The sequence below is a fragment of the Rufibacter hautae genome (assembly GCF_008271695.1).
GTDB lineage: Bacteria > Bacteroidota > Bacteroidia > Cytophagales > Hymenobacteraceae > Nibribacter > Nibribacter hautae.
Map to the genome: position 1 here is coordinate 230,687 of NZ_VKKY01000001.1, position 115,343 is coordinate 346,029.

The window sequence follows — 115,343 nt, forward strand, 5'->3', positions numbered from 1 at the left end:
GATGTAGAGACAACTTCTTACCGCAAATTTAAGTTCATAAAATTGCAACCTTATATATTAAGAATTATTAATATTTATTTAATAGTCGGCTCTCTAAGCAAAATAAGCCATTTTTGCCCAATAAATTTTTTAAATATTCTTGGCTGGCAAGGCTAGAAAAAGCCTGAACCTACTACTATCCTGAGACAGTTTCTATCTGCTACACCCTCATCGCGAAAAAGCGAAATAGATACTTTTTCAAGAAAACAGGCCTAAAACAAGACCACGATTTTCCTACATCTGGAAACCGTGGTCTTGTTTTAGGCCTGTTTTACTAGAAATGAACAAAAACCGATGAATGCCTTTAGCGTTACCCTAAGCAACTGCCGTTAATCCTTACATTCTATGGATTAATAGCCCATTGCGGTATCATCTCCCCTAGGGTCTGCGCCACCTTCCCAAAGACCGTTCTTCAGTTTTAGAATGCCGTCCACGGCGCCGTAGTTAGGTCTGTTCTGCAGGGTGTGTCCTCTCTTCTGGAGTTCTTCCCTTACCTTAGGCGACAAGGCAGAGGCCTCGGGTTCTATTCTGTCCGGTAACCATTGGTGATGGAAGCGCGGGGCAGCCACGGCCTGCTGCATGCCCATGCCGTGGTCTACCACGTTTAAAATGGCCTGGAAAACCGACGTGATGATGGTGGACCCGCCGGGGGTTCCTACCACCATGAACAGTTTGCCGTCTTTCTCCAGAATGGTGGGCGTCATAGAACTTAACATGCGTTTACCCGGAGCAATGGCGTTGGCCTCTCCCCCAATCAACCCGAACATATTGGGCACGCCGGGCTTGGCACTGAAATCGTCCATCTCGTTGTTGAGGATGAAGCCGGCACCTTCCACCACTACTTTAGAGCCGTAGCCCCCGTTGAGGGTGGTAGTGATGGAGGCGGCGTTCCCCCACTGATCCACGATGGAATAATGGGTGGTCTGGTCACTTTCATGGGGCTGCAATGTACCGGCCATTACCTGAGTAGAGGAAGTAGCGTGCTCCATGTCCAGATTGGTCAACCGGTTTTTCAGGTAAGAGGAGTTTAGCAGATCGGCCACGGGCACTTTCACAAAATCAGGGTCACCCAGGTAGGTGGCGCGGTCAGCGTACACCCGGCGCTGGGCCTCGGTCATGACGTGCACGGTATTGGGCTGCTGCCAGCCCCATTGCTGTAGGTTATAGGGCTCCATCATCTTCAGGAGTTGCAACAACGCGATACCGCCGCTAGAGGGCGGAGGCATGGAAATCACTTTGTACCCGCGGTAAGAACCCGTAATAGCCTCCCGCCAAACGGAATGGTAGTCCTTTAGGTCTTGGTGCGAGATAAGTCCACCTCCCCTTTTCATTTCCTTTACCAGCAGATCGGCGGTTTCGCCTTCATAGAACCCGGCCCGGCCTTTGTCGCGGATGCGCTCCAGGGTGCTGGCCAGTTCCGGCAGGTAAAGCACCTCGCCTTTCTGCCAGGGCGTGGTCCGCACCACCATGGGCGTGAATTTATTCGCCTTGACAAAGCTCTCCTTCGCTCCGTTGAGCATGTTGGCTTCGCGCTCCGTGAGAACCACTCCCTTGCGGGCCAAGTCAATGGCCGGTTGTACTACCTGGGCCCAGGGCAGGCTGCCCAATTTCTGATGCATGGCTACCATGCCGTCTACCGCGCCGGGCACCCCCACAGCCAAATGGCCTAAGGTACTGGCATCGGGGACTACGTTACCTTGGGCATCCAAGTACATGTCGCGAGAGGCAGCCTGGGGAGCTTTCTCGCGGTAGTCCAGGGAACCTACCTCACCGTCCTGTTTTCGGTACACCAGAAATCCGCCGCCGCCAATATTGCCTGCCACCGGGAAAGACACGGCCAACGCAAAGCCGGTAGCCACTGCTGCGTCAAAGGCGTTGCCGCCCTTCTGCAGAATCTCCAGACCAATGCGAGAAGCCTCGGGATGGGCACTCACCACCATACCCTTCTGGCCCGTGGTGCCTTGTTGGGCAGGCAAAGAAGAAACAGGCTTATCAGCGGGTTTGCAGCCCACCACCTGCCAGAGAAACCATATAAAAATGAGGGAATAAGAGACGCCTTTTTTCATGTTGTTTTAGCGGAGTTTTGGCCAAAATGGCCTCTAAACGGACGGATACAAATTGAAATGTAAAGAATATATCGGCATAAAAAAAGCCTGCCGGAGAAGGTCCGGCAGGCTTTCCAGGAAGGTGGATGTGCTTATTTCTTGATGATTCTAGTTTGGTAAGACTGGTTACCCGCCTGGACTTTCAACAGGTACATGCCAGCAGCCGCCGCGCCTATTTTCTGCGATAGCAAGTTGTTGAGGGTTTGCTCTGAACCAGCCGCTTGCAAAAGAACCTCACCGCGCAGGCTGTACACCGTAACAGATAGTTTCTCTTTGGCTACTCCCTCTGGCAAACGCAAGGCAATTGCCCCGGTGGTTGGGTTTGGTGACACGGTGAATCTACCTTTCACATCACCTTTCACGCTCAGCGGATCACTGGTGGTGAAAGCGAAACGGGCTGACACCGGCAAGTGGTCTGAGGTAGTGTTGGAGTAATTGGTCACGTAGCTTCTTGGGTCTTCCACGGTGATGGAATTCTCCAGGTACTCATCGGTGAGCTCATTAGAGACGATGATGTGGTCCAGGAAGCTGTTGGAGCTTGGGAAAGAGAAGCCACCGTTCTGGGCCAACGTCTGGGTAAGCGCCTTGTAACGGGCAACATCGGTCACGAACGCGTTGTAGGAAGAAACGCCACCATCGTTGATAGAGCCTACCACGTTGTCGTTGAAGTCTCCCAGCAAGATCACGTTGTCATTGGCGTAGTGCGCATCCATAGAATCTTTCAGCACTCTCAAATCTGCCACACGGCGGTTAAAGTCGGTGTTAGCTGAGCCGGATTTGGCGTGGATGTCAATCACTCTTACGCGTTTGGTGATACCGTTTACCGTCACGTCAAAAGTACCCATGTACGGCAATCTGCCCGATGACCAGAAATCGTCATCAATCAGGGTAGTGGTACCGGCCACGGCTTGTCTGTACAGGCCTTCAAACATCACTCTGAAACCAATCGGAGTGGTAGTAGCGGTGTTGTAGATGAAGCCTATTTTCTGGGCCGGGAAAGGTGTGGTAGAGGAATTTGGCTTGATGGAGTACGAATACACCGGCGAAAGCTGCTTACCGTAGGTGCCTGGCAAGTTGGTCACCAACGCTTCCAAAGAGGCCTCATCGCTGATTTCCTCAATCCCGATGATGTCGGCGTTCAGGGTCTGCACCACGGTAGTGGCATTTCTGATCTGCAGGTCGGCATCGGCAGGGCCGTAATTGCCCGCGATTTTGGTACCGTTCCCGAAGAACTCCATGTTGTAGGTAGCTACGTCAAAGGTTTCTGATTTAAGGTAAGAGGATCCAGACAGCTGGATGGTTTTGGTTTCTAAACCAGTTCCGGCGAAGGTTAAGGTTCCCTCTACTTTCAGTTGTTTGGCGGTTGGCGCAAAGCGCACTTGCACGGTTTTGCCAGCAGCGGCCGCAGCTTCAGCTTCGGGGATGGTCACGGAAGAAGCGAAAGCGTTCCCATTGTCCATCGACACCTCAAAACCAGCCGAGGCGGTTACCGTGATGTTGCCGTACCCTACCGCTCTGAAGTTAACAGACTGCGCCGCAGACTTGGCTCCAACCGCTGTTTCCCCAAATACCAAAGCTTGGGAAGGAATGGTGTTGTAGCTGCTTACATCCTGAATCTTGAAATCATCAACGGTCCAGCGAGAAGCGCCGCTTTCTGTGGAGGTATAGACAAAAGCCACGTATTTGGCTGTCTTGGGCAATTCAATTCCCTGTGACAGGGTCCAAAGGTTGCTGTTAGAGGCAGGGAACACGCCCGGCACCTCAGTCCAAGTGGCAGCAGTTGGGTTACCGGTACCGGTGTAGTCAGAGGAGTACATCAGTTTCAGTTGGTTTCCGGCAAAAGCGGAGATAGTCCAGAATTCTAGCACCGGGGTGTTGGTGAAGGAAGCCAGATCCAATTGCGGAGAGATCAACCAATCTTCGTTCGGTACGCTGGCACCACCCACAAATCCGTTGATCTGGGCTGCTTTGTTCACGGTAGAGGCGTTGCAACCCGTGAGGCAGTCGCGCCCAAAGTTGGTGCTGGCCCACACCTGCGCGCCGGCCACGCTGACCTGCATCCAGCCGCTGTTGGTCAAGAAAGCCGGGTCATTGAAGTTCTGGTTGTAAGGATCAACCCCTAAACCAGACAGGTTAATGTTAACCGTCTGCGCACCGGCAGAAGTCTGGCTGATGGAGCCGGTGTTAGATCCTAATGCAGTCGGCGTGAAGCGCACGTACACTTTCTGAGCGGTGGCCAGTTCTTCTTTGGTGAACACCAAAGGCGTAGAAGCAAAAGCACCATCGGTTTTAGAGAGGACATAAGGCCCCGTCACCGTTACCGTCACATCGCCGGTAAGGTCTGTGGCAGAAAGGTCATATGATCTGGTCACGCTTTTGTTCAAGGCCGTTGCCGGGAACGCGATGGAAGCCACCGTTGAAGAAAGCACCGGCGTAGCGGCTGCGGCCGTGGTGAAGGTCCAGGTAGAGCCAGACAATCCGGCGTAGAAATTACCGGCTGCATCTTTGAAGGCCGTGTTCTCAATAAAAGCCGTGTAATTGGTGTTAGGCTGAAGGGCTGTGTTTTTGATGGTCACTTTGGAACCTGCGTACTCCACATCTGCATCAGAGGTGAATTTTGAGATGGGTTCGCCATTAGAGGTAAGGCCCACTTTGCCTGTTCCAGTAACTACTGGCTCACTGAAAGTCAGAACGAAGTCAGTGTTGGTGCCTACGTTGGTGGCGCCGTTGGCCGGGGTAAAAGAGGTTAAGGTTGGTGGGGTGTTATCTACTGTTAACAGTTGCACCGTAAGGTCATCCACGGCGTACAACCCATCACTTCCAGAAGCGTCTGAATCTCTCCATCTGATCCAGATAACCGCATCAGGAGCAAGGGTTGTCATGACATCGCCATTGATAGCTGTTTTATTAGCAGCTTCATTGCCGTTTACAGCCGCAGCCGCAGTGGTTGACGTTAATTTTTCAACCAGGTCCAGGCTTTCGACGGAAAGCCAGGTTCCGGTGGTTAAACTGGTAGCATCCAGACTGTATTCAAAAACCGTTTTTTCCAAAACTGTGGCGCTGCTTCCACTTCTCCATTGTTCCATGGTAGCGGCAATCCGGAGTCCGGTTGATTCATTTCCGGAGTTGTTTTTGAATTTCACCCCAAAAACAGGGATCGCTCCACCTGAGGCTAGGGAGCCGAGTGCTCTGTCTTCAGCCGCAGGGCTTCCTACACTATAAACGCCTCCTGAATTAGTGCCTCCATCTGTTACTCCCAAAGTGAGCGCAGCTGTACCTGTTCCTGCATAGCGGGTAAATTCCCACCCAGCTGGCATTCCATTTACTAAGTCATTGAAGTTCTGGCTATAGGCCGTCGCATTCAAATTGACTTGCCCAAAAGCACTTCCACCACTTCCCAGGCAGCAGAGTGCAATTAGCAGAAAAGTTAATTTTTGTAAAGGTTTAATCATAAAATAGAACTATTTGAAAGAATGGAGGAAGAAAGAGTTGATATAATGTGTTAATAAACAGCCGATATTGATGTCCGGAACCGGAAACAAAAGTAACCATAAGCATTGGATGATAAGTTACGTTTGGATTATTTTTTACCAGCCCTAAAAACTTTCTCTTCACTACTAAACACACCCTCTATTTTAATCCATTTTCTAGCCATTTAAACCCCTAATAACCAGCCATTTTAGCATTTATAAATTATTGGCTAATTATTTTATAACTTATTGATAAACAAGATGTTATAAACCTAAAATAATTAGCAAAAATGCAACTCTATGCCTTCCATTTCTGTTTAAAAAACATGAAGAAGGTGATAGATGAAAATGTGATTCCGCTCTTTCAGGAGGAGCAAAAACCGCAGGATTCTGCCTGGCGGCGGTCCATTCCGGCCCAAGTGTTCTTGAACTACTTTTTTGCAATCAACTACCATATCAGCCATAGCTCGGAAGAATCTGGCCTGAGAAACAATGCCTTTTTCAGACAACATTCCGCCGACCTAACGGAGCAGGATTTGGCGGCGATTGCCCGGATTCTGCACAACAGCTGGAGCACAGAATATGCGCTTAGAGCCACTGCGGAGCTAGGGGATGAAACGTACCTGCGCAATGCCCTGCACTGGACATTCCCGCAGGCGTATTACTCCATCTTTGCGGGGCTGCAGGCTTTCTTGTACACGCTGGGCACCAAGACCAACAACGAGTCAGCCATCAGAAGGGAAGCGGGCAGATTGGTGGTGAAGAATGCTTACCCAAGAGCCATTGGCTACTATGCGGCCGGGCCGTACAATGACTATAGCATCCATCGGCTGCCATTGGCGGGCTACAAGGCGGGGCTGCAGATTGCCGGCAAAGAAATTGAGGCGCAAGCCCAGATCGGGCAGTTTCTGCGCACCACCAGAAAGCTCACGGCCAACAGCATTAGGCAACAGGTGCAGAAGAACCCGGCTACGGCCATCAAGAGCAGCAAGACCGGCAAAGTGTTGGACAAATGGTCGCCGCAGCATTGGCAGCAGATTACCTGGCGCCTGGGGTACACCACGCTGTTTGATCTCCTGAGCCGTTTGCGCATCTCTTCCACCCAAAAAGAGATTGAGCGTTTTGTGGAAGCCGAGATTGACTTCAAACTCTTCCACGAGTGCTTGCTGTCCATTGTAAGTTACATGAACGGACTGCACGAGAGCTACGTGGCCCAGGCCATTGGTTTGGAGAAATACCGCAAAGTGGTAGCGGAACTGCCAGAGCACCTGAGCAACAGTTTCGTGGAGAACCGCTTACGCGCGCAGGTAGAGCCTCTGTTCCTGGATGGTTCTTCCCTCCAGATGGCGGCTTAATCTATGGAATGCCTGTGAGGAGGAGTGAATGATTGAATATTTTATACTAGCTTTTTCGGCCTGTTTTCGCAAAAACAGGCCGAATGCATTTTAAGGCAAATTGGTTCATCCCCTTGAATATCTACACATCCTCCCATCTTCAAATCCCCCAATATGCACATCTCCAAATCTTACTCGTGGCTGAATTTTTCAATCTGAATACCCTTAGCACCGGCAGTCTTCAAGGCTTCTATGGCGCATTGGTTGATTTGCTGCAGTTTCAGTTCATGGCCTTCAAACAGCGCCAATACCTCTGGGTCTACTGATTCTGGGTCTGCGGCAGTCTGCATGTGTCCGGCCTGTTCAATGGTGAAGCAGATGGACTTGATCTTCTCGCCTTTCACCCGCACTTGCGAAGCATTGAATTTAAGTAGGTTCTGCTTGAGGTAATCGCGCACGAAATCCCCCTCGTCAATGTCGGTCTCAGCCAGGCGCACCACCTCCTGGTAGCTGCGTTTATGCAAAAACTCCTTCAACGTGGGTTGCAGCATCTTGCGCACGGGCGGGTCGCTGATCTGGTGGGCGTAAATCAGTATGTTGAAGATCCAGCGCAGCGTTCCGTCGTTTTCCTCGAAGATCAGGCTCAATTCACATTTCATAGTCGGGGGATTTGTTTTTGTCTTTAACGGCGAAAACCCTTGAAGGATTACTCCTGCTGTGCTTTCCATCAGGTTTATCAAGTTTCAGCCCCACATACTTCATAAGCATAGGGCTTTCATTACCGGAACAGACCAAGGCAATTAAGGTTTTCGGCTTGCTCTTTCGCTTTACAGCTGTTTTCAGGAAAATGGCTTATGAACAGATTGGTATCCTGCGCTACACCAGCACCTGGGTGCAGAAAAAGGCTTCATTCCTTTTCTTTGGCTTCCGTAAAAAGAGGCGGCACATGCGACTGGTGCCGTGAAAACTGCAATTACTATAATTATTGAAGCAATGGAATACAGAAAATTAGGAACCACAGACCTGGAGGTATCGGTGTTGACGTTTGGCGCCTGGGCAGCCGGCGGCTGGATGTGGGGCGGCACGGAGCGCCAGGAAGCCGTAGACGCGATCAGAGCCGCCTATGACCACGGCATGACCTCCATTGACACCGCGCCTATCTACGGACAGGGCCTGAGCGAGGAGATTGTGGGTGAGGCCCTCAAAGGCATTCCGCGAGACAAAGTACAGATTCTCACCAAATACGGCATGCGTTGGGACCTAACCAAAGGCGATTTTGGGTTCAAGAGCCAGGACAACCAAGGCAAGGACATTGATATCTACAAATACGCCGGCCGCGAGAGTATTATCAAAGAATGCGAAGACAGCCTCCGCCGTTTAGGAACTGATTACATAGACCTTTACCAAATCCACTGGCCCGATGTGACCACGCCCATTGAGGAAACCATGGAAACCGTGGCGCAGCTCATCAAAGACGGCAAAGTGCGCCAGGCTGGGGTCAGCAACTACAACGTGGCCCAGATGCAGGAAGCCGAAAAGTACCTCACGCTGGCTTCTAACCAGGTTCCCTACAGCATGGTGCACCGCAACATTGAAGCCGATGTAGTGCCGCACAGCCTGGAGCAGAACATCGCCATCCTGGCCTACAGTCCGTTGGAACGTGGTCTGCTCACCGGCAAGATCAAACCAGGGCACCACTTCAACGAGGGAGACCACCGTGCCGGCCTGCCCATTTACCAGCCCGAGAACCTGGTGAAGGTGAACGCTTTCCTGGACAAGATCAAGCCGCTGGCCGAGGACAAGAACGCTACGCTGGGCCAGTTGGTGCTCCGCTGGACCATCGCGCAGCCGGGCATCACTATCGCGCTGGTAGGGGCCCGCAATGCCGAACAGACTATCCAGAACGCCAAAGCCATGGACGTGCAACTCAGCCAGCAGGAAATCTCTTTCATCACCGATGAGCTGAACAAACTGCAGTTGCCCGGCTAGTTAATCTGGGTAAAAACCCAAATTCTTACCTTGAAGCGTTTAGAGGCTACTTTTAGAAAAGTGGCTTCTAAACGCTTTTTTTGCGTCTTTACTGCCCCTTTCCGGAGGTGTGCAAATCCTGTAAACCAGCATTCTGCCCCAAACCCTTCTATTTCAAGCGGCAACTTCTCTATGTATGGGAATAATTTCCGAAATTCGCGCTTTGATTTTAAGCATACACTGAAAGACCGTTTCCATGCATTTAAGCGAACAGGAACTACGCCGGCGCCATGAGCGCGAAGAGCTCCAGAAGATGGGCATCAACCCCTACCCTTCCGAACTTTTTGACGTGACTGCCACGGCCAAGGATATAAAGGATAACTACGATCCGGAGCAGAACAACTACCAGGAAGTAAGCCTGGCCGGCCGATTGATGAGCCGCCGCGTGATGGGCAAGGCCTCGTTTGCCGAGCTCATGGACAGCTCGGGCCGCATCCAGATCTACGTGTCGCGTGACGACATCGCTCCGGGTGAGAACAAGGACCTGTACAACACGGTGTTCAAGAAAATGCTGGACATCGGCGACTTCATCGGCGTGAAAGGCTACGTGTTCAAAACCCAGGTGGGCGAGACATCGGTGCACGTAACGGAGCTGACCCTTCTGGCTAAGTCTTTGAAACCGCTTCCGATTGTGAAGCGCGAGGTAGACGAGAACGGTGTAGAGCACGTGTACGATGCGTTCACTGATCCGGAACTGCGTTACCGCCAACGGTACGTGGACATGGTGGTGAACCCCGATGTTCGCGATACCTTCATCAAGCGCACCAAACTGGTGAACACCATGCGCGAGTACCTGAACGAGCGCGGCTACCTGGAGGTAGAAACCCCTATCCTGCAGCCTTTGTACGGCGGCGCCGCTGCCCGTCCGTTCAAGACGCACCACAACACCCTGGACATGACCCTGTACCTGCGTATCGCCAATGAACTGTACCTGAAGCGTCTGATCGTAGGTGGTTTTGATGGCGTGTACGAGTTCTCCAAAGACTTCCGGAACGAAGGCATGAGCCGTTTCCACAACCCGGAGTTCACCCAGGTGGAGCTGTACGTGGCCTACAAAGACTATTACTGGATGATGGACCTGGTAGAGGAAATGGTAGAGAAAGTAGCCTTGGCGCTGCACGGCACTACGGAGGTTCAAGTTGGCGAGAACGTGATCAACTTCGCACGCCCTTGGAAGCGTTTCACCATGTTTGAAGCCATCCAGCACTTCACCGGCATTGACATCTCCGAGATGGACGAACCCCAACTGCGCGAAACCGCTTCCAGCCTGGGCATCAAGCTGGACCCGAACATCGGGAAAGGGAAAATCATTGACGAGATCTTCGGGGAGAAATGCGAAGGCCAACTGATCCAGCCAACCTTCATCACCGACTATCCGGTGGAGATGAGCCCACTGGCCAAAAAGCACCGCAGCAAAGAAGGCTTGGTAGAGCGTTTTGAGGCCATCTGCAATGGAAAAGAAATCTGTAACTCCTTCTCTGAGCTGAACGACCCAATTGACCAACGCGCCCGCTTTGAAGAGCAATTAGAGCTTGGCAAACGCGGCGACACCGAGGCCATGGTATTGGACGAGGACTTCCTTCGCGCGCTAGAGTATGGCATGCCGCCAACCGCTGGTCTCGGTATCGGGATTGACCGCCTGAGCATGATCATGACCAACTCGCAGTCTATCCAGGATGTGTTGTTCTTCCCGCAAATGAAGCCAGAGAACAATTAATGTGCTAATTAGATAATGTGCTGATGTGTTAATGAATCAGTATTCACGAAACAGAAAGGCCGCTCTAATGAGAGCGGCCTTTCTGTTTATGGGCGGGTTTCCTGAAAACAGCCAATAACCGAAAATCAGGAAAACCTTTGATTATAATCCGCTGGCGCGAGCTTCCCGCTCGTGTCCGCACGCATTGCTAATCCTCTTCTGCCTGCTTTACTATTTCAGGTATTCTGATTCAGTTCAAACCAACTCTTACCTTCTCTTGTCATTCTGAGAGGATTTGGCAGGTGAACAAGAAAAGCGTTGTAGTAACGTCATTACGGTTCGCTCCCAAGATCCTTTCAGGATGACAGAAAAAGAGAGAAAAACCTTTTTTTAAGAAGACGCGAAAAGCCTTCTTATCAACATTGTGTGAGGACACGAGCTGCAAGCTCGCGCCAGCGATCTCTAGAAGTAACAAACTGTTTTGGCTTCTTTTCAAGAAAAGAGCTCAAAACCAAAATGCCGTAAATGCAGAAAGCCTTCCCCGGTTGGGAAGGCTTTCTTATATTGGTTAAATAACTTCTACTCGCTACTCCTGGATGTGACTTTCGTCTGTGCTACTCAGTTATTCTAGTATCCCTCAAAAAGCTTAACCTATTGGTCAATTTTATTTAAGTTTCAACTTCATCAAACAACTTTGCGTTACTTCATCTGTTTCGCAATTTATCATTTAACCAATCATACTTTCTATTCTTTAACGGCCCGGTTACCAGAAGGTTACAAAACCGTTAGAAAAAGAAAATAATTTTACGCTGAGGCATCTGATCCGGTGCCTGTAGGCCCGGATTTGGAGGCGCCTTTGGCTCTGCTGGCTCTTTTTGGCTTGGTGGTAGCGCCTGAGGTGGTTCCGGCGCTAGTGCCTGTGGCATTTGCATCGGTATCCGTGCCCATGGTTCCGGCATCAGCGCCGTAGGCTCCGCCGGTTACGCCGGCTCCCATGTCTGATACTCCAGTTCCGGTAGCTGTATCCCGTGGATCGTCACCAGTCATCAAGTCCACGTTTCCGCCCGTTGGGTTGTTGTCCAGGTGCGAAGTAGGCGTGGAGTTAGAACCAGTGTTCACCACAGCAGGGTCTCCGGAAGATTTCCGTCCGATGAGCGCGCTGGCGCTGCTGCCTATGGCCTGTACCTTTGAACCCAGGTTAGACCCAAGTTTGGAGGCTGATTTTTTCAGGTTACCGCGCGTGGTTTCCCCCGCTTCTGGCGCCATCAAAACACCAGCTATGATTCCGGCACCGGCGCCGGCCAGCATAGCCAGAATGATTTTTCCATTATCGTCTTTCATGAGCTTTATTTTTATAGGAATTATGATTTAAATTAAATAACCCAATAACTCCTTAACGATAGTAAAAAACATTTAGTTATGCTGTCTGCCGGGCAAACCCGAGCCTCAAAGTAGCCTTATGACGGCGAGCCAGTGTTTCCTTCAGCAGAAGAACCGCTGTTATCGGCAGATTTAGTTGCACCGTTTGCGCCTTCAGATCCGCCCAGCAGGCTGGTTAAGCCGCTCAGTTTCTCCAGGTAAGGGGCAATCTGTCCGTTTACGCTATCGGCTAACTGACCGGCTGCTTTCAGCAGTCCATCGCGGGACTCTTTTCCGTTGCTAGGAGCCAACAAGATACCAGCAGCTAAACCAGCGGTGGCACCAGCCGCAAGGGCGATCAGAACTTTTGAATTGTCATTTTTCATAGTAAGTGAAGATAAAGGTTGATGATTTATTATGGTTTGTGCAAGCACAGCTGTATAACGCTAGCGCAAGCATCGGCAATATGCTAAACAATAAATATATATTGTAACATATATTCAAGCGGTTTACGCATTTATACGGATGAGGGTTAGTCGTTTTTAATCCATTTCTGGAAATAAATGCAAAAACCGCCGGCCAAGAACCCAATGCGCACGCAACTGGCTTATTTGCGTATATTTCACCAGACAATTAGCACTATGAAAAAATACCTTCTGCTCCCCGCATTTTTGCTGACCGGTGCCGCTTTCAGTTGCAAAAGCAACCAACAGGCCGCCACTGCCTGCATTGACCCTGCCAAAATAGACAATGAGCGCGCCTGCACCATGCAATACGACCCCGTGTGCGGCTGTGACGGCAAGACCTACGGCAACGCCTGCACTGCCGAGAGCGCCGGCGTCACTTCCTACACCAAAGGCGAATGCGCCGCTAAAACCACCAAAGACTAAAACGATGAGCGAGAAAAAATACTACTTGCAGACCGCGCCCTTCAGGGTACCCACCACAGACGGAAAACTCATTGAGGAACACTTCGGGCTGGCCAGCACCCGTACCGAGGCTTTCAGCGTAGCCCACATGGTGGCGCCGCCCCACTGGAGCGAGCCGCACCAAACCCCCGAGTTTGACGAGGTGACCATTGTGCTGCGGGGCCGGAAACAGATTGAGGTTGACGGTGAAGCGGTGGTGCTTTCGGCGGGCCAGACCCTGCACATTAAGGCCGGGGCCCGCATCCGCTACGCCAACCCGTTTGACGAGGAATGCGAGTACTGGTCTATCTGCGTGCCCGCCTTTGACATCAATACCGTCAACCGCGAAGACGAGTAAGCTACGGCCTTCTCTGCCGATGATCACATGAACTAGTAACCCGTTTCAGGCCTGTTTTATTGGAATCAGGTCTGAAACGGGTTTCCGCTACTGCCTTTCCTTTTCAGGAATCCACCAAACCAACTTCAAATGAAACAAACCTACTTTTCTCTTTTTACAGGGACCTGGAGAGTAACCGCGCTGGCCGCTGTGTCTTTCCTGGCCTTGGGCAGTTGCAGCAAGCCAGCCGCCACCTCGCAGCAAAGCACGCCCGCTTCTGCTACCAACCCGCCGGCGCTCTCCATGATCAGGGAAGATGATCTGCGCCGTGATCTGTTCTCCTTGGCCAGCGACAGCCTGCGTGGCCGCCGGGCCGGCGAGACCGAAGAACTACGCGCCGCCGCCTGGATGGCCGAACGCGCCCGCGAAGCCGGGCTGCTGCCGGCGGGCGATGACGGTACTTATTTCCAGTTCTTCCCGCTGCGCCGGACGCAGGTCTCTCCCCGAAGCCAGATTACGCTGAATGGCCGCAGACTGCAACTGAACAAAGAAGTGTGGGTAACCTCGCCGGTAGAAGGCCAGGTGGAAGGAACGCCGGTTTTCCTCAACGCTCTCGCCGATACTACCCGGCAGAATCTGCGAGGTAAGATTGTGACCATGAAATTGCTGCCTCCTACCACCCTGCCGGCGCCGGGCATGAGTCTATGGGGTTATCGCTACATCTTATCGGCGGTACGTCAGCAGGGCTCCATTCTAACCAGAGCCGGGGCCGCCGCCATTGTACTCATCGCAGACTCCACCACCCAGGCCAGCTTGGCTTTCGCGGGTCATGGGTTTGAGGAAGGCACTTACGGACTGGACAATCCAGGCGCAAACGTGCAGGTTACCTCCAGAGCGGTTCCTACGCTAATTGTGCTGCCCACCGTGGGCGGGCAATCCATGCAGGACAACCTACGCAAGCCATCCGGTATCTCCAGAATCCAGGTCAAGGTGGACAGCTATATTTACCCATCGGCCAACGTGGTGGCCCGGGCGCCGGGCGCCGATCCTTCCCTTAAAAATGAGTACGTGCTGTTCAGCGGCCATCATGACCATGACGGCGTGGGCACGCCCATCAACGGGGATTCCATTTGGAACGGGGCCGACGATAATGGAACGGTAAGCGTGGCTATGCTGGCCATAGCGCGCGCCTGGAAACAGAACCCAGGCCAGCGCTCGGCCTTGTTTGTCTGGCACGGCGCCGAGGAACGCGGCCTGCTGGGCTCCCGCTGGTACGCCGAGAACCCCACGGTAAAGAAAGAGTCTATTGTAGCCGTGCTCAACGGCGACATGATTGGCCGAAACGCGCCAGATTCCGCTGCGCTTCTGGGCTCCATTAAGCCGCACCGCAACTCCTCTGCTTTAGTAGACATGGCCATGCAAGCAAATCAGAACTTCACCAAGTTCAAGATAGACACCTCCTGGGACGAGCAGCGCCACCCCGAGGGCTGGTATTTCCGGAGCGACCACCTACCGTATGCGCGCGTAGGCATTCCGGCCATCTTCTTCACCACCCTCCTGCACCCAGACTACCACACGCCCCGCGACGAGGCCGACCGGATAGACATCTCTAAACTGGCTAAGATGACCCGATGGATGTACGCCACCGGTTGGGCCATCTCCAACACTCCGCAGCGCCCCACCGTGGACCCTGATTTCAAATTGGAGCGGTAACGTTTAGCTGCTAATTTCCTGAAAACAGGCTATAAACAGAAAAGCCTCTGCTGGTTAGCAGAGGCTTTTCTGTTTTATGAGGGTAAAAAGACTAATGATTTAGTTTTCACAAGCCGTTGTTGGTGTTATCATAAATAACCGGTATTGCAGTGGCAACCGAATTGGGCAACCACAAGGGATTGCCCCTACTTTGGAACGCTGTGATCGGCAGATGTAAACACCCCTCTACGCACCCCTCAAGGGGAGAATCTTCAAACTGCAAACCTTTTTAGCCTCATATCTAAAAAACAAGCCCGAAACGCTCTTCCCTCACTAGGCACTCAGCGCCAGGAGTTCTTTCGCGCTTTGGAAGGCGTTTTCCGAAGGGTTGGCCCCGGCGATCATCTGGGCGATCTCCACTACGCGTTCTTCGTGGCTCAACTGACGCACGCGGCTGATGGTGCGGTCGGCGCGGTCTTCTTTGTAGACGAAGTAGTGCGTATCGCCTTGGGCGGCCATCTGCGGCAAATGCGAGATACAGATCAACTGGTGCTTCTGAGACATCTGCTGCATCATGCGGCCAACTTTTACGGCAATCTCACCGGAGATCCCGGTGTCAATCTCATCGAAGATAATAGTAGGCAGGGCAGTTTTGTCGGCGAGCAGGTACTTCACGCAGAGCATCAAACGGGAGAACTCCCCACCTGAGGCGGCTTTGCTTAGGGTCTGCGGCGAAGCGCCTTTGTTCGCGCTGAACAGGATGTTGACCACGTCAATTCCGGTAGGCGCCGGAGCCGAAATCTTATGCTCGAAAACCACGCGCGCGTTAGGCATCCCCAACTCAAAGAGCAGGCTGTGCAACTCGTCCTGGAAGGTGGTGAAGATGCCGGTGCGGCTCTTGGATAATTCCTCGGCGCGGGCTTCCACTTCCTGCAGGGCAGCGGTCAAGGCTTTCTTGGTTTTCTCAATGGCGGCATCCAGGTTATGGACACTGCTCACTTTTATCTCCAGCTCGGCTTGCAGGGCCAGTAACTCCTCCACGGTGCGCACCTGGTGCTTGCGTTGCAGGGTATAGATGAGGTCTAGGCGCTCCTGCAGTTGCTCGGCGCGCTGCGGATCGGCCTCGGTTTTCCGCTCGGCGTCTTCCAGCTCTCCCCCAATATCATTGAGTTCGATGAGGCAGCTGTCCAAACGCTCTTTCAGGGTCTGGAAACTCTCGCCGTATTCAGTTACCTGGCCCAACAGGTGACTAGCATCTTTGAGGGCACTGGCGGCGTTGTACTCGCTCTCTGAGATGTACTGCAGGGCCTGGCTCAGCTTCAGCTTGATCTCCTCGGCGTGCTCCAGTTGCTTCAGCTCCACCTCGTGGCTTTCCTGCTCCTCGGCTTGTAAGTTGGCCTCAGACAACTCGTTCAGCAAGAAAGTATTGTAATCCAGTTCCTTTTGGCTTTGGGCCAATTGGCTTTCCAGGTCTTTGTACTCGCGCTCCAGCTTTTTATAGGTGCGGTAAGACACACCGTAGCGGGTGCGCAGTTCCTCGTTCTGGGCGTACAGGTCCACAATGTTCAGTTGGTAACCCTGGTCACCCAAAAGCAACGTGTCATGCTGCGAGTGGATGTCCATGAGCTGGTCGCCTATGCGGCGCAGTTGGTCCAGGGTCACCGGCGTGTCGTTCACAAAGGCACGCGACTTTCCGCTGGGGCTGATCTCGCGGCGCAGCAGGCTCACAGGCTCAAAATCCAGGTCTTCCTCCTCAAAAAAAGCAGCCAGGTTGTACTCAGAGATATTGAAGGAGCCTTCAATCACGCATTTCTCGTTCTGGTTGAACAGCAACTTTGAATCTGCGCGGTTGCCCAACAGCAACCCGATGGCTCCCAGCATGATAGATTTACCAGCACCCGTTTCACCGGTTATAATGTTCAGCAGCGGCGATGGTTGCATCTCCAACTGTTCAATGAGGGCGTAATTTTTTATCTTAAGATCTACGAGCATAAAGTAGGAATGCCTCTTTCAGTTTGCGTTGTGATGGTGTACTCCAATAGACAAAGATGCTAATTTATTTAGTTTCAAGACTAATAAATATAGCCTAATTTATTTCCAGAAAACCGCTGCCGCGAGAGGAAAATCCTATAAAAGCCAGGCTCCTATTCCAGTACGTGCCGCAGCGGTAAACGGTGCAGCTTCTTTCTTTTATGGTTTTATGAAAGGCTCCAGGCCCGAAATCATCAACAACCTCTGCCTTCTCTCTGTTCCGGCCACCGGCACAAAACCCTGCCCTTTACGAAGGAAACAGCAACTTGCTTCTACACAGCATAGGCTGTTAAAGAAACGTGATTTTTTCCTCATAGTAAAGCCTTGGTCACCCGGAAGATTGAATGGCATATGAGTTATGAATCAAGTTAATTCATATGGCTTGCAATTTGGGCCTGTTTTCTAAAAACTAGCCTTAAAACCAAAGAAGAAGTTTATACCCCAGGAAGAACCTTTGCCATGCTTATATCTTCCGCAACTGAACCTCACTGACAAGACTTTCATTTGCCCTAAAACGAAAATGAGCGCTCCCTTTTATGCCAGTTTAAGGCAGAAAGGGGAGCGCTCATTTTAAATGTGTTTTCCTGAAAACAGGCCTTGAACGGAAACTTAGCGTTTGGTCAAAGACTCGTACCGGGCGCGGTTAGTAGGATCAACCTGGGTGAGCAACTCGTAGGCCTGCTGCTTCTGGGCCGGTGTGGCCGAGGCGAAGGCGTTGCTCAACTCGGTGGCCTTGGCCTCAAAGAAAGAACGCAGTGCCGCGCTACCAGACCGGATACGGGCTACTTGCTGAATGTTCTTCAAGGCTTCCAGAATGTTCTGCCGGGCTTTCTCCGGGTCCTGCGACATCAGGTCCAGTCCCTGGCGATGGTATAGGTAAAGGGCCGAGCGTAGCGGCTCAAACTGCGGGTCCTGCAGGTTGTTGATGAGCCAGTAACGGTTGCGGGTATCGGCGGTAGCGCTCCATCCGCCGCTGGCGGCTCCCGCGGAGGTTACCAGGTTCAGGATGTTGCTGGCCTCCGCTAAGGCATTGGCCCCGCCCAGACGCGAGAAACTGTCGTTGTCCATGCCAATGATGGTGTAGGCGTAGAATGACAGGATGGCGGTCAGGTTGGAAGTGTAGGTATTGGGCGCGTACTGCAGGGGCTGCGCCGGATTGTACTCAAACTCAAACTTGGTATCCACGAAGGATAGGACGGTAGTCTCGTAGCCAGTGCCGTAGGTTGGGCGGCTGGAGATGATCTGCGTGTTGGCTTCATAGACGCCAATCTGCGGCATGGCCCGCAAGGTAATGAACATCTTGCACCGGATGCGCTCCTCGTTCTGGTAAACATCGCTGGTCCAGCGGGTGTTGTTCATGATCTCGGAGATGGCATTCTGCATCTGCTGGAATACCTGCCGGTCGGTGGCCTGTACCTGGTCGCTGTTCACGGTTACCTCGCAGCGTAGTTCCTGGGCCATAGCGCCCATCGGAAACAGGAGACACAGCAATACCCACCCTATTTTTTTTGCAAACATGCCCATTCAACTTTAATGGATTCCAGAATATCTTGTGCTACCTCGTCTTTGGCTTTCAGGTTGTACCCCTCCACCGTGTTTGCCTTCACGATGGTGATTTTGTTCGTGTCGTGCTTGAAGCCGGCGCCGGGGTCACGGAGCGAGTTAAGCACCACCATGTCCAGGTTCTTCTTATGGAGTTTGCCGCGGGCATTCTCCAGTTCCTGATCGGTTTCCAGGGCAAAGCCAACGGCGAACTGATCGGTGCGTTTTTCCTTGCCCAAGTTAGCTGCTATATCAACGTTCTTCACCAACTCAATGGTAAAAGATGCATCGGTTTTTTTTATTTTAGAAGTAGCGGTGTCCTTGGGTTTGTAATCGGCCACGGCGGCCGCGAAGATCCAGAGGTCCGTTTCCGGTGCTTTCTGGGCACAGGCAGCGTACATCTCATCGGCGGTCATCACGTGGGTGAGGTGTACCAAGGGGTGCTTCAATGTAAGCGCCGTAGGGCCGGCCACCAAGTACACCTCGGCGCCTTCTTCTGCCAATTTGCGAGCCAGGGCAAACCCCATTTTACCGGTGGAATGGTTACCAATGAACCGTACCGGGTCCAGGGGCTCGTAGGTGGGCCCGGCCGTAATCAGGACTTTCTTGCCGCTAAACAATGTTCTGAGAAATGAAATGCTGTTCTAAAACCTGGATGATTTCTTCGGGCTCTGCCAGGCGCCCCTGCCCTACCAACCCACTGGCCAGTTCGCCGTGCCCTGCCTCAATCACGTGGTTCCCGTAGGAGCGCAACAACCGGAAGTTCTCCTGCACGGCCGGATGCTGGTACATGTCAAGGTCCATGGCTGGGGCCACAAACACCGGGCACCGCGCAGAAAGGTACGTGGCCGACAGAAGGTTATCACAGAGACCACGCGCGAATTTGCCTACCGTGTTCGCGCTGGCGGGCGCAACTACCAGGGCATCGGCCCAGAGGCCCAGTTCCACGTGGTTGTGCCACAGTCCCGACTGGTCATCGCGCACGAACTGGGTTAGAACCGGTTTTTTGGAAAGCGTGGCTAAGGTGACAGGGGTTATAAAAGCAGAAGCAGAAGTGGTCAGGATCACCTGCACTTCTGCTTCTGCCTTGATGAGGAGCCGCACCAGCAACGCCGCTTTGTACGCCGCTATGCTTCCGCAGACCCCCAGGATTATTTTCTTATGCCGAAGCATTCAGAAACGTGAAATTAAAACGCGGAAGAGGTTTGCTCTTCGTCATCAGCGTTGCGGAAATATACTTTTCCTTCAATGAACTCCTCAATGGCCATGTTGGTAGGCTTAGGAAGACGCTCATAGTATTTAGAGATCTCAATCTGCTCGCGGTTCTCAAACACCTCCTCCAAGTTGTCTACGGTGGTGGCAAACTCGGCCAGTTTAGAGTTCAATTCCTCTTTCACCTTCACGGCAATCTGGTTCGCGCGCTTAGAGATGATGGAGATAGACTCATATACGTTACCGGTCTCAACCGCCAGGTCAGAAATGTTACGCGTTACGATGGATGCTGGTACTTGGGCCATATGTCTAGTGAATTGGGTTTTACAAAAATTGATTACTTGGTTGCCGTGGCCGCCGCAGGGGCTGCGGCCGGGGTCTTGCTCAGTTTCTCCAGCGCTTGGCGGCTGGCGTCATAGAGGTTCTCGGCGTTACGCAAAAACTTACTCTGCGGATAGGCATCCACAAAGGTCTGGTACATGGTGATCACCTCGGCGTAGCGGTCGCGCTGCTTGGACTCAATACTTTCCTTCGCGTAGTTGTATTGGGCGTCAATACGCAGGTAAGCAGCCTCTTCATTGTATACCGAGGATGGATAGTTCTTTCTGAAGTTCTCCAGAGACACCACCGCCGCTTTGTAGTACTGCGGATCGTAGTTGGTGAGCTTGTAGTACTGTCTGGCACTCTCAAAGGCCTTGATCTCAATCTTGCGCGAAAGCTCGTCGTAGATTTTGTTCGCATCGGGCATGTACTTGCTCTGCGGATAGCGGCGCATGAATTCCTGCAAGGCTGCCATAGCCTGCACGGTGCTTTGCTGGTCCAGGTTCACCGACGGCGACTCATTCGTAAGCGAGCGGGCGTTCATGAAGGCGGCCTCCTCTGCGTACTGGCTGCGCGGAAACGTCTGGGTGAAAGAGATAAAGTGGAAAGAGCTTTCCAGGTACAGACCCTGGTGGTATTTGGTGTAGGCGTAGAGGAAGTTGGCTTTCTCGTACTCGCTGCGGCCTTTGAGCAAAGGCATGAGGTCTTCCAGCAAGGCACCGGCTTTCTCGTACTCCTCTTTTTCGTAGTAAGAGAGCGCCGCGGCGTATTTCTTGTCTACGTCGTCGCTTTTCAGGATTTTATTGTATTGCCCGCAAGCGCCCAATAGAAAGACTATGAGCAGGATGGGCAAATAAGAAAGAATGCGTTTGGTCATAAGCGCGCAAAAATAACACTTTTTTTTATATGTAACAGAACGGATGGTCTTTCCATTCAGTATAGGGCTTCAAATTAATTACCAGTCTCCACTTTTGCCAAAGGTTTTTTAAGCACTTTGTTCTGTTTAGGGGCTGGTTTCGCCTTTTTATCGGCTTTCTGATCTTTCTTAGACTTTGCCGGGCTGGCGGCAGGTTTGGCCGGGGTGGTCTTTTTCTTAGGACCTCTTTTCGCCAGCACGTGGGCGCGGGTGGGCTTTTCATCGCTGCGCCACACAAATCCCTTCAGACGCTTGTCCGGGTCTTTGAGCTCGTGCGGCGGAATGAGTTTGGCGTCTGGCTGCTCCAGGAACGTGATGTACTGCACCTTGCCTTCGTCAAACATCATGCGCATGTCACTGCTCACGGCGCGGTTCATGCCCATAGTAGTGGAATCGCCCTGCAGCGCGAAATACAAGCTTTCGGCGTTGCCGTTCACGTCAATGCGCCTAATTTTGCCGTTCGCAAACCGCGCGATCATGCTCCGCCCCTTAACCTGGTTGTAGTTCTCCAGCGTATCAATAGAGATGGCGAAAGAGTTGCCAAACATGCGCATCTGGTCAATGGTGTTGTTGCGCAGCATCAGAATCACGCTATCGGCGGTCATCTGGTTTTTGTTTGCCCAAAGCCGCGGGTTCCGGCTCATGTAGATGGTGGAATCCTGCTGGTCAAAGGTTAAGGAATCGCACAGGCCCTGCAGGTCAGACTTGAAGATGCGTACATCGTTATAAGCGAAGAGTTTACCCTTCTTGGTTTTGTCTTTCACGTTCTCCACCGAGACCAGCGTATCTGCAGAGAGGTACATGGTGTCGCGCTTTTCAATGGTGCGCATGACTGGTGATCCGTAGACCTTGGCCCGTCCCCTCGCCCGCCAGTACAGCGCCGTCTGCCCGGTGATGATGGTGGTATCCTTAATTGAGGTCATGGACACGTTACGGGAGGCGGTGTAGTACTCTTTCGTTTTATCGTAGGTCAGCACCTCGCCTTTGATGAGGTAATCCGGGGTTTTGATGCTGGCGTTGCCCCTGAAGTTAGACTCGCGGGTAACGGTGTTGTAGGTGCCGCGGTTGGCGTACAGCGTTCCGTCTGGTGATTTGATGGTCGTAGGTCCGAAGAACTCCACCACTTTGGTCACCGTGTTGTACGACATGGTATCGCTCACCACCTCGGCGTTCTGTCCCAGGTACTTGATGTTCTTCTTGAAAGTAAGCACCTTGTCATCGGAGGTATAGGTCCCCAGTTGGCTTTGGATGGTATAATCCGGACCCACGATATTGCCTGCCATGGTGTAGTAGGCGCGTTTGGCGTTCAGGTCGTAATCCAAGGAGGGGGTGGTCAGGGTCATCTGCTCGTCGCGTAGGGTCACGCCGCCGCGCATGTTGGCAATGCGGCGGGTACCGTCATAGCTGGCGGTGGCGCTGGTGGCGTCCATGCCGGGCTGGGTGATGTGCACGTTCCCGAAAACCTCCAGCTTGTTGCGGTCGCTGGCATACTGGTAGGCTGAGTCTGAGGTCAACGTGGTCTGGCCCTGGCGCATGACTACGTTGCCCAGCAGGCGGCGCACCTCCTCCCCGTTGTAGCGCCCTGACTGTAGCGTGTTCGCCGATACCTCTACCGGCTGTCCGTTTCCTTGCGGCGCCGGGGCCGGCGTACCCTGGCCCAAAGCCAAATTAACCCAGAACAGGGAGAAAAGAGATACTAAACCTATCTTTGTGAACTTCATCAATGCCAATAAGAGAAACAAAATTACTAAAAATACCCTTCCTTTACCGATGCTCGAGAAAGTTTTACACTATATAAACACCCACCAACTCGCCTCCCCTGAAACCCGCATTCTGGCCGCCGTGAGCGGAGGCCTGGATTCCGTGGTCTTAGCCGATGTCCTGCACCGCCTCAAGTTCCCCTTCGCGGTGCTGCACTGCAACTTCGGACTGCGGGGCGAGGAGTCTGAGGCCGATGAGCTGTTCGTGCGCAAGATGGCCAAACACTACGATGTGCCTTTCTACAGCGAGCAGTTCCAGACCCAGGCCTTCGCCGAGCAGGAAGGCATTTCCATCCAGATGGCGGCCCGCACGCTGCGCTACCAATGGTTTGAGCAGATGCGCGAGCAGTTAGGCTACGACCTCATCGCCACGGCCCACCACCAATCCGATGCCCTGGAAACCGTACTCCTGAACCTGGTGCGCGGCACCGGTTTGGCCGGACTTCACGGAATCCTGCCCAAAAACGGGAACCTCATCCGTCCGCTCCTGGGCCTCACCAAAAACGATCTGTACGACTGGCTAGTAGCCAAACGCCTGGCCTGGCGCGAAGATTCCAGCAACGAGAGCCGCAAGTACAACCGCAACCTGGTGCGCCACGAGGTTATTCCGGTGCTCAAGAAACTAAACCCCAACCTGGATGAGACGTTCACCTCCACCCTGGAAAGGCTGCAAGGCGCCGAGGCCGTGTTTCAGGCCTATTTCCTGGAAATGAAGGGTAAAACGCAACGCCAGGAGAACGGAGCTACTTACCTTTCTATTGCCCCGTTGCAAGCCAGTCCCGCGCCCGTGGTCCTGCTGCATGAGCTGCTGAAGCCGTTCAACTTCTCCTACAGCCAATCGCAGGAGATTGCCGCGGCCTGGGAAGCCCAGTCCGGAAAGACGTTCTCCTCTCCCACCCACGTGCTGGTAAAAGACCGCCAGGACCTGGTCATCACCCCCAAACCGCTGGAGAAATTCGGGAGTATCACCGTACCGGAGGAAACCACCGAACTGCGTTTCGGGCCTTATTTGGCAAAATTCACCCGAAAACCCGCCGAGGGCTACAAGGTGCCGCGCTCCAAAGACATAGCCGCCCTGGACGCTGATCTGGTGAAGTTCCCGCTCAAGCTACGCCCCTGGAAAGAAGGCGACTGGTTTATCCCGCTGGGCATGAACGGCAAGAAAAAAGTAAGTGACCTGCTCATCGACCGCAAAGTCCCGGCCAACCTTAAACCCGATGTCTGGGTATTAGTATCGGACGCGTCATTGACGTGGGTTCTGGGCCAGCAACTGGACAACCGGTTCAAAGTCACCGAGAACACCCAGCAGGTGCTGGAAATCACCGTTACCCGAATTTGATTGATTGATGGTTTATTGTTGATTGCTGATAGTTCTTGACCGGCAAATCACTTCAGCCAAATTGTTGGTAAATGGAAAAGGACCTGACTTGCGTTTAGAAGCTATTTTCAAGAAAACAGGCCTAAAACAACAATCAGCAATTGACAATCAACAATTAAAAACACGGGTAGAATTTTCAGGTGACGGCCTTTTTCCTAATTTCACCGCGTAGTCTAAGTATATCAACCTAACCAAACCTAAATAGAATGAAAGTAACCGTAGTTGGAGCCGGAAACGTAGGGGCCACCTGTGCCGACGTTTTGGCGTACCGCGAGATTGCCAATGAAGTAGTGTTAGTGGATATCAAAGAAGGCTTCGCCGAAGGCAAGGCATTGGATATCTGGCAGAAATCGCCGATTAACCTGTATGACACCCGCACCGTGGGCGTTACCAATGATTATACCCGTACCGCCAACTCAGACGTGGTGGTGATTACTTCCGGTTTGCCCCGCAAGCCCGGCATGACCCGCGATGACCTTATCAGCACCAACGCCGGTATCGTTCGTTCCGTGACCGAGAACGTGATCAAGCATTCTCCAGAGGCCATCATCATTGTGGTTTCCAACCCGCTGGACGTGATGACCTACGCCGCGCACGTAACTTCTAAACTGCCCCGCACCAAAGTGATGGGCATGGCCGGTATCCTGGACACCGCCCGCTACCGCGCTTTCTTAGCCGAGGAGCTGAACGTGTCCCCTAAAGACATCCAGGCGGTCTTGATGGGTGGCCACGGCGACACCATGGTTCCGCTTCCGCGCTACACTACCGTAGGTGGTATTCCAGTAACCGAGCTGATTGATTCTGCCAAACTAGACGCCATTGTTGACCGCACTAAAAACGGTGGTGGTGAACTGGTGAAACTGATGGGTACCTCAGCCTGGTATGCGCCGGGTTCCGCGGCCGCCCAGATGGTGGAAGCTATTGTGCGGGACCAGAAACGCGTGTTCCCAGTTTGTATCAAGCTGGAAGGCGAGTACGGCATCAACGGCACCTACCTGGGTGTACCGGTGGTGTTAGGTAAAAACGGTATTGAGAAAGTAATTGAGCTGCAACTGAACGAGGACGAAATGGCCTTGCTCAAAGCCTCTGAGAAAGCCGTGCGCGAAGTGATGGACGTGCTGGACAACATGCCCGCCAACGCCTAAGCGCTAGCTATAAACAACCAAAAACAGGAGAGCCCGGCCAATTGGCCGGGCTCTCCTGTTTTTGCCCTGTTCTGTAATAAACGGCAGGGAAACGGTTTTACTGCTTGCATCATTTATGGCGCGGATTTACCTCTGTCACCTGTCATTATTGTTCAAGTAGGGGCAATCCCTTGTGGTTGCCCTTTACGGTTTCACCCGCATTAGGGCAACCACAAGGGATTGCCCCTACACTTCCCCTGACTCTACAATACCATTTAGTTTGAAAGGCACGAAAGTTAATATGCTAGCATAGTTCCTTCCTCCCACACTGTCATCCTGAAAGGATCTTGTGAGCGAATTAGAAAAGCATTAACTAAGACGCTGTTACAATTTGCCCACAAGATCCTTTCAGGATGACAGAAAAAATGAGCAATGGGTATGGGTAAATAATCTACTGCTTATACACCACTCCATCCTTCATCACAAAACTCACCTGTTGCAAAAGCTTGATATCCTGCAGCGGATTCCCGCTCACGGCCACGAAATCGGCGAACTTGCCTTTTTCTATGGTGCCCAGTTTGGCGGACATGCCCAGCAGATCAGCGGCGCGGACGGTGGCGGCTTTGATGGCTTCCATGGCAGGCATGCCAGCCTCCACCATGTACTCAAACTCCTTCGCGTTCTTGCCATGCATGAACACCCCGGCATCGGTCCCGAAGGCGATCTTCACGCCTTTCTTGTACGCTTTGGCAAAAGTGCCCTGTAACTGCGGCCCAATGGCCAGGGCTTTGGGCGTGACCAATGCCGGATAATACCCCTTGATCTTGGCAGAATCAGCCACGGATTTACCGGCAGTGAGCGTGGGCACGTACCAGGTGCCGTTTTTCTTCATGAGGTTCATGGTTTCCTCGTCCATCAGCGTGCCATGTTCCACCGAAGTCACCCCGGCCCGCACGGCGCGTTTCATCCCCTCGGCTCCGTGGGCATGCACCGCCACTTTCAACCCCAGGTCATTCGCCGTTTGCACAATGGCACGGATTTCCTCCTCGGTGAACTGCGGCGCCGAGCCGTCTTTGGCCACGCTCAGCACTCCGCCCGTAGACGCTATTTTGATCAGATCGGCGCCGTTCTTGTATTGGTAGCGCACCGCTTTCCGGCATTCATCTGGGCCGTTGGCCACGCCCTGGGCCGGGCCCGGATCGCCCTGCAGATCGGCGCGGTAGCCGTTAGTGGGGTCCATGTGGCCGCCCGTGGCCGAAATGGCTTTGCCCACTACAAACATCCGTGGGCCTTTCACCAGCCCCTGGTTAATGGCGTTGCGCAGTTGCACGTTTACGCCGCTGCCGCCCAGATCACGCACGGTGGTAAACCCGGCCATCAGGGTTTTCTCGGCGTAGCCGATAGACCGGAACGCGATAGTGCCCTGGTTTAGGGAAAGCGCCTCAGTATAGGCGGTGGGGCTGGTTTCGCTTTCAAAGTGCACGTGCATGTCCATAAAACCTGGCATCACGGTTCGGTTTTTCAGGTCAATAACTTTGGCGCCGGCAGCCGGTGAAGTGTAGCCTTTCTCTACAGATACAATCTGGTTTCCGTCAATGATCACTGTCATCTCGGCTTGGGGTTGGTCTTTGAGACCGTCAATGAGTTGTCCGCAATGCAGGTAAGTTCTTTGTGCCAAGGCCGCCGAACCAGAGAAAGCCACCAACGCCGCGGTAGCCAAAGAGTAAAAGTAGTTCTTCATAAAAGATGGGTTGAGCTAGGTGGTTTGGTTTCCTAAAGTAGCAAAAATCTACTGATCCAGTTGGTTAAACCTTCAACCTGTTTCAGGGCTGTTTTCCTGAAATCAGCAATAAAACAATTCAGCTATCCTGTTATATTTTGTAATGCCCAACGACTAATGGTTAAAACAGCATTTGTCCTTATAAATGAGTAAATTAAGGCTGTAAAAGAGAAAAGAAATGGACGTAGAATTGTGGTGGTTTTGGCTTACGGCTGGTATCCTGCTGCTGGTGGCAGAGATGCTCACGGGTACGTTCTACCTGCTTTGGTTGGGTCTGGCTTCCCTGGTGGCCGCCGGGCTTGCCTACCTTTTCCCCGAGAACCTGTGGCTTCCGCCGCTGGCTGCGAGCATTACCGGCCTGCTCCTGACGCTGCTCTCCAAACCGCTTACTGCCCGGGCGCGCTTGGCCCGAGGTTTCCAGGACCCGGTCCATGATTTGGTGAACAAGAAGGGCGAGGTGATAGAAGCGCTGGTTCCCGGTAAATTGGGCATCGTGCGGGTGGGCAACGAGGTGTGGTCGGCGAAGGCGCCGGAAGAACTCCCCCCCGGCCAGCGGATACTGGTGGTGAACCAGAGCAGCACGGTTCTCCAGGTGGTGCCTATCAAATAGGCCCGCAGAATTTGTCTTGGCATGAACAGAAGTCTACAAAATCGTCACTCCTTCACTCTCAACTGATATGACTACATCCCTCATTATCCTTGCCTCCGTGATTGTGCTCATCGCCCTCTCCGTCCGGATCATCCAACAGCAGCGGGTGGCCGTGGTAGAGCGCCTGGGCAAGTTCCAACGGATCATGCAGCCCGGCCTGAACCTGTTCATTCCCATCGTAGACCGGGTACGGGTGTACCACGATCTGCGCATCCAGCAGACCAACGTACCGCCTCAGTCCGTCATCACCCGCGACAACGTGCAGGTGCTTATTGACACCATCGTGTTCTACCAAGTGGTGGGCCCCGAGCAGGCCACCTACGGCATCTTTGACTATGTGCTGGGTGTGCGCAACATCACCACCGCCACCATGCGGCAAATCATAGGCAACCTGGAACTGGACGAGACCCTATCGGGCCGCGAGCGGATTTCCGCCGAGATCAGGACGGCGCTGGACGAGGCCACCGAGAAATGGGGCGTGCGCATTGAACGCGTAGAGGTCATCGACATTAAACCGCCCATGGACATTCAGGAAGCCATGGACAAGCAGATGAAAGCCGAGCGGAACCGCCGCGCCATCATTCTGGAGGCCGAGGCTGCCAAACAAGACATGATCCTCCGCGCCGAGGGGGACCGGGCCAGTAAGATCCTACGAGCCGAGGGTGAGCGCGCTGCCCGGGAACTGGATGCCCTAGGCCAGGCCAAAGCCATCAAAGACATCGCGGAGGCCGAGAAATCCCGCATCCAATTGCTGCAGGAAGCCGGCCTTGATGAACGGGTCCTCACCTATCGCTCCTTCGAAGCCTTGGAGAAGCTGTCCATGGGCCCGGCCAACAAGATTTTCCTGCCCACCAACGCCGTGGAAACTCTGGGCAACATCGGCGCCATTGCTGACATGCTTAAGGGCAGCCGAGACAAAGTAGATTCTACCCTCCTTTCCAGAAAACCGGCCCAAAACGGAGACAAAGTAGCTCACTAGAAAGCAACGTGTTTACTATTTAAAGAGAAGGCCTCGCAGTTAATTTCTGCGAGGCCTTCTCTTTTTGCGTCTCGGAGTAGCATTAATCAGGAATGTCCAAGATTCCTGATTGATTAAGAATTCGCACTACGCATTCCGTCCCCCTTTGAAGGGGGTAGGGGGATGACAAGGCCGTGGCAAGAACCTTTAGACTTCCGCTGAAAGCTAGGGCAACCACAAGGGATTGCCCCTACAAAAGCGAAAATGTGTAAGTCAGCACGCGTAAATTATCCCCCTACCCCCTTCCAAGGGGGACGGAATGCGTGGTCTGTGATAAAAGGAGTGTTGGTGTTACTAGCGGTTGCTTCAAAAAAATTAGCCCTTCGGTTTAGCCTTTGTTTCTTAAAACGAGGGCTAAAACGAAGGGCTCTTAACTGAAATCAACTACCGATTTACTTCTGGCTGGCTTTGAAAAGTTTCTGTTTCTCCTCTTTGGTGAGGCTCTCGTAGCCGGAGACGGAGATCTTGTCCAGAATCTGGTCTATTTCCAGTTGTGAGGGGTTGCCGGGGATGTTGGAGGTGCCGGTCATAGAAGACGAGGCAGAGCTGGTGTAGGGCCGGTTCGGATTTTTATAGGCTACCTTTAAGGGTGACCGGCGCTGGAAAATGCCTCTGAAGAAACCCAGAACCGCCTGCAGAGGCCGGCCCCAGTCTGAGCCGCGCTGCAGTTGGCGCACGTACAGAAAACCCAAAATGGCACCACCTAAGTGCGCGATATTCCCGCCTGCGTTTCCGCCGGTGGCCCCTGAGATAGATAGCAGCACCATGACCAAGGCAATGTACTTGATCCGGATAGGTCCGATGAGGATGAGGTTGAAGGTGTAGTTGGGCAACAGCGTGGCGGCAGCTACCATAATGGCGATCACACTACCAGAGGCTCCCATCATGAAAGACCCCTCGGCGCGGAGTTGCAGGTACGGGATGGTGTTGTAGCTGACAAGGTAAATCAGGCCACCAGCCAGTCCGCCCAGCACGTAGAGGTTCACCAACCGTTTATCGCCCAGGTACTCTCTTATCAGCATACCAAACCAGTACAGGTTGAGCATGTTGAACAGGATATGGAAGAACTCCAAATGCGTGAAGAAGTAGGTGATGATAGTCCAGAACCGGAACGCGAAGAGCTGTAGGTTGGAAGGCATGCTCAGGAAGGTCATCAGGTAGGCAAACATGCCGCCCGAGCCGCTCAGCGTCATAACCGTGCGCAGAATAATGAGAACCGCAAACACCACCACATTGATGAAAATGAGCTGGTGCAGGGCATTGTTCCCCTTGCTGAACGCCGATCTTATATCGTCAAAAATACTGGTCATAGTTTAGTAAAAATTGTTGCGTTGCCGTTCCCAAAGTTTCAGTAAGATATACGCAAAAAGCATCCCCCCCAAATGCGCGTAGTGCGCCACGTTATCGCCGGGAGTTCTATTTAATCCCGAATATAATTCAAAAGCGCCGTACATAAGTACAAAGTACTTGGCTTTGATGGGCACCGGGAAAAACAGCAGCATCAGCTCGGTATTGGGGAACAGCATCCCGAAGGCCATCAGAATCCCGAAAACCGCGCCAGAAGCGCCCAGCATGGGGCTGTCTACCACCACCTCGGTCATACGGGAGGCGAATGATTTGGCTTGCATGATTAATTGGGCATCTTTAGGGTTGCGGTTGAAATCAATGAGGAATGCCTCCATGCCGCGCACATTAATGCCGCCTTTCTCCAGCAAGTTCTTGAAGTCTATAGGATCTGGGTTCTGCATAAAGGCCGCCGCACCGTCCAGCACCTGAGTGATCTCATAATGGTGCACCAGAGAATACAGCAGACTGGCGCCAAGGCCCGTGATCAGGTAAAACGAAAGAAACCGCAGCTCGCCCCAGTACCGCTCCAGCATGGGCCCGAAGATAAACAAGCTGAACATGTTGCTGAACAGGTGGCCCAGGTTCCCGTGCATAAACATGTGGGTCACAAATTGGTACGGCCGGAAAGCATCTGAGCGGATATCGTGCAAGGCAAACATTTCCGTTGGAAACAACCTGTCGCTTAAGAAGAACATCAGCACGTTCAGAATAAGCAGGTTACGCACCATGGGCGTGATGGGTGGCATAGAAGGACGTTAAGTATGTATAGTTTAAAGGAAACGAAAAAGCCGGGCAAAACCATGCGGTCCCAACCTTTTCTCCTTTAGGTAACCGGTTTTGAAAGTAATGGTTCTGCTTACAACAGTACGACGGAATGCCCCTTAATGGTACCCAGACCCGCTTAAAAAATCAGCTATCTCCTTCTTTCCACCTTCGCGCGCAAGGTTACCCCCGCAGAAACAGGTCCTGGAGTTGCTCGGTCTGCAGAATCACCAGCGTTTTCTGCCCGCTGGGCGTGTAGTTGGGCACCTGGCACCCAAACAACCTGTCTACCAGCGCGTTCATCTCCTGGTCACTCAGCCGGCCCGTGAGGCGCGAGGCCACGCGCTTGGCCATGGCCCGGGCCAGGTTTTCCTGCCGATCCACCTTCAAGGCCGATAGGTTGTTCTTGTACTGCTCCAGCAGCCCTTCAATGAGTTCTTTCTCATCGCGCAGCGGAATCTCCGCCGGAATCCCGTTCACCACCAGCGTATTGTTCCCGAAATCATTGAACACGAAGCCCAGCGCCGTGAACTCCTCAGACAACTCCATCACCAGAGAGAAATCGGCGGGCGAGAGCTGCAGGGTCTGCGGAAAGAGCAGTTGCTGGGAGGCGCCGGTGCGTTTACCCAAAGCCTGGCTGTATTTCTCGTACAAGATTCGCTCCTGGGCTGCCTGCTGGTCCACTACCATCAACCCCGATTTTACCTGCACCATGAGGTATTTCTGGTGCACCTGCAAGGTTTTGGAGCCGCCCGTCATGCTGTTTTTTGATGGTGTGAGAGAATCCTCCTCCTCTTCTGGGAAAAGGTTGGTGTCAGGTGATGAAGTGGCCCGCGACACCTCGCGGGTGGGGGCGAAATCTGAATAGCTGTCGTCTCTATCGCCACCGCCCGAGGCCCGGGAAGTGAACGTGGTAGGCTGACTTGCTCTCGCCGAGGCCCGGGGCGCCAGCGCGGGCGCGGTCTCAAAGTCCATAGAGGCCGGGAATTTCATGGGCTGCAGCGGAATGTAGTTCACATCGGCCCCAAAATCCAGCGACGGGGCGATGTTGTGCAGTCCCAGGCTCTGCTTTACGGCCGCCCGCACAATGGCGTACACGGTTTTCTCGTCCTCAAACTTGATTTCGGTCTTGGTGGGATGCACGTTGATGTCAATCGTTTCCGGCGCGATTTCCAGAAAAAGCACGTAAAACGGAAAACTGTCTTTGGGCAGCAGGCCCTCAAAGGCGGTAAGCACCGCGTGGTTCAGGTACTGGCTCTTGATGTAGCGGTTGTTCACGAAGAAAAACTGCTCGCCGCGGCTCTTCTTGGCAAACTCGGGTTTCCCGATGTAGCCTTTGACCGTGAGGAACGGTGTGGTCTCCTCGCAGGCCGCCATCTGTTCTTTGTACTCTTTCCCGAAAATGCTCACAATCCGCTGGCTCAGCTTCCCGGCGGGCAGATTCATCACCTCCACCTCGTTCTGGTACAAAGCAAAGGCAATCTCTGGGTTGGCCAGGGCCACGCGCTGAAACTCGTCCAGGATGTGGCGCATCTCCACGGGGTTGGTCTTGAGGAAATTGCGGCGGGCGGGCACGTTGAAAAACAGATTCTTCACGCTCACCACCGTTCCCTCGGCCATGGCCACCGGCTCCTGCTTGATGACTTCGTTGCCTTCAATGGTGAGGCAAGAACCCAGTTCTGCCCCGCGAGCGCGGGTCTTCAGTTCCACCTGGGCTACCGCCGCAATAGAGGCCATGGCCTCACCGCGGAAACCCATGGTCCGGATGCGGAAAAGGTCTTCAGTGGTCTTTATTTTGGACGTGGCGTGCCGCTCAAAGCACATGCGGGCGTCGGTCTCGGTCATGCCTACCCCATCGTCCACCACCTGAATGAGCTGCTTGCCCGCGTCTTTGATGATTAAGGTTACGCTGCTGCTGCGCGCGTCTACGCTATTCTCCAACAACTCCTTTACCACTGAGGCCGGGCGCTGCACCACTTCGCCGGCGGCGATCTGGTTGGCCAGGTACTCGGGTAACAATCGGATGATATCTGCCATACAAACTTCCCTGCGTAGTTTTTATTTTCCTCTTCGGGGGCGGCCTTTCCGGCGGTGAAACCAAGGGGTTTCGCCAACTTTTCAGACACCGAAGCAAATTTTTGAGTAATATTACCAGCTTAAACGGCGGCCTTACCTCCCTAGCCTTCTGGCTTTTCGCTCTTTTTCCGCACTTTTTCCCGCTCCAAAAGGACAGGGATTGACTGGAAACGGGGTTGGAGCCAAAATGGGGAGGAGTCGCTCTGAACAAATCCTGTTTTATGCCGTTTTTTCAAATTCCGGCCCAAAACGCTTCAGAGCCACTCAGCCGCGGCTAGTTTTCCTCTGCGAAATTAGCCCTATGAAACAGTTATTCAAATTAAATTACGCGTTGCGAAATGCTAAAGCGATATAGCCTGTGGCTACTGACCGTAGTAATGGGCGCCTGGATGGCTTTATCGGGGTTCGGCCCTAAAGGCCGGGGCAACATTTCTGAACAAGAGCAACATTGGGTAGACAGTGTCTATCAATCTCTTACCCCTGACCAGCGCCTTGGTCAGCTCTTCATGGTGGCCGCGTACTCCAACAAACCGCAGAGCCACATCCGGGAAATCGAAAACCTGATCACCCAGTACGGCATTGGCGGCGTCATGTTCATGCAGGGCGGCCCCGTGCGCCAGGCCAAACTCACCAACCGGTACCAAAGCTTGGCTAAAGTTCCCTTGCTGGTGGCCACCGACGCCGAGTGGGGCCTGGACATGCGCCTGGACAGCAGCATGCATTTCGCGAAGCAGATGACTCTGGGTGCCCTGCAAGACGACCGCTACGTGTACCTCATGGGCCGCGAAATTGCCTTGAAACTCAAACGTCTGGGCATTCACGTGAATTTCTCGCCGGTGGTGGACGTGAACAGCAATCCCAACAACCCGGTCATCGGGAACCGTTCTTTTGGCGAGAGCAAAGAGCAGGTGACCGCCCGCAGCATCGCCTACATCAAAGGGTTGCAGGACCACGGCATCATTGCGGTAGCCAAGCATTTTCCCGGCCACGGCGACACTGATGCTGATTCGCATTTCTCCCTGCCCGTACTCTCCCATGACATGGCCCGCCTCACCGAGGTGGAGCTGTACCCCTTCAAACGTTCTTTTGATGCCGGTGTGATGGGCGTGATGGTGGCGCATTTGCACGTGCCTAAGCTGGATTCCATCGCTAACCGCGCCGCTACTTTGTCGCCCTACCTGGTGAATGACTTATTGAAAGGGCAGATGCAGTATGAGGGCTTGGTTTTCACCGATGCCCTGAACATGAAAGGCGTGACCCGCTACCATGAACCCGGCGAAGTGGATGCCCTGGCCCTGAAAGCCGGCAACGATGTGCTCTTGTTTTCTGAAAACGTGCCCAAAGCGTTCGCCAGCATCAAAAAAGCCCTGGCCGACAGCACCATCTCTGAGCGGGACATTGAGATCAGGGTGCGAAAGATGCTGCACGCCAAGTATTGGGCCGGCCTGAACCAGTACACGCCTGTGAACCTGGAGAACCTTTCGCAGGACCTGAGCCGCCCAGTAAGCCAGGTCTTGCAGCAGCAATTGTATGAGCAGGCGGTAACGGTGGTTGCTAATAAGAACGACCTGCTGCCTTTCCGGGTGCTGGATACCACGGAGTTCGCCTCGGTATCTGTGGGGGCCGGCATCAACAACGTGCTTACCCAGACGCTGGACAAATACGCCTCCTTCAAAAAGTTCGCGGTGACCAGCCGGGTAACCCCGGACAGCGTGTACGCGGGCATTCGGCGCGATCTGGCCGGCACAGACGTGGTAGTGGTTTCCTTGCACAATCTCAACAACAACCCGGGCAACAACTACAACTTATCGGGCAACGCCCTGGGCTTTATCAGGGAACTGCAGCGCGACCCAACCAAAAAAGTGGTAGTAGTGGTGATGGGCAACGCCTACAGCCTCAGGAATTTTGAAGGCAGCGATTGGCTCGTGTGCGGTTACGAAGACAACGAGGTCACCCGCAAGGTGATTCCGCAGGTGTTGTTTGGGGCACTTCCGGCCAACGGCCGACTGCCGGTGACCGCTTCGCCTAAGTTCAAGGCCGGATTCGGCATTTCTACGCCTTCTCTCAACCGCCTCAAATACTCCATCCCCGAAAGCGTGGGCATGAACTCGGGAATCCTGAATCAGATAGACAACATCGCGCTGGAGGCCATCGCCTACGCCGCCACGCCGGGTTGCCAGGTGCTGGTGGTGAAAGACGGTACGGTGGTGATGGAGAAAGGCTACGGCTATTACACCTATGACCGCACCCAACCGGTAACCGAGAAAACCATCTATGACCTGGCCTCTATCACCAAAGTAGCGGCCACCTTACAGGCCGTGATGTTCCTCAAAGACCAGGGCCGCCTGAACTTGGACGCCAGATTGGTGACTTACCTACCCGAACTGAAAGGCTCTAACAAAGCCAACCTCACCGTGCGCGACGTGCTTTTGCACCAAGCGGGTTTGGTGGCCTACATTCCTTTTTGGACCAAGACCCTGAAAGACGGTAAGCTGAACCCCATTTACTATGACAGCCTTCCTTCTGAGTCCTACCCTAACCTGGTGGTACCCGGCGTGTACAGCAACAAACGGCTGGAAGACTCGGTATGGAAGTGGGTGGTGAAGTCTGAACTGGCAGGAAAGCGCCTGCCCAACGGAAAGTTTGAGTACCGCTACTCAGACCTGGGCCTACACATCATGAAACGGATTGCCGAGCGCCTCCTTAACCAACCCCTTCCCGATTTTCTGGAGCAGAACTTCTATGCGCCGCTGGGGGCCGCCACGTTGACCTTCAACCCGCTGAACAAATTTCTGAAAGAGCAGATTGCGCCAACGGCGCCCGGTTCCCAGTTCAAACCCGGGGTGCCGCTGCAAGGCACGGTGCATGACGGCAACGCAGCCCTATTGGGCGGCAAGGCCGGGCACGCGGGTCTTTTCTCCAACGCCAATGACCTGGCCATTCTCATGCAGATGGATTTGCAGAACGGGAAGTACGGCGGGCAGCAGTATTTCAAAACCCCAGTTGTGACCGAGTTTTCAGAAAACGGCAGCAAAAATAGCCGCCGCGGCATTGGCTGGGACAAAGCCGATCCTGACGGGAACGGCCCGACCTCTACCTTGGCGCCGCTGAGCACCTTCGGGCACACGGGCTTCACGGGCACCGGGGCCTGGGTAGACCCTGAGAACAACATTATTTACATTTTCCTTTCTAACCGCGTCTATCCAGACTCTGAGAACGATAAACTACTCAAATACAACATCCGCACCCGGATTCATGACGTAGTATATCAATCGTTAGAGCCGAAACCGTAACTTCGCGGCAAACACATACGCGCATGAAGATTGGAATTGTATGCTACCCTACCTTTGGCGGTAGCGGAGTGGTGGCCACAGAGTTGGGTAAAGCCTTGGCGCAGAAAGGGCATAAGGTGCATTTTATCACCTACAGCCAACCGGCCCGCCTGGACCACTTCAACGAGAACCTGTTTTACCACGAAGTAAATATCCCCAATTACCCGCTGTTCCAGTATCCGCCGTATGAACTGGCCCTGGCCAGCAAGATGGTAGACATTGTGCAGTATGAAAAACTAGACGTCCTGCACGTGCACTACGCCATTCCGCACGCCTCGGCGGCATACATGGCCAAGCAGATCCTGCTCACCAAAGGCATCCAGATACCGGTCATCACCACGCTGCACGGCACCGATATCACCCTGGTGGGCAAAGACGCTTCCTATGAACCGGTAGTGACGTTCAGCATCAACCAGTCAGACGCGGTGACCTCGGTGTCTGAGGACCTGAAGCGCGAGACGTATGAGCACTTTCCTATTGAGAAGGAGATTGTGGTCATCCCCAACTTCATCAACCTGGAGCGTTTCCAGAAACAGCGCAAAGAACACTTTAAATCAGCCATCGCGCCGTTTGGCGAGAAACTGCTGGTGCACACCTCCAACTTCAGGGCGGTGAAGCGCATTGGCGATGTCATCAAGATTTTCTCCAAGGTACGGGAGCAGATGCCCAGCAAACTGTTGCTGGTGGGCGACGGTCCGGAGCGGCCTAAGATGGAAAACCTTTGCCGCAAGTTGGGCATCTGCGCTGATGTGCGGTTCCTGGGCAAACTGGAAGCCGTGGAAGAACTACTTTCCATTGCCGATGTCTTCCTGATGCCCTCCGAGAAAGAAAGTTTCGGGTTGGCGGCGCTGGAAGCCATGGCCTGCGAGGTGCCCGTGATCTCGTCCAATGCCGGGGGCTTGCCCGAGCTGAACGTGCACGGCGTAACCGGGTTCGTAAGCAACGTGGGCGACGTGAAAGACATGGTCAAAAACACGCTCTTCCTTTTGCAGGACGACCAACTGCCAACCTTCAAAGCCAACGCCCTGGCCCGCGCCAAGGAATTTGAGATTGGTAAGATCGTGCCGATGTACGAAGAGGTCTACCAACAGGCCGCCGAGGCGGTACGCACCCACGTTTAAATCAGCTTTCCTTTATACATAAGATATTCATGAGGCCGCTTAGGGGCTGTTTTTAAGAAAACGGCTCCTAAACAGCGGTAACACTCCGGCCCTAAACGCAAGACAACATGCACTTTGAAAAACCACACCACTCAGAAGAGAACCCCTGGAAAACCTTAGACTCTAAACCTATCTACGAGAACCCCTGGATCAGCGTGCGCGAGGAGCAGGTGATCAACCCGGGGGGTGGCCAGGGCATCTACGGCGTGGTTTCCATGAAGAACAAAGCCATCGGGATTATTCCTATTGACGAGGAAGGCAACACCTGGCTGGTTGGGCAGTACCGCTACACCGTGAATGAGTACTCTTGGGAAATCCCCATGGGCGGCGGCCCGATCGGGATTGATCCGCTGGAATCCGCGAAGCGCGAGCTGAAAGAGGAGACCGGCTTCACCGCCGCCGAGTGGACGAACATCGGCAGAATCCATACCTCCAACTCCGTGACCGATGAGGAAGGCTTCATTTTCCTGGCCGAGGAACTGACCGCCGGCGAGACCGAGTTTGAGGAAACCGAAGACCTCAAAATCTGGAAGTTACCTTTGCACGAGGCCGTGCGCATGGCCATGGACAGCGAGATCACCGATGCCATCAGTATTGCCGGTTTGCTCAAGGCCGAGAAAATCCTGCTCACCCGCCGACCTAAATAAACAGCCCGGTTTGGCACTAACTAGCCCCGCGGCGCGTTTGCCGTTTTGAAGCCGATTTACTGAAAACAGGCCAAAATCGGCTTTGCCGCGGGCACATGTGGTGCTTTTCTTATTAATTAACTAATTTTGGGAAAGATGAACAGGTTAAAAGGAATCGGCAAGAAGGTTTACTCCGTGTGGTGCACCGCCTGGTTTGTATTACCATTTCTCACCTCGTATCCCCTGTTCCGGGTGCTGATTGCCAGGCCTAACCGGCTGAGACACGCGCACCACCTCAATCGCCTCTGGTCTAAGTTCCAGTTGCGCATGTACCTGATGCCGGTGACGGTGAAAGGCATGGAGCAACTGAACCCCAACCAGAAATACGTGTTCGCGCCAAACCACAGCTCCTACATTGACATTCCCATGATTCTGGCGGCCATCCCTGGTTTCCTCAATTTCGTGGGGAAGAAATCCTTGACCAAGGTGCCGTTGTGGGGCAAGATCTATGACGCGCTGTACATCTCGGTGGACCGTGACAGCCCCATCAGCAGTGCCAAAGCGTATATTGCCAGCAAGCAGAGCCTGGAGGCGGGCCGCAGCATCGTGATTTTCCCCGAAGGGAAAATTTCGCCGGAGTCTGGCAGCAAGCTGTTGCCGTTCAAAGACGGTCCGTTCAAGCTGGCCATTGAGAAACAGGTTCCCCTTGTGCCCATCACCATGCCGTACAACCACCTGTTTCTGCCCGATGTGAAGGGCAAACTCATCATCCGGTACCATCCGCTGGAGATGATCATTCACCGGCCCATCCCTACCCAGGGGTTGACCATGCAGGACCTGGAGTTCCTGAAAAACCAAACGCACTCCATCATTCAAGAGACTTTAGATCAGAAAAACCATGAGCACCAACATAGAAACCCTACGCCAGCTGGCGCACTTAGCCCGGCTTGAGTTTGACGAGACCAAAGAGCAGGAAATGCTCAAAGACCTGAACAACATCTTGGACTGGGTAGACCAACTGCGCCAGCTGGACACCCAGAACGTAGAACCTTTGATCCATATCTCGGAGGAGCTGAACGTGATGCGCGAGGATACCGCCCAGAACACCGTGCGCCACGAAGATGCCTTGAAACTGGCTCCGCGCAAAGACTCAGATTATTTCAGGGTTCCTAAAGTACTGGAGTAGGCCTGAATGAAGCTTTTTTCGTTCTGGCCCCAGGTGGAGCCTGGCCGCCGCTTTCTGTATTCTCTCTTGGCCCTGCTGGTGCTGGGCACCATTGGGTTAGGTTTTTACGGGTACCTTAACGGGCAGGAACTGGTATTTCCGCTGGAGAAGCAGGCGGAACTGTTCCCCGCCGAGGCCCACTTAGACCCTTCCTCTTCCCTGCTCACGCCCATGCGCGTAGAAGTGAACGCCTACCTGGTGACGGAACGCTACGCCATGGGCGATATGCAGCTTCCACTCTGGGCTACCTGGGTTTATTTCGCGGGACTGGCGGTGGCCCTTACCTTCTTCTGGACGCTGGCCAGTACCCTCAAGCGCATTCCCTATTACGCCGCCGTGACGCTGGGCATGCTCTGGCTCTCAACGTTCAACCTGGATTTACTGGGCGTTTTCTCAGAAACCAGCCGAATCCTGCTGCTGATTGCCCTAGCCGTTTTGGGGCTGGGCAGTTTTGTATTTCAGGCATTCTGGACGCGGGTGTCTTTCCTGGGCCGGTTCCTGTTCTTCGGGGTGGTCATTCTGCTTTTGAGCCTGGCCTTGTTCCGTTTCTCTTCTCTGCCCGCTCCGCTGACCGCCTTGCACGTGGTCAATTACAGCACCCTGGCTAGCTTTGTGGCATCGGTGCTGTTCATGATTCTGGTGGCCTATGAGAACCTGCACGGCCTGCTGTGGTTCAACACGCAGGCACAGCAACCGCAGCGCCGTTTTGGCTTGGTGCAGTTTGTGCTCATCAGTCTGCTGTACCTGGGAAATTTGTTGCTGCTGTACCTGCGCCAAACCGGCATGATCCAGTTTGAGTTCGCCGGGCTGGATGCTTTGGTGGTGTTCCTCTGCTCGGCGCTGGTGGGTCTTTGGGGCTTGAAGCAACGGCAACTCCATTACACCCGCTTTTTCCGATTTGAGACCGAGGCCGCGCCGCTGTACCTGGTGCTTGCCCTGCTCACCTTTCTGAACCTGGCCTACGCGTTCCTGCTGGCCAATGACCCGTTGGTAAATGCCTATCGCAGTGCCATCATTGTGACACACTTAGCGTACGGTGTGGCGTTCTTTATCTACGTGCTGGTGAATTTCGGGCCGCTGATCAAGCAGAAACTACGGGTTTTCAAGGTGGTCTATGACCCGCGGCAGTTGCCTTATTTTACCGTGTACCTCATGGGCACCGTGTTGTTGGTCGTGATGGTGCTGCGCAGCAATTACGCGCTCTATTTCCAGCACCAGGCTGGTTATTACAATTACCTGGGCGATGTGTACCGCCAGACCGAGGAAACGCCCTTACTAGCGGAGCAGTTCTACAACGAGGCCAGCGTGCAGTCACGCAACAACCAACGTTCCAGCTTCTCCCTAGCCGATATGTACCACCAAGGCGGCATGCGCTCACTAGAGATGAACCGTCTGCAGGAAGCGCTGGAAAGAAAGCCCACGCCGGAAGGTTATCTGCGGTTGGCCAGTCTGTTCACTTCCTCCTCAGACCTGTTTGACCATCTCAAGGTGCTGCAGGAAGCCGTGAAAACGTTCCCAGACCACGCACCGCTCCTGAACAACTTGGGAATCCTCTACGGCACCACCGCCTTCTCTGACTCGGCGGGGCTCTACCTGGATGCCGCGCTGGCCCAAAGCAAAGAGCCCGAGGTCATCCAAGCAAACCAATTGGCGTTCCTGGCCAGCCATAAGTTTCCCCAACAAGCCAAAGAGTTCGCCAACCGTTACGCCGCCGGCACCTACGGTCCGCTGCTCACCAACCGAGTGGCCATTGCCCTGGTTTTGGGAGGGGCTAAACCCCAGAACTTGCCGGCTTTGCCTCAGGACAGCGCGTTGTCTACCCAGACCTTCGCCCATTTCTATAATCGACAGCTATTTCCTGGCAATGCCAAAGACAGCACGGCTACTTTCACGCGGTTGAACATGCTGCTGCGGCAGGAACAAAACCAGGCTTTCTTGGATGACCTTACGCTGATTAAGTCGTTGCTGCTCCGGCAAGGCACTGCTTCCAAACCACAACCTACCCTGGCCAAAGTCACCCTGGAGAACCTGGCGGCGAACAGTGGCAGCACGGGCGGCTACTACTATGACATTCTGGGCCAATGGATGCTGCAGGGCAAACTGTACCCGCTGGCCGCCGAGTATTTCCACAAAGCCCGGCAAACCGGCTACCGCGACGCCCACCTGCATGCCGTGGTGGCCTATGCGTTAGCAGGAAATTTCGGCCAAGCCACCGAGATTGCTCTAGGCGCCTCCCCTTTCCCGGACGTAGCCCAACGGACCGCCGCCACGCAGATCGCGATTGCCACACAGTTGACACCAGAGCAGGCCGTCACCGCCCCAGATTCTCTTAAAGTACGCTTCCTGCAGCTCAAGGCGGCTTCTCTGCCGTTGGCCCAGATGGAGAGTGTGGCCAACGGCATCACCACGCAGGCTTTAGCGCCGGTGGCAGCCTTACCGCTGGTGGCCCGGTACCTTCAGGAGAACAACTTCAACACGGCCCAGAATCTGCTAAGCATCCATTTTCCGGCTGGTTTTGCCAAAAACGGCCTAAAATCAGAGGCGAATACCTTACAAGCCGAGCTTTGGTGGAGAAGCCAGAAATGGGACCAATTGCGCACCGAACTGCCCAACCTCTATTTTACGCCGCAGGATGCGGGCACCAGACTTTATTACCAAGCTTTGCTGGCCCAGCGTAATAATAACGGCAAAGCCGCGACTAATCTATTCAACCAGTTATTACAACGGGCTCCGTGGTCTGAGGCCGGGCAGTTGGCTGCCGCCGATTTCTTTGTGCAGCAGAAACAACCCATGCGGGCCTATGACCTGCTGCTGGAGGGCATCGGGTATAACCCAACCTCGGTGGCGCTGCGGAAAGCCTACGTGAAAGTGGCCCTGACCCAAGGCCTGCGCGACTATGCGTTGCAGGGCTTGGAGCAACTGGAGCTTTTGGTAAGTCCTCAGGAATACCTTACTTTTAGACAAGAAATAGCGCCCCAATTGCAGGCCAGCGAAGCGCTCCAGCAAGAATGGCAATAAGCGAAGCCGTATGAGCACCATCATTAAAACCGAGAGTATCTCCAAGATGTACCAGATGGGGAATGAAACCATTCATGCCCTGCGGTCTATCTCCATTGAGATAAAGAGAGGAGAGTATGTGGCGTTCATGGGGCCATCTGGCTCTGGTAAATCCACGCTTATGAACATTGTGGGCTGCCTGGACACCCCTACCTCGGGCACGTACATCCTCAACGGCAACGATGTCAGCAACATGGTGGACAATGAACTGGCCACCGTCCGCAACAAGGAAATCGGGTTCGTGTTCCAGACGTTCAACCTGCTGCCCCGCTCCTCTTCCCTGGACAACGTGGCCTTGCCGCTCATCTACGCAGGCTACGGCCGGGCGGAGCGCGAGGAACGCGCCATGGCGGCCCTGGACAGCGTAGGGCTGGGCTCCCGGGCCAAACACAAACCCAACGAACTCTCGGGCGGGCAGCGCCAGCGGGTGGCCATTGCCCGGGCGCTGGTAAATGACCCTAGCATTATCCTGGCCGATGAGCCAACAGGTAACCTGGACACCAAGACCTCCTATGAGATCATGGGCTTGTTTGAGGCCCTGCACGCCAAAGGCAACACCATCATCATGGTGACCCACGAAGATGACATCGCCCATTACGCCCACCGCATTGTGCGCCTGCGCGACGGACTGGTAGAGTCTGATGAAATGAACCTCAACATCACGGTTCCTGCTTTGAAAGCGGCCGCTCTGAATACCACTGAATGAAAATATACACCAAAACCGGTGACAAAGGCGAAACTTCCCTTATTGGCGGAACCCGCGTAAAGAAATCACACCTGCGTATTGAGGCCTACGGCACCGTAGACGAACTGAACTCTTTTCTGGGCGTAGTCCGTGACCAGGAAGTAAACCAGAAGCGGCAGCACCTCTTCTCCGAGATCCAGGACCGGCTCTTCACCATCGGGTCTACCCTGGCCACCGATCCGGTGAAAGAAGGCAAGGTCCAGACCCCGGATCTGCACCTCACAGATATCCAGTTTCTGGAAGTGCAGATGGACCTGCTGGACGAGCAGTTGCCGCCCCTGCGTAATTTCATTTTGCCCGGCGGCCATCAGGCAGTTTCTTTCTGCCACGTGGCCCGCACCGTTTGCCGCCGCGCCGAGCGCCTGGCCATTGCCCTGCAGGAAGAGTCCCACGTAGATGATCTGGTGGTGCAGTACCTTAACCGTTTGTCTGACTTTCTCTTTGTTTTGAGCCGCGCCATGGCCCTGGAACTGAACGTAAAAGAAATCACCTGGAAGCCTCGGATGTGAGGCTTTTTTTATTCAGAATCACCAGAATTGCGTATACTTATTACCTATACATCTAACCTATGCAAACAGAATCCATTTCTATCCATACCACGGTTACCTCGGCGAGCCAATTAGCCGATCTTGACCTGGAAAACCTGCAGTTCGGGAAAGTTTTCGCGGACCATATGCTGGAGGTAGACTACAAAGACGGCGCCTGGCAACAACCGCGCATCCTGCCGTACGGCCCTATTGAACTGAGTCCGGCCACGGCTGCCCTGCACTACGGCCAGGCTATGTTTGAGGGGATGAAGGCTTACAAAACCCAGGATGGCAAAGTGGTGCTGTTCCGTCCGTTAGACAACTGGGCCCGGATGAACAAATCGGCGGTACGCTTGTGCATGCCCGAGATTCCGGAGGATATTTTTATGGATGGCCTGAAACAACTGGTGGCCCTGGATGCTGACTGGGTTCCGCAGCGCCCTGGTTATTCATTGTATATCCGTCCGTTCATGTTCGGGTCAGAAGGCCTCCTGGGCGTGCGTCCCTCCACAGAATATAAATTCATGATTTTCTGCAGCCCTGCCAGCGGCTACTATGCTGAGCCGGTGCGCGTGAAAATTGAGGAACACTACACCCGCGCCGTAGAAGGAGGATTCGGGTTTGCCAAGGCAGCCGGGAACTACGGCGGCTCGCTTCTGCCGGCCAAACTGGCCCACGAAGAAGGCTATCACCAGATCATCTGGACCGATGGCCGCGAGCACAACTACATTGAGGAATCCGGCACCATGAACGTGATGTTTGTGATTGACGGCAAACTGATTACCCCTGCGCTGAGCACTTCCATTCTGGCCGGCATCACCCGCGACAGCGTACTGCAACTGGCCCGCGACTGGGGCGTGGAAGTAGAAGAAAGACGCATCAAAGTGCAGGAGATTGTGGATGCCTACCAGGCTGGCAAACTGGAAGACGCTTTCGGGACCGGTACTGCAGCCACCATCGCGCACATCAAGTCCATTACCTTCAGAGGCGAGGAAATGGTGTTGCCAGCCCTGGCTGACCGGACGCTCTCCAACAAGATTTCTACGGAGTTAGACAACATCCGCTACGGCCTGGCCCCTGATCCGCATGGATGGGTGGTGCCGGTAGTGTAAGCCAACCTGATGAAATGAGAAAGCCGTTTCTGGGCTGTTTTACCTAAAACAGCCCAGAAACGGCTTTCTCATTTACGCCACTGTGATTTCCTCAGATGGAGGACCGAAGGTAAGAAACACGCCGATTCACCTAGAAAACTCTGTTCTTTATTCTTCTTCCTGCGGCGCAGTTTGGGGCGTCAGCTTATTTTCCACGGTTACTTTGGTTGCACCGGCCCTGGAGACAATTACTTCCTTGCCTACCTCGGTCAGTCCTTTGCTCTCATAGATTTTCATGGCCGTGGAGATATCTATGGCCTGGCGGGTTTGCTCGTCCAGGTCAAACGTCAGGGTGATGAAGTTCAGGTGCACGCCCAGCGGCTCTAGTACTTTGTTTGACTCCACCAGAAGCTGGCTTTCTAACTCTGCCTGGTCTAGTTCCACAATATCTTCTTTCAGAAAGAGCGCTTTGCTCACGTCTCTGATTCTTTTGTCTATGACCATGTTCTCGGCGCCCTCAAATGCGGTCGGCTCCAAGGCTTCGCCACTATCGGCATGGGCATTGGCTTTCCCCAGAAACTTGGCTTGCTTGATGAACGCCAGGGGCTCTGTGATGGAATAGTCGTAATCAATATGGATGGAGGCCCTTACCCTATCCTTCAGGTTGGAGATAAACCGGCTATCGCCTTGCATGGGGAAATTAGGAATCACCACCTTCATGAAGCAAGGATTCCCCATTCCTTTAGGCACCGCGTCTCCGGCCTGTATTTTCTTCCAGTTCATGCCGCAGTCATCTGAGGTCACCACCTGCTGGTTAGACTTGGCATAGTTACATGACTGCAAGGCTACAACAGAGGCTAAAAAAGCGAATCTGCTGACGTTGCGTTTGAATACCGGAAAGGAAACATATTGGTAAAATTTACGCATTCTATGAAGGGTTATTTGTAAGTAAAGTTGACTACTGTGGTATCGGCCCTGATTATAGCCTTTGCATCATTAGTAGTCCCCTTTTCCCTAATATTACAGCGCCTTGCTCAAGTTTATGCAAAGGCTTTCAAGCAGTTGATATAAGTAGAAAGTCAGCCGTGTAAGAATCCAAAAATCCCTTTCCCTGCTGTTTTGAGCCTACTTTTCTATAAATACGCTTATTCTACCTGGCCCAAGACCGGACTACAACCTTTTCCGGCTTCTTTCCTTATAACTAGTATCTTTGCAAAAACGGCTAATTCCCCTGTTTACAATTAGCACACTCCTGTTATGACCCAAGAACAAGTAAAAGAATTGAAAGGCCGCGTAGAGGCGTTGAGGAGGTATCTTTGACTACGATGCCAAGAAAGAACAAGTAACCGCCATTGAGGCCAAATCCGCTGCCCCTGATTTCTGGGACGATCCTAAAAAAGCCGAAACGGTCCTGAAAGAGGCCAAGACTCTGAAGACCTGGACCGATGATTTCGAGAACACCTCCAAAGCCGTGGATGACGTGGAAGTGCTCTATGATTTCTACAAAGAAGGTGATGTTTCAGAAGAAGACATCTCGGCTGAGTTTAAAGCTGCAGAGGAAACCGTAGAAGGCCTGGAATTCAAGCGGATGCTCAGCAACGAGGAAGACCAGTTGGGCGCGGTGCTGGAAGTAAACTCCGGCGCCGGCGGGACCGAAAGCCAGGACTGGGCCGAGATGCTCTACCGCATGTACCTCATGTGGGGCGAGCGCAAAGGCTACTCGGTGAAGCAAGTCGATTTCCAACCGGGCGAGGGCGCGGGCATTAAATCGGCCACGCTGCAGTTTGACGGTGATTTCGCCTACGGGTACCTGAAAGCCGAAATTGGCGTGCACCGTCTGGTGCGCATCTCCCCGTTTGACTCGGGCGGAAGGCGCCATACCTCCTTTGCCTCGGTGTTCGTGTACCCGGTGGTGGATGAAACCATTGAGATCAACGTGAACCCCGGCGACATTGAGTGGGACACGTACCGGGCCGGTGGCGCGGGTGGCCAAAATGTGAACAAGGTGGAGACCGCGGTGCGTCTGAAACACAAACCAACCGGTATCACCATTGCGGTGCAGATTGAGCGCTCGCAGCTCATGAACAAAGAACACGCCATCCGGATGTTGAAATCACAGCTCTACCAGATTGAGATCAACAAACGCAACGAGGAGCGCGACAAGGTGGAAAGCACCAAAAAACGCATCGACTTCGGGTCGCAGATCCGGAACTACGTGTTGCACCCATACAAACTCATCAAAGACATCAGAACCGGCGTAGAACGCACCGATGTGCAGAACGTGCTGGACGGTGACCTGGATGAGTACATCAAAGCCTTCCTAATGCAGGCTTAATCCCCATTGGTGATTATAAAAACGAGAGCGCCTTTCTACATTGCTGCGGAAAGGCGCTCTCGTTTTTAGGGCCGTTTTTTTTTAATCAAGCCAGAAACCAACTAGTCACACGCCCCAGCAGGCATCTCTCCCAAGATGCAGTCTACTCACCTCCCTGGGCAGGAACTTCTGGCTCAGTGGGTAAGGGCAGCACCTTGTAGCGCTTCTTCAGTAGATGGTACTTTGTCGCGGATTCATCTGCTTTATGGTTGGGGATGTCTTCCCGCTTATTGGTGTATTTTGCCATGGGCATGTTGCTGTAGATGGGCGTCTCCTCTTCCTTTGCCTCCCCATATTTCTTCAAGATTTCCGGGGAATTCTGGTTTGGTAGCCTAAACTTGAAGGCGGAGTCACCTGGTTTGTTCTTGAGCTTCAGGCGGGGACCCAACTCCAGCTTTTCCTCTGTTTTGCTACTATCCGCGGGTGTCTGGGCAAAGGTGGTACTAGCCGCAAAAAGCAATACCAGTACCGCTAAGATTCTCTTTTCCATATCTGTTACTCCTTTCAGGTGATCGTCAACAATCAAAATCCAGCCAACTACACTATCCCTAGTCAAGATATCCTTTTCAGCCGAGGCTGTCAAGGTAAAAATCTCGCCTGGGCTGATGCTCATCAGCAGAACGCTTTCCGGCCTCTTTTCTAAAAATCCGCCTTAAAACGGAAAGCAGTTGTCAGCCCTTCTGCTCTTCTTAAACGAAAAAGGAAGCGGGAATGGCATTGAACCCATCGGTTTAACACCATGTTAACCAAACAGAGCCTCCTGTCTTATCAAGGGGCAGACCTTCAAAGCTTTAGAAATGAACGAGTCATCTTTTGCTTCCCTCTGTAAGCGAGGGATAAATATAATATCTATGCGCCATCGGGTTTCCATTCTGGCCATGGTTCTGCTGCTGCCCTTGCTGGTAGCTCTGGGCGGTGCGGGTCAGCCGGTGAAAAAGCAGGAGCCGCTGGTACTCAAATCGGAGCAACTGCCTTTCCAGACGAAGGAGTTCTACGTAGCCGAGGTGATGGACGAGCGCCCCAATACCAAGGCGGTGGCCATGCTGGTCCCTGCCGCTACGCCTACCGGGGCACCGCAGCCCGTGGATTTCCAGGGAGGCAGCATCACAGCCATTAAGAAGTACATCAAGGAAAGCTTCGGGCATAACCCCAAGGCGCGGCCCATCATCATGCGCCTGAAAGAGTACCAGGTGGTGGAGAAACCAGCGGCGGGCGGCAGAGCCGAGGGACAAATCCAGATCTCGGCGGCGTTTGAGGTCCAGCGCGAGGGCAAGCGCCTGCATCTTTTCAACTACAAGAGCGGTGCCCGTTACGCGCGTCCGGTGAACAGCATCACGGTAGTGGAGCCTACCCTCCGGAAAACCCTGTCGGAATCTTTGCGCTATCTCACCGGCTGGATTGACAAAGAAGCGGCCCACAACGAGAAACTGGCCCGGGAGATAAAGGTAGATTTTGAGGACCACCGGGTGCACCTGGACGATGACACTCTGTTCTATGACCCTAACCGGCCGCTGCGGTGGAGCGATTTCCAGGGCGGGTCCAGGTTGTCGCAGAACTTCGCGGCCTCCGTTTTCCCCGGCCTTTCCAATGACATACAGTCAACGGTGGAGAATGGGGTGATCCACATCAAAGTAAATACCAAACCGTACATCCTGCGCAGCCTCTCCAAAGTTTTGCCCGATGCCCGAAACGAGTACGCCCTCAACCACGAGCAGCGTCACTTTGATATCCTGAAACTGGTGTCTGAGCATTACAAGCAGCGCCTGCGGCCCGAGAAACTTACCCTGGAAGACTACGAGAGCATCATCAAATACCAGTACCTGGAGGCCTTGTGGGAAATGGACCGTCTGCAGAAGGCGTACGACGGGGAAACGAACCACGGCCTTAATCGGGCGGCCCAGGAAAAGTGGAACCAGAAAATAGACCAGGAACTGCGTGACCTGAAGGTAAAACAGTAACCTATCTACGTAAATAAAAAGGCGGATACCCTTGGGAGAGTATCCGCCTTTTTTGTGGCCGTTTTGTAAAAATTGGGCCTAAAACAAGGTTGGTGACTACCCGAAGATTTCGTTCAACACACCGGCCAGGCGCACGCCGCCTTTCAGGAGTTGTTGGTTGAGGGTGTCTACGTGGTCAAAGTTGTAGCGGTAGCTCAGTTTCTCCTCGGGCTTAGTGATGCCTTTGTACAACTGCTGCGCTATCTGGTAAGACTCAAAAAACCAGGCCGGCGCCAACTGCTTCTGCCAAGTCTTCACCTGGTCTTTAGAGGCGAAGTTGATGGCGGCGGCGTACTCGGTGTAGCTCAACTGCTGGTACTCAATCAGCTGGGAATCCCAGACACGGTGCAGGTTGGTGGGCTGATTGAACCACTCCAAACGCACCCGGTTTCCGCCCAAATCCTCCGGACGGCCCACGTGCATGGGTTGGTGCACATCGCCTATGATGTGGATGAGCAGGCGCAGGTTCATTTGTTTCTTGTCCTGGGCCAGGTCCTTTTTCTTCAGCTCAGCGATCAAGTAGTTCAGGCGGGTATAGGCATCGGTGGCGGTATCGGCGTGCAGGTGCTTCTCCACCTGCTCAAAGCTCAGGCCTTCCTTCAGGTTCACATAGTGCCAAGTGTCCAGGTAGTTGTAGTTGGGGTCTGACTTGATGAAATCGGGCCAGTTGCTGGCCATGGCCAAGGACTCGTTGCCCAGTATCTTTCTGATGTTCTTTCTGGCTTTGGCGGAGATGTGGCGGTCGGCGATCTCGCCCACCACGCGGTGGCCAATCATGCCCCATCCCATGGACTGGAACGGCAGGTACAGAAAGAGGCAGAATACAATCAGTTTTTTGAAAACGCTCATGCTGGATTTGATGGTTTGAAAACGGAATCGCAAAAGTAGGGCAAAAATTCGGGCTGCCCCACTCCCCTTTCCGTTTCTCGGCCGTTTTGCAGAAATGAAGACTAAAACGCGCCTAGAAGTCCCGCACCGAGCACACCACGCCCCGGGCCAGATTGGGTTCTTCCATTAACCGGATGATTTTTTGGGACACTTCCTTCGGCGAGACCAGCGCACCTGTCTCTTTGTAGTCCCTGAACTGCTGCACGCTGCTGAACTGGTCGGCATCGGCTTCCCTGATCTGCTCCTGCATCTCGGTATCAATTAATCCGGGAGTGAGCGAGAATACCCGTACGCCAGTGCCCAGTTGCTCCTGCTCCAGTTGCGCCGTCTGCGAGAGCATGTCCAGCGCGGCTTTGGAGGCGCAGTAGGCCGCCCAACCATCTATAGGCCGTTGTCCGGCTCCGGAGCTGATGTTCACCACCATTTTATCTACGGCTTGCCGGTGCTGGTAGCTTTGCAGGAACATGTTCATGAGCATGGCCGGCACAATCACGTTCACGTCAAACACGAACTCAAAATGCTCGCTCTTGCTTTGCCCCATGTAGCCAATCTCGCCTATCACCCCGGCGTTGTTCACCAGCACCAGTTTCTGGGCGTTGTCAAAAGGCGTGAACACCTTGTGCAGGTTGTGCTCCACCCCGGCAATGTCTGAGAAGTCCAGAGGCTGGTGCCGATACCGCGGATGGTTGATGGTGTTGTTGCGGGAAACGCCCACCACGCAGTTGTTCTCGTCTTCTAACAAGGCCTCGGCGAGGGCTTTCCCCAAACCGCGACTGGCTCCGGTGATGATGTAGTGGTTCATAGTGTATATTTAGGATTTAGGAATGGACACTCTTCAGTTCATACGCAAAATGTATTCACATAAGTTAGCTTTAGAGGCTGTCCTTCCGCCCTTTATGGTATAGTTTTCCTCTACCCCATTCAGACACCATCCCTAAAAAGCTGCCGCTTCAGGTTTACAAACCCTCTCCAATCGCAGCTTCTATCTGTAGCCTTACTTATTTCATTTTTATATAGAATTTGGTAAGTATCCATGGTGGTACATCCTCCTCCACCAATTAGGGTAGTTTGATATTCAAACTGCCTAACCGCTTCCACCTGCTTATCTGATAGATAGACCAAGTTTGATTTATTACGCGCTATAAACTCCCCGTTCCTATTGGTAATGGTAAGTGAGTCTCTATAAAAATGGCTGCATCCCATGGAAGCATAACGGATGGTGAAGTACTCTCCTTCTTTCAAACGGTCAATCTTGGCGCGGCAAACCACATCTGTGTAGTCTGCTTTATCAACATAAAGCAATACCGTATCAATAGAAGCCCCAGTGGCTTTCACGATTTGGCTCACAGTTTGGTCAAAGATATTACGGTAAGATATTTTGTAGGTGCCTTTCTCAAACTTGCCTAGCCATAGATAATAGGATGGATACTTTGGTGCATCAGTCTTTAAGGTATCACCGTTTTTGAACAAGGTGACAGAAGACAGAGATACTATGTCCGATGAATCTCGACTATCCCTTGCGTTGATGAAAAGCCCACTTTCTTTGCCCTCTCTGATCTTTTGGGAGTTTTCTGTTTTACAAGCTGAGGGTACAATCATCATGATTACTGCCAATGCAAGAAATGAATTCTTTAGTATGTGTTTGTAGTCCATACAATTCATGTTATTAAGGTTTTCAAACTAAAGTTATGATGCTGATTCTGCCTTCTTTTCCATAAAACAGGCAAAAAAAGAGCCACTACCTTTTGGGTAGCGGCTCTTTTTTTTAATTCTACAGTCCTAATTAAAGAATATACTGGCTCAGGTCACGGTTCTTAACCATGTCGCGGAGGCGTTCTTCTACCAGTTCTGGCGTGATCATGAGGTGTGCGTTGGGCGGAATGGTATCTGGAACCTCAAACAGGATGTCGTTGAGCAGGCGACTCATGACAGTCTGCAGGCGGCGAGCCCCGATGTTCTCCACCTCGGCGTTCACCTCGAAGGAGATTTCCGCGAGTTTTTGCAGAGACTCATCTGTGAAGCTGAGTTCCACGCCTTCGGCCCGGAGGAGTTCTTCGTACTGCTTCGTCAACGCGTTTTTAGGGTACTTCAGGATCTGGTAGAAATCATCGGTGCTCAGGCTCTGCAGTTCCACTCTGATGGGGAAACGGCCCTGTAACTCGGGGATCAGATCCGATGGCTTGGCCACGTGAAACGCGCCGGCTGCGATGAACAGGATGTGGTCGGTTTTGATGACGCCGTATTTGGTGTTCACGGTGCTGCCTTCCACAATGGGGAGCAGGTCACGCTGTACGCCTTCGCGGCTCACATCTGGGCCGCTGCCGCCTTTGCCGCTGCCGCTGGCCACTTTGTCAATCTCGTCAATGAAGATGATTCCGGCGTTCTCGGCTTTATGGATGGCTTCCTCCTTCACCTCGTCCATGTCAATGAGCTTGGCGGCTTCTTCCTCCAGCAGCAGTTTGCGGGCCTCCGCGATGGTCACCTTACGCTTCTTGGTTTTCTTGGGCATCATGTTCCCGATCATCTCCTGGATGTTCATCATCGACATTTCGTCCATGCCCGGGCTCACCACGCCCACTCCCGAGGAAGGATGCTGCGATATCTTGATCTCGATCTTACGGTCTTCCAACTCACCGTTCCGAATTTTCTCCCGGAACCGCTCGCGGGTGCGCTCGTTCAATTCCTGGTCGCTGTCGGGCATATCGGTGGAGGAATGGTTATTGCCCCCGAAGCCCACCATGTCGCGGCTGCCCGGTTGGTTGATGGGCGGGATCAAGGCATCCAGAATGACTTCTTCCACCACCAAAGCGGCCTGCTGCTTCACGTCTTCCTTCTTGCGGGTTTTCACCATGTTCACGGCCTGCTCCACCAGTTCACGGACCATGCTTTCCACGTCCCGGCCCACGTAGCCCACCTCGGTGAACTTAGAGGCCTCCACCTTGGTAAACGGCGCATCGGCGATGCTAGCCAACCGGCGCGCGATCTCGGTCTTGCCCACCCCTGTGGCCCCAATCATGAGAATGTTATTGGGTACAATCTCTTTCTGCATGGCTGGATCTGCGTGCATGCGGCGCCACCGGTTGCGCAAGGCAATGGCTACGTTGCGCTTGGCGTCATGCTGCCCAATGATATATTTGTCCAACTCGGCTACAATCTGGCTGGGAGTTAAATACTTGGTTGAATCTAACATTTTCTAATGAGTGTTTGAGTGAATGAGTGCTTGACTGACTCTAAGCTGCTCCTCCTTTAAACTGAATTATCTTTCTTTAAAGCGGTGAAACACCGATTTATTTATCAAATATTCTCTTGTCTCGCGCTCTTCTGCCTTAACGGCTCAGGTTAAAAGTTGTTGGTCACCCTCCGGTTCGAGGGCGCCTTATCAGAAAAACAAACCCGATTTAGATCCGTTTTGCAGAAATCGGCCTTAAAACAGTAGCATTACATGTCTTCCAGTTCCTGCCGCTTGGGAGAATTATCCGCACACCTTCACATCTCCAAATTTCCACATCTTCAAATCTCCACATTATCAATCCAGCTTCTTTTTCAAAAACCGGTTCAAATCTGTGTTGAGGGTGAGGTAATTGCTGGCACCTGCTACGTGGTAGTTGGCGTAGGTGTACTCAAACCGGAACGCGTGCACTTTGACGGAGGCCCCGAAGGAAAATCCGGCCATGCCTCCTACGTTCTCCACTACCAGTTCTTTCCGCCGCAGGTGATTATAGCCGCCCCGCAACTGAAAACCAGGTCCCAGGATGAACTCGCCGCCAACCACAAAGTGCCGGGCCAGCTTATCGCCGAAAGTCTTTTTCTCTTTCACCTCTTCGTTGTTCTCGTCCAGGGTGCCGGGTTTGTCAGGGTCCAGGTAGACGATGTCAAAGCGCTGCAGCTGGTGCGCCGTGACGGACAGCCGAAAGGGAGCGTGCTCTGGTTTGTAGCTGGCGCCCACCTGTATGTCCAAGGGCATGTCTTCGCGTTCGCCGTTGTCATAGGGTTTCAGCATGACGCCCAGGTTCCGGATGGCCAAACCTACCACAAAGTCGCGCTCGGGGTGTTTGAACGTTCCGCCAATGTCTATCAACGTGGCCACCGCTTGATCGCCGGCAATGCTGGAGATGGCTACTTTGGCCGTGGCGCCCAGGGTGAAATGCTCAATAGTGGCCGCGTGCGACAAAGAAACCGCGTAATCCCGCACTTTGAACGTGCCCTCCTCAACCCCGGCATCGTCCGTCTGGGTGAAAGTACCATAATCCAGGTACTGGATCCCGATGGCGTTTCGGCCCCAGCGGCTGCTCTTAAAAGTGTAGCTGAGGTTGTTCTGGCTTACATCTGAAAGGTAGTTGAGGTACGTCAGGCCCAGGTGGTTATCCGTCTTGCCGTGCATGAGCCCTGGGTTGGCCGAGAACGCATTCACATCTTCCAAGCCGGAGGACACGTTCACGCCGCCCAATGCCGCCTGCCGGGCATGCGTGGGCACATCCAGGAATCGGAAAACAGAACGCCCTCCCATTTGGGCAGCCGCCAGTTGCACGAAGGCAAAAGACAAAAGACCCAAAAGGAAAAGGCGTTTCTGCATGGTTTTTCTATAAATAGGCAAAAATCAGCTTTCGGCTGGGGCCGGCACGGCTTCCTCCCGCACCCGAAGGTCCAGTGGTTTCTTCACTTTCTCCGGCAGCAGGGCAAAGTCCAGCACCTCGTCCACGTAATCCACATAGTGGATGTTGAGGCCCTCAATGTAGTGCGCCGAGATCTCGTTCACGTCCTTGCGGTTCTTGTAGCACAAAATCACGTCTTTGATACCCGCGCGCTTGGCCGCCAAAATCTTCTCCTTGATTCCGCCCACCGGCAACACCTTGCCGCGCAGCGTGATTTCGCCGGTCATGGCCAAATGCGACCGCACCTTGCGCTGCGTGAACACCGATGCGATGGACGTAAAGATAGCGATACCGGCGCTAGGTCCATCTTTCGGCACAGCCCCTTCGGGGAAGTGGATGTGCAGGTCGTATTGGTCGAAAATCCGGTAATCAATGCCAAGCTCCTCGGCATGGGCGCGCAGGTAAGAAACCGCCGTGATAGCGGATTCCTTCATCACATCGCCCAACTGCCCCGATAAGGTCAGCTTCCCTTTGCCGCGGCTTAGCAACGATTCAATAAACAGGATATCGCCGCCCACGGAGGTCCAGGCCAAGCCCGTCACCACACCCGCGGTCTCGTTGTCCTGGTACAGCTCTTTGTCGAAGATTTCCGGTCCCAGGATGCGCAGTACGTCTTTGGGCTCCAGTTTGGCCGGCCACTCCTCTTCCATGGCTTTGGATTTGGCAATGTTCCGGATGACCGCCCCCAGCTTGCGCTCCAGGTTCCTAACGCCCGACTCGCGGGAGTAGTCCTCAATCACCTTCTGGATGGCCGCCGTGGAAAAGGTCACGTCCTTGGGCTGTAATCCGTGATCTTCCTTCAGTTTAGGGATAAGGTGGCGCTTCGCGATTTCGGTTTTCTCCTCCACCGTGTAGCCGGTCACCTCAATGATCTCCATCCGGTCTCTCAAGGCCGGGTGAATGGTCTCCAGCGAGTTAGCCGTGGCAATAAACAGGACTTTGGACAGGTCATACTCCACCTCCAGGTAATTGTCCACGAAGGTATGGTTCTGCTCAGGGTCTAATACCTCCAGCAACGCTGATGATGGATCGCCCCGGAAATCAGAAGTCAGTTTGTCTACCTCGTCCAGGATCATCACCGGGTTAGAGGAAGACACTTTTTTGATCTGGCTGATGATCCGGCCCGGCATGGCGCCTACGTAGGTTTTGCGGTGTCCTCTGATCTCGGCTTCATCCCGCACGCCGCCTAGGGCGATGCGTACGTATTTGCGGCCCAAGGCTTTGGCTACAGAACGACCCAGCGAGGTTTTCCCCACGCCCGGAGGTCCGTACAAGCAAAGGATAGGCGCCTTCATGTCATTCTTCAACTTAAGGACCGCCAAGTACTCCAGAATGCGCTCCTTCACCTTCTCCAGACCGTAGTGGTCGGCGTCCAGGATCTTTTTGGTTCGCTTCAGGTTGAAGTTATCCTTGGTATAGTCGCTCCAGGGTAAATCAAGGAGGAATTCGCAGTAGTTCAGGGAAATGGGGTACTCAGCGGCCTGAGGGTTGAGGCGGCTCAGTTTGTCCAGCTCCTTGCTGAAGTGCTTGGCAACGGTCTCGGGCCATTTCTTTTTGGCCGCGGTGGCGCGCATTTTCTCCACTTCCTGCTCAGGGCCGTCCATGCCCAACTCATCCTGTAACACCTTGATCTGCTGGCGCAGGAAATAGTCGCGCTGCTGCTCGTCAATATCGGTGTGTACTTTGGAGTGGATTTCCTGCTTGATCTCCAGCATCTGGATCTCGCGCATCATGAGTTGCAGCAAAGTAGTGCCGCGCTCCACACCGTCGTTGATCTCCAGCAGCTTCTGTTTCTGCGCCACTTCCACATTGATGTTGGAAGACAGAAAATGGGTCAGAAACGAAGGACTGTCAATGTTGTCCAGCGCCACCTGGGCCTCCTGCGGAATCTCGGGGTTCAGCTTCAGGATCTTGGCGGCCGCCTCCTGCAGCGACTCCACCAGGGCTTTCACCTCTTTGCTTTTCTGGTTCGGGAAGGTCTCAGGGCAATGAGACACCTTGGCCACCATGTACGGTTCTTCCTGGGTTACTTCCTCTATTTTGAAACGGCTCTGGCCCTGGATGATGATAGTTGTATTCCCATCGGGCAGCACCAGCATCTTCAGGATCTTGGCCATGGTGCCCACCTGGAACAGATCGTCCGGGGTAGGCTCCTCGGCGGACATGTTCTTCTGGGCCACCACGCCCACGGTTTTATCGCCGCGGTAGGCTTTGCGCACCAGGCGCACAGATTTCTTCCGGCTTACCGTGATAGGAATCACCACCCCTGGGAAGAGGACAGTATTTCTAACCGGCAGAAGCGGCAATGTTTCGGGGGTATTTTTTTCAGCGCCCTCGGCGTCGTCCAGTTCTGAGGTGATGATGGAGATGATGTCTCCGTTGCCATCGTCAGATAAATCGGACAACATGAGTTGCTGGATCAGGTTCTCTTGGGTATAATTCATACGTCGTGTCTCTGAGGATGCCATTATGGCAGCAATCCTCCCGTCGGTTCTGTTGTTTGTCTATAAGATATATACTTGTCAAGTCCTGTGCCAATATATCACCGAATTTCTATAGAATAGGGATAATTTCACCTCAGAAAGAACTACATTTGGTACCGCATATTGAAATAATGCTTTTCAGGTGCCCTTTCCTTTATGTTGCGTACTGGCTCTCTACTTATTTTCCTGCTCTCCTTTTTCCTGGGGTTTTCAACCCTGGGACAGAACAAACCTGCCCTGCGGCTGAAGCAAAAACCCGTGACTGATTCGCTCCGGAAAAAAGCCCCGGAAGCCGAGGTTGTGCTGCAGTTCCCCAATATCAACAAGGCTCCCTATTACCACCACAAAGCCAAGTACGCCACCATCCTGAAACTGGAGAAGAAAAAGGCCTGGGCCAAGGTCCTGCCGCTGCTGGAGGAGTACGTGGGCAACTTCGGGATTGACAATTTCTATAAAGATACGAAACTTCTCTGGCGTTTAGGGCAGCTTTATGAACGTTTAGGGCAGCGGGAGAAAGCCGTGGCCTACTACCGCCTGGTCCTCAAACACCACCGCACCGACATCAGGCAGGTACAGCAGTACTATGACTCGCTGGAACAGAAGAAAAAGGACCTGTATGTGCCCCTGCAGTATTATTATGAACTGGTGGAGTACCGCAAATCGGTGGCCACGTTCAAGCCGCCGCGCGGGGTGTACACCAACATGGGCGATGCCATCAATTCCAAAGCCGAGGATTATGGCCCGGCCGTGCGCTCAGACGAGGAACTCTTCATTTACACCTCTCGCCGCAAGGGCGTGAAAGCCACCGGCACCGACGAGGACCTCTATTTCTCCCGCTTTGAAAATGGGTTCTGGCACGAGGGCGAGTCTTTTGGCAAACCCATCAACAGCATCTACAACGAGGGCTCCGCCTGCCTCAGCCGCGACGGAAAGACCCTTTTCTTCGCTCGCTGCGAAAGCCCCGATGGGTTAGGAAACTGCGACCTGTACACGGCAACCCGCCTAGCCGATGGTTCCTGGGGCCAGCTCAAAAACCTGGGCGCCAACGTAAACAGCAAGGCCTGGGACTCCCAGCCCACCTTATCGCCGCAGGAAGATACCCTCTATTTCGCCTCTGACCGCCTGGGCGGCTTTGGCATGAGCGACATCTATTTTACCCACAAAGGCAAAAACGGCCAATGGGCGCCGGCGCAGAACCTAGGTCCCATCATCAACACCCGCGAGAGTGAGGTGAGCCCCTATTTCCACCCGCTGTACCAGGTCCTGTATTTCAGCTCGCGGGGGCAGTTGCTCAATTTCGGGGATTTCGATATCTACAAGGCCTACCGCATCAAGGGCAACTGGCAGGAGCCGCGCAACATCGGGCCGCTGGTGAACGGCAAAGGCAGCGAATACTACTTCACCATCAACGCCAACTCCACCAACCTGTACTACGCCCGCTCAGAGCCCTCAGATCTCAAGAACCTGGACCTGTACTCCTTCCCGTTGCCCATGGAGGCGCATCCGCTGGCGGTGACCAAGCTCACCGGCGTTTTGATGGATTCTACCACCAACAAGCCCCTAAACGGCATCATTTCCATCATTGACCTGGACAACGGCATTGAAGTAGCCTCCAAATACCTGCGCGAGGACGGTTCCTTTGACTTTGACCTCATTGACAACAGCCGCTACATGATGCTCATCCAGAGCTCAGATTTCTTCTCCATTGAAAAGGAAATCAACCTGAAGGAAGATACCGTGATGAAGATCATGACCAGCCTCATTGACTACAGCATTCCGCTCATTTTCAAGAACCTGGAGTTTGACGAGGGCAAGGCCGAGATCAAAGACGCCATGAAACCCACCCTGGACCGCATCGTTCTGTTCCTGGTAGACCACCCGAAGGTACGCCTCAGCATTGAGGGCCACACCGACGGCAGCGGCGACCCCGATGCCAACCTGGAACTCTCCCAATGGCGGGCCGTCTCCATCCAGAAGTACCTGGAAAGCAAAGGCAACCTGGACGCCGGCCGCATAGACGCCATAGGCAAAGGCAGCTCAGAGCCCATCAAGCCCGAACTCACCATTGAGGACCGTGCCGTAAACCGCCGCGTAGAATTCAAGCTGATCAAACCCAAAGAAGGCGCCACCGGTGGCGGCGATTGGTAACCATTCTATAAGGTTTCATTTAAAAGCGTTTGGGGGCTGATTTTATAAAACAGCCCCCAAACGCTTTTGCCTTTCCAAGCGAAGTCCATTAACAGTTCCACCGCTATAAATAGTCCAGTTTCACCGTGATTTACCAAAATAAGTCTTAAAATAGGACTATCTGAAACAGCCCTGATCTTGTTCCTTCTGAGAAGCACATGGCATGGGGTGTTTCTGTAAGATGCGTGACAAGATTGGTAATAGTCTTCTGCACATGAACCCACCCCTACCCCTCCTAGGAGGGGAATTCCGCAAAGCGTTAGAAAGTAGTTGTGCTACAATTATAATTGTTGGTGATAACACTAGCGACGGCGTGACGTCATGGAAACATGTAAGCGCAGAAGTAAGATTAAAACAGCTAGATTACTCCACCCCGTTCGTCAGGACGATGAAGGATTGCAGCGGCTCTATGGCAGGGCTGTTACATGCAGCTCGTCGGAGGTTGGGCGCATGCGTAACCCAACCTCCGACGAGCGCAGGCAGTGGCTCCTCTAGCAGCAGTGGCGTAGGTTCACCATGCAACAGAGGACGCTTGCGGGGTGCCACAAAGAATGAAGAAAAGACTGTCTGAGCGTCAGCGAGTTTCTTTTCTTCTTGATTCTTTTGGTTACTTTTCTCATCAAGGAGAAAAGTGACAAACGCGGGCAGACCGCGGCTGCAGCCATAAAAAGTAGGACAGATATAGGAAGTAAGTACCTAGAAAGTAGTTTTTGAGGCTGACGCCTCACTGCAGTTGCAAACTGCAAACCATGGTAGGTCCAAGTCACAGACTTGAACCAGGAAGTGAGGAGAAGAGAATAGACAACCCCTGTTTCAAGCAATCATAAAAAGTGTTTCAAGGCTCCTTTAAAGAAAACAGCCCTGAAACACTCCTATGCGAATACAGCTTTTACAACTTAATAGTATTGCCTTTCTTATTCCATTTAGGCAGCGGCGGAATAGCCGGAGTTCTGTCTTCTGGCTTTGGGGCATCCTGCTTTAGCTTCTTGCCGCCCACGTTCACGATAAACCCGATGCTGAAAACCGAGTTACCGGCCGTCATAAAGTCACGGTTCTTCAACCCGAAGTTGCTGCCGCTGGTGTACTGCAATTGAATGGAAGGCGTCAACGACATGCGGGTGTAGAAGATGGGCTCAAAGAAGATGTTGTCCTCGGTGGGCTGCTTGATATCGTTCCGGACGAACTCGCTCATGTTGAGGTAGCTCAGGCGCAGGGCGGTGCCGTAGTTTAGGAAATGCTCATTCCCGAACAGTTTTAGCATCCGCTTTTTCTTGGAGGAATAGTTTACCTGTAAAAAGACCTTGTTGAACGTTGTTTCCTGGCGGTCATAGGTGGTGAGGCCTTCGGAGGTCTTGTCTTTGAAGGTGCGGTCGCTGCTGCCATGCCCCAGCCCCGCGTACACCTCCAGCACCCGGTTTTGGTTGGGCCCGAAGGTGGTGAAATAGCCGCCGCCGGCCTCTAACAAATTATGGCGGAAGTCTTTCTTCTTGTTGTTATTGTTCATCATGGACCCGCTCAGCAAAACGCCCACGTGGTCGGTGACGGCATACGCCGAGTTGAAACTGGCGTTGCCTTTTAAGGTGATGTGTCCGCTGGTGCTTAGTTCTCCTTTAGACGTTAACATGGGTGTGTTCGGCACATTGGGCATGTACACAGAAGAGCAACTTGTAGCCCCCAATCCCACCATCAAACCCATTACACGTAGAAAGCTTTTTCTCATAAAGTGTTGTAAAAATTTTCCTTAACCTGCCTCTTCGCTCTTCTTCTTAACCACCCGCCACTGCGAGGCAAAACATCATCATCAACATAATTCTCCCCGGCAAGAAGTACCTCAGGTACGTTTAGTTTCTCCTTCTGGCGGGCAGTCTGCCAAGTTCCTATTTATCAGGGGGCACTCCCCAGGTCTTTCTGTTTCTAAGCCGATTTTGCAAAAACCAGCCGTTTGCAAGTATCTCTAAAAGGATGGAGAAACCTAACCTCACCCCTACGGCGGGCAAAGGTAAATCTCAGGAAATCTAAAGCGAAACCGTTTGCTGGGTTTCTCCGGCCCGGCAGAGCACCGAGCGCTTCTTTCCGGCCACCTCCAGGTTCAGGATGTTGGTCTGGTCATCAAACACCTCCATTAGAAGCGCATTCTGGACCCACAGTTGCCCGGCAGGGGCTTTTCCGGCCGGGATTTCCACGTACACCCAAATGGCATCGGCCTCTTCCTGGGCTCCAATAAACTTCTGGGTAGCGCGGGTACCTTTCACCGTGGAGATGGCCAGGTGCGTTTGCAGGTACTCGGCCAGAAGTCTGTTCACCCGCTCAGAACGGTCCAGCCTCACGGTGGCCTTGTGGCGGCGGGTCAGGGCCTCCTCTACGTCATCGGCGAACAGCCGCACCGCTAGCTCGTAGGTCTGGTTCTTGGGGTTGTATTTGGCATCGGTGATGCTGGTGTGGAACTCATGCGCCCAGGCCACCAGTGGTGACCAGAAGCCCAGCACCAGGGTCAGCCAAAAGGCTCCAACTGCTCTTTTCATCATTAGAGTAAACTTCTATCCCTGTAAACAGAGAAAGACGCAGTTATCTTGCGTCTTCTCCGGCAATTTTTTATCAACAGTGCCCCGTTACGGGCGCTAACTATTTGAACAGCAACTTAAAGAAGTCGTTAAAGATAGCAAACCCCATCAAGCCCAGCAACAAGACCATGCCTACTTTTTGGGCATTCTCCAGGAACTTGTCTGATGGTTTGCGGCCCGATATGATTTCATAGGTCAAAAACATCACGTGTCCGCCGTCCAGCGCCGGAATGGGTAGGAAGTTCATGAACGCCAATACCATGGAAAGCATGGCCGTGATGGCCCAGAATTTTATCCAGGTGAAGGTTCCCCCAAAGATTCGGGCAATCCCGATAGGACCGCTCAAGGCCTTGGAAGCCGATACCTCCCGGCGGAAAATCTTCGCGAAGCCTTTGATGTTGGTGGTGATCACGGCGAATGCCTTTTCAGCGCCTTTCGGGATGGAGGCTAACAGGCTGTATTCCCGCGTAACATGAGGCAACAGAGAGGCCGGCCTAAACCCAATGGTACCATCTTCCTGAATGGTGGCATTTACAGCAAGCGGTTTGCCGGCGCGTTCTACCTGTAAAACCACTTTCTTGCCTTTCTTGGCAGCGAGCACCTGCTGCAGCTCGTGGAAGAACTGTACAGGTTGGTCATCTACTTTCAAGATTCGGTCGCCCTTCTGGAGACCTGCATTTGCCGCAGGGCTGTCTGGTACTATCTCGTCTACTTCAAACGGCTCTCTGGGCCCAATGAACACGGTTTTCTCATCGTCAGAAAGTTTGTCTATGAGATTGGCTGGGATTGCCACCTGAACCAGTTGGCCTCCCCGGTCAACGGTATAAGACCCACTTTTGCCTAGCAGAACCTCAGGGCTCACAATGTCATTAAACTCCACAATTGGTTTGCCGTTCGCAGCCACAATCTTGTCGCCGTCGCGCAGGCCCATCTGCTTGCCAATCTCGTTCGTGACAATGCCGTATTTTGCGTCTTTGGCCAGCAGGTAGCTCTCGCCGTACAGATAGGTAAGGGTCGCGAAGATGATGATGCCGGTGATCACGTTGAAGATAATGCCGCCCATCATCACAATGAGGCGCTGCCAGGCTGGTTTAGCCCTAAATTCCCACGGCTCCGGTTCCTGGTTGAGGGTAGCCGTGTCCAGAGACTCATCAATCATGCCCGAGATCTTCACGAAACCGCCCAGCGGGATCATGCCAATCATATACTCGGTCTCTCCTACCTGTTTGCTTACTAGTTTGGGCGGAAACCCGATGGCGTATTTCTCTACGCGCATCCCAAACCATTTGGCCGTAAGCATGTGGCCCAATTCATGTATTCCTACTAAGATGGTCAGGCCCAGGATTAACTGGCCGGCCATTACTAATGCTTCCATCTACGCTGTTTATAAGGTCTATACAGAGGCCAAAGCAAGTTTGCCCCCGTAGTTTGTAAGTCGATTGTTTTGGAAAAAGATTACGCCTGCATGAGGCTTAAAGCCAATTGGCGCGCCTCGCGGTCGGTTTGCACAAAGTCATCCAAAGAAGGCTCGGCAATATACGCAACTTTAGCGAGACAGTCAGAGATGAGGTCAGACATCTCCAAAAAGCCCACCTCTTCGCGCAGGAAGGCCGCCACCGCCACCTCATTGGCCGCATTGAGGATACAAGGCGCGTTTCCGCCTCTTTCCATCGCTTCAAAGGCCAGCCCCAGGTTGCGGAAGGTCTCCAGGTCCGGTTTCTCAAAGGTGAGTTGCGGATAATCCAGGAAATTGAACCTCGGGTAGTTGGTTTTCAGGCGATCCGGGTAGCTCAGGGCATATTGGATAGGCAACTTCATATCTGGCAGCCCCATCTGGGCCTTAAGCGAGCCGTCCTGAAACTGAACGAGCGAATGCACAATAGATTGCGGATGCACCACCACTTCTATCTGGTCGTTCTGCAACCCGAAGAGCCATTTGGCTTCAATCACCTCCAGCCCCTTGTTCATGAGCGAGGCCGAGTCAATGGTGATTTTGGCGCCCATCTCCCAGTTGGGGTGCTTCAAAGCTTGCGCCCTGGTCACCGTCTGCAGATACTCCCAGCTCCGGCCCCGGAAAGGTCCGCCTGAAGCAGTCAATACGATTTTCTCAATAGGATTGTGGAACTCGCCGGCGAGGCACTGGAAAATGGCGCTGTGCTCTGAGTCTACCGGATAGATGTTCACGCCTTTTTCGCGCGCCAATTGCGTAATCAACTGCCCGGCCACCACCAGGGTCTCTTTGTTCGCCAGGGCGATGGTTTTACCCGCCTCAATGGCTTTGATGGTGGGCTGCAGGCCAGCGTAACCCACCATGGCGGTGAGCACAATGTCCACCGTGTCCATCTGCACCACGCCGTTCACCGCGTTCATGCCCGCATATACTTTAATGGGGTGAGTTTCCAGTGCATCGCGTACCTGCTCATACAGATTCTCCTGCGTGATCACCACCGCGTTGGGCTGAAAAGCAATGGCCTGGGCTATCAGCAGGTCCGCGTTGGAATGGGCTGTGAGCACCTCCACCTCAAACGCCTCCGTCTGGGTCTGGATCACCTCCAGCGCCTGCGTCCCGATGGACCCCGTAGAGCCAAGTATGGCTACTCTTTTCTTCATGTAATCTCTTTAACGCCGTTTTGGGGCTATTATACAAAATTAGGTTAAAAACAGGAGTGTCTTTCTTTTCTTATGCAAATCGTTTCAGATAGATTGCTGTAAATCCGCAATTCTATAGTTCAATTAAAAATACGAAGTAGAAGGCTGCAGCAAATGCTCCACACACAACCACACTAATAGAATTTTTCAGTCTGGTTACCGTCTTCTTTTCTACAGTTGCAGTTCTTGTAAAAGAAAAAATTAACATACACCCACTACAAAGAATAAAGGCAATTACTGAAAGTAGCAAGATTACATCCTTTTTTAACTGGTTATGGATTCCCCAAGCATATACTCTGACTAGCCAATCATTAAAAAGTATGATTACATAACCATACATCACAGTAAGAAGGAAGTTTATTTTATAAAGCTTTGTATTTAAAATGCCTACAATAATAAAAGGCAACACAGCCGTTGCCATAAGAGAAAATGACGGTTTATAGTGACCAATAATATTACTCACAATAATTAGAATGAAGCCTAATAAGAAAGGGGAAGCAAATTTCATCATAAAAGATCCTAAGGCTTTAATTCTGAACCGAATCCTGTTTATGGCCTATTTTTCGGGAAACAGGCCATAAACAGTTTACTTCTTCTTTGAGTTTAGGTGAACAATTGCCTTCTCCAGCACCACGTCAGTTTTTGCAGCCGCCACTTCCTTGGTGAAATCCACCAGGATGGCAGGCGTGTAGGTTTCCCGGGGAGAGCCGTTTACGTGGAAGAGTTTCTCCACCGGGAAAGAGAACCCGATGTTGGTATGGGGCATTTGGTAAGAATAGATGGCGCCGTTGAGCCCGGCCATTCTGGTCCCCACGGTGGTAGCCCGCTGCAAACCGTCAAACGCGATGGTGATGCCTTCTCCCACGCTGCCGGTCCAATGCCCCACCAGAACGGCCATCGGTTTTTCATAGGCTTTTCCCCTGGGTGAGACTACCTCTACCCAACTGCGCTTTACTCCGTACTGCCGCTCCTCGGCGGTGAGTTCATGTTTCTGGTAGAACTGGTCTTTGGTGATGAACCTTCCCAAGATGGCCCGAGCCACGGTGGTGTTGCCACCGCTGGGCGTTTCCCGCAGGTCCAGCACCAGGGCTTTGGTTTCTTCCAAAGAATTGAGTACGCTGTCAAAAGCCGGAATGAGCTTATTGTCAAACAGGCAGTTGTTGATCTTGATATACCCAATGCCGTTGATAATCCGGCTCTCTACTTTGGCGGGGTACCGGATGTCCTCCAAAAGCATTTTAGGGGCATCAGAGTAAAAGGTGCGGCGCTTGCCTTTGTCCTGCACGGTGATTTTCCGGGTTTGCACGTGGTTTCCGGCCAGGAGCATGCGCAGGGCAAAGTTTTGCGCTTCGGGGTCCACGGTTTTGAGCGATTTTCCTAAAAACGGCCTCAAAGCGTCCTGTACTGGCACATCGTTCACGGAGACAACCTCCATCCCAGCGCGCAGTCCTACCTTCTCGGCGCCAAGTCCCCTTCTTACCTCCAGGATCATCGGCTTGCCGTTCACAAACTCAGCCCAGACATCGGTGCCGGAGGGCACCATGCGCGGAGATTGCGGGGAGTTGGTGTTCAGCGAGGCGTGGTGGTCATACAGTTCAGTGAAGACGCGCTCCAGCAAGGAAACAAACTGCCGGTTGTCCGTCACAGAGTCCAGTTGGAATTGGTAAAGGGCGGGTACCTTTGGCCAATCGGTCTGCTTCTTATCAAAGTAGCAGTAGTCTTCCCCTATTGCTTTCCAGAAGTAGGTAAAATCGGTCTGGTACTGCTCTTTGGTGAGTTTTTTGGTTTGGCCCAACAGCAGCGCGGACTGGACCATAATTATGGCAACCATGACACCTATTTTAATGGCTCCAGATCTACCTAACATCCGCACTCACCTACAAAAGGAATTTCTGAAGAAGCACCCGTTTTCAGGTCTTTCACCAACAACAAACCTTCGGTCCTGAAAACTTCTTCTCCACTGGGGGAAGACTTCTTCACGATGGCCCTAAGTTCATATTTGCCGCTGGCGTCCCGGTAAGGAGCATCGGTTTTGACACTGTCACTTTTGTCTATGCACTCAAGTCTCACTTGCTGGCCTCCAATAGAGACAAACGCCAGGTTTGCATAATTATTCATGTAAATGTATTTGCCTGCCTTAAACTCTTCCTTGCTCCGGGAGAAATAGCAGGAACAGCCCTCTACCTCGTCCGGGAATTCAGAATAGGAATCCAGCACAATGGCCTTTGGCTGGAAGGTGGCGGGCTCCGGTGGCTGTTCTACCGGTGGTTGTTCTAGCGGAGCGGAGGCCAGTGTGGGTTTATTTTCTTCTGCTGGGGCAGGTTTCTGAGTACAAGCAACAAACAGCCAACAGAGCAAGAGCAACTCGTAATACGTTTCCTTCATGTGAGGCTACAGTGAGAGGTTAAGCGTTTCTAACAGCCCCTCGGCCAAGGTGCGGTCATTGCTCAGGCGCGGCACTTTGTTCTGGCCACCCAGTTTGCCCTGGCGCTTCATGTATTGTTGGAAAGCATCGGGCGGAAGGGCGGTCACTTTGAGGTTGGCCAGGATGTTGCCCGAGATCAGGTCGTCATAATAGCTGTTGCGGCGGCGCAGGTGCCAGTTCAGGGCCTTGGCGAACCGCTCGGGGTCATGGGGCGGCGTGTCATAGGCGATGAACCACTCGTGGTAAGAAGCGCCCTCGCCCTGGCTCACGTACGGGGCCACGGTAAACTCGGTCACGGCCACCTCGGGGAACTCCTGCATGGCTTCATGCAAAGCGCCCTCTACTTCCTCCCCTATCACGTGCTCCCCAAACGCCGAGATAAAATGCTTCAACCGGCCGCTCACCACCAGCTTGTGCGGGAACAGCGAGGTAAACTTGACGGTGTCACCAATGGAATAGCCCCAGAGTCCGGCGTTGTTGTTGATGATGAGCGCGTAATTGACCCCGGTTTTCACCTCGCCTAACGTGAGGCGGCGCGGATTGGGCTGGTGGAACTCCTCGGCGGGGATGAACTCAAAGAAGATGCCGCTGTCGGCGAGGAGCAGCAGACCGGGATCCTCCTGCACGTTCTGAAAGGCGATAAAGCCCTCGGAAGCCGGGAACGTCTCAATGGAATCAATCTTCCGCCCGATGCTCTCCATCAGTTTGGTCCGATACGGCGCGAAATTCACCCCGCCGTAGACAAATAAATTAAAGCCCGGGAACACGTCTTTGATCTGCTTGCCGGTGCGGGCCATAATTTTGTCAAAGTACATCTGCACCCACGGCGGTATGCCCGAGATAAGCGTCATGCGCTGGTCTATGGTCTCGTTCACAATCGCCTCCAGCTTCGTTTCCCAGTCCTCAATGCAGTTGGTCTCGTAGCTGGGCAGTTGGTTCGTGCGCAGGTAGCCCGGCACGTGGTGGTTCACAATACCCGACAACCGGCCGGTGTTGATGCCCGCCACCTGTTCCAGCACCGGACTCCCGCTCAGGAAAATCAGTTTGCCGTCTAAAAACTGGGCGCGGCCGGTCTCATGGATGTAGTTGAGCAGCGCGTTCTTGGCACCGTTGATATGGTTGGGGATGGAATCCTGGGTGATGGGGATGTATTTGGTGCCCGAGGTGGTGCCGGAGGTCTTTGCGAAATAAAGCGGCAAACCCGGCCAAAGCACGTTCTGCTCGCCCTGCTTCAGGCGGTCAAAGTACGGGCGCAAGGCCTCGTAATCGCGTGCGGGCACGGCCTGGGCAAAATCCTGTGGGGTCTGAATGTCCTTGAAATAATGGTCTTTCCCGAAAGCGGTGTTGGCGGCTTTGCGGATGATAGACGTAAAAACCTGCTGCTGGGCCTGGGCCGGATGCTCCATCCAGCTTTTCTGCCGGGCCACGGTCAAGGCGGCTAAAGGTTTACTCAAGAACGCTTTTACTCCCATGTAGACATTTTGCTAGTGATTGAACAAGCGGGGAAAACCTTTCCATTGAGGGAAAACCCGCTCAGATTTCCTCTATGAAAGGTGGTAAAGATAGTAATCTTCCTGAAGTTCTTTTCAGCCTCCCGGGTACGCCATCGTTTACGGTCCTTTTTCCCAAAACTGGCCTCAAAACGGAAAACATCTGTACAGTGGTCCTTACCCCTTCTTTCCGTTACCTTTTTCCTTAGAAAGACTACCATTCTGCTTTAAGGTTGCCTTGTGAAAACCGGCCTTAAAACGGTTTTGTTTCTTCTGAAAGGCATAGGCCATTCTTCCTCCAGAGCTAGTCTGCATCAGTCTGAGCTTTACCTTCATCAATGCAATTGAAAAATCGAAAGGAAACGCTCCTGTCAGGACATAGAACCCAAGTCCTTCGAAGAAACTACAAACTTCCTTACTTTATGACTGGCTTCGGAGTGGCGCCCCTACCGTGTACTCAAAACCTGGTTAGTGGACTAGTTGCACCTAGGATAGAACCCAGAGCGGCAAAACCAATTAGCTTATTTTTTAGTACCTTAACGCATATCTAACCAACTATACACTTAAAACTATGGCAAATAACACAGGTACAGGCGTCTGGGAAGGTGGCCTGAAAGACGGTAAAGGAACCGTTTCTACCCAAAGCGGCACCTTGGATGCGCGTTACTCCTTCGGCACCCGTTTTGAGGAGGATGTGACCGGCACAAACCCCGAGGAACTGGTGGGCGCGGCGCACGCGGGCTGTTTCTCTATGTTCTTGGGCAGTCTGCTGGAAAACGCCGGCAAGAAAGCTACGTCGGTAAGAACCCAGGCTAAAGTACATCTAGGCCAGGAAAACGGCCCCTTTATCCGCAGAATTGACCTGACCACCGAGGTGGAAGCGTCTGGTCTGTCTAACAATGAGCTGCAGGAACTGGCCCAGAAAGCCAAAGAAGGCTGCCCTATCTCCAGAGCCCTGGCCTCGGTGCCCGAAATGAACCTCACCGCCACTCTGAAAGGCGCCTAATCCCGTTAGAAGGGCTCAAAGCTGGTATTAAAAATTCACTATCTTTGCCCAATACTTTTAATGCATGAAATCATTGGCTAGGGTTGGGTTGCGGCCGTCACGTGACCACAAAATTTCCTTCGGGGTACAGTTGGGACTGGTTCTGCTGTGGATGGCATACGGGTTGTTCATGATTTTCACGGAACCCGATTCCTCTACCAACGACCGCCATTTCATTCACTATGTCTTCCTGATTCTGGCTTTGGGCTACCTGCTGTTCATCCTGGCGCAGAACACCTCCGTGTTCGGGCAGCAATCTTACCTGGAGATCACGCCTGCGTACGTGGTGGAGAAACGAGGCCATTTCAAGAAGAAAATAGCCATCCACCTGCAGGACGTAACGGGCATCTCTATTAACAACAACCAGGCGCGTTTCGCCATGCGGGACGGCAGCCGTTGCCAGGTGAACCTGCGGCTGGTGAGCTCCAGAAAAAGCCAGCAGATCGCGAAAACCAAACTCTTGGAAGTAGCTGATCGCCATGCCATTCCGGTAACCGATACGTCTATCACGCCTACCAGAAGATAATTACGTTTAGGGGACCTTTTCCCAGAAACAGGCATAAAACAGAAGCGGCCACCCTACATAGAGTGGCCGCTTCTGTTTTATGCCTGTCCCTTTTTGACCCGAAAATTAGAAAAGGAGCGGAAAACGTTTAGTTCAGGTTAGGTTGCGGGGTAAGGCGCAGGTAAGGCTTCACCACCACGTGGCCTTTCGGGAATTTGGCTTCCACGTCCTCCTGCTTCACCGATGGCAGAATCACGCAATCCTGGCCGTTTTCCCAGTTGGCCGGCGTGGCCACGCTGTGGTTCGCGGTCAGTTGCAGAGAATCAATCACGCGCAGGATCTCAGCGAAGTTACGGCCGGTAGAAGCCGGATAGGTAAAGATCAGCTTCACTTTCTTGTCTGGCCCGATGATGAACACCGAGCGCACGGTGAAGGTATCGCTGGCGTTAGGGTGAATCATGTCATACAGATCAGACACTTTGCGGTCTGAGTCTGCGATGATAGGGAAATTGACCGTGGTATCCTGCGTCTCGTTGATGTCCTGAATCCAGCCGTGGTGCGAGTCAATAGGGTCTACGCTCAGGGCCGCCACTTTCACGCCGCGGCGGTCAAACTCGTCCTTGATGCGGGCCACTGCCCCCAGCTCAGTGGTACACACAGGGGTATAGTCACGCGGATGGGAAAACAATACAGCCCAGCCATCGCCAATCCACTCATGGAAATGAATAGTGCCTTCTGAGGTTTCTGCGGTAAAGTCAGGAGCGATATCGCCTAATCGTAATGCCATGGTCTTGTCTTTTATGATTTGCAAAAGGTATTCTGTCCTCGCTTCTTCTGTTTCATTCTTAGCAGAAAGCTTTAAAGCAGCCATACGCTTGAGAATGTCTATAGATGAAGTAGACAAATTAATACACCAATTACTGGAAATCCAACTAAGAGAAAAGAAAATTATTAAGTTGATAAGGAATGGCAGCTTCCAAAAGGAATTTTTGCAGCCTTTAACAGAAATAAATCTGACGAATAAAATATTATCCTGCGGCAGACCGGGGCGAAGGCCTACAGTGAGGCCGAGGCCCGGCCTGACGCACGGAGGAACTATCCGAATGGCAGTGGCCTGCGTCAACTATGGAACAGAGGACAGTGGCGGGGTGGTACCTTGACTGAAGCCTCACTGTCCGAGCGTCAGCGAGTTTGAGGCTTCTTGATTCTTTTGGTTACTTTTCTCATCAAGGAGAAAAGTGACAAACCTCCAAACGGAGGATCAAGCGCTGGATTTTAGGCAAGTAAGTAGTTAGAGGTAACTGCCCAGAAGGTGGTTTTGAGGCTGACGCCTCACTGCAGTTGCAAACTGCAGACCATGGTAGGTCCAAGTCACAGACTTGAACCAGTGGAAGAGGGGAAGACCATGGTAGATCCAAGTTGAAAGCTTGAATCAGGAAAGAGGGGAAAATACTTTAAACAAAAAAGCTGTTTCAAGACTGTTTTTAGAAAAACAGGCTTAAAACAGCTATTGAAAAGTCTTATAACCTTGTTAAATCTGATTAGCCTCTTCCTCCACCACCAAAGCAGTCACTTTAGAAAAATCAGCGAGGTAAGTAGTATCCAGAATGTCGCAGGTGGCATCACGGACGCGTTTCATGAGCAGGCGGATCTCGCAGGTAGCCTCATCCACGCACTCCTCGCACTTGCGGTAATACAGGTGGCTTACACAGTGCACCGGGGCCAACGGGCCGTCTACCATTCTAATGACATTGCCTACGGAAAGCTGGGTTGGGTCTTTCACCAGCGTGTAGCCGCCGTTCTTGCCGCGGGTGCTCTGCACAATCTGCTGCACCTTCAAATCCACCAGAATGGCTTCCAGGAACTTGCGCGGAATCCGCTCGGCGACGGCAATCTCAGAGATCAGCACCAGACCGCGGTCATGCTGCTTGGCCAAATAAAGAAGTGCTTTAAGGGCGTACTTGGCTTTTTTTGATATCATAGGGGGTAAGAGAAAACGCGTTATTAAACCGCCTTCACCTTGAACTTCTTCTGCAGCTCCTGGATAGAAGCCTTGAATTTCTTGTCGGTGTCAATGAGGTCAGAAACCGTCTGCACCGAGTGGATCACCGTGGAATGGTCTCTGCCGCCGAAATGGTACCCGATGGATTTGAGCGAGTGGCTGGTGTATTCCTTCGCGAAATACATGGCCACCTGGCGCGCCGTCACAATCTCTTTCTTGCGGGTTTTGGCTTTGAGCGAGTCAAGGCTTACCTGAAAGTACTCGGCCACGGTTTTCTGGATGAAGTCCAGGTTTACCTCGGTCTCCACATCTTCAATGATGTGTTTCAGGGCCGCTTTGGCCAATTCCAGGTCAATCTCTTTGCGGTTCAAGGAGGACTGTGCTATTAACGAAATCAGCACACCTTCCAGTTCCCGCACGTTGGTATCCACGCTGTAGGCCAGGTACTCAATCACGTTATCGGGGATATGGATCCCGTCTGACTGCATCTTTTTGTAGATGATGGCCATACGCGTCTCAAAATCCGGGCTCTGCAAATCGGCCGTGAGGCCCCACTTGAAACGGGACAACAGACGCTCTTCCAGGCCTTTCAGGTCACGCGGCGGACAGTCTGAGGTCATCACAATCTGCTTGCCGCTTTGGTGCAGGTGGTTGAAGATGTGGAAGAACATCTCCTGGGTTTTCTCTTTGCCGCTCAGGAACTGCACATCGTCAATGATGAGGATGTCTACCAACAGGTAGAAATTAGCGAAATCCTGCACGTTGTTCGTCTTCAAAGACTCAATGAACTGGTTCACGAACTTCTCAGAAGACACATACAGCACGAACTTATCTGGGTTGTTGCTCTTGATGTGGTTACCAATGGCCTGCACCAGGTGGGTCTTGCCCAACCCTACGCCGCCGTACACCATCAAGGGGTTGAAAGATGTGGTACCAGGTTTGTTGGCCACTGCGTACCCTGCTGAGCGCGCCAGACGGTTGCAGTCGCCTTCAATATAGTTCTCAAACGTGTAGCTCTGGTTCAGCTGCGAGTTGAAGAAGTGCCGGTCAATGGCCTTGGACTCAAACGGATTCTTCAGGAAGCTGCGCTCGGGGCTGTAGGAATTGGCTACGGCCGCGGGCACCTTCTTGGTGGGGATGTTAACGGTCTGGGGCTTGCTGTGGTCGTTGCCCTGGTCTACAATGATGGAATACTCCAGGCGGCCTTCGCTGCCCAGTTCCTGGAACACCACTTTCTTGAGCAGACCCACATAGTGTTCCTCCAGCCACTCATAGAAGAATTGGCTGGGAACCTGTATTGTGAGTACGTTTCCGGCCAAAGACAAAGGCACGATGGGCTCGAACCACGTCTTGTAGCTCTGCTCGCCTATGTTGTCTTTGATAACCTGTAAACAGTTATTCCAGACGGTTGTACAGTCTTTTACCATTAACATCGCTTCTTCCAATCCCGCGTTTTATTGAGTGACGAATTTCTGAGGGGGTTACAAAAATGGAAAAAAACTTGAGAGAAAAAAACTTGAAGATTACGAATTTATGACACGGTCATTCAAAGGCAGCACAGAAGCCGTGGTTGCCGTTTTTGACCTGCTTTTTCTATCAAAAGAAAAATCTATGCGGCCCAGGTTGATACCCGACCAGCCCACCTGGTTCACCAGCGTCACGTGCCCGTCTGCGTGGGTGAATTTCTCCGGCTCATCCAGGAACGTGTGGGTGTGCCCCCCAATAATGAGGTCAATACCATTCACCTGCTGGGCCAGCTTGCGGTCGCTGATTTTGTCGTACTCATAGGTGTAGCCCAGGTGCGAGAGGCAGATCACCAGGTCCACGTTCTCCTGCTCGCGCAAGGTTTTCACCATTTTCTGGGCGGTTTCCACCGGATCCAAGTATTTGGTGCCGGCAAAGTTGTTATCGGCTACCAATCCGGCCAACTGGATTCCCAGCCCGAACACGCCCACGCGCACGCCTTCCTTCACAAACACCTTGTAAGGCTGGAAACGCCCTTTTAAGATAGTGTCTGAGAAATCATAGTTAGCGATAATGAACGGGAAACCGGCGTTCGGCAGCTGTTTCTGCAGCCCTTCCAGGCCGTTGTCGAAGTCATGGTTGCCCAGCGTGGCGGCGTCATAACCCATCTGGGTCATGAGTTTGTACTCCAGTTCACCCCCAAAGAAGTTGAAATAAGGCGTTCCCTGCCAGATATCACCGGCATCCAGCAGCAATACGTTGGGTTCCTGCGCCCTGATCTGCTTCACCAGCGTAGCCCGGCGGGCCATGCCGCCCATGCCGCCGTTCTTGCGGCCATCGTTGGGGAACGGGTCAATGCGGGAGTGCATGTCATTGGTGTGCAGAATAGTCAGTTTAATGGGGGCGGCCGCGGCACTACCCAGGCTTGGCAGGCCCAACAAAGCCAGACCCGCTGATCCGGCTACCGTATTCTTTATAAAATCGCGACGATTCATTGATGCAAATTTGAAGATTGGGAGATATGGAGATTTGTAAATTTGAAGAAGTGGAGATGAAAGAATCAGTTTATAATCTTCCTATCTCCACATCTTCTCATCTCCAAATTTAATTCACCACTTTCACCCGGCCGTCTTTAGCGCCAGTAACGGGTTTTCCTTGGACATTCCGTTGTTTGATCTCTTTCATGATGGCATCGCGGGCCAGCAAGCCGGTCTTCTCTGTTTTAAGGGCGTTTTTAAGAAAACCCATGTTATCTCCGCCGTTGGCCAGGTAATCTGAGATAGCCAGCGTGTAGGTCTTGTTGGGGTCAAAAGGCTTGCCCCCGATGGTGATGTCCTCGGCTTTGGCATTGCGCAGGGTGTAGCTGGCATTGGCCACGAACAGGATCTTGGTGCGGGCAGCAAAGTCAAACATCTCTTTTACGGTAGCCCCGGAGAGCGTCAGAACCAACATCTCGTTTTCAAAGGGCATGAGCTCAAACACATCGCCTACGGTAATGGGGCCCTGGTCGATGGGATTGCGCAGGCCGCCATTGGTCATGCCGCCCATGTCAATAGGCTTGCCGTAGACGGCCATTACCTGGGTACGGCTCAGGTCTGCCACCAGGTTCCCTAGCGGCGACTCAATCTCGCCGCGGTTGATGGCTTCGGGGGCCTGGCCAATCACCTCGTTCATGGTCTGGTCTACCCGCGTGCGGTAAGGCGTGATGGTGCGCTCGGCCACGGAGTCTGGGGTGATCTGGGTATTGACCGGGATATCGGTGGTGGGGGAAAGGCTGGCCGAGGGAACCAACGCTTTCTGGCAGCCCGCCAGGGCCAGGGCTACTCCCACACTCAGGGAAAGGTGACGAGTACGGAAATACGAAAATAATGACATGTATTAATACTGATTTTAACAAAGGTACGGCCCATGGCCTGAAAATGCCAACCGCCATTTGGTCTCCGCAAGGCCATCTAACGGCAAAAGCAGGTTCAACGGCCATCCGCCAGCCAAACCCACATCTCTTTTAACCCCTTGACTTTTAATTAGTTTATCTCTATACTTGTTGCACTTCGGTTAAGAATTGCATGCCATAGCTTTACAAGCGCAGAGATCAATTATGGGCCAAATCATCAGGACTCTTCTTCCAGAATGCGGAAACCGGCAGCCCCAACGGTTACAGAACCTCTGTCTGGCCCACCCCCTTGAAGACAAAGCACATACGCCCCGATGGCCTGTGCCCCGAGCAATATCGCCGCTTTTAGGCGCGTTATCCCATTACGTTTCGCCCCTGGTCACGGCACGGGCACCCGGCGAAACCGATCTTTCCCTCGCCCGTACTACACTACCCTCACGGAACCCCCATTTCCTGCCTATTTTAACGTAAACGCAGGAAAACCTTAGGTTCTCCCTGATTCCCCGGACTACTCTTTTCTTTGGTTTTCGTAAGAGAAGAACGTTTGGGCTTTCAGAATATGCATCATCCATCACCCAATCAAAAACCATCACTACTATGACCACATCCTATTTGCAGTACAGTAAATTCATTTTACTGAAAGTTAGTTTTGATGTAGTGTTATTTGAAAAAGAGTTCCGGAAATGCTTAAGGTTGTTGCTCACCCACGAAATAAGGGAGTTGAAGCGCTGGTGCCGGGCCACTTTCCCCAAGCGTTTCAGAGGGGTCATGGGCCGTTGCTTCCGGTATTTCTGGCGCAACAATTCTTTGGCAAGTGGGCAACAGTAATCAAGCCCTTCTCTTAAACAACCCTTAGTTCCATAGTAAAGCCTTCATATCCCCACCATAATCCCCGTTCCTAGGCCCAAGAGCCCGGGAACGGGGATCTTCTTTTAAGGCTATTTTTGGAAAAACAGGCTTAAAAAGCCTTGGCTTCAAATAGTCGCCTTGGCTAAAACTTCCAAGGTACGGGCTTCTGGCCTGCTGCGTGCGCGGTTCCGGGTTTTGCCGTATCTTGCAGAACCCAAAGATCAGGCCCCGCCATGCAACAACCAGAAAACAAACTACCCTCCCACGCCAACGTACCGCTTGCCACGCAGGTACTGCTGGTGCGCCCCGCCCATTTTGGGGCAAACCCCGAGACAGCCGCCACCAACGCTTTCCAGCAGGAAGTGCCGGCGGGCGCCGATGCCCAGGTGCAGCAGAAAGCGCTGGACGAGTTCAACCAGTTCCTGCTCAAGCTCTGGGCCGCCCGCATAGACGCGGTAGTGCTGGACGATGTGGAAGACCCGGCCACCCCGGATGCCATTTTCCCTAACAACTGGATTTCCTTCCATAAAGGCGGCAAGGTGGTACTCTACCCTATGCTCTCCCCTACCAGGCGCCTGGAGCGGCACCCAGACCTGCTCACCCAACTAAAAGAAGAACACGGCCTGCCCTTCACCCAGGTCATCGACCTTACCCATTTTGAGAACGAAGGCAAGTTTTTGGAGGGTACCGGCTCCCTGGTGCTGGACCGCCAGCATAAGATCGCTTACGCCTGCCTCTCAGAGCGCACCCACCCCGAGCCGCTGCAAGCCTTCTGCGAAGCCCTGGATTTCCGCCCCATTGTGTTCCATGCGGTGGATGCCAACGGTCTGCCCATTTACCACACCAACGTGATCATGAGCATTGGCGCCGATTTCGCGCTGGTGTGCCTGGAAGCCATCCCCGATGAGGAAGAGCAGGGTCTTTTACTGGAAGCGTTGGTAGACACGGGCAAAGAGATCATTGACTTGTCTTTGGCGCAGGTAAAGAAAATGGCGGGTAACATGCTGCAGATCCGCAACAAAGCCGGGGAACCGGTGCTAGTCATGTCAGACAAAGGCTACAAAGCCCTGCGCAAAGACCAGTTTGAAGACCTCAACAGCCGCACCAAAATCGTACGCTCAGACCTGCGCACCATTGAAGCCCACGGCGGCGGAAGCGCCCGCTGCATGCTGGCTGAGATTTTCGTTTAATTGTTCATTGTTGATTGTTCTTTTTGGAAAGCAATCAGCAATCCTATTTAAGGCTCATCTTCTGAAAATCGGGCTTAAAACGCTTTCCATCCCTACAAGGCAAAACCGGCAAAAGTAGTGTGGCAAAAACTGAAAAGGTGGGCAAAACGCCTGAAGGCGGATGTTTGGGCGGTGGCTTTAGCCATCCAGGATCCCAGAACGCCCTGGCTGGCAAAAGCCATGGGTGCGCTCACCGTTGCCTACGCGCTCAGCCCCATTGACCTCATCCCTGATTTTATTCCGGTGCTAGGATACTTGGATGACCTGCTGCTGCTTCCGTTGGGCATCTGGCTTACCGTTAAACTGCTGCCGACTGATCTTATGGAGGAGTATCGCCAAAAAATTGCCACGAACGGAGTTCCGCGGTTCAAACACAGCAAATGGGCTGCCCTGGTCATCATTCTCTTGTGGGCGCTGGCGCTCTGGTGGGCCGGAAGTTGGGCCAGGCGCTGGTACCAGAACCGTTAAAGATTCAAGATGGCCTGCTGCAGCTTTTTCGCATCTGACGTGGCGTTGCCGCCAATGGTGTTGTTGAAAAAGCACCAAACGGTTTTCTCGTCCAGAAGCCAGTCCTGGGCCATGTAGCTGAAACGCTCCAGTTCCTCCTCGGGGTAGGCACCCCGGTACAGTTGCTCGTGGCCGTGCAGGCGCATGTAGACGGTATCAGTAGTAGCTGTGGCCAGGGCAGGCCATCTCTTTCCGGCACTGATCACGACCAATGAAATATTGAATTCCTCCAGCAGTCCCAGTACTTCCTCAGTGTGCCAGGACGCGTGTCGTACTTCCAGCGCGAAAACGGTGGTAGGGTACAGGTTGCGCAACAGCGTGAAAAAGTGCTTCGCGATGAGTTCATTGTAATGAAAAGAACCCGGCAACTGCACCAGCACGGGTCCCAGCCGCTCACCCATGAGCAGGAAACGGTCCATCCACTTGCGCAAGGGGTCCTCAATGTTCTGCAGGCGGCTCTCATGGGTGATGGAACGGTGCAATTTGGGCGCGAACTTGAAGTGGGCAGGCGTAGTTTCCAGCCATTTCAGGATGGTTTTCTCCATGGTGAAATGGTAGAAACTGCTGTTGACCTCGGTGCAGTTGAAGTGCTGGGCGTAGAAAGGCAGCATCTCCGCTGATTTGATGTCCTCGGGGTAAAAGATGCCCCGCCACGCATAACTCCAGCCCGAGGTCCCAATGTAGAGTTGATCTTGTCCAATATCCATGCTGCATACAGACGCAGAAACCGGCGCGAGGTTATAGGCGCTTTTAGCCTCTTTTGAGAAGACTAGCCCAAAAACAGGAATCCTTGAACTAGAGACTAGGCAGCCTAAGCCCGTTCAGCAGCAGTTTCCTTGCATTTCAACCTGCGCTAACTAAAAACCCGGAAGGCGGAGCGATTTTCTTCTTCCTTCAAAAAGAAAACCAGGGAATTGGGAGTTGCACCTTCCGTTTCGGGCATATTTTGACTAAAACTGGTGGAAAACGCTCATCGCAAACCAAGCGGCAGCCGTAGAACAGTTCAGGCAAAAAGCTATCTTTACCACATCATACGCCTGCCTTCTCTATGACGAACCCTACCTCATCTGAGGCATTATTCCCCGAGTTTGGCCCCATTACGGCCGAGCAATGGGTTGCCAAAATAAAACAAGACCTGAAAGGAGCCGACCTCGCTGACCTGCATTGGCAGAGCTACGAGGACATCACCGTTTCTCCTTTTTACACCAAAGCCAACGTGCCGCAAAGTGGCACCCTCAATACCACCCCGGGGCAGTTCCCGTACCTGCGCACCGCCAAAACCGACAAGAACAGTTGGCTCAACCTACAGCCTATCTTTTCCTCGGGCAAGGGCCGCGAAGCCATAGACAAAGCCGTGGTGGCGCTCACCCGCGGGGCCGATGGCATCCATTTCATCATGGAGAACGGCTACGACTTTGACGTGGATTACCTCATCCAGGAAATTGATCTCACCAAAATTCCGGTTTCTTACACGGTTTCCACCGAGGCGGCCAATTTCCTGCACCACCTAACCACAGGGCTGTACCGCAAGAGAATCTCGCTGGCCACGCTCAACGGTTTCCTTAAATGCTCGCCAATCCTTTCCTCAGAGAGCTACAAGCAGCTGGACATGGAGCATGCCATGCACTTGCTGGAACAAACCCTGGACGCACCCAACTTCTATGCGCTCACCATCAACGGGTCGCACTTCAGCAACAAGGGGGCCACGCTGGTGCAGGAATTAGGCATTTCGCTGGCTATTGCGGTATGTTATACCAACAGCCTCACCCAAGAAGGATTGTCGGCGGAGAGCATCTTCCGGAACATGCAGTTTCACCTGACCGCCGGCACCAACTATTTTTTTGAGATCGCGAAGTTCAGGGCCCTGCGGTTGCTGTGGGCGAAAGTGGTGGAAGCCTATGAGGTGCCTACTGAGGTCGCCTCGGCGTTACGCATCCATGCGTCTACCTCGCGCTGGCACCAGACCACCTTAGACCCGCATACCAACCTGCTGCGCCATACCACCGAGATGATGAGTGCCATCATCGGCGGCGTGAACTCGGTGGAGGTGGAACCCTTTGACTCCACGTACCGGCAGGCCAACGACTTCAGTGAGCGTATTGCCCGAAATATTCCCATCATCCTCAAAGAGGAAGCGTACCTAGACCAGGCCATTGACCCGGCCGCCGGCTCTTACTATATAGAATACCTTACCCGCCAGATGGCGCTAAAGGCTTGGGCTTTGTTCCAGGAGATTGAGGCCCAGGGCGGTTTTATCCCCGCTTCCAACGCTGGTTTTATCCAGGAGCTGATCAAAGAAACCAGCAACCAGAAGTTCAAGGACATCGCCAGCGGCAAAGAAGTACTGGTGGGCACGAACAAGTTCCCCAACTCCAATGAGCAGCACGAGTTCGACCCGGAGCAGTTGATCCAGAGCAAACAGTTTGACAACACCCGCGCCGCGTACTCCTACGAGGTCATGCGGCTGGCCACCGAGCTGCACTTCCGGAAGAAAAAACGGCGGCCGCATGCGTTGGTGGTGCACATGGGCACGGCCATCCAAGAACACATCCATGCCACTTTTGCGCGCGAGTTCTTCACCTGTTCTGGTTTCACCACGCAGGTACTCAAGTTTGACAGTGTCACAGAGGCATTGGCAGGCGTGAAAGACCTGGATGTGCAGGTGATTGTCATGGCGGCGCCAGAGCGCCAGTTCAACGAGTTTGCCGAGTCCTTTGCCAAAGGCATGCGTGCCCAGCAACGTCAGGGCCCGGCCTTGATTCTAGCCGATGACCCCATGCAGTTAAAAGAAGAGCTCCAGGCCAATGGCTTCGATGATTTTCTCTTCAGGGGCTGTGACACCAAGGAAATTATCACCCGCATTCAGGAGCGCTTGGGCGTGTAACGCGCCCGGCACGCGTCAGTCCTGAGTCCTGAGTCTTGAGTTAGGGACTTACCTCCCTCTTGTCATCTTGAAAGGACCTTGTGAGCGAGCTAGAAAGACAAGCGAGATGAATCAGCCGGAACTTCACCAATGATAATTCATGCAGGCATCTAGATACTTGATACCTGCTACATGATACGAACACATGAAACCAGATTTCACTAAGATTCCCTTCACGTTTCAGGGCTCCATTTTGGGAAACGAACCCAAAGCGCAGCCCAAAACCTGGAAAACAGCCGAGCGCTTGCCGCTGCAAAACTTCTACACCAAAGAAGACACAGCTGCCTTTGAGCACCTGGATTTTGCCGCCGGACTACCGCCGTTCTTGCGCGGACCCTACAGCACCATGTACGTCAAGAACCCCTGGACCATCCGGCAGTACGCCGGGTTCAGCACCGCCGAGGAATCCAACGCGTTTTACCGCCGAAATTTGGAAGCGGGGCAAAAAGGGCTTTCCGTGGCCTTTGACCTGGCCACCCACCGGGGCTACGATTCAGACCATCCGCGCGTGGTGGGTGACGTGGGAAAAGCGGGCGTAGCCATCGATTCCATCCTGGATATGAAGATTCTGTTCGATCAGATTCCGCTGGACCAGATGAGTGTTTCCATGACCATGAACGGCGCCGTATTGCCTATTCTGGCGTTCTACATTGTGGCTGCGGAGGAACAAGGTGTGAAACCGGAGCAGTTGAGCGGCACCATCCAGAACGACATCCTGAAGGAGTTCATGGTGCGCAACACCTACATTTATCCGCCGGAGCCCAGCATGAAGATCATCGCCGATATCTTCGCCTACACTTCCAAGCACATGCCCAAGTTCAATTCCATTTCTATCTCGGGCTACCACATGCAGGAAGCCGGGGCCACGGCAGATCTAGAGCTAGCGTATACCCTGGCGGATGGCTTGGAGTACGTGCGCACCGGTTTGGCCGCGGGCATGGACATTGACACCTTCGCGCCGCGGCTGTCGTTTTTCTGGGCTATTGGCATGAACCACTTCATGGAGATCGCCAAGATGCGCGCCGCACGGATGCTGTGGGCCAAGCTCATCAAGCAGTTCAACCCGAAGAGCGATAAATCCTTGGCCTTGCGCACGCACTGCCAAACCTCGGGCTGGAGCTTAACCGAGCAGGACCCATTCAACAACGTGGCCCGTACGACAGTGGAAGCTTTGGCCGCTGCCTTAGGTGGAACGCAGAGTTTGCACACCAACGCCCTGGACGAAGCTATAGCTTTGCCCACTGATTTCTCGGCACGTATCGCCCGTAATACCCAGATCTACCTGCAGCAGGAAACCCACATCACCAAGACCGTAGACCCGTGGGGCGGCTCCTATTACGTAGAGGCCCTCACCCACCAACTCGCGCACCGGGCTTGGAATTTGATTCAGGAGGTGGAACGCTTGGGCGGTATGGCCAAAGCCATTGAAACCGGATTACCCAAAATGCGCATTGAGGAAGCCGCGGCTAGAAAGCAGGCTCGCATTGATGCCGGCAAAGACGTGATTGTGGGCGTGAACAAATTCCGTCCAGAGACAGAAGAGAAACTGGAAATTCTAGACATTGACAACGCTACCGTGCGCGAGTCTCAGTTAGCACGGTTGGCCCAGTTGCGCGAGAACCGCGATGATGCCGCTGTTTTTGCTGCCATGGATGCGCTTACCCAAGCCGCTGAAACCGGCGAAGGAAACCTACTGGAATTGTCCATCAACGCCGCCCGCGTGCGCTGCAGCCTGGGCGAGATTTCGTATGCCTTAGAAAAAGTTTACGGCCGTCACCGGGCCACCATCAGATCTATATCCGGCGTGTACAGTTCAGAAATATCAGATGACGAGAACTTCGGCAAAGCCCAAGGGCTTGCCGATAGATTTGCCGAGCAGGAAGGCCGCCGCCCAAGAATCATGGTGGCCAAAATGGGACAGGACGGCCATGACCGCGGCTCCAAAGTAATTGCTACCTCCTTTGCCGACCTCGGCTTTGACGTGGATTTAGGTCCGTTGTTCCAGACCCCGGAGGAAGTAGCCTTGCAAGCCGCCGAGAATGACGTGCACGTGGTAGGTGTGAGTAGTTTGGCCGCAGGCCACAAAACGTTGATTCCGGCTTTGATCTCAGAATTGAAGAAACTAGGCCGCGAGGATATTCTGGTCATTGCCGGTGGCGTGATTCCCGCCCAGGATTACCAATTCCTGTATGATGCAGGCGTTTCGGGCGTATTCGGACCGGGCACGGTGATTAGCGTGGCTGCGCAGGAGATCTTGGAGAAATTGCTGAAGGAATATTAGAAAAAGCTATATTGAAGTTCTAAAAAAGAACAATGGCTATTCCTGATTACCAGACAATCATGCTCCCACTTCTGAAGTTTTCTTCAGATGGCAAAGAACATAAAACTAGAGAAGCTGTAGAGGCACTTGCTACTTATTTCAACCTAACTCAAGAAGATTTAACAGAACTTTTACCAAGTGGTACCCAACCTACTTTCTCAAACAGGGTAGGTTGGGCAACTACTTATCTCAAGAAGGCAGGATTGTTAGAATCTTCAAAAAAATCTTACTTCAATGTCACTGAAAGAGGTAGGAAAGTTTTAGCAGAGAACCCGACTACAATCAATGTTAAATTCCTCAATCAATTCCCAGAGTTTATAGACTTTAAATTAGCAACAAATTCAAACGGTTCTGGCTCAACACAACAATCACCAATCACTGAATCAACTTCAACTCCAGAGGAAATACTAGAGAACGCCTATCAGGGGATACGGCAAGAGTTGGTTGAGGAAATTTTAACTAAGATCAAGGCTTTAACACCTTCCTTTTTTGAGAAACTGGTTGTTCAACTATTAGTAAAAATGGGCTACGGTGGTTCATTTAGAGAAGCTGGCAAAGCCCTTGGTAAATCTGGAGATGGAGGCATAGACGGAATCATTAAAGAAGACATCCTTGGGTTAGATGTCATTTACATTCAAGCCAAGCGCTGGGATAACAACCCAGTAGGCAGACCAGATATTCAAAGCTTTGTAGGTGCTCTTGCAGGTCAAGGTGCCAAGAAAGGAGTCTTTATTACCACTTCCAGATTTTCATCAGACGCTATTGCCTATACGCCCCGTAATGAAACCAAAATAGTTTTAATTGACGGGCAGCAATTAGCTCAATATATGATTGACTATAATCTGGGAGTTTCGGTTTCTAAATCATATGAAGTGAAGAAGCTTGATTTAGACTTCTTCGAGGAAGAGTAAACAAACAAGTGCATAACTGATACATGCCTTTCCAGCCCTATTTCACCAAAAAGAGCCCTAAACGCACACTCAATATTTTCTATTTTTCTCTTATCTGATTAAACCTTCTTCTACCCTGCTTGTCTAAGCCTGCGTGAGTTCCACACTATACGCAACCCTTTACACAACTTACAAGCAAACCTAGTATGAAGAAATTCTTATTGACGCTGGGGCTGGTGTCCTCCTTTGCCGGAGTAGCCATGGCCCAGGGTCGGACCCAGCCCGCCGATTCTACGCGTCGGGTAGCCGGGGCCGCGGGCATGGCCGGCAATGCCGCCAAAACCTCAAAACCAAAGCCCTACGCCGAGGTCATCACAGACAAAGCCCAGTCTAAATCTGGCTTTTTCAAAACCCACAAAGTTGAAGACAAATACTTCTTTGAATTAGCAGACTCTGTATTAGGTCGCGAGATTCTGGTGGTAAACCGTATCTCCAAGGCCGGCGCCGAGGTGCGTGCTGCCTCTGGGTACGCCGGGGACCAAATTGGTCAATCGGTGATCATGTTTGAAAAGGGTCCGGATGACCGCATTTTCATGCGCAAGATCTCCTACGCCACATACAGCCCAGACAGTACCAAGTCTATGTTCCAGTCGGTGCAGCGCTCTAACGTGCAGGCCATTGTGGCGGCCTTCAACGTGGCGGCCTACAGCCCGGGCAACAAAGGGAGCGTGATTGACGTGACCGATTACATCAAAGGCGAAAACGAGATTTTCTCGTTCAGCTCAGCAAATGCCAAAACCCGCATCCGGTTAGGGAACTTCATCCCAGACCGCAGCTACATCCAGAACGTGCGCAGCTTCCCACAGAACGTGGAAGTAACCACCGTGAAAACCTACGTGTTGACTCCTCCTACCACCGGGTTCGGGGCAGCACCGGCCGGCGCAGGTGCCGCCAACTCTAACCTGAACGGTTCCTCTACCATTGAAGTGAACACCTCTATGGTGGTATTGCCGAAGAAGCCCATGCAGCCGCGTTACTTTGACCCGCGCGTTGGGTTCTTCACCGTAGGCTACACCGATTTTGACGCCAATCCGCAAGGCATAAAGGAAATCCAGATGGTGAAACGCTGGAGACTGGAGCCCAAGGAAAAAGACATGGCCAAGTACAAGCGCGGCGAGTTGGTAGAGCCTAAACAACCCATCGTATTCTACATTGACCCGGCTACGCCGAAGAAATGGGTACCCTACCTGATCGCTGGTGTGAACGACTGGCAGAAAGCCTTTGAGAAAGCCGGTTTCAAGAACGCCATCATCGGAAAAGAGGCGCCATCTGCAAAAGAGAACCCGAACTGGAGCATAGACGATGCGCGTCACTCGGCTATCGTGTACAAGCCTTCTGAGATCCCGAATGCCAGCGGTCCCAGCACCTCTGACCCCCGCAGCGGCGAGATCATGGAAAGTCACATCAACTGGTACCACAATGTGATGAAACTGGTGCACGACTGGTATTTTATCCAGACGGCCGCCATTGACCCGCGTGCCCGCAAAATGGAGTTCTCTGATGAACTCATGGGTGATCTGATTCGCTTTGTGTCTTCGCATGAGGTTGGGCACACGCTGGGCTTGCGCCACAACTACGGTTCCAGCTCCACGGTACCAGTAGAAAACCTGCGCAACAAGAAGTGGGTAGAAGCCAACGGCCACACCCCGTCTATCATGGACTACGCCCGTTTCAACTACGTAGCGCAGCCAGAAGACAACATCACGTCTAAAGGCATTTACCCAAGAATTGGTGACTATGACCTGTGGGCCATTGAGTGGGGCTACAAGATGTTGCCAAACGCCAAAAGCGCGAAGGATGAAATTCCGGTTCTGAACAAAATGACGGTGGAGGCTCTGAAGAACCGCCGCAACTGGTTCGGAACGGAGACCAACCCAGATGATCCGCATTCCCAGAACGAGGACCTGAGCGACAATGCCATGAAAGCGTCTGAGTACGGCATCAAAAACCTGCAGCGCATTTTGGCCAAGCTTCCTGAGTGGACGAAGGAAGAAAACGAAGGCTACGAGAACCTGGAAACCATGTATGGCCAGTTGACCACGCAGTTCAACCGCTACATGGGCCACGTGGCCAAGAACATTGGCGGTATCTATGAGAACCCGAAAACAGTGGAAATGGAAGGCGTGGTGTACGAGCGCACGCCGGCAGCCACCCAGAAAGAGGCCATGACGTTCCTGGACAAGCAATTGTTCACCACGCCAACCTGGTTACTGGCGCCAAACGTGCTGAATAACACCGGCTCCAACCCAATGGTAGTTGTGTCGCGCAGCCAGCAGGCTGTGTTGAACCGCCTCATCAGCAACAGCACCTTGACCAAACTGATCGCCGCCGAAGCCATGGACGGAGGCAAAGCCTACAAGGTGACTGACTTCTTCAATGACATGAACGGTTCCATCTTCAAGGAGGTGAAAAACAAGCAGGCCATTGACGTGTACCGCCGTAACCTGCAGAAAATGTACGTGCAGGAACTGATTGACATCGTAAAACCGGCTCCGGCTCCGGCGGGTGCTCAGGCAGCCCAGGGTGGCAGAGGTGGTAACACCGCCCCTACCATGGATGCCCGTTCGAGCGATGTGGTTTCAGTAGCCAAAGCCGAACTACGGAACATCAACAACCTAATCAAAGCATCGGCCGCTGGCCAGTCAGACTCCCTGAGCAACTACCACTTGCTGGATCTTTCAGACCGTATCACCGAAGCCCTGGACCCGAGAAGCTAATCTTCTTTAGTCTTGAAATAAAAAAAGCGGCCCCTAAACGGAGCCGCTTTTTTTTTGTGCCTTGTATTTTCAGTTTAGAGCCCCTTTTCAGAAAATGGCCCCAAAAAGGTTAGTTAACCTTGCTTTTCAGCTTCGTGTTGAGCCAGCGTTTGGCGTCTTCCATGTCAGAGAACATCCGCATCTCAAAGCCCTCCACTTTCTGGTGCATCTCTTCGCTGGAGACTTTGGCCAGGGAGTCATCGCTCACCACGTGGGCAAAATACTGCAAGCCACTGGCCACCGCGCGGGGCGTCCAGTCAGTAGCAATCCATTCTACCGCATGGTTCCAGGGCCCCAGCACTTGCCGGTTATCATTGAGGAGACAGGAACTGCCCGAAGAAGAAATAACCTCCAGGCACACGTTGGCGCCCTGCACAATGCTGTCAAAGGACTGGTACCCGATCCAGTTGTTATAGACCCAGTGGTGCGACGGCTCATATTGGGTGGTGAGGAAGAGCTTTCCCAATGAGTTTCTTACTTCTTGCTTCATAGATGAGGGCATGGCCTGAATAGCAAAATAAATTTTTCTTGGTTCTTTATTGCTATTCTTAGGCAAGCTACAATATTTTACCCCATTAGGTTCTCTGCCTCACCGGAATTTGGCAGAAACAGCAAAGAAAAGCCATAAAATAGAGATCTAGACAACAGCTAGTTACATCCATGAAGAGGGGCTTTCCTCAAAAAGGTGGGTCTAGCCTCAATAGAAATCCGGAAGGGGCGTTATTTAGATTCTGGCTTAATCTTTGAATTCTGCTGGTAAAACAGCCTTGCTTACGTGAAGATGAAGAATACCTATAGAATTTTGCTCCTGCTTCCTTTCTGGTTCCTTTCACGGACGGCCCTGGCCCAGAAAGAAGCGACCACTTGGTATTTCGGGCAAAACGCGGGCTTATCCTTTGCTGACCCGGCCAATCCTCAACCCCTGAAAGACGGTAAGATGTTCAGCGAGGAAGGCTGCGCCGTGCTGTCAGATGCCCTGGGCAACCTTCTGTTCTATACCAACGGCATGCAGGTCTGGAACCGCAACAAGCAGGTCATGGCCAACGGCGACTCCCTCAAAGGCCACGAGTCCTCCACCCAGTCAGCGGTGATCCTGCCCAAACCCGGCACCTCGCACCTGTATTACCTTTTCACCACCGATTTTCAGGGCCAGAGCCACGGCCTGCAGTACCACCTCATTGACCTGAGCCGGAACGGCGGCCTGGGCGAGGTGGTCTCCAAAAACAACCTCATCTTCGCGCCGGTCACCGAGAAACTGACCGCTATAAAGCACCGCAACGGCCGCGATTACTGGGTCATCACCCACCGCTGGAACAGCTCGGCTTTCTATGCTTATCTCATCACGTCCAATGGCATTACCTTCACTCCCGTGGAAAGCCACCTAGGCAGCATCCATTCCGGCGACAACGGCGCCACCATTGGGTACATGAAAGCCTCGCCGGCCGGCAACAAACTGGCAGTGGCTACGTGGGCGGCCGTAAACAAGATTGAGGTTTTTGATTTCAACAACGAGAACGGGAAACTGGCCCTGGCTGTGGATTTAGGCAAGTTTGACGAGGCCTACGGCGTGGAGTTTTCTCCGGACGGCACCAAGCTCTACGGCGGCAAGAACGGCATCGCCGGCGGCGAGGCCCGCATCTTCCAGTTCGACCTGGCTGCTGGCTCTAACGATGCCATCATCCACTCGGGCAAACAAGTGGCCAAAAGCATGAGCCGAAAAATCGGAGCCCTGCAGCTCGGTCCCGATGGCCGCATCTATGTGGCCCGTAACGGTAGCAACTGGCTCGGCGTCATCCGGAACCCCAACGCCCTGGGCGTAAACTGCGACTACAAAGACGCTGGCATCAAACTGGAGGATCAGAAAAGCGCCCTGGGCCTCCCCAATTTCCCCGGCTTCTACTTCCAGAACCTGGCTCCATCCACCAGCGCGGTGCTACCAACTAAGTAAGGTTAGCCTTCGCTTTTTCGTTGCGGTCTAGGTTCCTAAGTTAGGAGACTGGTTTCAGAGCAACGGTCTTGTCTTGCTTTTCTCTGGGCAAGCCTTCGTGCTCCAGCCCCCAAAGGTTGAAAGCAATTCTGGGATGGCTACCTGCTTTCCTGGCTAATTCTGAGGAAAGCAGCGTCATTCGCTCAATGGTACGGCTGTTTTTCAGCAGACCTGCATCCAGAACCCTGAAGGGCAGCGGCTTCAGCAACTGCATCACATTTCCTCTGGCTTGGTCGCTGTTAGAGGCTACGTACACGTCGCTTTTCAGCCCCTGCAAAATTGGAGTATCAAACACTACCCAGTACGTATTCTTAAAGGCAGTAACTACCTGGCTGTCTGGGATAACTTTCTGTAGTTCCTCGGCCGCGGAAGTATCATAAGCGGTGGTAAAATCATCAAAATTCTCATTGAAGGGATTGGTGATGTCAATAACTATTTTCCCTTTCAGGGTTTCTCTGTGTTCCTGCGCCCAGGGTAACAGGTCCCTGAACCATAGCGTCGGGATGATGACATCTGCTTGTAGCGCCTCTTCTTGTGGCACCGCCTTTAAGGGCAGGCCAAGTTCTTCAATCACCCTTTGGGCGTGTGCTACGTCTCTACCCGTAAACCATACATTTTGGCGGTAGGATGGGTAAAAAGTTTTGAGTAGGCCCTGGCCCATGCGCCCAGTGCCAATAATTGCTACTTTCATACCTAGGAATAGTTTGTTTGTAGTAAGATACAGCCAACTATTGCCTTACCCCTATCAGAGATTGGTCTTTAACATATTTCCTGCCTATTTCTCAAGCTAAAGCTCATTCAGCCAAGTTTTCAGTTCAGCCCATTCACCACGTTCTGTAATTCTTACGCGCCCTTTTCTTATTTTTCGCGTACTTTTCTGAAAACAGCCCCGAAACGAGTGCCGAAACGATTTTCCCCAGACGAGTATGCCGCCGGAGTTCTGTCCGGGAACCGGGTGCTCCTGAGCCGCGCCATTACCTTAATGGAAAGTACCCTACCTTCTGACCAGACCTTGGCCCATGAGGTCATGGAGAAAATGTTGCCGCACGCGGGCAAATCGGTGCGGGTGGGGATTACGGGCGTGCCGGGCGTGGGCAAGAGCACGTTTATTGAGGCCTTCGGGAATTACCTGCTGGAAGAGCATGGCAAGAACCTGGCCGTCCTAGCCATTGACCCCACTAGTCAGCGCACCGGCGGCAGCATCCTGGGTGATAAAACCCGCATGGAAACCTTATCGGCGAATCCCAAGGCGTACATCCGGCCTTCGCCGGCGGGCAAGACCTTGGGCGGGGTGGCCCGCAGCACCCGCGAGAGCATTTTGCTGTGCGAGGCCGCCGGCTTTGACGTGATCTTCGTGGAGACAGTGGGCGTAGGTCAGTCTGAAACAGCGGTGCACGAGATGGTGGATTTCTTCCTGCTTTTAATGCTGGCCGGCGCCGGCGATGAACTGCAGGGCATCAAGAAGGGCATCATGGAAATGGCCGATGCCATTGCCATCACCAAAGCCGATGGACCCAACCTGCCTGCGGCTACCAGCGCCCAAGCCGAGTACAAAGGCGCGCTGCACTTGTTTCCGCTGGGCGCCTCCAAGTGGAGCCCCCGGGTTACAGTCTGCTCGGCGTTTGAGAAAAGCGGACTGGCGCCTATCTGGGATTCGGTGATGGAGTACGTGCAGCTTACGCAAGGGAACGGCTATTTTCAGCAGCGGCGCCAGGAACAGAACCTGCATTGGCTTCGGCACAGCATCCGGCAACAACTGGAGGAACGGTTTTACCAGCATCCTGCGGTGAAGGCGCAGTGGGAAGATGTCTCGGGGCAGGTGACGCAGGGGCAGAAATCACCCTTTGCCGCGGCCGCGGAGCTTTTCCGACTGCTGCCGTAAGCCTTCTGGTTTTAAGTCTGTTTTGCCATAAACGGCTCCAAAACAGGATTCGTTTTTGGAGCCCTCCTATAAATATTTATATCGGCTTGGTAACTTGTGAGAATCTGCGGTAATTTATAGAAAGAAATTACTTCACCTTTTCACTCATGCGTACCGCACCCTCCCTTTCCCGCCGACTGGCCGCCATTCTGCTGCTGTTGGTGTACTTACTGCCTGGCCTTCCGGCCATGGCGGCGCCTGCCTCCCCTCCCCTGGAAGAGGCCTGGCTCAACTTCCACGACAACAAACGGGCAGAGGCGCGGGAGCTTTTCAAGAAAGCGTCTCTGGAACCCGCTACCAAAGCCGAGGCGCATCTGGGCTTATCCCTGCTGGCGTCCATGGACCGCCCGGGTACCGAGGCTTTCCGGGAATTCCAGGAGTTCTTCAAGGCATCCCAGAACCCGTATCCGTACGTGTACTCGCTCTGGACTACCCCTTCCATTATGGCAGGCAGCGGCAAGAAAACCGTTGAGCAACTGGCTTTCCTGAAAAACCTGGTGAAAGACCCCAAAGCCGACGGTACGCTTAAGGCCATGGCCTGGTCTATCCTGGGCAGCCACTACGAGACCACGAACCAGCCGGCGGAGGCCCATCAGGCGTATGCCCAGATAGGAGCCTTGGACAAGTGGCAGATGGTGGGCGAGTTCGAGAACATGTCGGGCAGCGGTTTCACGAAGGACTTCGGGCCTTTGGCCAAGCCGGAGGCGAACGCCACGTTCACCAACAAGCACGGCGCCATCGTTTCTTGGTTTACACCCCCGGCTACCCGCAATGACAAATGGATCGATTTTACCTACCACTTCTACTTCAATGATGCGGCGGTGTACGCCCAGACTTTCGTGAACAGCCCCAAAGACCAGACGTTGCAGTTGAGAATGGGTGTCTCCGGCTCTTTGAAAGCCTGGGTGAATGACCGGCTGGTCTTCGCCGATGACGTGGAACGGAACAACGATGTGGACACCTATTTAGCGCCTGTTTCTCTAAAAAAAGGCCAAAACCGCATTCTGGTGCAGGTAGGCGAAAGCTACGCCGGCCGCTCCAACTTCCTAGTGCGCCTCACCGACGAGAAAGGAAACCCGATGCAGGGCCTTACCTCCACCGCCGCTTTCCAGGCCTATACCAAAGACACCGGGTCTGCGCCCACGCCTATCACGCTGGCCGTAGAAGAATTCTTCCAGAAACAAGCTCAGGACAACCCCAACCAGGTACTGCCCAAACTCATGCTGGCGCACACCTTTCTGCGCAACGACAAAACCTCTGATGCCCGCCGTGTTTACCGTCAGGCCCAGAAAATGGTGCCCAACAGTAGCTTCATTGTGCTTCGGCAACTAGAGGCCTACCAGCGCGAGGAAAACAGAACCTCGCTGACCACAGCATTGGAGTGGCTCAAGGAGCACGACCCCAACCTGCCGTTCTCCCTGGACCTGCGTTTTGACGATGAACTGGAGAAAGAGAACTATACCCAAGCCTTGGCCTTGCTGGACCAGATGGAGCAGCAACAAGGTTTTGATGAGTCTATCCTGACCAAGCGCATCAAAGTACTGTCTAAGAAAGAGCAGTTCAACGAGGTGATCAAACTGGCCGAGCGCGGCTACACCAATTACCCCGAGAACCCCACGTTCATTGAGCTCAAGTACATGATTGAAAAGAACGTGAACAAAAACCAGGCGGGCGCAGCCAATGTCCTGAAGAAGTTCCTGAAGGAGAACCGTTCCTACGCCGTTTCGCAGCGGCTGGCCTCCGTCTATTTTGACAAAGGCGACATGAACAACGGCATCAAGCTCTACCAGCAGTACCTGCAGGAGGAGCCGGTGGCCGTAGGCATCCAACACACCCTGGGCAACATCTACGCCCAAGCCCAGAACCATAAACTGGCCGAGGAAGCCTATCGCAAGACACTGCAACTCTCTCCCTACATAGGGCAGTACTGGGCCGATCTGGCCAAAACACTCAAAGCCCAGGACAAAAAAGAAGAAGCATTAGCCGCCTATCGGAAAGCCATCCAACTGGACCCCACGGACTACACCAGCCTGAAAGAACTGCGCCAGCTGGAGAACAAGAAAGAGGTGTTCAGCTACTTCCCGCAGACCGATGTCTATGCCCTGATCAAGAAAGCCCCGGCCGCGGCGGCTTACCCAGAGCACAGCAGCCTAGTGCTGCTGGACGAGGTGCAGAAAGTGGTGTACAAAGGCGGCGCATCTGAAGAGAAACGCACCATTGTGGTAAAGACCTTCAACCAGCAAGGCGTGGAGTTCTGGAAAGAATACGGCATTGACTACCACAACATGCAGCGCCAGCTTCTGGAGAAAGCCGAGGTAGTGAAGCAGAACGGCAACAAGGTGCCCGCCGAGAGCAACAACGGCCAGCTGGTGTTCACCAACCTGGAGCCCGGCGATGCCATCCACATCACCTACAAACTGGAAAACCACCTGCTAGGTAAGCTGGCCTCGCACTTCTGGGACCGCCATTTCTTCACCCACTACCTGCCGTACCAAACCACCCGCTACAGCCTGTTGGTAGACCCCGAGACCAAGTTCCAGTACAAGGTGACCCAAAAAGCCCTGGAGCCCAAAGTCCAGTCCGCCGATGAATTCAAGCTGTATGTGTGGGAACAGAAAGACCAGCCGGGCATGCAACCCGAGGACAAGATGCCGGTGCTCTCAGACGTAAGCCAGACCCTGTACATCTCCTCGTTCCCTGATTGGAAATTCATCTCCAACTGGTACGCCGATCTGGCCGCCGCCAAAGCCCGTCCCGATTATGAGGTGAAACAGGCCGTAGAGGAAGTATTCGCCGGTAAGCAGAACCTCACACCGGTGCAGAAAGCCCAGGCCATTTACGAGTACATCACCAGCAACATCACCTACAGCTCCATCCCGTTCCGCCAAAGCGGGTTGGTGCCGCAGAAACCATCTGATGTGCTCAGTACCAAAATTGGTGACTGCAAAGACGTGTCCACGCTGTTTGTAGCCATGTGCCGCGAGGTAGACGTTCCGGCCCAGCTTGTCTTGGTGAACACCCGAGACAACGGCTACGATGACCTGGTGCTGCCGTCCATTGATTTCAACCACTGCATCGCCAAGATCAACCTGCCGGAGAAAGAAATGTACGTGGAGCTGACCTCTAACTTCCTGCCCTTCGGGAGTCTGTACCAAGGCATGCTGCAGTCCGGCATTCTGGAGATTGACGATGAACAGAGCCAGGCCAACCGCAGCCTTGCCCACCTGAATCCCAAAGTCCGGACCCAGAACATCATTGACCGCAACGTGAAAGTGCAGTTGGTGAACAATGACCTGGCCGTGGTAGAGGAAAACTATAAAACCGGAGCCATGGCCGCCGAAGCCAAGCAACGCTACCGCGATGCCGGTCAGCAGGAACGCGAACGCATCGTGCAGCAGGCCATCAATGCCTCCATGGCCAGCGTGAAACTAACCGAGCTGTCCTTCAAGGGACTGGAAGGTCCGCAAGATACGGTGCGCTGCCGCCTGGCTTACCAGGCCAATGACGTGGTGACGCAGGTAGGCGGCATGTCTCTGTTCTCCCTGCCCTGGACCAGCAAAGCCACCGCCCGCGATTTCACCTTCAACGAAACCCGCGCCACTCCGCTGGACCTGACCCAACTCCTCTACGCCGACCATGACCGGGAAACCATCACCATGTCGCTGCCCGCCAAGAAAGTGCTGGCCGAGGTACCGCAATCGGTGAAACTGACCTGCCCCGTGGCGGAGTACTCGCTCACGTACAAGAAGGTGAATAGCCAACTGGTGTTCACCCGCGAACTCAGGTTCACCAAAGACATCATTCAGCCGCAGCAGATGGCCGAGTTCCAGGCCTTCTACAAGAAAGTCATCGCCGCCGATGCCCGCCAACTGGCCCTGAAGTAAACCTTGGTTCTTCTTAAAACAGAAAGCCCGAAGCTATTCAACTTCGGGCTTTCTGTTTTTAAGGTATTTTGGAAAAATCAGGCTAGAAATGCAGTGAAGTCAATTACCTATTAATGATTGCCCATATTGACTTGTTCTCCATTAATCCCAACAATCAACAACCAGCAATCAGCAACTAGCTCCTCGGGTGGAATTCCTGCATGATCTGCTTGAGGTAGTCGCGGTCCAGGTGGGTGTAGATCTCGGTGGTGGTGATGGACTCATGGCCCAGCATCTCCTGCACGGCCCGCAGATCGGCGCCGCCTTCAATGAGGTGCGTGGCAAAGGAATGCCTGAACGTGTGTGGCGAGATATTTTTCTCCAACCCTACTTTGGCGGCCAGGTCTTTGATGATGGTGAACACCATGACCCGGCTTAAGCTGGCGCCCCGGCGGTTGAGAAACACAAAATCCTCCTGGCCTTTTTTGATGACCAGGTGATTGCGCACATTGTCCAGGTAAAGCCTGATGTACTTGAGGGCATCCCGCCCGATGGGCACCAAGCGCTCTTTGTTGCCTTTTCCGGCAATCCGCAGAAAACCCAGGTCTTCGTACAGGTTACTGATCTTCAGCTCAATCAACTCGGTGACGCGCAGGCCGGAACTGTAGAGCGTCTCCAGCATGGCCTTGTTGCGGGTGCCCTCGGGGGTACTCACGTCAATGGCCTCAAAGAGGGAAACGATCTCGTCGTAACTCAGGACGTCGGGGAGTTTGCGCTGCAGTTTAGGGCCTTCAATGGTCTCGGTGGGGTCGGCGTTCAGCAGGTCTTCCATGATCAGGAACTTGTAAAAAGACCTGATGCCGGAGATGGTGCGCGCCTGTGAATGCGACGTCATACCCAAGGTGTTGATCCATTCCAGGAAAGCCTGCAGGTGCGGGGCTTGTACTTCCAGGGGACCTATGTTTTGCTGGGTGGTTTCTAAAAACTGCACCAGTTTGCGCACATCACGTAGGTAAGCTTCTACAGAGTGGCCTGACAAGGATTTCTCTAACTGGAGATATCCTTGAAATTGGGTAAGACTTACTGACCAATTCATTTGGGGGAGGTAAAAGCTAAATATAGCTAAATCCAAATTATAACCAAATGGTTTATAGGAAATAGCCGCCCAAAGGTAGTTATTACGTACATTTGGTCATGACCCCGGGCGCGCTTTTTTGGCCCCACGCAAACCTAACTACTATGAAAATACTTATTCTGAATGGCCCTAACCTGAACCTTCTGGGTCGCCGCGAGAAGTCTATCTATGGATCCCGCTCTTTTGAAGATTACCTGGAGAAAGACCTCATCCCCGGTTTCCCAGACATGGAGCTGGAGTATTTCCAGTCTAACACAGAGGGCACCCTCATTGACAAACTGCACGAGGTAGGGTTCCATTACCAGGGCATTGTGTTCAACGCCGGGGCCTATACCCATTCCAGCCTGGCCTTGGCAGACGCCATCGCGGCCATTGAAACGCCCGTGATTGAAGTGCACATCTCCAACGTGTACGCCCGCGAGGCCACCCGCCACGTGACCTATATTGGCGGCCGGTGCGTGGGCAGCATCTCCGGTTTCGGGTTGGAGAGCTATCGGCTTGCTTTGCAGTACTTTGAGCGGCAGAAGCCGAATAAGGTAGGATTTACCTACACCAAAGCGTAACCAGCGTACGTTTTTCACGTGTAGGTCATTTTAGCGGAGGTCTGTGCAGGGTTTCATTTTGGGCTGATTTTCTACAAAACAGCCTTGAAACAGCCCATAGACAGCTTTCGGCGCATTACCTTTGCCCAAAATTCACGCAACGTTCCACCACCACATACCACCGCCTCTGCCCATGCTTAATTTCTATCCGGGTCCTTCCCAAGTCTACCCCGAGGTTCGGGATTACCTGACCATGGCTTACGATGAAGGGATGCTGAGTATTCCGCACCGCGGCGAGCGCTTTGTGCAGATGATGCGTGACCTGGTGGGCCTCATGCGCAACCGCCTGAACATACCCCAGGACTACTATATTTTCTTCACCTCCTCGGCCACCGAGTGCTGGGAGATCCTGGCCCAGAGCCTGACGCCGCACAAAAGCCTGCACCTCTACAACGGGGCCTTCGGGGAGAAATGGTACCAGTACGCCAAGCGCCTGCGGCCCGACTGTTACGGCCAGGCCTTCGGGCTGGAGGAGGTGCTGGACGTGCCCAACATTCCGGTGGAAGAGGATACCGATTTGATCTGCGTTACCCAGACCGAGACGTCCAACGGTACGCACGTGAGCATGAACACGCTGCTCAAACTACAGAACCAATTCAAAGATCCGCTGCTGGCCGTGGACGCCACCTCCAGCATGGCGGGGGCGAACCTCAAGTTCATCCGGGCCGATATCTGGTTTGCCTCGGTGCAGAAGTGTTTTGGGTTGCCGGCCGGCATGGGCGTGCTGGTGTGCTCCCCGCGCACCATCCAGCGGGCCAAGGGCCTCAATGACCGCCGATACTACAACAGCCTGGTGTTCCTGCACGAGAAAATGCTCAATTACCAGACCGCCTATACGCCCAACGTGCTCAACCTGTACCTGCTCAAGAAAGTGATGGAGCACCGGCCGCTTATCAAAACCATTGACCAGCAACTGGTCCAGCGCGCGCAAGACCTGTACACGTTCTTTGAGGAACTCACGGAGATGCAGCTATTGGTGGAGAACCCCGAGGTGCGCTCTCTTACGGTAGTTTCGGTGAAAGGCCCCGACCGTTGGATTGCCGAGGCCAAACGGATTGCCGCCACGCAGGGCATCACGCTGGGCAACGGCTATGGCCCCTGGGCCAAGAACACCTTCCGGATCGCCAACTTCCCGGCCATCGCAGATTCAGACTATGAGGTGCTGCGCAATTTCATTTCCAACCATTATCACTAATATTGCGGCGGCAAACCCCTTAACCGCCGCAAATTATTGCCATGCCCCATTTCAGTTTCAAAGAGATTGTTTCCGTTAGCCTGATCCTGTTCGCCATCATTGACATTTTGGGTTCTATTCCCATCATCATCCAGCTGCGGCAACGCGAGGGAGTCATCCAGTCTGAGAAAGCCACGCTGGTAGCAGGCGCCCTCATGATTGTGTTCCTGTTCCTGGGCGACGGGATTCTGCGGCTCTTCGGGATTGACTTTGCTTCTTTCGCGCTGGCGGGTGCCATCATTATTTTTCTAATGGGGATGGAAATGGTGCTGGGCATTCACCTGTTCCACTCCAACCCCGAGGTAAAGACCGGTTCCATTGTGCCGCTGGCTTTTCCTTTGATTGTGGGGGCAGGCACCATGACCACGCTGCTTTCTCTGCGCGCGGCCTACGCATTGCCCAACGTGTTGGTAGGTATCCTGCTCAACCTGCTGTTTGTGTACATCGTGCTCAAAAGCTCCAACTGGCTGGAGCGCAAACTGGGCCAGAACGGCACCGAGGTCCTGCGTAAAGTGTTCGGGGTGATTCTGCTGGCCATCGCCATCAAGCTGTTCAAGACGCACGTGAGCATCTGATTTTGTTTTAAGCTTGATTTGGTAAAAGCAGCCCTGAAACAGAAGGCTGCTTTTTTATTTGCCTTTAAGCTAATCGAAAGCATTTTCTGAAAACCCAAGCAACCTGCCGTGGCGTCTCTGCATCTAGAGAGAAAACAGCCACCGTATGAAAACTTCCTTCACACTCCTCTTCCTCCTGATTTCTTTTCTGGCCCAGGCACAGCGCATCCAAGGCAAAATTGTAGACGCACAATCTCGGCCGCTGGAGTACGTCAATATTGGCGTGGTGGGCCAGAACGTAGGCACCGTCTCTACCTCGGAGGGCCAATTTGCGCTCTCCTTGCCTGAAGCACTTGACCAGGAGACGCTGCAGATTTCGGCCCTCGGGTACGCGACCCAAAGCTGGAAAGTAGGTGACTTCAAACAGAAATACGGGCAGCAGTCCGCCACCATCAGTTTACGGGAACAGGCCGTAGCCCTGAAGGAAGTGGTGGTCAAGCCGCGCAAGTACGTGACCAAAGTGGTGGGCAACACCACCAACTCTAAAAGCACCACCGCCGGGTTCAAAAGCAACCGTTTGGGCACCGAGATAGGCACGGTGCTGGACGTCAAAAAGCCATCGTTCTTGGAGAAGGTGACCTTCAACATCGCCAGCAACGCGTACGATACCCTTTTCCTGAGAATCAATGTCTACCGCATGGGCCCTAACGGCCCGGAGGAAAACGTGCTCAGAGAACCCATCTACCTCAACGTGGCCCAGAAAGACCTGGGCGACGGCATCATGCTGGACCTCCGCGACCGCAACATCTACCTCGACGCTGATGTGTTGCTCTCGCTGGAATTGGTCAGAAATCTAGGGGGCGGTGGGCTCTGGTTCAGCGCCGGACTATTCAACAAGCCCAGCTACACCCGGGAAACAAGCCAGGGAGCCTGGGAGAAAATGACTTTAGGCGGGGTAGGCTTTAATGCCACCATCAGCTACGCGAAGTAATGTAATGAGTGAAGGATTGAGTGAGAGAATGATGGAATAAGTGATTGACTAATTGAGGAAGTAAATGGAAGTTAAATTGCTTCCGCTTACTTAGTCTTACTCCTGCCCTGCTGTTTTAAGGCCAATTTAAGGAAAACAGGCGCAGAACGGGTGGTTTGCTTAGGCCCACCAACAAACCGTGGGAAAATATTCTGCGCCTATTAGGCCGCTGCTTGCGGCGGGTTGGGTATTTTTGCGGCAGACTAACCGCATACGTTTTGATAGAAGTATTTACCGATGGTGCCTCGCGGGGCAATCCGGGCCCTGGCGGCTACGGCGTTATTCTCAGGTATGGCCCCCACGTGAAGGAAATCAGCGAGGGCTTCCGGAAGACCACCAACAACCGCATGGAACTGCTGGCGGTGATTGTGGCCCTGGAGTCCATCACCAAGCCCGGCATCCCGGTCACCATTTACTCAGACTCAAAATATGTGGTAGATGCGGTGGAGAAGAAGTGGGTGTTTGGCTGGGAGAAAAAAGGCTTCACCGGCAAAGCCAACCCCGATCTATGGCAACGTTTCCTCAAGATTTACCGCAAGCACCAGGTCCGTTTTGTCTGGGTCCGCGGCCACGCCGGCCACGCCGAGAATGAGCGCTGCGATGAACTGGCCGTAGCCGCCGCCCTCCAACCCAACCTTCCCCCAGACAAAGGCTTCGAGGCAAACCCAACCGCGGGTTAATGTGCTAATAAGTTAATGTGCTCATGTGCTATTTTCAGCTAAGACGTTTATCCCAGTTGTTGTAAGCCAAAGCTCCTACCTTATTCTGCATTACAACATAGCCCTTTAATTGGCCACTTATCATTGGCAGATTAGCACATTAACACATTAGAATCTATTAGCACATCAGCACATTACCTAATTAGCACATTACCCAGTGGCCAACGACTATTTCCGGTTTAAGCAGTTTTTGATCAGGCAGGACCAGTGCGCCATGAAGGTCTGCACTGATTCCTGCGTGTTGGGTGCTTGGGCAGATGTGACGGGCGCGAAACGCATTCTGGATATTGGGGCAGGAACGGGTTTGCTGAGCTTGATGGTGGCGCAACGAAACCCCGAGGCGCAGATTGAAGCAGTTGAGATTGAGGTGGTGGCCGCAAAGCAAGCGCAGGAAAACATCTCAGCCAGTCCCTGGGCAGATCGGGTACAGTTGTTTCCGGTGGGTCTGCAGGATTTTGCCGACATTCAGCCCACGCCTTTTGACGCCATTATCAGTAATCCTCCGTTTTTCCAGGCCTCGCTCAAATCCACGGATGCGGTGAAGAACCAGGCCAAACACACGGAGACGCTTTCATTTTCTGAGATCATCTCCTTTGCCCAGCATTTCTTAAATCCGGACGGGAAACTGCATATTCTCTTGCCTCCGCATGAAGCCAAAGTGTTTGAGCGCGAGGCGCACCAGCTGGGATTCTTTACCAACGGCATTCTTTGGTTAGAGGCCACACCCCACGGTAAACTGCTGCGCGCCATCCACACGTATTCCCGCCAGCCAAGTGCTCCGTCAGAACAGGTGCTGGCGGTGCGGGAAAAAGACCACTCCTACACCGCTGCTTTCCGGGAATTGCTTAAAGAGTATTACCTGATTTTCTGATTTCTCTCTGTCAAGTTCCGCCGCAGGCAATTCCCTTTTATCGCCTGTTTTCTGGAAATCGGCGTTAAAATGGCTACTCTTGCTCCTGGAAGCGGACGCCATATTGCTCCAGTTCGTCCAGAATAGGGTTGTAGAGATCAGCTTGCAGAGGCACTACGACGCCTTTGGTCTGCAACTTGCCTTGTAACAGAAGCTTTACTGCAATGCCTACCGGAAGCCCCACCGTTTTCGCCATGGCGGTATGGACCTCGTCATCGCCCAGTACCACCAGGGAAGACGTCAGTTTCCTGCGCTGGCCGTTCAGTTCGTACTCAAACTGGTGCAGCATCACAATCATGTCTTTGTCGCCAGGGCTCAGCTTCCATTTTTCCACCAGCAGTTTCTCCAGGGCCTGGGCAGGCGTGGCATGCTCAATCCCAATGGGTGCCTCATCAAACAACCCGGTCCACTCCACCAGGCGCAACTCCTCGGCATCAGGGGCAAGGCCCACGTAAGAGGCAATTCTCTCTCTTAAGGAAGTTTCCTGGTCAGCTTCGGGTAGGCAGCTTTCCACCAACTGCCGGTAGGTCATGCGGGCGGAATCTTCCAGAGTATAAGAATCATCGGTGAGGCCTAGTTGTACCAGAACCTGCCAGGCCTGGCAATAGCCCGGCCGCCGGAGGGTTCCGCGCAACATGGTGGGGATGTGCTGCAAACCGTAAGGCTCGCGGTAACTCAAAGAGTCGCGGTTGGCGTAACCGTCGAAGGAACCGTAACCTTCTACCAGGAAGGTCTGGGTGCGCCGGAAAAGCTGCGGGTACGGGATGTATTTGTAAGCGCCGTTCTCAATGTATTTGGCCGTGCTCTGGCCCGCCAGAACCACGTTGCGCGGGTTCCAGGTGAATTTGTAGTGCCAAGGGTTGTTGTCAGACTCCGGGGCCATGAGTCCGCCCGTGAAGGACTTGAACGAGGTGATGCTCCCCCCTGCCGCCTGGATCTGGTGGATGATGCGCATCGCCGAGAGATGGTCAATGCCCGGGTCCAGACCGCACTCCATCAGAAACGTCAGGCCTTTGGCCTGGGCCTCCTCGTGCATCGCCTTGATCTGCGGCGGCACGTACGAGGCCGTCACCAGGTGCTTTCCCAAGGCCAAACAGGTCTCGGCCACCAACGGGTGGAACAGCGCCGGCAGCATGGAGATCACCACATCGGCGGCGCCGATCTCTGCCCCGCGCTGCGCCTCGTCCTGCACGTTGAAGGGGAACGCTCTGGTTTGGGGGAATTCCTGCAAAAACGGGCCTAAATGATCCACGGAGACATCCCCGATGGACACTTGCCAGCCTTGGGATTGGGCGTTGGATAACAGGTACTGGATGAGTACGGTGGCGGAGCGGCCGGCGCCCAGGAGCAGTATCTTCTTCATAGTGCAGGGTAGGATGAGGGCCTTAAAATGGGCAATTTATCCCGGACAGACAACCACTTCTTGGTTTTTGGGGCCAACTTGTTAACTTTGGCTCCCGTACGTGCTCGTGCGGAAATCGCACCTTATGATAGAACAAGTACAACTCAACATTACCTATGAGGTAGTGTCTTCCCCCGAGGAATTAACACATCAGGAACGGCAGGTCCTTCTCCTCGCCCAGCAAGCCACAGACAACGCCTACGCCCCCTATTCCAATTATCTGGTAGGCGCCGCTTTGCTCCTTTCAGACGGCAGCCTGCACCAGGGCACCAATCAGGAAAACGCCGCGTACCCCTCTGGTCTTTGCGCTGAGCGGACCCTTTTGTTTGGCGTGGGCTCTAACCACCCAGATAAAACCATTGAAATGATGGCCGTGACGGTACGTCGGCGGCACGAGTCCCACTTCCTGAAGGCCTGTTCCTGCGGTGCCTGCCGCCAGGTAATGGCCGAGTACCAGAACCGCCAGAACGCCCCCATCAGGTTGATCATGCAAGCCGAGGACGGCAAAGTCATCCGCCTGCAATCGGTGGAGGATCTGTTGCCCTTCATGTTCACGAAAGACCAGCTGTAAATTGGCATCCCTTCACCGGACCATAGAAGTTCCCCGCACGGCGCACCTGCACCAGCTGGGCACCCTTTCACCGGAAACCAATCACCTCTGGATTGTCCTGCACGGGTACGGGCAACTGGCGCGCTACTTCATCAGGCACTTTGAGCCGTTGGTAGACGACCAAACCGCAGTGATTGCCCCGGAAGGACTCTCCCGTTTTTACCTGGAGGGATTCTCGGGCCGCGTAGGTGCCACCTGGATGACGAAAGAGGAACGCCTGCATGAGATAGCCGATTATGTCTCCTATCTGAACCTGGTGCGGGAGATGGCGCTGCGCGAAGCACCAAATGCTGACCTGCACCTGCTGGGTTTTTCGCAGGGCGCAGCCACGGTTTGCCGCTGGCTAGGTCAGGCGCAATGGCCCGTGCGGCAACTGGTGCTCTGGGCCGGCGTCTTCCCCGAAGACATGGAGCTGACCTCCGCCAGCCATCCTTTAAAGGAAACGAACCTCACCTATGTTTACGGCCTCCATGATCATTTCGTGGCCAAAGACAAAGTTCAGGCTCAACTGAACCGGGTTCAGGAGGCAGGCCTGCATCCAGAGGTCATCTCATTTGAAGGCAAGCATGAGCTTAACCAGGAGGTGCTCCTGGCCTTGAAAAACCGGAAGAAAGGGTAAAATATCTCGGCTCTGTTTTATGGCCGTTTTCTGGAAAACTGCCATAAAACCTTTTTGCTTTGGCAGCCAGTAAGGAACTTGCCTTTCACTTACCTCTCCCAGATGCCCGGCACCACAATCTCCAGCAGGTGCTGGTCCGGATCCCGGAAGTAGCAGGATTTACGGTCATGAGGCCAGGTCTGCTCGTGTTCAATGGTGATGTTGGCCGCTTGTAGTTTCTCCTTCCACGCCTTGTATTCTCCGGCTTCGCACTCAAAGGCTAAGTGAAGTTGCCCCTCCCCAAAATGCGGCGGCAGGTCTTTACTGGCCCGGGTCTTCTCCGCGTTGAAACACAGCAACACCGAACTCCCCACCCTGAAGAACACATGCCGTCCGGGCACCTGCCCGATAATCGGCAAATCCAACACCTCGGTGTAAAAGGCCGTGGTTCGTTCCAGGTCCTGGACGTAGAGGCAGGTTTCTTTGATGTGGGTGAATTGCATGGCAGCGGCGTTTCTCCTGCAACGGAATTACCCCGGCCATGGATACCCATTTAGAGCCAGTTTTGCGGAAATCAGCATCAAAACAGCAAGGCCCACTGGTCTGTTGAACCAGTGGGCCTTGCCTTATTACTAAAGAAAATTTATTGCTTGTTGATGATGGTGGCCGAAGCTTGGGCTGCCGGAAGGATCATCACCTCCGCTATGTTTACGTGTCTGGGACGGGTGACCATGAACAGGATCAGATCGGCTAGGTCCTCGGCGGTCAAGGCTTCGTATCCTTTGTAGACGCTGGCGGCCCGCTCCACATCTCCTTTGAAGCGCACCTCAGAAAACTCGGTCTCCACGGCGCCGGGGTTCACCTCAGACACCTTCACACCCTCGTGTACCAGGTCAATGCGCATGGCTTTGGAAAGCGCATCTACCGCGAATTTGCTCGCGCAGTAAACGTTTCCGTTGGCATACACCTCTTTGCCGGCAATTGACCCGATGTTGATGATGTGCCCTGATTTACGCTCTACCATAACCGGCAGCACCTCTTTGGTCACGTACAGCAGGCCTTTCACGTTGATGTCCAGCATGGCTTCCCAATCGTTAAGGTCACCATTCTGGAAGGAGGCTAGTCCGTGCGCGTTGCCGGCATTGTTGATGAGCACGTCAATCGTGCGCCACTCGGCGGGCAGGCTGGAAATAGCCGTGTGTACCGCTTCTTTGTCGCGGACGTCAAATTCCAGTGGATAAATGTTCTCGGGACCAAACTGCTGCACCAATTCCTGCAGCCTTTCGGTGCGGCGACCCGTAGCAATGACCTTGAAACCATGTTGCGCCAGGGAAATAGCGGTGGCGCGGCCTATGCCCGAAGAGGCGCCGGTCACCAATGCAATCTTCTGCGTCATAAGAGACTTATTCAAAATTGAGGTAAAGCGTAACGGTATTGGTGTTCAGCTGCTGGATGCTGTTGTTGAACACCGTAGGGAAAGGCTGGTGAATGTTGGTGATGCCCCGGGAATACCTGATCTCCGGCGCAAATTTAAAGAAGGGATAGAACATGTCCAGCCCCACGCCATACTCAATAGCCACGTCAAAACTCTTCACCTGCAGCACCTCGGGATTGCCTTTCTTCTGGCCGCCCACCACTAATGACGGTTTTACGCCCCCAATGAAGTACATCTGGGTGTTTTTACGGCGCTTGGCCTCATATTTCACCAAAAGCGGAAGCTCGCCGGCAAACGTGTTGAGTTGTTGCGTGATGTTCCCTCCTTTAGGATTAGTCTCCGGATCTGGAGGAAGATTCTTGTACTCAATGGCCCGGCTGTGATACCCCACGCCCGGCTGCGCACGCAGCACAAAATCCTGGTTAAGGCGGTAAGAGGTAATGAAGTTCACGTTGAACCCGATGCCTGTTTTATCATTCACCGAGTAGGCGTTTCTGTCCTTGATCTGGTCTACGTAGTACTGCGAATGTTCCAGTTGGTACCAGGAGCCATTTACGCCCAAAGAGAAGCCCCAGCGCAGTCTTTTGAACTCATAACCGGGTAGGTTTTCGCCCTGGAGTTTTCCCTGCGCCATGGCTTTCTGGCCGAAGGTCCCCAAGGAGAGCAGTAGGAATAAGACTATTTTGTGCCGGTGTAAATGGAGCTGATGCCGAAGGTAAGTGAATGCCATTTTGTGTTTTTAAAGCCGATTCTCTGGAAAATAGAAAGGAAGTTGTTACCGTCTGGGAACGCCTGCACAGACTCTGGCAGGTAGGTATAGGCGGCATTGTCTTTTGAGATCAGTTTTCCGAAAACAGGTAAAATATGTTTGAAGTAAAAATTATATCCTTGTTTCATGGGAAACGCCTGCGGCTTGGAGAACTCCAAGATCACCGCCATGCCACCGGGCTTCAGCACGCGAAACATCTCGGCAAGGCCTTTCTCCAAGTTCTCAAAGTTGCGCACCCCAAAGGCCACCGTGATGGCGTCAAAATGGTTGTCGGGGAACTGAATGCTCTCAGAATCGCCTAGCTGCAATTGCACCAGATGGTTCAGGCCTCGCTTGGCAATTTTCTCCCGGCCCACCTGCAGCATGCCCTCAGAAATGTCAATCCCGATGATCTGTTTGGGCTTGAGCCGCAGGGTCTCCAACGCGAAGTCGCCGGTGCCCGTGGCAATGTCTAATACCATCTGGGGCTTCAGCGGTTCCAGCAGTTTCACCGCCCTTTTGCGCCAGTAAATGTCTACCCCTGCGCTAAGAAAATGGTTTAGGAAATCATAGCGTTTGGCAATGCTGTTGAACATCTGCGCCACCTGCTTTTTCTTACCATCTTCCTGGTCTTTGTACGGAACTACTGACATGTACTACTTTTAGTTTAGGAGCGGCAAAGCTACTATGCATTAACTACATTTCCTGCATTATGTTGTAAAGTGCCCTCCCATAAATAACAAGAGCCCCGGTCCTTTGACCGGGGCTCTGTTTCTAAGCTATTTTCTCAAAAGGAACGCTAAAACAAGATCGCTTATTGTTCCAGGTTTTTGATCACGTTGAATTCTGTGCGGCGGTTCAACTGCATGTTCTCAGGAGAGGTGTTCGGCGCAGCCGGACGACGCTCACCGTAAGAAACGGTGATCAAGCGGTTGCTAGGAATACCTTGCTGCAACAAGTAGTTGTAAGCGGCCATGGCGCGGTTCTCACCCAAGGTCACGTTGTAGTCATCTGAGGCACGGGAGTCAGTGTGGCCGTCAATAGAGATACGCAGGGTTGGGTTCGCTTTCATGACACGCACAATGTTGTCCAGCTCAGAGATAGACTCCGGACGCAGGTTGTATTTGTCAGTGTCATAGAAGATGCGTTTGAAGGCATAAGCGCCGGTCCCAATACCGGTGGTGTCTTCGAAAGCGATGTAGAAATCCTTCTCAAACGTGGTAGTATCGTTCAAAGACATAGGCACTTCGTACTGCTCAGTAGCGATGGTTTTACCGTCTCTTGACAAAGTCACTTGGTAAGGACGCGCTGAAAGCACAGATACCTGGTAGGTTCCTGAGTCTGGCTTGGTCACATCGCGGGCCTCTACAGGCGTGTTGTTAGCGGCTTTACCAGAGAACACCAACTCTACCCCTGGGATGATGGTTGAGTCACGTAGGCTGTACACATGGCCACGTACATTGGCGTTGCGGATGTAGTTGATCGTGTAGATGTCTTTCTCGCCGTAACCACCCATGCGGTAAGAAGAAAGGTACGCGTAAGAACCATCTGGGCTCAAGCGGTAGTAAGTGTCATCATCTGGCGTGTTCACTGGGTAACCCATGTTCACAGGTCTGCTCCAACGGCGGGCCACAGTGTCAAAGCTCATGGTGAAGATATCGTATCCACCCATGGTTGAGTGACCGCGTGAGCTGAAGTACATGGTCAAGCCATCTGGCGTGAAGTAAGGGCTATCCTCATCGTAAGGAGTGTTCACGCCGTTACCGAAGTTCTTAGGAGCACCCCACTCACCGTTAGGCTGGCGCTTAGAGTAATAGATATCCAGGTCACCGTTCTGAGAGAACTGGCTGGTAGAGTAATAAAGGGTAGTACCGTCTCTGGAGATGAAGGCATCGGACTCAAAGCCTTTGGAGTTGACGTTTTTGTTCAGTTTCTGCGGCTGACCCCAGTCACCACCGTCGCGGCTGGTCATGAAGATGTCACCACCTTCGTCCTGACGGTACATCAACAGTTTGGAATCGTTGTCGAATAACTGGATAGAGGCATCGTGACCGGTACCGTTCAACCGTCCGCTCAAAGACTTAGGGGTTTCCCACTGGTCCTGGCCCAAACGACGAGTTTCGAAGATGTCCTCGAAGTACTCACCGTCTTCGGCTTCTTTGCCGCCGGTTACGGCCGCGCTGCGGGAAGTGAACAACAGGTAGTTGTCATCTGAGGAGATAACAGGGCTGTGCTCAGAGTAAGGCGTGTTTACGGTTGGCCCCAGGTTTTTCACGAAGATGTCCTTCGGGTTGGCCACTTCTTTCTTGGCGTTACGGGCGTGTTGCAAAAGCAAAGCCGCCTGCTCTCTGCCTTCGTCATCACGCTTACCCAACGTAGCCTGGTAGGCCTGGGCATTTTTGATGGCGTTGTCAAACTCATAGTTCACCAGGTCCACTCTACCTAACCAGTACAGGACATCATCGCCCACCTTTGGTTTCATTTTGTAGGCTTTGTAGACATACTCACTGGCTTTCTCTTTGTCAAACGCGATGTAGCTGATACCTGCCCGGTAAAGAGCCTTCGCATTGTTTGGATCACGCTCCAGCGCCCGCTCATAGAAAGGTAATGCTGCCCGGAAATTTGCCTGGTTGAACATTTTGTCTCCACTCCGGATAAGCTTACGGGTACTTTGGGCCATGGCCGTTGACGCCATGATAAACAGTGTTAGAAAAAATAAAGATGTTCTAAACAACCGCTTGTCTAAGTGATTCATAGTGTAAATGTTAAGGTATAGTATCTTCTAATTAGGCGCAAAAACTAAAATTGAATAAGGAAATCAGAGAGCAATTCTGGTTTCTATAAGCTTATTGGCAGCAATAAAGAGAACCACAATAATATTTAAAAATTTTAAGACAATTAATCTGCTTTTCTAAATTATTTTAAGGCTTTTATTAGTAAAGTGCCGCAATATAGAAAAAGTATCTTATCTGATAATCATATCCTGTACGCTTATTCGCCCTACGATACTTAGTTTTAGGTTAAATGGTTACTATTTCTGCAAACTTCTCCTTACAAAAACCGCTTGCCAAGAGAATATGAAGCGGTTAGCGGTTTATTTGGTACCTTTGCGTTTTATAAATAAACGTATGCAGTAATTATGGTCATTAAAGATGCAAAGTTCATTACCAGCAATACCCGTGCTGATTTGTGTCCGCAGACAGACCTGCCGGAATATGCGTTTATTGGGCGTTCAAATGTGGGCAAATCATCGCTCATCAACATGCTTACTAACCGCCTTAAATTAGCTAAGACTTCTTCTTTCCCTGGCAAAACCCAGCTAATCAACCACTTTCTTATCAACGACAATTGGTACTTGGTGGATTTACCGGGATACGGCTGGGCCAAGGTAAGCAAAGAGTCCAGGGAAGCGTGGCGCAAGATGATCCTATTCTACATGAAAAACCGGCCTAACCTGGCCTGCGTGTTCGTGCTGATAGACTCGCGTCTGTCCCCCCAAAAAGCTGACCTTGAATTCATGGAACTGCTGGGAACTATGGGCGTGCCTTTTGTGCTTATCTTCACAAAAACAGACAAACAGTCTGGCACGAAAACTGATATGAATATTGCGCTCTACATGAAGACCTTGCAGGAAACCTGGGAAGAGCTGCCCATGTACATGAAGAGTTCTTCTTCCACCAAAGAGGGCCGCGAAGAGATTCTTCAGTTTATCAGTGACGTGAACCAGCGATACCAGGAAGAGCGCAAGGCATAGGGCCTGTAAAAGCTAAAACTTAACTACCATGAAATTCAAACACATTCTAGCAGGAGCCCTTCTGGCTTTTTTCTCCACAGGTGCTTTTGCCCAAACGACCAAACCCGCCGCTGCGCAGGTAGGGAAGTTGCCGGTGGCCGAGCATTACGCCGGCGGCCAGGACTCTCTGGTAGCCCAACTGCAGCGCAGCATCCAGTACCCTGCTTTGGCGAAGCGTAACCGCATGCAAGGCCAATGCATTGTTGGCTTCACCCTCACCGAGGACGGGGCCATCACCAATGCCAAGATCCTGAAAGAGATTGGCGGCGGAACCGGCCAGGAAGCCCTGCGGGTAGTAAAGCTTCTCAAATTCAAAGCCCCAGGGTATAGCCAGCAATACAGCGTGCCCGTAAGCTTCAAACTATAATCATTCAATATAACTAAACTATCCTATGCCATTTGACCTGAAAGAGATCGCTTCTATTTCCGGCATGCCAGGCCTTTACAAGATTGTAGCGCCTACCCGCAACGGAATTATTGTAGAAAGCCTCTCCGAAAAACCTGCCCGTAGCGTAGCGCAGGCCCGTAACCGGGTTTCTATTCTGCAGGAAATCTCCATGTACACCAATGATGAGGAGCACACTGTTCCTTTGGCCGAGATCTTTGACCGAATCAGAAAGCAGTACGGCTCTGACCTGCCGGTTACCTCCAAGTCCAGCACCCAAGAGCTGTCTTCCTTCCTAGAATCAGTGCTGCCGGACTATGACCAGGACCGCGTGTATGCCTCAGACATGAAGAAACTGGCCCAATGGTACCAGATCGTAAACCAGTTTGTTCCTTACACGGAAGAAACGGAAGAAACTGCCGCCCCTACCCAGGAAACCGAGGGAGACGCAGCTGCTTCTGCTGAATAAGGCCTATTCTGGAAAAAACGAGCCCAAAACACCGCGGCCCCTGCCAATTGGCAGGGGCCGCGGTGTTTTAATGTGGTTGGTTGTTTATAGCAAGGCTTAGTTGTCCATGAGCATAGAGGCCCTTACCGGTCTTTCCCTAGCCACCAACAGATTCTCTACTTCGTCTACCATTTCCTTGGACCCGATGTAGAAGGTGCAGCGCTGGTGCAGTTCTGAGGGCTGGATTTCCAAGATGCGGTGCCGCCCGTCTGAGGCTTTACCTCCGGCCTGCTCCACAAGGAACGCCAGCGCGTTGCACTCATACAACAGCCTTAATTTTCCGCCCGGCGATTTCAATGTGTTAGGGTACATGTAGATACCGCCCTTGAGCAAGTTGCGGTGGAAATCGGCGACTAAAGAACCGATGTAGCGGGCGGCGTAGTTACGCACGCGGCAAAGCTCCACATAATGCTTGATGCTCTCGGGGAAATGGTTGAACCCGCCCTCGTTCACCGAGTAGATATTACCATTCTGCGGCGTGGTGATGTTGGGGTGCGAGAGGAAGAACTCGCCCAAGGAAGTTTCATAGGTAAAACCGTTCACGCCACAACCGGTGGTGTACACCAGCATGGTGCTGGAGCCGTAGATCACGTACCCGGCAGCTACCTGCTCAGTGCCTTTCTGGAAGAAATCCTCCATGGTGGCTTCGGTGCCTATTTCAGAAATACGGCGGTAAATAGAGAAGATAGTGCCAATGGACACGTTCACATCAATGTTAGAGGAACCATCCAGCGGGTCAATGGCTACAATATATTTTCCTTTGTTATTGCCCGTGTGGATCACATCTTCCTCTTCCTCAGAGATGATGGCGCAAACCTCGCCTCCGTTGCGTAAAGCACGTATGAAGCGGATATTCGCCACCACATCCAGCTTCTGCTGGTCCTCGCCCTGCACGTTCTGTTTGCCGTAGGCTCCTCCTATATCTGTCAGGCCCGCATGATTAATGGCGCGGTTTACTATTTTTGCCGCCAAGGCAATGTCACGGAGCAACTGAGACAATTCACCGGTGGCATACGGAAAATCTTCTTGTTTGCGCATGATGAACCTATCAAGCGTGGTGCCAACCGGCAGGGCCAGGTTTTCTTTCAGTGTCATAGGATAAGGTAGATTAGTGGAGGATTAGACAAAGAATAGTTTACCTATTCTTTTACAAAAATAGCAAATAAACTCACATATAAAACGGCGCGTTTAACACTTCCTCAAAATAACCAGACTTTAATGATAGTTTATAAATTCGGCGGGGCCTCCGTCAAGAATGCGGCAGCTTTTAAAAACGTGCTCCACATCCTTACCCTACCCTCCGCTTCTGAGCAAGTGCTGGTAGTGGTTTCAGCCATGGGCAAAACCACCAACGGCCTGGAGAAGGTCTTCGGGTTGGCTTACCAAGGGCAGGAGTACGCGGTGGCGCTGCAGGAAACGCGGCATTACCACCAGGAGATTGTGCAGGAACTCTTCCAGGATGCAAAGCACCCGGTCCACGCTGCCCTGCAGAATCAGTTCACTTTTCTGGAAAACACCCTTGAAACAGTCCAGCCCCATGACTTTGATCGGCAGTATGACCAGATCATCAGCGTAGGGGAACTGCTCTCCAGCCTCATTCTGCACCATTTCCTCTGTAGCCAAGGATTCCAGAACCAATGGATAGATTGCCGGGATTACCTGCGCACCGATGACACCTGGCGCGAGGGCCGCCTGGACTGGGATTGGACCGAGCGGCAGATTCAGCAAGACCTTCCGGCTATAGTAGAAAAGCAGCCCATCATCACCCAAGGATTCATCGGCCGCACGGCCGAGGGCGCCACCACCACCCTAGGCCGGGAAGGCTCGGATTTCAGCGCAGCTATTTTTGCGTATTGCCTGCAGGCGACCTCGCTCACCATCTGGAAAGACGTTCCCGGTTTGCTCAACGCCGATCCTAAGCTATTCAGGGACACGGTGAGGTACGAAGAGATTGCCTACCAGGAGGCCATTGAGATGGCTTATTACGGAGCCTCGGTGATTCACCCCAAAACAGTGCAGCCGCTGGCCCAACGCTGCATTCCGCTGCACGTGAAGTCCTTTCTGCACCCCGATGCGCCCGGCACCGTCATCTGGAACTGCCAGCACGCCCGCATTGCGCCTTCTTTTATCCTGAAACAGAACCAGTGCCTCCTCTCCTTCCACACCAAGGATTTCGGGTTTATCTCTGAGTCGCACCTCAGTTCTATTTTCCAGGCGTTGAGCAAGCACCGGTTGAAGATCAACCTCATGCAGAACTCCGCCATCTCGTTCTCTACCTGCGTAGACGCCGATGACGCTCGGGTAGAAGCTCTTAAAGCTGAACTGGCGCAAGAATTCCTTATTCATTACAACCAGCCGCTGCACCTGTACACCATCAAAAACTATGACCAGGCCAGTCTGGAGAAACTAACCCAGGGCAAGGAGATTCTGCTGGAGCAGCGCAGCCGCCTCACCTTTCAATTCATCTGCCGCCCCACAGATAATTTCCCGCATTAACATGGCCTCTTAATCCCTGGACATACCTCCTATTTAACTTATTCGGCGAGGTATTTCAGGGCTATTTTCCTGAAAACCGATCTAAATCAAGAAGGTATTGGGGAATGTTATTGCCTAATAGGTTTACAAAAGGTAACCACGCGCAAAGAATAGTTTCCAGACTCATTTCCCATCTTTTTTGCAGGGTAAAAGGCTGCCCCTTACCTTTGCGCCACCATTGTCCAGGGCTTTCCAACAGAAACTCAGGGCAGTTTTCAATCAGCATCTTTTAAATTAATTTATTTAACAATGGCAGTATTAGTAGGTAAAAAAGCACCGTCTTTTAAAGCTACAGCGGTAGTAGATTTAGAGTTTGAAGAAGATTTTTCACTTGACCAATACATTGGAAAGCAGCACGTTGTGTTCTATTTCTATCCAATGGACTTCACCTTTGTATGCCCTACAGAAATCATCGCGTTCCAAGACCGTTTAGAGGAATTCACGCGTAAAGGCGTGGCCGTGGTAGGTTGCTCTACAGACACACACCAGTCACACTGGGCTTGGTTGAACACCCCCCGCGAAAGAGGCGGTATTGAAGGCGTGACTTACCCTCTGGTTGCCGATGCCACTAAAACCATCTCCTCTAACTTTGACGTGTTGGCCGGTCACTATGACTACAATGAAGAAGGCGAACTGATCTTCGTGGGTGAGCCAGTGGCTTACCGCGGTCTGTTCCTGATTGACAAGCAAGGTATCGTGCGCCACCAAGTGGTGAACGACATGCCACTGGGTCGCAGCATTGACGAGGCACTCAGAATGGTAGACGCGCTGCAGTACTTTGAGGAGAAAGGCGAAGTTTGCCCAGCCAACTGGGAAGAAGGACAAGAAGGCATGCAAGCCACCCGCGAGGGAGTAGCCAATTACCTCACTACCAACGCTTAATCACCTGATTAACACTCTATAGCAAAAAAGCTCCCGCACTAAATGGGAGCTTTTTTATTGCGCTAACCAGCTAACAATCGCTACGAATTCACTCCCGAAAAGCGGCTTCTATTTTGGGGCTATTTTAAGAAAATCGGCCTAAAAACAAGCCGGCGGAAAAGGCTGCTTTCCAGAAACTAACCTAAATACAATTGCTTATTTTACCGTTCATATTGCCTCTGGCTGGAATTTACAGTGTATCTTTACTTTACAGGCTATTTCTGGTGAAACAGATGGCCATGGTTTCCCCTTTTCATACTTAATAAAACCCGTTAAGTAATGTCTAAGATTCTGTACGATGTTGGTGTGCGGGCCTATGGGTTAGGAGTTCGGCTGGCAGCGCCTTTCCTGCCCAAAGCGGCCCTATGGGTAAACGGCCGGAAGGATATTTTCTCCGAGATAGAGCGAAAGCTGCACCACAATACCGCGCCGGTGGCGTGGTTCCACTGCGCCAGCCTGGGCGAGTTTGAGCAAGGCCGCCCGCTCATGGAAGCGTTCCGGCAGCGGTTCCCCGATTTCAAGATCGTGCTCACCTTCTTCTCCCCTTCAGGCTATGAGGTCCGGAAGAATTACGCCGGGGCCGATTTCATCTTCTACCTGCCCCTGGACACTCCGCATAACGCGCACCAGTTTATTTCCACGGTGAAGCCCACGCTGGCGGTTTTTGTGAAGTATGAGTTTTGGCACCATTACACCAAAGCGCTGCGAAAACGCCATATTCCGCTGTTCTCGGTTTCGGCTATTTTTCGGCCCAACCAGATCTATTTTCAGAAGAAAGGAAGTTTCTACCGCCGCATCCTGGAGCGGTTCACGCACATCTACACCCAGAACCAGGAATCGGCGCAACTGCTGGCCAGCATAGACTTCACCCGGGTGAGTACCGCCGGTGACACGCGCGTAGATAGAGTGCTGCAAACGGCAAAAAACGCCGCGCCCATTCCGCTAGCCGAGGCTTTCAAAGACACCGCTCCTGTGATGGTGATTGGCAGCAGTTGGCCCCAGGATTTGGAGGTGCTGCTCCCCTTCATGCAGGAGCAATTGCCCGCTGTAAAGTTCATTCTGGCGCCCCATGAAATCAAAGACAAGGAATTAAGCGACATGGAGGCGCAGTTCCCGGGCAAGGCCATCCGGTATTCTAAAGCCGATGTCGCCACCGTGGACACGTACCGTATTTTGCTCATTGACAACATTGGTATGTTATCCAGCCTCTACCAGTACGCCGATTACGCCTACGTGGGCGGAGCGTTCGGGAAGGGCTTGCACAACACGCTGGAGCCGGCTGCCTTCGGGCCGCCTATCTTCTTCGGACCCAAATACGCCAAGTTCCAGGAGGCGAAAGACCTGGTGGATGCCGGCGTGGCCTTCTGCGTGAAATCAAGCCAGGACCTGAGCAAGAAGTTTCTGGCGGTGCATGACAACCCGGCGGCCCTCCAAAAAATCAACGCGTCTACCCAGGCGTATCTGCAAAAACAGGCCGGCGCTACAGACCGTATCTTAACATCGTTGGAATATTGGTTACCTTCGCGCCAGGTATGATAGGCACAGTAGTAAAATCAACGGGTTCCTGGTATTTGGTTCGCGAGCACGCAAGTGGGCAGCTGTTCAAATGCCGCCTGCGCGGAAAGTTCAAGAACAAAGGATTGAAGGTAAGCAACC

98 protein-coding genes (1 of these 98 cut by a window edge) are annotated in these 115,343 nt (G+C 53.0%); 49 read left to right on the forward strand and 49 right to left on the reverse strand.

Annotated elements, in window-relative coordinates; all coding sequences use genetic code 11:
- Nucleotides 1-389: 389 nt before the first annotated feature.
- Both ggt and FOA19_RS00940 read right to left on the reverse strand, forming a co-directional pair.
- A complete protein-coding gene (ggt, locus tag FOA19_RS00935; protein ID WP_394344087.1) occupies nucleotides 390-2,105 on the reverse strand; it encodes a gamma-glutamyltransferase in 1,716 nt (571 codons plus the stop codon).
- Nucleotides 2,106-2,236: 131 nt separating this feature from the next.
- Nucleotides 2,237-5,287: an Ig-like domain-containing protein gene (locus tag FOA19_RS00940; RefSeq protein WP_190300241.1), complete on the reverse strand. Its 3,051-nt coding sequence runs from the start codon at nucleotides 5,285-5,287 to the stop codon at nucleotides 2,237-2,239.
- Nucleotides 5,288-5,940: 653 nt separating this feature from the next.
- Between FOA19_RS00940 and FOA19_RS00945 the strand changes: the two genes are divergently transcribed.
- On the forward strand, nucleotides 5,941-6,969 hold the full coding sequence (locus FOA19_RS00945) for a hypothetical protein (protein ID WP_223808676.1): 1,029 nt from the start codon (nucleotides 5,941-5,943) through the stop codon (nucleotides 6,967-6,969).
- Nucleotides 6,970-7,139: 170 nt separating this feature from the next.
- Here the strand turns inward: FOA19_RS00945 and FOA19_RS00950 are convergent, their stop codons facing one another.
- The gene (locus tag FOA19_RS00950; RefSeq protein WP_149088927.1) at nucleotides 7,140-7,607 is read right to left on the reverse strand and encodes a hypothetical protein; all 468 of its coding nucleotides are present in this window, start codon (nucleotides 7,605-7,607) and stop codon (nucleotides 7,140-7,142) included.
- 334 nt (nucleotides 7,608-7,941) lie between these two features.
- Here FOA19_RS00950 and FOA19_RS00960 point away from each other — a divergent pair, with 334 nt between their 5' ends.
- Both FOA19_RS00960 and lysS read left to right on the forward strand, forming a co-directional pair.
- Complete coding sequence (locus FOA19_RS00960) at nucleotides 7,942-8,937, forward strand: aldo/keto reductase (RefSeq protein ID WP_149088929.1); 996 nt, start codon at nucleotides 7,942-7,944, stop codon at nucleotides 8,935-8,937.
- 235 nt (nucleotides 8,938-9,172) lie between these two features.
- Entirely contained in the window at nucleotides 9,173-10,693 is a 1,521-nt protein-coding gene (lysS, locus tag FOA19_RS00965; RefSeq protein WP_149088930.1) for a lysine--tRNA ligase, read from the forward strand.
- A gap of 783 nt (nucleotides 10,694-11,476) precedes the next feature.
- Here the strand turns inward: lysS and FOA19_RS00970 are convergent.
- The gene (locus FOA19_RS00970) at nucleotides 11,477-12,013 is read right to left on the reverse strand and encodes a YtxH domain-containing protein (protein ID WP_149088931.1); all 537 of its coding nucleotides are present in this window, start codon (nucleotides 12,011-12,013) and stop codon (nucleotides 11,477-11,479) included.
- 116 nt (nucleotides 12,014-12,129) lie between these two features.
- A complete protein-coding gene (locus tag FOA19_RS00975) occupies nucleotides 12,130-12,417 on the reverse strand; it encodes a YtxH domain-containing protein (protein ID WP_149088932.1) in 288 nt (95 codons plus the stop codon).
- A gap of 255 nt (nucleotides 12,418-12,672) precedes the next feature.
- Here FOA19_RS00975 and FOA19_RS00980 point away from each other — a divergent pair, with 255 nt between their 5' ends.
- The 3 genes from FOA19_RS00980 (at nucleotide 12,673) to FOA19_RS00990 (ending at nucleotide 14,989) form a co-directional block, all read left to right on the forward strand.
- A complete protein-coding gene (locus FOA19_RS00980; protein WP_149088933.1) occupies nucleotides 12,673-12,921 on the forward strand; it encodes a Kazal-type serine protease inhibitor family protein in 249 nt (82 codons plus the stop codon).
- 4 nt (nucleotides 12,922-12,925) lie between these two features.
- The gene (locus FOA19_RS00985) at nucleotides 12,926-13,297 is read left to right on the forward strand and encodes a cupin domain-containing protein (RefSeq protein WP_149088934.1); all 372 of its coding nucleotides are present in this window, start codon (nucleotides 12,926-12,928) and stop codon (nucleotides 13,295-13,297) included.
- Between the two features lie 129 nt (nucleotides 13,298-13,426).
- Entirely contained in the window at nucleotides 13,427-14,989 is a 1,563-nt protein-coding gene (locus FOA19_RS00990) for a M28 family metallopeptidase (RefSeq protein WP_149088935.1), read from the forward strand.
- A gap of 312 nt (nucleotides 14,990-15,301) precedes the next feature.
- On the opposite strand, the gene recN is transcribed toward FOA19_RS00990, so the two are convergent.
- The 7 genes from recN to FOA19_RS01025 all read right to left on the reverse strand — a co-directional run bounded on the left by recN (nucleotide 15,302) and on the right by FOA19_RS01025 (nucleotide 22,711).
- Nucleotides 15,302-16,960 (reverse strand): DNA repair protein RecN, encoded by a 1,659-nt coding sequence (recN, locus tag FOA19_RS00995; protein WP_149088936.1) that lies wholly within the window; start codon nucleotides 16,958-16,960, stop codon nucleotides 15,302-15,304.
- A 648-nt stretch (nucleotides 16,961-17,608) separates the two neighbouring features.
- Nucleotides 17,609-18,517 carry a type IX secretion system protein PorD gene (gene porD / locus FOA19_RS01000; RefSeq protein ID WP_190300242.1) on the reverse strand — a complete coding sequence of 303 codons (909 nt, stop codon included), beginning with the start codon at nucleotides 18,515-18,517 and terminating at the stop codon, nucleotides 17,609-17,611.
- Complete coding sequence (locus FOA19_RS23705; protein WP_317132008.1) at nucleotides 18,499-19,161, reverse strand: phosphopantothenoylcysteine decarboxylase; 663 nt, start codon at nucleotides 19,159-19,161, stop codon at nucleotides 18,499-18,501. The genes porD and FOA19_RS23705 overlap by 19 nt, the downstream gene beginning before the upstream one ends.
- Nucleotides 19,154-19,714 carry a flavoprotein gene (locus FOA19_RS23710; RefSeq protein ID WP_149088939.1) on the reverse strand — a complete coding sequence of 187 codons (561 nt, stop codon included), beginning with the start codon at nucleotides 19,712-19,714 and terminating at the stop codon, nucleotides 19,154-19,156. Before FOA19_RS23710 ends, FOA19_RS23705 begins: the two co-directional genes overlap by 8 nt.
- Nucleotides 19,715-19,728: 14 nt before the next feature.
- Nucleotides 19,729-20,058, reverse strand: coding sequence for a DNA-directed RNA polymerase subunit omega (locus FOA19_RS01015; RefSeq protein ID WP_149088940.1), 330 nt, complete (start codon nucleotides 20,056-20,058; stop codon nucleotides 19,729-19,731).
- A gap of 32 nt (nucleotides 20,059-20,090) precedes the next feature.
- On the reverse strand, nucleotides 20,091-20,951 hold the full coding sequence (locus tag FOA19_RS01020) for an outer membrane protein assembly factor BamD (RefSeq protein WP_149088941.1): 861 nt from the start codon (nucleotides 20,949-20,951) through the stop codon (nucleotides 20,091-20,093).
- A 74-nt stretch (nucleotides 20,952-21,025) separates the two neighbouring features.
- Entirely contained in the window at nucleotides 21,026-22,711 is a 1,686-nt protein-coding gene (locus FOA19_RS01025) for an OstA-like protein (RefSeq protein WP_149088942.1), read from the reverse strand.
- A 49-nt stretch (nucleotides 22,712-22,760) separates the two neighbouring features.
- Between FOA19_RS01025 and tilS the strand changes: the two genes are divergently transcribed.
- Complete coding sequence (gene tilS, locus FOA19_RS01030; protein ID WP_149088943.1) at nucleotides 22,761-24,089, forward strand: tRNA lysidine(34) synthetase TilS; 1,329 nt, start codon at nucleotides 22,761-22,763, stop codon at nucleotides 24,087-24,089.
- A 245-nt stretch (nucleotides 24,090-24,334) separates the two neighbouring features.
- Nucleotides 24,335-25,273: a malate dehydrogenase gene (gene mdh, locus FOA19_RS01035; protein WP_062542402.1), complete on the forward strand. Its 939-nt coding sequence runs from the start codon at nucleotides 24,335-24,337 to the stop codon at nucleotides 25,271-25,273.
- A 430-nt stretch (nucleotides 25,274-25,703) separates the two neighbouring features.
- Here the strand turns inward: mdh and FOA19_RS01040 are convergent, their stop codons facing one another.
- Complete coding sequence (locus FOA19_RS01040) at nucleotides 25,704-26,993, reverse strand: metal-dependent hydrolase family protein (RefSeq protein WP_149088944.1); 1,290 nt, start codon at nucleotides 26,991-26,993, stop codon at nucleotides 25,704-25,706.
- Between the two features lie 217 nt (nucleotides 26,994-27,210).
- On the opposite strand from FOA19_RS01040, the gene FOA19_RS01045 reads away from it, so the two are divergent.
- Both FOA19_RS01045 and FOA19_RS01050 read left to right on the forward strand, forming a co-directional pair.
- The gene (locus FOA19_RS01045) at nucleotides 27,211-27,642 is read left to right on the forward strand and encodes an NfeD family protein (RefSeq protein WP_149088945.1); all 432 of its coding nucleotides are present in this window, start codon (nucleotides 27,211-27,213) and stop codon (nucleotides 27,640-27,642) included.
- A gap of 67 nt (nucleotides 27,643-27,709) precedes the next feature.
- Nucleotides 27,710-28,660, forward strand: a complete 951-nt coding sequence (locus tag FOA19_RS01050; RefSeq protein ID WP_149088946.1) for an SPFH domain-containing protein — start codon at nucleotides 27,710-27,712, stop codon at nucleotides 28,658-28,660.
- A gap of 431 nt (nucleotides 28,661-29,091) precedes the next feature.
- Here the strand turns inward: FOA19_RS01050 and FOA19_RS01055 are convergent, their stop codons facing one another.
- The 3 genes from FOA19_RS01055 to mutL all read right to left on the reverse strand — a co-directional run bounded on the left by FOA19_RS01055 (nucleotide 29,092) and on the right by mutL (nucleotide 32,845).
- Entirely contained in the window at nucleotides 29,092-30,009 is a 918-nt protein-coding gene (locus tag FOA19_RS01055; protein WP_149088947.1) for a rhomboid family intramembrane serine protease, read from the reverse strand.
- A gap of 3 nt (nucleotides 30,010-30,012) precedes the next feature.
- Nucleotides 30,013-30,792 carry a rhomboid family intramembrane serine protease gene (locus FOA19_RS01060; protein WP_149088948.1) on the reverse strand — a complete coding sequence of 260 codons (780 nt, stop codon included), beginning with the start codon at nucleotides 30,790-30,792 and terminating at the stop codon, nucleotides 30,013-30,015.
- A gap of 199 nt (nucleotides 30,793-30,991) precedes the next feature.
- Nucleotides 30,992-32,845: a DNA mismatch repair endonuclease MutL gene (gene mutL / locus FOA19_RS01065; RefSeq protein WP_149088949.1), complete on the reverse strand. Its 1,854-nt coding sequence runs from the start codon at nucleotides 32,843-32,845 to the stop codon at nucleotides 30,992-30,994.
- Between the two features lie 377 nt (nucleotides 32,846-33,222).
- On the opposite strand from mutL, the gene FOA19_RS01070 reads away from it, so the two are divergent.
- The 9 genes from FOA19_RS01070 (at nucleotide 33,223) to FOA19_RS01110 (ending at nucleotide 44,668) form a co-directional block, all read left to right on the forward strand.
- A complete protein-coding gene (locus FOA19_RS01070) occupies nucleotides 33,223-36,177 on the forward strand; it encodes a glycoside hydrolase family 3 N-terminal domain-containing protein (protein WP_223808677.1) in 2,955 nt (984 codons plus the stop codon).
- A gap of 23 nt (nucleotides 36,178-36,200) precedes the next feature.
- A complete protein-coding gene (gene bshA / locus FOA19_RS01075) occupies nucleotides 36,201-37,337 on the forward strand; it encodes an N-acetyl-alpha-D-glucosaminyl L-malate synthase BshA (protein WP_149088950.1) in 1,137 nt (378 codons plus the stop codon).
- Nucleotides 37,338-37,444: 107 nt separating this feature from the next.
- Nucleotides 37,445-38,023: an NUDIX domain-containing protein gene (locus FOA19_RS01080; protein ID WP_149088951.1), complete on the forward strand. Its 579-nt coding sequence runs from the start codon at nucleotides 37,445-37,447 to the stop codon at nucleotides 38,021-38,023.
- Nucleotides 38,024-38,158: 135 nt separating this feature from the next.
- A complete protein-coding gene (locus tag FOA19_RS01085) occupies nucleotides 38,159-38,953 on the forward strand; it encodes a lysophospholipid acyltransferase family protein (RefSeq protein ID WP_149088952.1) in 795 nt (264 codons plus the stop codon).
- Nucleotides 38,901-39,188 carry an Asp-tRNA(Asn)/Glu-tRNA(Gln) amidotransferase subunit GatC gene (gatC, locus tag FOA19_RS01090; protein WP_149088953.1) on the forward strand — a complete coding sequence of 96 codons (288 nt, stop codon included), beginning with the start codon at nucleotides 38,901-38,903 and terminating at the stop codon, nucleotides 39,186-39,188. Before FOA19_RS01085 ends, gatC begins: the two co-directional genes overlap by 53 nt.
- 6 nt (nucleotides 39,189-39,194) lie before the next feature.
- On the forward strand, nucleotides 39,195-42,245 hold the full coding sequence (locus FOA19_RS01095; protein ID WP_149088954.1) for a tetratricopeptide repeat protein: 3,051 nt from the start codon (nucleotides 39,195-39,197) through the stop codon (nucleotides 42,243-42,245).
- 10 nt (nucleotides 42,246-42,255) lie between these two features.
- On the forward strand, nucleotides 42,256-42,990 hold the full coding sequence (locus tag FOA19_RS01100; RefSeq protein ID WP_149088955.1) for an ABC transporter ATP-binding protein: 735 nt from the start codon (nucleotides 42,256-42,258) through the stop codon (nucleotides 42,988-42,990).
- Nucleotides 42,987-43,538, forward strand: coding sequence for a cob(I)yrinic acid a,c-diamide adenosyltransferase (locus FOA19_RS01105; protein ID WP_149088956.1), 552 nt, complete (start codon nucleotides 42,987-42,989; stop codon nucleotides 43,536-43,538). Before FOA19_RS01100 ends, FOA19_RS01105 begins: the two co-directional genes overlap by 4 nt.
- 59 nt (nucleotides 43,539-43,597) lie before the next feature.
- A complete protein-coding gene (locus FOA19_RS01110; protein WP_149088957.1) occupies nucleotides 43,598-44,668 on the forward strand; it encodes a branched-chain amino acid aminotransferase in 1,071 nt (356 codons plus the stop codon).
- A gap of 147 nt (nucleotides 44,669-44,815) precedes the next feature.
- On the opposite strand, the gene FOA19_RS01115 is transcribed toward FOA19_RS01110, so the two are convergent.
- A complete protein-coding gene (locus FOA19_RS01115; protein ID WP_149088958.1) occupies nucleotides 44,816-45,574 on the reverse strand; it encodes a hypothetical protein in 759 nt (252 codons plus the stop codon).
- Between the two features lie 330 nt (nucleotides 45,575-45,904).
- Between FOA19_RS01115 and prfB the strand changes: the two genes are divergently transcribed.
- A protein-coding gene (prfB, locus tag FOA19_RS01120) for a peptide chain release factor 2 (protein WP_149088959.1) occupies nucleotides 45,905-46,982 on the forward strand; the annotation gives its coding sequence in 2 pieces (ribosomal slippage) (nucleotides 45,905-45,964 and nucleotides 45,966-46,982; 1,077 coding nt in all).
- A gap of 142 nt (nucleotides 46,983-47,124) precedes the next feature.
- Here the strand turns inward: prfB and FOA19_RS01125 are convergent.
- Nucleotides 47,125-47,511 (reverse strand): hypothetical protein, encoded by a 387-nt coding sequence (locus FOA19_RS01125; protein WP_149088960.1) that lies wholly within the window; start codon nucleotides 47,509-47,511, stop codon nucleotides 47,125-47,127.
- Between the two features lie 361 nt (nucleotides 47,512-47,872).
- Here FOA19_RS01125 and FOA19_RS01130 point away from each other — a divergent pair, with 361 nt between their 5' ends.
- Nucleotides 47,873-48,979, forward strand: coding sequence for a hypothetical protein (locus tag FOA19_RS01130; RefSeq protein ID WP_149088961.1), 1,107 nt, complete (start codon nucleotides 47,873-47,875; stop codon nucleotides 48,977-48,979).
- A gap of 96 nt (nucleotides 48,980-49,075) precedes the next feature.
- Here FOA19_RS01130 and FOA19_RS01135 read toward each other — a convergent pair whose 3' ends face one another.
- From FOA19_RS01135 to lon, 6 genes are all read right to left on the reverse strand, one after another.
- Nucleotides 49,076-49,867 (reverse strand): S1/P1 nuclease, encoded by a 792-nt coding sequence (locus FOA19_RS01135; protein ID WP_149088962.1) that lies wholly within the window; start codon nucleotides 49,865-49,867, stop codon nucleotides 49,076-49,078.
- A 112-nt stretch (nucleotides 49,868-49,979) separates the two neighbouring features.
- A complete protein-coding gene (locus tag FOA19_RS01140) occupies nucleotides 49,980-50,708 on the reverse strand; it encodes an SDR family NAD(P)-dependent oxidoreductase (RefSeq protein ID WP_149088963.1) in 729 nt (242 codons plus the stop codon).
- 119 nt (nucleotides 50,709-50,827) lie between these two features.
- A complete protein-coding gene (locus FOA19_RS01145) occupies nucleotides 50,828-51,559 on the reverse strand; it encodes a hypothetical protein (RefSeq protein WP_149088964.1) in 732 nt (243 codons plus the stop codon).
- 130 nt (nucleotides 51,560-51,689) lie between these two features.
- On the reverse strand, nucleotides 51,690-53,096 hold the full coding sequence (hslU, locus tag FOA19_RS01150; RefSeq protein ID WP_149088965.1) for an ATP-dependent protease ATPase subunit HslU: 1,407 nt from the start codon (nucleotides 53,094-53,096) through the stop codon (nucleotides 51,690-51,692).
- Between the two features lie 336 nt (nucleotides 53,097-53,432).
- The gene (porQ, locus tag FOA19_RS01155; RefSeq protein ID WP_149088966.1) at nucleotides 53,433-54,479 is read right to left on the reverse strand and encodes a type IX secretion system protein PorQ; all 1,047 of its coding nucleotides are present in this window, start codon (nucleotides 54,477-54,479) and stop codon (nucleotides 53,433-53,435) included.
- Between the two features lie 24 nt (nucleotides 54,480-54,503).
- Nucleotides 54,504-57,002, reverse strand: coding sequence for an endopeptidase La (gene lon, locus FOA19_RS01160; protein WP_149088967.1), 2,499 nt, complete (start codon nucleotides 57,000-57,002; stop codon nucleotides 54,504-54,506).
- Between the two features lie 195 nt (nucleotides 57,003-57,197).
- Here lon and FOA19_RS01165 point away from each other — a divergent pair, with 195 nt between their 5' ends.
- Nucleotides 57,198-59,189 carry an OmpA family protein gene (locus tag FOA19_RS01165; RefSeq protein WP_149088968.1) on the forward strand — a complete coding sequence of 664 codons (1,992 nt, stop codon included), beginning with the start codon at nucleotides 57,198-57,200 and terminating at the stop codon, nucleotides 59,187-59,189.
- Between the two features lie 928 nt (nucleotides 59,190-60,117).
- Here FOA19_RS01165 and FOA19_RS01170 read toward each other — a convergent pair.
- The 8 genes from FOA19_RS01170 to FOA19_RS01205 all read right to left on the reverse strand — a co-directional run bounded on the left by FOA19_RS01170 (nucleotide 60,118) and on the right by FOA19_RS01205 (nucleotide 68,335).
- Entirely contained in the window at nucleotides 60,118-60,852 is a 735-nt protein-coding gene (locus FOA19_RS01170) for a hypothetical protein (protein WP_223808678.1), read from the reverse strand.
- A 391-nt stretch (nucleotides 60,853-61,243) separates the two neighbouring features.
- Nucleotides 61,244-61,753: a DUF6702 family protein gene (locus tag FOA19_RS01175; RefSeq protein ID WP_149088969.1), complete on the reverse strand. Its 510-nt coding sequence runs from the start codon at nucleotides 61,751-61,753 to the stop codon at nucleotides 61,244-61,246.
- Nucleotides 61,754-61,850: 97 nt separating this feature from the next.
- Complete coding sequence (gene rseP / locus FOA19_RS01180) at nucleotides 61,851-63,164, reverse strand: RIP metalloprotease RseP (protein WP_149088970.1); 1,314 nt, start codon at nucleotides 63,162-63,164, stop codon at nucleotides 61,851-61,853.
- An 80-nt stretch (nucleotides 63,165-63,244) separates the two neighbouring features.
- On the reverse strand, nucleotides 63,245-64,399 hold the full coding sequence (locus tag FOA19_RS01185; RefSeq protein WP_149088971.1) for a 1-deoxy-D-xylulose-5-phosphate reductoisomerase: 1,155 nt from the start codon (nucleotides 64,397-64,399) through the stop codon (nucleotides 63,245-63,247).
- A 112-nt stretch (nucleotides 64,400-64,511) separates the two neighbouring features.
- Complete coding sequence (locus FOA19_RS01190; protein ID WP_149088972.1) at nucleotides 64,512-64,949, reverse strand: hypothetical protein; 438 nt, start codon at nucleotides 64,947-64,949, stop codon at nucleotides 64,512-64,514.
- Between the two features lie 75 nt (nucleotides 64,950-65,024).
- Nucleotides 65,025-66,269, reverse strand: coding sequence for a S41 family peptidase (locus FOA19_RS01195; RefSeq protein ID WP_190300243.1), 1,245 nt, complete (start codon nucleotides 66,267-66,269; stop codon nucleotides 65,025-65,027).
- Between the two features lie 29 nt (nucleotides 66,270-66,298).
- Nucleotides 66,299-66,823 carry a hypothetical protein gene (locus FOA19_RS01200; protein WP_149088974.1) on the reverse strand — a complete coding sequence of 175 codons (525 nt, stop codon included), beginning with the start codon at nucleotides 66,821-66,823 and terminating at the stop codon, nucleotides 66,299-66,301.
- Between the two features lie 6 nt (nucleotides 66,824-66,829).
- Nucleotides 66,830-68,335, reverse strand: a complete 1,506-nt coding sequence (locus FOA19_RS01205; protein ID WP_149088975.1) for a GH3 auxin-responsive promoter family protein — start codon at nucleotides 68,333-68,335, stop codon at nucleotides 66,830-66,832.
- A gap of 589 nt (nucleotides 68,336-68,924) precedes the next feature.
- On the opposite strand from FOA19_RS01205, the gene FOA19_RS01210 reads away from it, so the two are divergent.
- Nucleotides 68,925-69,359 carry an OsmC family peroxiredoxin gene (locus FOA19_RS01210; RefSeq protein WP_149088976.1) on the forward strand — a complete coding sequence of 145 codons (435 nt, stop codon included), beginning with the start codon at nucleotides 68,925-68,927 and terminating at the stop codon, nucleotides 69,357-69,359.
- 64 nt (nucleotides 69,360-69,423) lie between these two features.
- Entirely contained in the window at nucleotides 69,424-69,924 is a 501-nt protein-coding gene (locus FOA19_RS01215) for a hypothetical protein (protein ID WP_149088977.1), read from the forward strand.
- A gap of 127 nt (nucleotides 69,925-70,051) precedes the next feature.
- Here the strand turns inward: FOA19_RS01215 and FOA19_RS01220 are convergent, their stop codons facing one another.
- The 5 genes from FOA19_RS01220 to FOA19_RS01240 all read right to left on the reverse strand — a co-directional run bounded on the left by FOA19_RS01220 (nucleotide 70,052) and on the right by FOA19_RS01240 (nucleotide 75,244).
- Nucleotides 70,052-70,690: a peroxiredoxin gene (locus tag FOA19_RS01220; protein ID WP_149088978.1), complete on the reverse strand. Its 639-nt coding sequence runs from the start codon at nucleotides 70,688-70,690 to the stop codon at nucleotides 70,052-70,054.
- A gap of 744 nt (nucleotides 70,691-71,434) precedes the next feature.
- On the reverse strand, nucleotides 71,435-71,884 hold the full coding sequence (locus tag FOA19_RS01225; RefSeq protein WP_149088979.1) for an RrF2 family transcriptional regulator: 450 nt from the start codon (nucleotides 71,882-71,884) through the stop codon (nucleotides 71,435-71,437).
- Nucleotides 71,885-71,907: 23 nt separating this feature from the next.
- The gene (gene dnaA, locus FOA19_RS01230; protein WP_149088980.1) at nucleotides 71,908-73,332 is read right to left on the reverse strand and encodes a chromosomal replication initiator protein DnaA; all 1,425 of its coding nucleotides are present in this window, start codon (nucleotides 73,330-73,332) and stop codon (nucleotides 71,908-71,910) included.
- Between the two features lie 96 nt (nucleotides 73,333-73,428).
- Nucleotides 73,429-74,364: a bifunctional metallophosphatase/5'-nucleotidase gene (locus tag FOA19_RS01235; protein ID WP_149088981.1), complete on the reverse strand. Its 936-nt coding sequence runs from the start codon at nucleotides 74,362-74,364 to the stop codon at nucleotides 73,429-73,431.
- A 109-nt stretch (nucleotides 74,365-74,473) separates the two neighbouring features.
- Nucleotides 74,474-75,244, reverse strand: coding sequence for a 5'-nucleotidase C-terminal domain-containing protein (locus FOA19_RS01240; RefSeq protein ID WP_149088982.1), 771 nt, complete (start codon nucleotides 75,242-75,244; stop codon nucleotides 74,474-74,476).
- Nucleotides 75,245-75,860: 616 nt separating this feature from the next.
- Between FOA19_RS01240 and FOA19_RS01245 the strand changes: the two genes are divergently transcribed.
- The 3 genes from FOA19_RS01245 to FOA19_RS01255 all read left to right on the forward strand — a co-directional run bounded on the left by FOA19_RS01245 (nucleotide 75,861) and on the right by FOA19_RS01255 (nucleotide 77,809).
- On the forward strand, nucleotides 75,861-76,091 hold the full coding sequence (locus FOA19_RS01245) for a hypothetical protein (protein ID WP_149088983.1): 231 nt from the start codon (nucleotides 75,861-75,863) through the stop codon (nucleotides 76,089-76,091).
- A gap of 254 nt (nucleotides 76,092-76,345) precedes the next feature.
- Nucleotides 76,346-77,302 carry a citrulline utilization hydrolase CtlX gene (gene ctlX / locus FOA19_RS01250; RefSeq protein ID WP_149088984.1) on the forward strand — a complete coding sequence of 319 codons (957 nt, stop codon included), beginning with the start codon at nucleotides 76,346-76,348 and terminating at the stop codon, nucleotides 77,300-77,302.
- A 117-nt stretch (nucleotides 77,303-77,419) separates the two neighbouring features.
- Nucleotides 77,420-77,809 carry a YkvA family protein gene (locus FOA19_RS01255; protein ID WP_149088985.1) on the forward strand — a complete coding sequence of 130 codons (390 nt, stop codon included), beginning with the start codon at nucleotides 77,420-77,422 and terminating at the stop codon, nucleotides 77,807-77,809.
- Here FOA19_RS01255 and FOA19_RS01260 read toward each other — a convergent pair.
- On the reverse strand, nucleotides 77,806-78,555 hold the full coding sequence (locus FOA19_RS01260; protein ID WP_149088986.1) for a DUF72 domain-containing protein: 750 nt from the start codon (nucleotides 78,553-78,555) through the stop codon (nucleotides 77,806-77,808). The genes FOA19_RS01255 and FOA19_RS01260 overlap by 4 nt on opposite strands.
- A gap of 341 nt (nucleotides 78,556-78,896) precedes the next feature.
- Between FOA19_RS01260 and FOA19_RS01265 the strand changes: the two genes are divergently transcribed.
- From FOA19_RS01265 to FOA19_RS01280, 4 genes are all read left to right on the forward strand, one after another.
- Entirely contained in the window at nucleotides 78,897-80,732 is a 1,836-nt protein-coding gene (locus FOA19_RS01265) for a methylmalonyl-CoA mutase family protein (protein WP_149088987.1), read from the forward strand.
- 184 nt (nucleotides 80,733-80,916) lie between these two features.
- Entirely contained in the window at nucleotides 80,917-83,052 is a 2,136-nt protein-coding gene (gene scpA, locus FOA19_RS01270; protein WP_149088988.1) for a methylmalonyl-CoA mutase, read from the forward strand.
- A gap of 32 nt (nucleotides 83,053-83,084) precedes the next feature.
- On the forward strand, nucleotides 83,085-84,002 hold the full coding sequence (locus FOA19_RS01275) for a restriction endonuclease (RefSeq protein ID WP_149088989.1): 918 nt from the start codon (nucleotides 83,085-83,087) through the stop codon (nucleotides 84,000-84,002).
- Between the two features lie 185 nt (nucleotides 84,003-84,187).
- Entirely contained in the window at nucleotides 84,188-86,758 is a 2,571-nt protein-coding gene (locus tag FOA19_RS01280) for a zinc-dependent metalloprotease (RefSeq protein WP_149088990.1), read from the forward strand.
- Between the two features lie 109 nt (nucleotides 86,759-86,867).
- Here the strand turns inward: FOA19_RS01280 and FOA19_RS01285 are convergent, their stop codons facing one another.
- A complete protein-coding gene (locus tag FOA19_RS01285) occupies nucleotides 86,868-87,287 on the reverse strand; it encodes an STAS/SEC14 domain-containing protein (protein ID WP_149088991.1) in 420 nt (139 codons plus the stop codon).
- A 291-nt stretch (nucleotides 87,288-87,578) separates the two neighbouring features.
- Here FOA19_RS01285 and FOA19_RS01290 point away from each other — a divergent pair, with 291 nt between their 5' ends.
- Nucleotides 87,579-88,745 (forward strand): YncE family protein, encoded by a 1,167-nt coding sequence (locus tag FOA19_RS01290; protein WP_149088992.1) that lies wholly within the window; start codon nucleotides 87,579-87,581, stop codon nucleotides 88,743-88,745.
- Nucleotides 88,746-88,785: 40 nt separating this feature from the next.
- Here FOA19_RS01290 and FOA19_RS01295 read toward each other — a convergent pair whose 3' ends face one another.
- A complete protein-coding gene (locus tag FOA19_RS01295; protein ID WP_149088993.1) occupies nucleotides 88,786-89,475 on the reverse strand; it encodes an NADPH-dependent F420 reductase in 690 nt (229 codons plus the stop codon).
- Nucleotides 89,476-89,682: 207 nt separating this feature from the next.
- Here FOA19_RS01295 and meaB point away from each other — a divergent pair, with 207 nt between their 5' ends.
- Nucleotides 89,683-90,666 carry a methylmalonyl Co-A mutase-associated GTPase MeaB gene (gene meaB, locus FOA19_RS01300; protein WP_149088994.1) on the forward strand — a complete coding sequence of 328 codons (984 nt, stop codon included), beginning with the start codon at nucleotides 89,683-89,685 and terminating at the stop codon, nucleotides 90,664-90,666.
- Between the two features lie 146 nt (nucleotides 90,667-90,812).
- Nucleotides 90,813-94,589: a tetratricopeptide repeat protein gene (locus FOA19_RS01305; protein ID WP_149088995.1), complete on the forward strand. Its 3,777-nt coding sequence runs from the start codon at nucleotides 90,813-90,815 to the stop codon at nucleotides 94,587-94,589.
- Between the two features lie 175 nt (nucleotides 94,590-94,764).
- Here FOA19_RS01305 and xerD read toward each other — a convergent pair whose 3' ends face one another.
- A complete protein-coding gene (xerD, locus tag FOA19_RS01310; RefSeq protein WP_149088996.1) occupies nucleotides 94,765-95,664 on the reverse strand; it encodes a site-specific tyrosine recombinase XerD in 900 nt (299 codons plus the stop codon).
- Between the two features lie 143 nt (nucleotides 95,665-95,807).
- Here xerD and FOA19_RS01315 point away from each other — a divergent pair, with 143 nt between their 5' ends.
- The 6 genes from FOA19_RS01315 to FOA19_RS01340 all read left to right on the forward strand — a co-directional run bounded on the left by FOA19_RS01315 (nucleotide 95,808) and on the right by FOA19_RS01340 (nucleotide 100,713).
- The gene (locus FOA19_RS01315; RefSeq protein WP_149088997.1) at nucleotides 95,808-96,266 is read left to right on the forward strand and encodes a type II 3-dehydroquinate dehydratase; all 459 of its coding nucleotides are present in this window, start codon (nucleotides 95,808-95,810) and stop codon (nucleotides 96,264-96,266) included.
- A 172-nt stretch (nucleotides 96,267-96,438) separates the two neighbouring features.
- Nucleotides 96,439-97,500: an aminotransferase class V-fold PLP-dependent enzyme gene (locus FOA19_RS01320; protein ID WP_149088998.1), complete on the forward strand. Its 1,062-nt coding sequence runs from the start codon at nucleotides 96,439-96,441 to the stop codon at nucleotides 97,498-97,500.
- 41 nt (nucleotides 97,501-97,541) lie between these two features.
- Nucleotides 97,542-98,114 (forward strand): MarC family protein, encoded by a 573-nt coding sequence (locus FOA19_RS01325; RefSeq protein ID WP_149088999.1) that lies wholly within the window; start codon nucleotides 97,542-97,544, stop codon nucleotides 98,112-98,114.
- A gap of 145 nt (nucleotides 98,115-98,259) precedes the next feature.
- Nucleotides 98,260-99,084: a carboxypeptidase-like regulatory domain-containing protein gene (locus tag FOA19_RS01330; RefSeq protein ID WP_149089000.1), complete on the forward strand. Its 825-nt coding sequence runs from the start codon at nucleotides 98,260-98,262 to the stop codon at nucleotides 99,082-99,084.
- 257 nt (nucleotides 99,085-99,341) lie between these two features.
- Nucleotides 99,342-99,803, forward strand: coding sequence for a ribonuclease HI (gene rnhA / locus FOA19_RS01335; RefSeq protein WP_149089001.1), 462 nt, complete (start codon nucleotides 99,342-99,344; stop codon nucleotides 99,801-99,803).
- Between the two features lie 196 nt (nucleotides 99,804-99,999).
- Nucleotides 100,000-100,713, forward strand: coding sequence for a tRNA1(Val) (adenine(37)-N6)-methyltransferase (locus tag FOA19_RS01340; RefSeq protein WP_223808679.1), 714 nt, complete (start codon nucleotides 100,000-100,002; stop codon nucleotides 100,711-100,713).
- Between the two features lie 73 nt (nucleotides 100,714-100,786).
- Here FOA19_RS01340 and FOA19_RS01345 read toward each other — a convergent pair whose 3' ends face one another.
- The gene (locus FOA19_RS01345) at nucleotides 100,787-102,115 is read right to left on the reverse strand and encodes a saccharopine dehydrogenase family protein (RefSeq protein WP_149089002.1); all 1,329 of its coding nucleotides are present in this window, start codon (nucleotides 102,113-102,115) and stop codon (nucleotides 100,787-100,789) included.
- A gap of 124 nt (nucleotides 102,116-102,239) precedes the next feature.
- Between FOA19_RS01345 and FOA19_RS01350 the strand changes: the two genes are divergently transcribed.
- Together FOA19_RS01350 and FOA19_RS01355 are read left to right on the forward strand one after the other, a co-directional pair.
- Complete coding sequence (locus FOA19_RS01350) at nucleotides 102,240-102,725, forward strand: cytidine deaminase (RefSeq protein ID WP_149089003.1); 486 nt, start codon at nucleotides 102,240-102,242, stop codon at nucleotides 102,723-102,725.
- A gap of 1 nt (nucleotide 102,726) precedes the next feature.
- Nucleotides 102,727-103,383 (forward strand): alpha/beta hydrolase, encoded by a 657-nt coding sequence (locus tag FOA19_RS01355; RefSeq protein WP_149089004.1) that lies wholly within the window; start codon nucleotides 102,727-102,729, stop codon nucleotides 103,381-103,383.
- An 89-nt stretch (nucleotides 103,384-103,472) separates the two neighbouring features.
- On the opposite strand, the gene FOA19_RS01360 is transcribed toward FOA19_RS01355, so the two are convergent.
- The 5 genes from FOA19_RS01360 to FOA19_RS01380 form a co-directional block, all read right to left on the reverse strand.
- Nucleotides 103,473-103,865 (reverse strand): VOC family protein, encoded by a 393-nt coding sequence (locus FOA19_RS01360; RefSeq protein WP_149089005.1) that lies wholly within the window; start codon nucleotides 103,863-103,865, stop codon nucleotides 103,473-103,475.
- A 140-nt stretch (nucleotides 103,866-104,005) separates the two neighbouring features.
- Nucleotides 104,006-104,758, reverse strand: coding sequence for an SDR family NAD(P)-dependent oxidoreductase (locus FOA19_RS01365; protein WP_149089006.1), 753 nt, complete (start codon nucleotides 104,756-104,758; stop codon nucleotides 104,006-104,008).
- A 7-nt stretch (nucleotides 104,759-104,765) separates the two neighbouring features.
- Complete coding sequence (porT, locus tag FOA19_RS01370; RefSeq protein ID WP_149089007.1) at nucleotides 104,766-105,527, reverse strand: type IX secretion/gliding motility protein PorT/SprT; 762 nt, start codon at nucleotides 105,525-105,527, stop codon at nucleotides 104,766-104,768.
- A complete protein-coding gene (gene ubiE / locus FOA19_RS01375; protein ID WP_149089008.1) occupies nucleotides 105,476-106,198 on the reverse strand; it encodes a bifunctional demethylmenaquinone methyltransferase/2-methoxy-6-polyprenyl-1,4-benzoquinol methylase UbiE in 723 nt (240 codons plus the stop codon). Before ubiE ends, porT begins: the two co-directional genes overlap by 52 nt.
- 161 nt (nucleotides 106,199-106,359) lie before the next feature.
- Nucleotides 106,360-108,240 (reverse strand): OmpA family protein, encoded by a 1,881-nt coding sequence (locus FOA19_RS01380; protein WP_223808680.1) that lies wholly within the window; start codon nucleotides 108,238-108,240, stop codon nucleotides 106,360-106,362.
- 444 nt (nucleotides 108,241-108,684) lie between these two features.
- Between FOA19_RS01380 and yihA the strand changes: the two genes are divergently transcribed.
- The 3 genes from yihA to FOA19_RS01395 are packed head-to-tail and all read left to right on the forward strand — an operon-like array spanning nucleotide 108,685 to nucleotide 110,192.
- Complete coding sequence (gene yihA / locus FOA19_RS01385; protein WP_149089010.1) at nucleotides 108,685-109,299, forward strand: ribosome biogenesis GTP-binding protein YihA/YsxC; 615 nt, start codon at nucleotides 108,685-108,687, stop codon at nucleotides 109,297-109,299.
- A 28-nt stretch (nucleotides 109,300-109,327) separates the two neighbouring features.
- A complete protein-coding gene (locus FOA19_RS01390) occupies nucleotides 109,328-109,705 on the forward strand; it encodes an energy transducer TonB (protein ID WP_149089011.1) in 378 nt (125 codons plus the stop codon).
- Nucleotides 109,706-109,730: 25 nt separating this feature from the next.
- Complete coding sequence (locus FOA19_RS01395) at nucleotides 109,731-110,192, forward strand: DUF5606 family protein (RefSeq protein ID WP_149089012.1); 462 nt, start codon at nucleotides 109,731-109,733, stop codon at nucleotides 110,190-110,192.
- Nucleotides 110,193-110,288: 96 nt separating this feature from the next.
- Here FOA19_RS01395 and fbp read toward each other — a convergent pair whose 3' ends face one another.
- Nucleotides 110,289-111,326, reverse strand: coding sequence for a class 1 fructose-bisphosphatase (gene fbp / locus FOA19_RS01400; RefSeq protein ID WP_149089013.1), 1,038 nt, complete (start codon nucleotides 111,324-111,326; stop codon nucleotides 110,289-110,291).
- A 123-nt stretch (nucleotides 111,327-111,449) separates the two neighbouring features.
- On the opposite strand from fbp, the gene FOA19_RS01405 reads away from it, so the two are divergent.
- The gene (locus FOA19_RS01405; RefSeq protein WP_149089014.1) at nucleotides 111,450-112,727 is read left to right on the forward strand and encodes an aspartate kinase; all 1,278 of its coding nucleotides are present in this window, start codon (nucleotides 111,450-111,452) and stop codon (nucleotides 112,725-112,727) included.
- 61 nt (nucleotides 112,728-112,788) lie between these two features.
- Here FOA19_RS01405 and FOA19_RS01410 read toward each other — a convergent pair whose 3' ends face one another.
- Nucleotides 112,789-112,992, reverse strand: a complete 204-nt coding sequence (locus tag FOA19_RS01410) for a hypothetical protein (RefSeq protein WP_149089015.1) — start codon at nucleotides 112,990-112,992, stop codon at nucleotides 112,789-112,791.
- 23 nt (nucleotides 112,993-113,015) lie between these two features.
- Between FOA19_RS01410 and FOA19_RS01415 the strand changes: the two genes are divergently transcribed.
- From FOA19_RS01415 to rsgA, 3 genes are all read left to right on the forward strand, one after another.
- Nucleotides 113,016-113,648 (forward strand): peroxiredoxin, encoded by a 633-nt coding sequence (locus FOA19_RS01415; RefSeq protein WP_149089016.1) that lies wholly within the window; start codon nucleotides 113,016-113,018, stop codon nucleotides 113,646-113,648.
- A gap of 318 nt (nucleotides 113,649-113,966) precedes the next feature.
- Nucleotides 113,967-115,223 (forward strand): 3-deoxy-D-manno-octulosonic acid transferase, encoded by a 1,257-nt coding sequence (locus FOA19_RS01420; protein WP_149089017.1) that lies wholly within the window; start codon nucleotides 113,967-113,969, stop codon nucleotides 115,221-115,223.
- On the forward strand, nucleotides 115,220-115,343 hold the beginning of the coding sequence (gene rsgA / locus FOA19_RS01425) for a ribosome small subunit-dependent GTPase A (protein WP_149089018.1). 800 nt of this gene lie beyond the right edge of the window; only the first 124 of its 924 coding nucleotides appear in the window; its start codon is at nucleotides 115,220-115,222; the stop codon falls past the right edge of the window. Before FOA19_RS01420 ends, rsgA begins: the two co-directional genes overlap by 4 nt.

What these genes read in the sequence shown, in the direction of transcription:
- ggt (WP_394344087.1), bottom strand. Translation starts at nt 2,105, where the DNA reads ATGAAAAAAGGCGTCTCTTATTCCCTCATTTTTATATGGTTTCTCTGG.
- FOA19_RS00945 (WP_223808676.1), top strand. Translation starts at nt 5,941, where the DNA reads ATGAAGAAGGTGATAGATGAAAATGTGATTCCGCTCTTTCAGGAGGAG.
- FOA19_RS00950 (WP_149088927.1), bottom strand. Translation starts at nt 7,607, where the DNA reads ATGAAATGTGAATTGAGCCTGATCTTCGAGGAAAACGACGGAACGCTG.
- FOA19_RS00960 (WP_149088929.1), top strand. Translation starts at nt 7,942, where the DNA reads ATGGAATACAGAAAATTAGGAACCACAGACCTGGAGGTATCGGTGTTG.
- lysS (WP_149088930.1), top strand. Translation starts at nt 9,173, where the DNA reads ATGCATTTAAGCGAACAGGAACTACGCCGGCGCCATGAGCGCGAAGAG.
- FOA19_RS00970 (WP_149088931.1), bottom strand. Translation starts at nt 12,013, where the DNA reads ATGAAAGACGATAATGGAAAAATCATTCTGGCTATGCTGGCCGGCGCC.
- FOA19_RS00975 (WP_149088932.1), bottom strand. Translation starts at nt 12,417, where the DNA reads ATGAAAAATGACAATTCAAAAGTTCTGATCGCCCTTGCGGCTGGTGCC.
- FOA19_RS00980 (WP_149088933.1), top strand. Translation starts at nt 12,673, where the DNA reads ATGAAAAAATACCTTCTGCTCCCCGCATTTTTGCTGACCGGTGCCGCT.
- FOA19_RS00985 (WP_149088934.1), top strand. Translation starts at nt 12,926, where the DNA reads ATGAGCGAGAAAAAATACTACTTGCAGACCGCGCCCTTCAGGGTACCC.
- FOA19_RS00990 (WP_149088935.1), top strand. Translation starts at nt 13,427, where the DNA reads ATGAAACAAACCTACTTTTCTCTTTTTACAGGGACCTGGAGAGTAACC.
- recN (WP_149088936.1), bottom strand. Translation starts at nt 16,960, where the DNA reads ATGCTCGTAGATCTTAAGATAAAAAATTACGCCCTCATTGAACAGTTG.
- porD (WP_190300242.1), bottom strand. Translation starts at nt 18,517, where the DNA reads ATGTTTGCAAAAAAAATAGGGTGGGTATTGCTGTGTCTCCTGTTTCCG.
- FOA19_RS23710 (WP_149088939.1), bottom strand. Translation starts at nt 19,714, where the DNA reads ATGCTTCGGCATAAGAAAATAATCCTGGGGGTCTGCGGAAGCATAGCG.
- FOA19_RS01015 (WP_149088940.1), bottom strand. Translation starts at nt 20,058, where the DNA reads ATGGCCCAAGTACCAGCATCCATCGTAACGCGTAACATTTCTGACCTG.
- FOA19_RS01020 (WP_149088941.1), bottom strand. Translation starts at nt 20,951, where the DNA reads ATGACCAAACGCATTCTTTCTTATTTGCCCATCCTGCTCATAGTCTTT.
- FOA19_RS01025 (WP_149088942.1), bottom strand. Translation starts at nt 22,711, where the DNA reads ATGAAGTTCACAAAGATAGGTTTAGTATCTCTTTTCTCCCTGTTCTGG.
- tilS (WP_149088943.1), top strand. Translation starts at nt 22,761, where the DNA reads ATGCTCGAGAAAGTTTTACACTATATAAACACCCACCAACTCGCCTCC.
- mdh (WP_062542402.1), top strand. Translation starts at nt 24,335, where the DNA reads ATGAAAGTAACCGTAGTTGGAGCCGGAAACGTAGGGGCCACCTGTGCC.
- FOA19_RS01040 (WP_149088944.1), bottom strand. Translation starts at nt 26,993, where the DNA reads ATGAAGAACTACTTTTACTCTTTGGCTACCGCGGCGTTGGTGGCTTTC.
- FOA19_RS01045 (WP_149088945.1), top strand. Translation starts at nt 27,211, where the DNA reads ATGGACGTAGAATTGTGGTGGTTTTGGCTTACGGCTGGTATCCTGCTG.
- FOA19_RS01050 (WP_149088946.1), top strand. Translation starts at nt 27,710, where the DNA reads ATGACTACATCCCTCATTATCCTTGCCTCCGTGATTGTGCTCATCGCC.
- FOA19_RS01055 (WP_149088947.1), bottom strand. Translation starts at nt 30,009, where the DNA reads ATGACCAGTATTTTTGACGATATAAGATCGGCGTTCAGCAAGGGGAAC.
- FOA19_RS01060 (WP_149088948.1), bottom strand. Translation starts at nt 30,792, where the DNA reads ATGCCACCCATCACGCCCATGGTGCGTAACCTGCTTATTCTGAACGTG.
- mutL (WP_149088949.1), bottom strand. Translation starts at nt 32,845, where the DNA reads ATGGCAGATATCATCCGATTGTTACCCGAGTACCTGGCCAACCAGATC.
- FOA19_RS01070 (WP_223808677.1), top strand. Translation starts at nt 33,223, where the DNA reads ATGCTAAAGCGATATAGCCTGTGGCTACTGACCGTAGTAATGGGCGCC.
- bshA (WP_149088950.1), top strand. Translation starts at nt 36,201, where the DNA reads ATGAAGATTGGAATTGTATGCTACCCTACCTTTGGCGGTAGCGGAGTG.
- FOA19_RS01080 (WP_149088951.1), top strand. Translation starts at nt 37,445, where the DNA reads ATGCACTTTGAAAAACCACACCACTCAGAAGAGAACCCCTGGAAAACC.
- FOA19_RS01085 (WP_149088952.1), top strand. Translation starts at nt 38,159, where the DNA reads ATGAACAGGTTAAAAGGAATCGGCAAGAAGGTTTACTCCGTGTGGTGC.
- gatC (WP_149088953.1), top strand. Translation starts at nt 38,901, where the DNA reads ATGAGCACCAACATAGAAACCCTACGCCAGCTGGCGCACTTAGCCCGG.
- FOA19_RS01095 (WP_149088954.1), top strand. Translation starts at nt 39,195, where the DNA reads ATGAAGCTTTTTTCGTTCTGGCCCCAGGTGGAGCCTGGCCGCCGCTTT.
- FOA19_RS01100 (WP_149088955.1), top strand. Translation starts at nt 42,256, where the DNA reads ATGAGCACCATCATTAAAACCGAGAGTATCTCCAAGATGTACCAGATG.
- FOA19_RS01105 (WP_149088956.1), top strand. Translation starts at nt 42,987, where the DNA reads ATGAAAATATACACCAAAACCGGTGACAAAGGCGAAACTTCCCTTATT.
- FOA19_RS01110 (WP_149088957.1), top strand. Translation starts at nt 43,598, where the DNA reads ATGCAAACAGAATCCATTTCTATCCATACCACGGTTACCTCGGCGAGC.
- FOA19_RS01115 (WP_149088958.1), bottom strand. Translation starts at nt 45,574, where the DNA reads ATGCGTAAATTTTACCAATATGTTTCCTTTCCGGTATTCAAACGCAAC.
- FOA19_RS01125 (WP_149088960.1), bottom strand. Translation starts at nt 47,511, where the DNA reads ATGGAAAAGAGAATCTTAGCGGTACTGGTATTGCTTTTTGCGGCTAGT.
- FOA19_RS01130 (WP_149088961.1), top strand. Translation starts at nt 47,873, where the DNA reads ATGCGCCATCGGGTTTCCATTCTGGCCATGGTTCTGCTGCTGCCCTTG.
- FOA19_RS01135 (WP_149088962.1), bottom strand. Translation starts at nt 49,867, where the DNA reads ATGAGCGTTTTCAAAAAACTGATTGTATTCTGCCTCTTTCTGTACCTG.
- FOA19_RS01140 (WP_149088963.1), bottom strand. Translation starts at nt 50,708, where the DNA reads ATGAACCACTACATCATCACCGGAGCCAGTCGCGGTTTGGGGAAAGCC.
- FOA19_RS01145 (WP_149088964.1), bottom strand. Translation starts at nt 51,559, where the DNA reads ATGGACTACAAACACATACTAAAGAATTCATTTCTTGCATTGGCAGTA.
- hslU (WP_149088965.1), bottom strand. Translation starts at nt 53,096, where the DNA reads ATGTTAGATTCAACCAAGTATTTAACTCCCAGCCAGATTGTAGCCGAG.
- porQ (WP_149088966.1), bottom strand. Translation starts at nt 54,479, where the DNA reads ATGCAGAAACGCCTTTTCCTTTTGGGTCTTTTGTCTTTTGCCTTCGTG.
- lon (WP_149088967.1), bottom strand. Translation starts at nt 57,002, where the DNA reads ATGAATTATACCCAAGAGAACCTGATCCAGCAACTCATGTTGTCCGAT.
- FOA19_RS01165 (WP_149088968.1), top strand. Translation starts at nt 57,198, where the DNA reads ATGTTGCGTACTGGCTCTCTACTTATTTTCCTGCTCTCCTTTTTCCTG.
- FOA19_RS01170 (WP_223808678.1), bottom strand. Translation starts at nt 60,852, where the DNA reads ATGTTAACGTCTAAAGGAGAACTAAGCACCAGCGGACACATCACCTTA.
- FOA19_RS01175 (WP_149088969.1), bottom strand. Translation starts at nt 61,753, where the DNA reads ATGATGAAAAGAGCAGTTGGAGCCTTTTGGCTGACCCTGGTGCTGGGC.
- rseP (WP_149088970.1), bottom strand. Translation starts at nt 63,164, where the DNA reads ATGGAAGCATTAGTAATGGCCGGCCAGTTAATCCTGGGCCTGACCATC.
- FOA19_RS01185 (WP_149088971.1), bottom strand. Translation starts at nt 64,399, where the DNA reads ATGAAGAAAAGAGTAGCCATACTTGGCTCTACGGGGTCCATCGGGACG.
- FOA19_RS01190 (WP_149088972.1), bottom strand. Translation starts at nt 64,949, where the DNA reads ATGATGAAATTTGCTTCCCCTTTCTTATTAGGCTTCATTCTAATTATT.
- FOA19_RS01195 (WP_190300243.1), bottom strand. Translation starts at nt 66,269, where the DNA reads ATGGTTGCCATAATTATGGTCCAGTCCGCGCTGCTGTTGGGCCAAACC.
- FOA19_RS01200 (WP_149088974.1), bottom strand. Translation starts at nt 66,823, where the DNA reads ATGAAGGAAACGTATTACGAGTTGCTCTTGCTCTGTTGGCTGTTTGTT.
- FOA19_RS01205 (WP_149088975.1), bottom strand. Translation starts at nt 68,335, where the DNA reads ATGGGAGTAAAAGCGTTCTTGAGTAAACCTTTAGCCGCCTTGACCGTG.
- FOA19_RS01210 (WP_149088976.1), top strand. Translation starts at nt 68,925, where the DNA reads ATGGCAAATAACACAGGTACAGGCGTCTGGGAAGGTGGCCTGAAAGAC.
- FOA19_RS01215 (WP_149088977.1), top strand. Translation starts at nt 69,424, where the DNA reads ATGAAATCATTGGCTAGGGTTGGGTTGCGGCCGTCACGTGACCACAAA.
- FOA19_RS01220 (WP_149088978.1), bottom strand. Translation starts at nt 70,690, where the DNA reads ATGGCATTACGATTAGGCGATATCGCTCCTGACTTTACCGCAGAAACC.
- FOA19_RS01225 (WP_149088979.1), bottom strand. Translation starts at nt 71,884, where the DNA reads ATGATATCAAAAAAAGCCAAGTACGCCCTTAAAGCACTTCTTTATTTG.
- dnaA (WP_149088980.1), bottom strand. Translation starts at nt 73,332, where the DNA reads ATGGTAAAAGACTGTACAACCGTCTGGAATAACTGTTTACAGGTTATC.
- FOA19_RS01235 (WP_149088981.1), bottom strand. Translation starts at nt 74,364, where the DNA reads ATGAATCGTCGCGATTTTATAAAGAATACGGTAGCCGGATCAGCGGGT.
- FOA19_RS01240 (WP_149088982.1), bottom strand. Translation starts at nt 75,244, where the DNA reads ATGTCATTATTTTCGTATTTCCGTACTCGTCACCTTTCCCTGAGTGTG.
- FOA19_RS01245 (WP_149088983.1), top strand. Translation starts at nt 75,861, where the DNA reads ATGACCACATCCTATTTGCAGTACAGTAAATTCATTTTACTGAAAGTT.
- ctlX (WP_149088984.1), top strand. Translation starts at nt 76,346, where the DNA reads ATGCAACAACCAGAAAACAAACTACCCTCCCACGCCAACGTACCGCTT.
- FOA19_RS01260 (WP_149088986.1), bottom strand. Translation starts at nt 78,555, where the DNA reads ATGGATATTGGACAAGATCAACTCTACATTGGGACCTCGGGCTGGAGT.
- FOA19_RS01265 (WP_149088987.1), top strand. Translation starts at nt 78,897, where the DNA reads ATGACGAACCCTACCTCATCTGAGGCATTATTCCCCGAGTTTGGCCCC.
- scpA (WP_149088988.1), top strand. Translation starts at nt 80,917, where the DNA reads ATGAAACCAGATTTCACTAAGATTCCCTTCACGTTTCAGGGCTCCATT.
- FOA19_RS01275 (WP_149088989.1), top strand. Translation starts at nt 83,085, where the DNA reads ATGGCTATTCCTGATTACCAGACAATCATGCTCCCACTTCTGAAGTTT.
- FOA19_RS01280 (WP_149088990.1), top strand. Translation starts at nt 84,188, where the DNA reads ATGAAGAAATTCTTATTGACGCTGGGGCTGGTGTCCTCCTTTGCCGGA.
- FOA19_RS01285 (WP_149088991.1), bottom strand. Translation starts at nt 87,287, where the DNA reads ATGAAGCAAGAAGTAAGAAACTCATTGGGAAAGCTCTTCCTCACCACC.
- FOA19_RS01290 (WP_149088992.1), top strand. Translation starts at nt 87,579, where the DNA reads ATGAAGAATACCTATAGAATTTTGCTCCTGCTTCCTTTCTGGTTCCTT.
- FOA19_RS01295 (WP_149088993.1), bottom strand. Translation starts at nt 89,475, where the DNA reads ATGAAAGTAGCAATTATTGGCACTGGGCGCATGGGCCAGGGCCTACTC.
- FOA19_RS01305 (WP_149088995.1), top strand. Translation starts at nt 90,813, where the DNA reads ATGCGTACCGCACCCTCCCTTTCCCGCCGACTGGCCGCCATTCTGCTG.
- xerD (WP_149088996.1), bottom strand. Translation starts at nt 95,664, where the DNA reads ATGAATTGGTCAGTAAGTCTTACCCAATTTCAAGGATATCTCCAGTTA.
- FOA19_RS01315 (WP_149088997.1), top strand. Translation starts at nt 95,808, where the DNA reads ATGAAAATACTTATTCTGAATGGCCCTAACCTGAACCTTCTGGGTCGC.
- FOA19_RS01320 (WP_149088998.1), top strand. Translation starts at nt 96,439, where the DNA reads ATGCTTAATTTCTATCCGGGTCCTTCCCAAGTCTACCCCGAGGTTCGG.
- FOA19_RS01325 (WP_149088999.1), top strand. Translation starts at nt 97,542, where the DNA reads ATGCCCCATTTCAGTTTCAAAGAGATTGTTTCCGTTAGCCTGATCCTG.
- FOA19_RS01330 (WP_149089000.1), top strand. Translation starts at nt 98,260, where the DNA reads ATGAAAACTTCCTTCACACTCCTCTTCCTCCTGATTTCTTTTCTGGCC.
- FOA19_RS01345 (WP_149089002.1), bottom strand. Translation starts at nt 102,115, where the DNA reads ATGAAGAAGATACTGCTCCTGGGCGCCGGCCGCTCCGCCACCGTACTC.
- FOA19_RS01350 (WP_149089003.1), top strand. Translation starts at nt 102,240, where the DNA reads ATGATAGAACAAGTACAACTCAACATTACCTATGAGGTAGTGTCTTCC.
- FOA19_RS01360 (WP_149089005.1), bottom strand. Translation starts at nt 103,865, where the DNA reads ATGCAATTCACCCACATCAAAGAAACCTGCCTCTACGTCCAGGACCTG.
- FOA19_RS01365 (WP_149089006.1), bottom strand. Translation starts at nt 104,758, where the DNA reads ATGACGCAGAAGATTGCATTGGTGACCGGCGCCTCTTCGGGCATAGGC.
- porT (WP_149089007.1), bottom strand. Translation starts at nt 105,527, where the DNA reads ATGGCATTCACTTACCTTCGGCATCAGCTCCATTTACACCGGCACAAA.
- ubiE (WP_149089008.1), bottom strand. Translation starts at nt 106,198, where the DNA reads ATGTCAGTAGTTCCGTACAAAGACCAGGAAGATGGTAAGAAAAAGCAG.
- FOA19_RS01380 (WP_223808680.1), bottom strand. Translation starts at nt 108,240, where the DNA reads ATGGCGTCAACGGCCATGGCCCAAAGTACCCGTAAGCTTATCCGGAGT.
- yihA (WP_149089010.1), top strand. Translation starts at nt 108,685, where the DNA reads ATGGTCATTAAAGATGCAAAGTTCATTACCAGCAATACCCGTGCTGAT.
- FOA19_RS01390 (WP_149089011.1), top strand. Translation starts at nt 109,328, where the DNA reads ATGAAATTCAAACACATTCTAGCAGGAGCCCTTCTGGCTTTTTTCTCC.
- FOA19_RS01395 (WP_149089012.1), top strand. Translation starts at nt 109,731, where the DNA reads ATGCCATTTGACCTGAAAGAGATCGCTTCTATTTCCGGCATGCCAGGC.
- fbp (WP_149089013.1), bottom strand. Translation starts at nt 111,326, where the DNA reads ATGACACTGAAAGAAAACCTGGCCCTGCCGGTTGGCACCACGCTTGAT.
- FOA19_RS01405 (WP_149089014.1), top strand. Translation starts at nt 111,450, where the DNA reads ATGATAGTTTATAAATTCGGCGGGGCCTCCGTCAAGAATGCGGCAGCT.
- FOA19_RS01410 (WP_149089015.1), bottom strand. Translation starts at nt 112,992, where the DNA reads ATGCTGATTGAAAACTGCCCTGAGTTTCTGTTGGAAAGCCCTGGACAA.
- FOA19_RS01415 (WP_149089016.1), top strand. Translation starts at nt 113,016, where the DNA reads ATGGCAGTATTAGTAGGTAAAAAAGCACCGTCTTTTAAAGCTACAGCG.
- FOA19_RS01420 (WP_149089017.1), top strand. Translation starts at nt 113,967, where the DNA reads ATGTCTAAGATTCTGTACGATGTTGGTGTGCGGGCCTATGGGTTAGGA.